120 protein-coding genes, 1 tRNA gene, 1 other RNA gene and 1 riboswitch (2 of these 123 running past the window's edge) are annotated in these 110957 nt (G+C 72.8%); of the genes, 53 read left to right on the top strand and 69 right to left on the bottom strand.

The annotated features are described in order from the left end of the window. A protein-coding gene (locus tag DQ237_RS11645; protein ID WP_240619589.1) for a D-arabinono-1,4-lactone oxidase crosses the window boundary here: on the bottom strand, nt 1–484 show its beginning. The gene continues 815 nt to the left of window position 1, outside the view; 484 of the gene's 1299 nt are visible here — the first part of the coding sequence; it begins with the start codon at nt 482–484; its stop codon lies off the left edge, out of view. Between the two features lie 67 nt (nt 485–551). On the opposite strand from DQ237_RS11645, the gene DQ237_RS11650 reads away from it, so the two are divergent. Beyond that, on the top strand, nt 552–1787 hold the full coding sequence (locus DQ237_RS11650; RefSeq protein ID WP_113800303.1) for an amino acid deaminase/aldolase: 1236 nt from the start codon (nt 552–554) through the stop codon (nt 1785–1787). Between the two features lie 24 nt (nt 1788–1811). Here the strand turns inward: DQ237_RS11650 and DQ237_RS11655 are convergent, their stop codons facing one another. Then, the gene (locus DQ237_RS11655; RefSeq protein ID WP_113800304.1) at nt 1812–3431 is read right to left on the bottom strand and encodes an ABC-F family ATP-binding cassette domain-containing protein; all 1620 of its coding nucleotides are present in this window, start codon (nt 3429–3431) and stop codon (nt 1812–1814) included. Between the two features lie 40 nt (nt 3432–3471). Further along, nucleotides 3472–3753, bottom strand: coding sequence for a three-helix bundle dimerization domain-containing protein (locus DQ237_RS11660; protein ID WP_113800305.1), 282 nt, complete (start codon nt 3751–3753; stop codon nt 3472–3474). 245 nt (nt 3754–3998) lie between these two features. On the opposite strand from DQ237_RS11660, the gene DQ237_RS11665 reads away from it, so the two are divergent. Further along, nucleotides 3999–5057: a winged helix DNA-binding domain-containing protein gene (locus DQ237_RS11665; RefSeq protein WP_113800306.1), complete on the top strand. Its 1059-nt coding sequence runs from the start codon at nt 3999–4001 to the stop codon at nt 5055–5057. A gap of 7 nt (nt 5058–5064) precedes the next feature. Here the strand turns inward: DQ237_RS11665 and DQ237_RS11670 are convergent, their stop codons facing one another. Further along, nucleotides 5065–5511 carry a nitroreductase family deazaflavin-dependent oxidoreductase gene (locus tag DQ237_RS11670; protein ID WP_113800307.1) on the bottom strand — a complete coding sequence of 149 codons (447 nt, stop codon included), beginning with the start codon at nt 5509–5511 and terminating at the stop codon, nt 5065–5067. A 110-nt stretch (nt 5512–5621) separates the two neighbouring features. On the opposite strand from DQ237_RS11670, the gene DQ237_RS11675 reads away from it, so the two are divergent. The 11 genes from DQ237_RS11675 (at nt 5622) to DQ237_RS11725 (ending at nt 14449) form a co-directional block, all read left to right on the top strand. After that, nucleotides 5622–6548, top strand: coding sequence for a neutral zinc metallopeptidase (locus tag DQ237_RS11675; RefSeq protein ID WP_113800308.1), 927 nt, complete (start codon nt 5622–5624; stop codon nt 6546–6548). A gap of 1 nt (nt 6549) precedes the next feature. Beyond that, nucleotides 6550–7344, top strand: a complete 795-nt coding sequence (locus tag DQ237_RS11680; RefSeq protein ID WP_113800309.1) for an enoyl-CoA hydratase/isomerase family protein — start codon at nt 6550–6552, stop codon at nt 7342–7344. A 299-nt stretch (nt 7345–7643) separates the two neighbouring features. After that, a complete protein-coding gene (locus tag DQ237_RS11685; RefSeq protein WP_113800310.1) occupies nt 7644–8423 on the top strand; it encodes a hypothetical protein in 780 nt (259 codons plus the stop codon). A 1-nt stretch (nt 8424) separates the two neighbouring features. Continuing rightward, nucleotides 8425–8946, top strand: a complete 522-nt coding sequence (locus DQ237_RS11690; protein WP_113800311.1) for a phage holin family protein — start codon at nt 8425–8427, stop codon at nt 8944–8946. A gap of 43 nt (nt 8947–8989) precedes the next feature. Beyond that, a complete protein-coding gene (locus DQ237_RS11695) occupies nt 8990–9655 on the top strand; it encodes a DUF3618 domain-containing protein (RefSeq protein WP_113800312.1) in 666 nt (221 codons plus the stop codon). 219 nt (nt 9656–9874) lie between these two features. After that, nucleotides 9875–10285 (top strand): response regulator transcription factor, encoded by a 411-nt coding sequence (locus DQ237_RS11700; RefSeq protein ID WP_113800534.1) that lies wholly within the window; start codon nt 9875–9877, stop codon nt 10283–10285. Further along, nucleotides 10282–12057 (top strand): cell wall metabolism sensor histidine kinase WalK, encoded by a 1776-nt coding sequence (locus tag DQ237_RS11705; protein ID WP_113800313.1) that lies wholly within the window; start codon nt 10282–10284, stop codon nt 12055–12057. The genes DQ237_RS11700 and DQ237_RS11705 overlap by 4 nt, the downstream gene beginning before the upstream one ends. Before the next feature lie 223 nt (nt 12058–12280). Next, entirely contained in the window at nt 12281–12871 is a 591-nt protein-coding gene (locus DQ237_RS11710; RefSeq protein ID WP_166509590.1) for a TasA family protein, read from the top strand. Between the two features lie 32 nt (nt 12872–12903). Further along, nucleotides 12904–13533, top strand: coding sequence for a signal peptidase I (locus DQ237_RS11715; RefSeq protein ID WP_113800315.1), 630 nt, complete (start codon nt 12904–12906; stop codon nt 13531–13533). Beyond that, the gene (locus tag DQ237_RS11720; RefSeq protein WP_113800316.1) at nt 13530–14000 is read left to right on the top strand and encodes a hypothetical protein; all 471 of its coding nucleotides are present in this window, start codon (nt 13530–13532) and stop codon (nt 13998–14000) included. Before DQ237_RS11715 ends, DQ237_RS11720 begins: the two co-directional genes overlap by 4 nt. After that, nucleotides 13994–14449 carry an Hpt domain-containing protein gene (locus tag DQ237_RS11725; RefSeq protein ID WP_113800317.1) on the top strand — a complete coding sequence of 152 codons (456 nt, stop codon included), beginning with the start codon at nt 13994–13996 and terminating at the stop codon, nt 14447–14449. Before DQ237_RS11720 ends, DQ237_RS11725 begins: the two co-directional genes overlap by 7 nt. A 73-nt stretch (nt 14450–14522) precedes the next feature. Here the strand turns inward: DQ237_RS11725 and DQ237_RS11730 are convergent, their stop codons facing one another. Then, complete coding sequence (locus DQ237_RS11730; protein ID WP_113800318.1) at nt 14523–15230, bottom strand: response regulator transcription factor; 708 nt, start codon at nt 15228–15230, stop codon at nt 14523–14525. Between the two features lie 250 nt (nt 15231–15480). Between DQ237_RS11730 and DQ237_RS11735 the strand changes: the two genes are divergently transcribed. From DQ237_RS11735 to DQ237_RS11775, 9 genes are all read left to right on the top strand, one after another. After that, complete coding sequence (locus DQ237_RS11735) at nt 15481–16575, top strand: response regulator (RefSeq protein ID WP_205730178.1); 1095 nt, start codon at nt 15481–15483, stop codon at nt 16573–16575. Next, nucleotides 16568–17557 carry an ATP-grasp domain-containing protein gene (locus DQ237_RS11740; protein ID WP_113800319.1) on the top strand — a complete coding sequence of 330 codons (990 nt, stop codon included), beginning with the start codon at nt 16568–16570 and terminating at the stop codon, nt 17555–17557. The genes DQ237_RS11735 and DQ237_RS11740 overlap by 8 nt, the downstream gene beginning before the upstream one ends. Next, nucleotides 17554–18303 (top strand): histidinol-phosphatase, encoded by a 750-nt coding sequence (locus DQ237_RS11745; RefSeq protein WP_113800320.1) that lies wholly within the window; start codon nt 17554–17556, stop codon nt 18301–18303. Before DQ237_RS11740 ends, DQ237_RS11745 begins: the two co-directional genes overlap by 4 nt. Next, a complete protein-coding gene (locus tag DQ237_RS11750; RefSeq protein WP_113800321.1) occupies nt 18300–19775 on the top strand; it encodes a glycosyltransferase family 2 protein in 1476 nt (491 codons plus the stop codon). Before DQ237_RS11745 ends, DQ237_RS11750 begins: the two co-directional genes overlap by 4 nt. Next, nucleotides 19772–20014 carry a hypothetical protein gene (locus DQ237_RS11755; RefSeq protein ID WP_113800322.1) on the top strand — a complete coding sequence of 81 codons (243 nt, stop codon included), beginning with the start codon at nt 19772–19774 and terminating at the stop codon, nt 20012–20014. The genes DQ237_RS11750 and DQ237_RS11755 overlap by 4 nt, the downstream gene beginning before the upstream one ends. A gap of 140 nt (nt 20015–20154) precedes the next feature. Beyond that, a complete protein-coding gene (locus tag DQ237_RS11760) occupies nt 20155–20385 on the top strand; it encodes a bacterioferritin-associated ferredoxin (protein WP_113800323.1) in 231 nt (76 codons plus the stop codon). Beyond that, nucleotides 20372–20857: a bacterioferritin gene (gene bfr / locus DQ237_RS11765; RefSeq protein WP_113800324.1), complete on the top strand. Its 486-nt coding sequence runs from the start codon at nt 20372–20374 to the stop codon at nt 20855–20857. The genes DQ237_RS11760 and bfr overlap by 14 nt, the downstream gene beginning before the upstream one ends. A gap of 169 nt (nt 20858–21026) precedes the next feature. Continuing rightward, nucleotides 21027–21962, top strand: coding sequence for a siderophore-interacting protein (locus DQ237_RS11770; RefSeq protein WP_113800325.1), 936 nt, complete (start codon nt 21027–21029; stop codon nt 21960–21962). 45 nt (nt 21963–22007) lie between these two features. Then, a complete protein-coding gene (locus DQ237_RS11775) occupies nt 22008–22226 on the top strand; it encodes a hypothetical protein (RefSeq protein ID WP_113800326.1) in 219 nt (72 codons plus the stop codon). Here the strand turns inward: DQ237_RS11775 and DQ237_RS11780 are convergent. Further along, a complete protein-coding gene (locus DQ237_RS11780) occupies nt 22204–22971 on the bottom strand; it encodes a MerR family transcriptional regulator (protein WP_205730179.1) in 768 nt (255 codons plus the stop codon). The two genes, DQ237_RS11775 and DQ237_RS11780, sit on opposite strands and share 23 nt — an antisense overlap. A 108-nt stretch (nt 22972–23079) precedes the next feature. On the opposite strand from DQ237_RS11780, the gene DQ237_RS11785 reads away from it, so the two are divergent. From DQ237_RS11785 to DQ237_RS11805, 5 genes are all read left to right on the top strand, one after another. Further along, a complete protein-coding gene (locus DQ237_RS11785; RefSeq protein ID WP_113800327.1) occupies nt 23080–24927 on the top strand; it encodes a hypothetical protein in 1848 nt (615 codons plus the stop codon). Next, nucleotides 24924–25340 carry a hypothetical protein gene (locus DQ237_RS11790; protein WP_113800328.1) on the top strand — a complete coding sequence of 139 codons (417 nt, stop codon included), beginning with the start codon at nt 24924–24926 and terminating at the stop codon, nt 25338–25340. Before DQ237_RS11785 ends, DQ237_RS11790 begins: the two co-directional genes overlap by 4 nt. After that, on the top strand, nt 25337–26641 hold the full coding sequence (locus DQ237_RS11795; RefSeq protein ID WP_113800329.1) for a hypothetical protein: 1305 nt from the start codon (nt 25337–25339) through the stop codon (nt 26639–26641). Before DQ237_RS11790 ends, DQ237_RS11795 begins: the two co-directional genes overlap by 4 nt. A 125-nt stretch (nt 26642–26766) precedes the next feature. Further along, nucleotides 26767–27039, top strand: coding sequence for a flagellar FlbD family protein (locus DQ237_RS11800; protein ID WP_113800330.1), 273 nt, complete (start codon nt 26767–26769; stop codon nt 27037–27039). 18 nt (nt 27040–27057) lie between these two features. Beyond that, nucleotides 27058–27984 (top strand): AfsA-related hotdog domain-containing protein, encoded by a 927-nt coding sequence (locus DQ237_RS11805; protein WP_113800331.1) that lies wholly within the window; start codon nt 27058–27060, stop codon nt 27982–27984. On the opposite strand, the gene DQ237_RS11810 is transcribed toward DQ237_RS11805, so the two are convergent. Both DQ237_RS11810 and DQ237_RS11815 read right to left on the bottom strand, forming a co-directional pair. Next, complete coding sequence (locus DQ237_RS11810) at nt 27924–28601, bottom strand: ScbR family autoregulator-binding transcription factor (RefSeq protein ID WP_166509591.1); 678 nt, start codon at nt 28599–28601, stop codon at nt 27924–27926. The genes DQ237_RS11805 and DQ237_RS11810 overlap by 61 nt on opposite strands. A 168-nt stretch (nt 28602–28769) precedes the next feature. Then, nucleotides 28770–29639: an SGNH/GDSL hydrolase family protein gene (locus DQ237_RS11815; RefSeq protein ID WP_205730180.1), complete on the bottom strand. Its 870-nt coding sequence runs from the start codon at nt 29637–29639 to the stop codon at nt 28770–28772. Nucleotides 29640–29893: 254 nt separating this feature from the next. On the opposite strand from DQ237_RS11815, the gene DQ237_RS19745 reads away from it, so the two are divergent. Both DQ237_RS19745 and DQ237_RS11825 read left to right on the top strand, forming a co-directional pair. Next, nucleotides 29894–30298, top strand: a complete 405-nt coding sequence (locus tag DQ237_RS19745; protein WP_166509582.1) for a hypothetical protein — start codon at nt 29894–29896, stop codon at nt 30296–30298. Beyond that, nucleotides 30285–31625 (top strand): ANTAR domain-containing protein, encoded by a 1341-nt coding sequence (locus DQ237_RS11825; protein ID WP_113800335.1) that lies wholly within the window; start codon nt 30285–30287, stop codon nt 31623–31625. The genes DQ237_RS19745 and DQ237_RS11825 overlap by 14 nt, the downstream gene beginning before the upstream one ends. Nucleotides 31626–31638: 13 nt before the next feature. Here the strand turns inward: DQ237_RS11825 and DQ237_RS11830 are convergent, their stop codons facing one another. The 3 genes from DQ237_RS11830 to DQ237_RS11840 form a co-directional block, all read right to left on the bottom strand. Next, nucleotides 31639–33570: a CheR family methyltransferase gene (locus tag DQ237_RS11830; RefSeq protein WP_205730181.1), complete on the bottom strand. Its 1932-nt coding sequence runs from the start codon at nt 33568–33570 to the stop codon at nt 31639–31641. After that, nucleotides 33567–34589, bottom strand: a complete 1023-nt coding sequence (locus DQ237_RS11835) for a chemotaxis protein CheB (protein WP_205730182.1) — start codon at nt 34587–34589, stop codon at nt 33567–33569. The genes DQ237_RS11830 and DQ237_RS11835 overlap by 4 nt, the downstream gene beginning before the upstream one ends. Nucleotides 34590–34666: 77 nt before the next feature. Beyond that, nucleotides 34667–35110, bottom strand: a complete 444-nt coding sequence (locus DQ237_RS11840; RefSeq protein WP_147251792.1) for a hypothetical protein — start codon at nt 35108–35110, stop codon at nt 34667–34669. Nucleotides 35111–35241: 131 nt separating this feature from the next. On the opposite strand from DQ237_RS11840, the gene DQ237_RS11845 reads away from it, so the two are divergent. The 3 genes from DQ237_RS11845 to DQ237_RS11855 are packed head-to-tail and all read left to right on the top strand — an operon-like array spanning nt 35242 to nt 36981. Next, complete coding sequence (locus DQ237_RS11845; protein WP_113800338.1) at nt 35242–36030, top strand: chemotaxis protein CheB; 789 nt, start codon at nt 35242–35244, stop codon at nt 36028–36030. After that, complete coding sequence (locus tag DQ237_RS11850; protein ID WP_113800339.1) at nt 35972–36688, top strand: Crp/Fnr family transcriptional regulator; 717 nt, start codon at nt 35972–35974, stop codon at nt 36686–36688. The genes DQ237_RS11845 and DQ237_RS11850 overlap by 59 nt, the downstream gene beginning before the upstream one ends. A gap of 20 nt (nt 36689–36708) precedes the next feature. Then, nucleotides 36709–36981 (top strand): hypothetical protein, encoded by a 273-nt coding sequence (locus DQ237_RS11855; RefSeq protein ID WP_113800340.1) that lies wholly within the window; start codon nt 36709–36711, stop codon nt 36979–36981. An 89-nt stretch (nt 36982–37070) separates the two neighbouring features. Here the strand turns inward: DQ237_RS11855 and DQ237_RS11860 are convergent, their stop codons facing one another. From DQ237_RS11860 to DQ237_RS11880, 5 genes are all read right to left on the bottom strand, one after another. Continuing rightward, nucleotides 37071–37427: an STAS domain-containing protein gene (locus tag DQ237_RS11860; protein WP_166509592.1), complete on the bottom strand. Its 357-nt coding sequence runs from the start codon at nt 37425–37427 to the stop codon at nt 37071–37073. A gap of 286 nt (nt 37428–37713) precedes the next feature. After that, nucleotides 37714–37786, bottom strand: a tRNA-Ala gene (locus tag DQ237_RS11865). 103 nt (nt 37787–37889) lie between these two features. Beyond that, nucleotides 37890–38303: a VOC family protein gene (locus tag DQ237_RS11870; RefSeq protein WP_113800342.1), complete on the bottom strand. Its 414-nt coding sequence runs from the start codon at nt 38301–38303 to the stop codon at nt 37890–37892. A 20-nt stretch (nt 38304–38323) separates the two neighbouring features. Then, on the bottom strand, nt 38324–38734 hold the full coding sequence (locus DQ237_RS11875; protein ID WP_240619590.1) for a helix-turn-helix domain-containing protein: 411 nt from the start codon (nt 38732–38734) through the stop codon (nt 38324–38326). A 31-nt stretch (nt 38735–38765) separates the two neighbouring features. Next, nucleotides 38766–39542, bottom strand: a complete 777-nt coding sequence (locus tag DQ237_RS11880; protein WP_113800343.1) for a M23 family metallopeptidase — start codon at nt 39540–39542, stop codon at nt 38766–38768. Nucleotides 39543–39950: 408 nt separating this feature from the next. Between DQ237_RS11880 and DQ237_RS11885 the strand changes: the two genes are divergently transcribed. The 4 genes from DQ237_RS11885 to DQ237_RS11900 are packed head-to-tail and all read left to right on the top strand — an operon-like array spanning nt 39951 to nt 44311. Continuing rightward, nucleotides 39951–41555 carry a mannitol dehydrogenase family protein gene (locus DQ237_RS11885; RefSeq protein WP_113800344.1) on the top strand — a complete coding sequence of 535 codons (1605 nt, stop codon included), beginning with the start codon at nt 39951–39953 and terminating at the stop codon, nt 41553–41555. A gap of 44 nt (nt 41556–41599) precedes the next feature. Further along, nucleotides 41600–42382, top strand: coding sequence for an HAD family phosphatase (locus DQ237_RS11890; protein WP_113800345.1), 783 nt, complete (start codon nt 41600–41602; stop codon nt 42380–42382). Then, nucleotides 42379–43509 carry a CDP-glycerol glycerophosphotransferase family protein gene (locus DQ237_RS11895; RefSeq protein WP_113800346.1) on the top strand — a complete coding sequence of 377 codons (1131 nt, stop codon included), beginning with the start codon at nt 42379–42381 and terminating at the stop codon, nt 43507–43509. The genes DQ237_RS11890 and DQ237_RS11895 overlap by 4 nt, the downstream gene beginning before the upstream one ends. Then, on the top strand, nt 43496–44311 hold the full coding sequence (locus DQ237_RS11900) for an NTP transferase domain-containing protein (RefSeq protein ID WP_240619591.1): 816 nt from the start codon (nt 43496–43498) through the stop codon (nt 44309–44311). Before DQ237_RS11895 ends, DQ237_RS11900 begins: the two co-directional genes overlap by 14 nt. 63 nt (nt 44312–44374) lie before the next feature. Here the strand turns inward: DQ237_RS11900 and DQ237_RS11905 are convergent, their stop codons facing one another. Genes DQ237_RS11905 through DQ237_RS11925 form a run of 5 tightly spaced genes read right to left on the bottom strand, consistent with a single transcriptional unit; the run spans nt 44375 to nt 49291 of the window. Beyond that, a complete protein-coding gene (locus DQ237_RS11905) occupies nt 44375–45427 on the bottom strand; it encodes a hypothetical protein (RefSeq protein ID WP_113800348.1) in 1053 nt (350 codons plus the stop codon). After that, nucleotides 45424–46098 (bottom strand): SCO family protein, encoded by a 675-nt coding sequence (locus DQ237_RS11910; RefSeq protein WP_113800349.1) that lies wholly within the window; start codon nt 46096–46098, stop codon nt 45424–45426. Before DQ237_RS11910 ends, DQ237_RS11905 begins: the two co-directional genes overlap by 4 nt. Then, nucleotides 46095–46838 (bottom strand): YcnI family protein, encoded by a 744-nt coding sequence (locus tag DQ237_RS11915; protein ID WP_113800350.1) that lies wholly within the window; start codon nt 46836–46838, stop codon nt 46095–46097. The genes DQ237_RS11910 and DQ237_RS11915 overlap by 4 nt, the downstream gene beginning before the upstream one ends. Before the next feature lie 39 nt (nt 46839–46877). Beyond that, nucleotides 46878–48650 carry a copper resistance protein CopC gene (locus DQ237_RS11920; protein WP_113800351.1) on the bottom strand — a complete coding sequence of 591 codons (1773 nt, stop codon included), beginning with the start codon at nt 48648–48650 and terminating at the stop codon, nt 46878–46880. Then, nucleotides 48647–49291, bottom strand: coding sequence for a zf-HC2 domain-containing protein (locus DQ237_RS11925; protein ID WP_113800352.1), 645 nt, complete (start codon nt 49289–49291; stop codon nt 48647–48649). The genes DQ237_RS11920 and DQ237_RS11925 overlap by 4 nt, the downstream gene beginning before the upstream one ends. Before the next feature lie 77 nt (nt 49292–49368). Between DQ237_RS11925 and DQ237_RS11930 the strand changes: the two genes are divergently transcribed. The 5 genes from DQ237_RS11930 (at nt 49369) to DQ237_RS11945 (ending at nt 52993) form a co-directional block, all read left to right on the top strand. Further along, on the top strand, nt 49369–49932 hold the full coding sequence (locus DQ237_RS11930; RefSeq protein WP_113800353.1) for a sigma-70 family RNA polymerase sigma factor: 564 nt from the start codon (nt 49369–49371) through the stop codon (nt 49930–49932). Nucleotides 49933–50040: 108 nt separating this feature from the next. Then, entirely contained in the window at nt 50041–50658 is a 618-nt protein-coding gene (locus DQ237_RS11935; protein ID WP_113800354.1) for a DUF47 domain-containing protein, read from the top strand. A gap of 20 nt (nt 50659–50678) precedes the next feature. Continuing rightward, the gene (locus DQ237_RS11940) at nt 50679–51677 is read left to right on the top strand and encodes an inorganic phosphate transporter (protein ID WP_113800355.1); all 999 of its coding nucleotides are present in this window, start codon (nt 50679–50681) and stop codon (nt 51675–51677) included. A 135-nt stretch (nt 51678–51812) separates the two neighbouring features. Next, on the top strand, nt 51813–51902 hold the full coding sequence (locus DQ237_RS20630) for a putative leader peptide (protein ID WP_369832215.1): 90 nt from the start codon (nt 51813–51815) through the stop codon (nt 51900–51902). A gap of 83 nt (nt 51903–51985) precedes the next feature. Beyond that, nucleotides 51986–52993 carry a sulfite exporter TauE/SafE family protein gene (locus DQ237_RS11945; RefSeq protein WP_113800356.1) on the top strand — a complete coding sequence of 336 codons (1008 nt, stop codon included), beginning with the start codon at nt 51986–51988 and terminating at the stop codon, nt 52991–52993. Nucleotides 52994–53108: 115 nt separating this feature from the next. Here the strand turns inward: DQ237_RS11945 and DQ237_RS11950 are convergent, their stop codons facing one another. The 5 genes from DQ237_RS11950 to DQ237_RS11970 all read right to left on the bottom strand — a co-directional run bounded on the left by DQ237_RS11950 (nt 53109) and on the right by DQ237_RS11970 (nt 58117). Next, nucleotides 53109–54104, bottom strand: a complete 996-nt coding sequence (locus tag DQ237_RS11950; RefSeq protein ID WP_113800538.1) for an NAD-dependent epimerase/dehydratase family protein — start codon at nt 54102–54104, stop codon at nt 53109–53111. Between the two features lie 109 nt (nt 54105–54213). Then, nucleotides 54214–54705 (bottom strand): DUF5994 family protein, encoded by a 492-nt coding sequence (locus DQ237_RS11955; protein ID WP_113800357.1) that lies wholly within the window; start codon nt 54703–54705, stop codon nt 54214–54216. Between the two features lie 274 nt (nt 54706–54979). Beyond that, entirely contained in the window at nt 54980–56869 is a 1890-nt protein-coding gene (gene typA / locus DQ237_RS11960; protein ID WP_113800358.1) for a translational GTPase TypA, read from the bottom strand. 103 nt (nt 56870–56972) lie between these two features. After that, nucleotides 56973–57314, bottom strand: coding sequence for a hypothetical protein (locus DQ237_RS11965; protein WP_113800359.1), 342 nt, complete (start codon nt 57312–57314; stop codon nt 56973–56975). A gap of 245 nt (nt 57315–57559) precedes the next feature. After that, nucleotides 57560–58117, bottom strand: a complete 558-nt coding sequence (locus tag DQ237_RS11970; protein WP_113800360.1) for a YceI family protein — start codon at nt 58115–58117, stop codon at nt 57560–57562. An 89-nt stretch (nt 58118–58206) separates the two neighbouring features. Here DQ237_RS11970 and DQ237_RS11975 point away from each other — a divergent pair, with 89 nt between their 5' ends. Further along, entirely contained in the window at nt 58207–58707 is a 501-nt protein-coding gene (locus DQ237_RS11975; protein WP_113800361.1) for a MarR family winged helix-turn-helix transcriptional regulator, read from the top strand. Between the two features lies 1 nt (nt 58708). On the opposite strand, the gene DQ237_RS11980 is transcribed toward DQ237_RS11975, so the two are convergent. From DQ237_RS11980 to DQ237_RS11990, 3 genes are read right to left on the bottom strand one after another with little or no spacing between them, the layout of a single operon-like run. Then, the gene (locus DQ237_RS11980) at nt 58709–59611 is read right to left on the bottom strand and encodes an enoyl-CoA hydratase-related protein (protein ID WP_113800362.1); all 903 of its coding nucleotides are present in this window, start codon (nt 59609–59611) and stop codon (nt 58709–58711) included. Then, nucleotides 59611–60603, bottom strand: coding sequence for an acyl-CoA dehydrogenase family protein (locus tag DQ237_RS11985; protein ID WP_113800363.1), 993 nt, complete (start codon nt 60601–60603; stop codon nt 59611–59613). The genes DQ237_RS11980 and DQ237_RS11985 overlap by 1 nt, the downstream gene beginning before the upstream one ends. Continuing rightward, nucleotides 60600–61835: an acyl-CoA dehydrogenase family protein gene (locus DQ237_RS11990; RefSeq protein WP_113800364.1), complete on the bottom strand. Its 1236-nt coding sequence runs from the start codon at nt 61833–61835 to the stop codon at nt 60600–60602. Before DQ237_RS11990 ends, DQ237_RS11985 begins: the two co-directional genes overlap by 4 nt. 108 nt (nt 61836–61943) lie before the next feature. Between DQ237_RS11990 and DQ237_RS11995 the strand changes: the two genes are divergently transcribed. Further along, entirely contained in the window at nt 61944–62597 is a 654-nt protein-coding gene (locus tag DQ237_RS11995) for a TetR/AcrR family transcriptional regulator (protein WP_166509593.1), read from the top strand. 68 nt (nt 62598–62665) lie between these two features. Then, nucleotides 62666–64261 (top strand): long-chain-fatty-acid--CoA ligase, encoded by a 1596-nt coding sequence (locus DQ237_RS12000; protein WP_205730184.1) that lies wholly within the window; start codon nt 62666–62668, stop codon nt 64259–64261. Nucleotides 64262–64375: 114 nt separating this feature from the next. On the opposite strand, the gene DQ237_RS12005 is transcribed toward DQ237_RS12000, so the two are convergent. Then, nucleotides 64376–65227: a patatin-like phospholipase family protein gene (locus DQ237_RS12005; RefSeq protein ID WP_113800365.1), complete on the bottom strand. Its 852-nt coding sequence runs from the start codon at nt 65225–65227 to the stop codon at nt 64376–64378. A 100-nt stretch (nt 65228–65327) separates the two neighbouring features. On the opposite strand from DQ237_RS12005, the gene DQ237_RS12010 reads away from it, so the two are divergent. After that, entirely contained in the window at nt 65328–67073 is a 1746-nt protein-coding gene (locus DQ237_RS12010; protein WP_113800366.1) for a class I adenylate-forming enzyme family protein, read from the top strand. Between the two features lie 86 nt (nt 67074–67159). Continuing rightward, nucleotides 67160–68188 carry a TrkA family potassium uptake protein gene (locus DQ237_RS12015; protein WP_113800367.1) on the top strand — a complete coding sequence of 343 codons (1029 nt, stop codon included), beginning with the start codon at nt 67160–67162 and terminating at the stop codon, nt 68186–68188. On the opposite strand, the gene DQ237_RS12020 is transcribed toward DQ237_RS12015, so the two are convergent. After that, complete coding sequence (locus DQ237_RS12020) at nt 68185–69669, bottom strand: adenylate/guanylate cyclase domain-containing protein (protein ID WP_113800368.1); 1485 nt, start codon at nt 69667–69669, stop codon at nt 68185–68187. The two genes, DQ237_RS12015 and DQ237_RS12020, sit on opposite strands and share 4 nt — an antisense overlap. A gap of 391 nt (nt 69670–70060) precedes the next feature. Between DQ237_RS12020 and DQ237_RS19450 the strand changes: the two genes are divergently transcribed. Continuing rightward, nucleotides 70061–70321 carry a hypothetical protein gene (locus tag DQ237_RS19450; RefSeq protein WP_147251793.1) on the top strand — a complete coding sequence of 87 codons (261 nt, stop codon included), beginning with the start codon at nt 70061–70063 and terminating at the stop codon, nt 70319–70321. A 995-nt stretch (nt 70322–71316) separates the two neighbouring features. Here the strand turns inward: DQ237_RS19450 and DQ237_RS12025 are convergent. After that, complete coding sequence (locus DQ237_RS12025; protein ID WP_147251794.1) at nt 71317–77388, bottom strand: PA14 domain-containing protein; 6072 nt, start codon at nt 77386–77388, stop codon at nt 71317–71319. Between the two features lie 210 nt (nt 77389–77598). On the opposite strand from DQ237_RS12025, the gene DQ237_RS19925 reads away from it, so the two are divergent. Beyond that, nucleotides 77599–77895, top strand: a complete 297-nt coding sequence (locus tag DQ237_RS19925; RefSeq protein WP_205730185.1) for a hypothetical protein — start codon at nt 77599–77601, stop codon at nt 77893–77895. A 227-nt stretch (nt 77896–78122) separates the two neighbouring features. Here the strand turns inward: DQ237_RS19925 and DQ237_RS12035 are convergent, their stop codons facing one another. From DQ237_RS12035 to DQ237_RS12045, 3 genes are read right to left on the bottom strand one after another with little or no spacing between them, the layout of a single operon-like run. Then, nucleotides 78123–78941, bottom strand: coding sequence for a MetQ/NlpA family ABC transporter substrate-binding protein (locus DQ237_RS12035; protein WP_113800370.1), 819 nt, complete (start codon nt 78939–78941; stop codon nt 78123–78125). 37 nt (nt 78942–78978) lie between these two features. After that, entirely contained in the window at nt 78979–79638 is a 660-nt protein-coding gene (locus DQ237_RS12040) for a methionine ABC transporter permease (RefSeq protein WP_113800371.1), read from the bottom strand. Beyond that, nucleotides 79635–80651, bottom strand: coding sequence for a methionine ABC transporter ATP-binding protein (locus tag DQ237_RS12045; protein WP_113800372.1), 1017 nt, complete (start codon nt 80649–80651; stop codon nt 79635–79637). Before DQ237_RS12045 ends, DQ237_RS12040 begins: the two co-directional genes overlap by 4 nt. Before the next feature lie 169 nt (nt 80652–80820). Then, nucleotides 80821–80915, bottom strand: a riboswitch (SAM riboswitch). A gap of 141 nt (nt 80916–81056) precedes the next feature. Here DQ237_RS12045 and DQ237_RS12050 point away from each other — a divergent pair. Then, nucleotides 81057–81677: a dihydrofolate reductase family protein gene (locus tag DQ237_RS12050; protein WP_113800373.1), complete on the top strand. Its 621-nt coding sequence runs from the start codon at nt 81057–81059 to the stop codon at nt 81675–81677. Nucleotides 81678–81755: 78 nt separating this feature from the next. Here DQ237_RS12050 and ssrA read toward each other — a convergent pair. The 6 genes from ssrA to DQ237_RS12080 all read right to left on the bottom strand — a co-directional run bounded on the left by ssrA (nt 81756) and on the right by DQ237_RS12080 (nt 87467). Further along, nucleotides 81756–82131: a transfer-messenger RNA gene (gene ssrA, locus DQ237_RS12055) on the bottom strand. A 79-nt stretch (nt 82132–82210) separates the two neighbouring features. Then, a complete protein-coding gene (locus tag DQ237_RS12060) occupies nt 82211–83347 on the bottom strand; it encodes a magnesium and cobalt transport protein CorA (RefSeq protein ID WP_113800374.1) in 1137 nt (378 codons plus the stop codon). Between the two features lie 218 nt (nt 83348–83565). Then, nucleotides 83566–85188, bottom strand: a complete 1623-nt coding sequence (locus tag DQ237_RS12065; RefSeq protein WP_113800375.1) for a DASS family sodium-coupled anion symporter — start codon at nt 85186–85188, stop codon at nt 83566–83568. 52 nt (nt 85189–85240) lie between these two features. Next, on the bottom strand, nt 85241–86113 hold the full coding sequence (locus tag DQ237_RS12070; RefSeq protein ID WP_113800376.1) for a hypothetical protein: 873 nt from the start codon (nt 86111–86113) through the stop codon (nt 85241–85243). Nucleotides 86114–86193: 80 nt separating this feature from the next. Continuing rightward, a complete protein-coding gene (locus DQ237_RS12075; protein WP_113800377.1) occupies nt 86194–86574 on the bottom strand; it encodes a VOC family protein in 381 nt (126 codons plus the stop codon). Continuing rightward, nucleotides 86571–87467, bottom strand: a complete 897-nt coding sequence (locus tag DQ237_RS12080) for an amidohydrolase family protein (protein ID WP_113800378.1) — start codon at nt 87465–87467, stop codon at nt 86571–86573. The genes DQ237_RS12075 and DQ237_RS12080 overlap by 4 nt, the downstream gene beginning before the upstream one ends. 97 nt (nt 87468–87564) lie before the next feature. Here DQ237_RS12080 and DQ237_RS12085 point away from each other — a divergent pair, with 97 nt between their 5' ends. Then, nucleotides 87565–87903 (top strand): YciI family protein, encoded by a 339-nt coding sequence (locus DQ237_RS12085; RefSeq protein ID WP_113800379.1) that lies wholly within the window; start codon nt 87565–87567, stop codon nt 87901–87903. Between the two features lie 6 nt (nt 87904–87909). Here the strand turns inward: DQ237_RS12085 and DQ237_RS12090 are convergent, their stop codons facing one another. From DQ237_RS12090 to cutA, 8 genes are all read right to left on the bottom strand, one after another. Further along, nucleotides 87910–88830: an NADP-dependent oxidoreductase gene (locus DQ237_RS12090; protein ID WP_113800380.1), complete on the bottom strand. Its 921-nt coding sequence runs from the start codon at nt 88828–88830 to the stop codon at nt 87910–87912. 10 nt (nt 88831–88840) lie between these two features. Next, nucleotides 88841–89317, bottom strand: a complete 477-nt coding sequence (smpB, locus tag DQ237_RS12095) for an SsrA-binding protein SmpB (RefSeq protein ID WP_113800381.1) — start codon at nt 89315–89317, stop codon at nt 88841–88843. Nucleotides 89318–89431: 114 nt separating this feature from the next. Next, nucleotides 89432–90316: a permease-like cell division protein FtsX gene (gene ftsX, locus DQ237_RS12100; protein ID WP_113800382.1), complete on the bottom strand. Its 885-nt coding sequence runs from the start codon at nt 90314–90316 to the stop codon at nt 89432–89434. A 47-nt stretch (nt 90317–90363) separates the two neighbouring features. Beyond that, a complete protein-coding gene (ftsE, locus tag DQ237_RS12105; protein ID WP_113800383.1) occupies nt 90364–91053 on the bottom strand; it encodes a cell division ATP-binding protein FtsE in 690 nt (229 codons plus the stop codon). A gap of 167 nt (nt 91054–91220) precedes the next feature. Continuing rightward, nucleotides 91221–92333, bottom strand: a complete 1113-nt coding sequence (gene prfB / locus DQ237_RS12110; protein ID WP_113800384.1) for a peptide chain release factor 2 — start codon at nt 92331–92333, stop codon at nt 91221–91223. A gap of 35 nt (nt 92334–92368) precedes the next feature. Further along, a complete protein-coding gene (locus DQ237_RS20215; RefSeq protein WP_240619606.1) occupies nt 92369–93172 on the bottom strand; it encodes an EAL domain-containing protein in 804 nt (267 codons plus the stop codon). Next, nucleotides 93076–94200 (bottom strand): sensor domain-containing diguanylate cyclase, encoded by a 1125-nt coding sequence (locus DQ237_RS20220; RefSeq protein ID WP_240619592.1) that lies wholly within the window; start codon nt 94198–94200, stop codon nt 93076–93078. Before DQ237_RS20220 ends, DQ237_RS20215 begins: the two co-directional genes overlap by 97 nt. 41 nt (nt 94201–94241) lie before the next feature. Further along, the gene (gene cutA, locus DQ237_RS12120) at nt 94242–94634 is read right to left on the bottom strand and encodes a divalent-cation tolerance protein CutA (protein ID WP_113800385.1); all 393 of its coding nucleotides are present in this window, start codon (nt 94632–94634) and stop codon (nt 94242–94244) included. 72 nt (nt 94635–94706) lie between these two features. On the opposite strand from cutA, the gene DQ237_RS12125 reads away from it, so the two are divergent. Next, the gene (locus DQ237_RS12125; protein ID WP_113800386.1) at nt 94707–94943 is read left to right on the top strand and encodes a hypothetical protein; all 237 of its coding nucleotides are present in this window, start codon (nt 94707–94709) and stop codon (nt 94941–94943) included. Between the two features lie 50 nt (nt 94944–94993). Here DQ237_RS12125 and DQ237_RS19930 read toward each other — a convergent pair whose 3' ends face one another. Together DQ237_RS19930 and DQ237_RS12135 are read right to left on the bottom strand one after the other, a co-directional pair. Continuing rightward, nucleotides 94994–95950, bottom strand: coding sequence for a hypothetical protein (locus tag DQ237_RS19930; protein ID WP_205730186.1), 957 nt, complete (start codon nt 95948–95950; stop codon nt 94994–94996). Further along, on the bottom strand, nt 95947–96396 hold the full coding sequence (locus DQ237_RS12135; RefSeq protein WP_147251795.1) for a hypothetical protein: 450 nt from the start codon (nt 96394–96396) through the stop codon (nt 95947–95949). Before DQ237_RS12135 ends, DQ237_RS19930 begins: the two co-directional genes overlap by 4 nt. A 138-nt stretch (nt 96397–96534) precedes the next feature. Between DQ237_RS12135 and DQ237_RS12140 the strand changes: the two genes are divergently transcribed. Beyond that, complete coding sequence (locus DQ237_RS12140; RefSeq protein WP_113800388.1) at nt 96535–97122, top strand: nitroreductase family protein; 588 nt, start codon at nt 96535–96537, stop codon at nt 97120–97122. A gap of 18 nt (nt 97123–97140) precedes the next feature. Here the strand turns inward: DQ237_RS12140 and DQ237_RS12145 are convergent, their stop codons facing one another. The 15 genes from DQ237_RS12145 to DQ237_RS12215 all read right to left on the bottom strand — a co-directional run bounded on the left by DQ237_RS12145 (nt 97141) and on the right by DQ237_RS12215 (nt 108552). Beyond that, nucleotides 97141–97608 carry a hypothetical protein gene (locus DQ237_RS12145; protein ID WP_113800389.1) on the bottom strand — a complete coding sequence of 156 codons (468 nt, stop codon included), beginning with the start codon at nt 97606–97608 and terminating at the stop codon, nt 97141–97143. Next, complete coding sequence (locus tag DQ237_RS12150) at nt 97605–98033, bottom strand: TadE family protein (protein ID WP_113800390.1); 429 nt, start codon at nt 98031–98033, stop codon at nt 97605–97607. The genes DQ237_RS12145 and DQ237_RS12150 overlap by 4 nt, the downstream gene beginning before the upstream one ends. Beyond that, nucleotides 98030–98227 carry a hypothetical protein gene (locus DQ237_RS12155; protein WP_113800391.1) on the bottom strand — a complete coding sequence of 66 codons (198 nt, stop codon included), beginning with the start codon at nt 98225–98227 and terminating at the stop codon, nt 98030–98032. The genes DQ237_RS12150 and DQ237_RS12155 overlap by 4 nt, the downstream gene beginning before the upstream one ends. Nucleotides 98228–98256: 29 nt before the next feature. After that, nucleotides 98257–99198 (bottom strand): type II secretion system F family protein, encoded by a 942-nt coding sequence (locus DQ237_RS12160; RefSeq protein WP_205730187.1) that lies wholly within the window; start codon nt 99196–99198, stop codon nt 98257–98259. Beyond that, nucleotides 99195–100058, bottom strand: a complete 864-nt coding sequence (locus DQ237_RS12165) for a type II secretion system F family protein (RefSeq protein ID WP_113800392.1) — start codon at nt 100056–100058, stop codon at nt 99195–99197. Before DQ237_RS12165 ends, DQ237_RS12160 begins: the two co-directional genes overlap by 4 nt. Then, nucleotides 100055–101284 (bottom strand): CpaF family protein, encoded by a 1230-nt coding sequence (locus DQ237_RS12170; RefSeq protein WP_240619593.1) that lies wholly within the window; start codon nt 101282–101284, stop codon nt 100055–100057. Before DQ237_RS12170 ends, DQ237_RS12165 begins: the two co-directional genes overlap by 4 nt. Before the next feature lie 243 nt (nt 101285–101527). Then, nucleotides 101528–101989, bottom strand: a complete 462-nt coding sequence (locus tag DQ237_RS12175; RefSeq protein WP_147251796.1) for a hypothetical protein — start codon at nt 101987–101989, stop codon at nt 101528–101530. A gap of 344 nt (nt 101990–102333) precedes the next feature. Beyond that, complete coding sequence (locus DQ237_RS12180) at nt 102334–102804, bottom strand: type II toxin-antitoxin system RatA family toxin (RefSeq protein ID WP_113800542.1); 471 nt, start codon at nt 102802–102804, stop codon at nt 102334–102336. Nucleotides 102805–102829: 25 nt separating this feature from the next. Next, entirely contained in the window at nt 102830–103327 is a 498-nt protein-coding gene (locus DQ237_RS12185) for a hypothetical protein (RefSeq protein ID WP_147251797.1), read from the bottom strand. After that, a complete protein-coding gene (locus DQ237_RS12190; protein ID WP_147251798.1) occupies nt 103324–104364 on the bottom strand; it encodes a hypothetical protein in 1041 nt (346 codons plus the stop codon). Before DQ237_RS12190 ends, DQ237_RS12185 begins: the two co-directional genes overlap by 4 nt. Continuing rightward, nucleotides 104361–105122: an ABC transporter permease gene (locus DQ237_RS12195; protein WP_113800397.1), complete on the bottom strand. Its 762-nt coding sequence runs from the start codon at nt 105120–105122 to the stop codon at nt 104361–104363. The genes DQ237_RS12190 and DQ237_RS12195 overlap by 4 nt, the downstream gene beginning before the upstream one ends. Next, complete coding sequence (locus DQ237_RS12200) at nt 105119–106045, bottom strand: ABC transporter ATP-binding protein (RefSeq protein ID WP_113800398.1); 927 nt, start codon at nt 106043–106045, stop codon at nt 105119–105121. Before DQ237_RS12200 ends, DQ237_RS12195 begins: the two co-directional genes overlap by 4 nt. After that, on the bottom strand, nt 106042–107061 hold the full coding sequence (locus DQ237_RS12205) for an SDR family oxidoreductase (RefSeq protein ID WP_113800399.1): 1020 nt from the start codon (nt 107059–107061) through the stop codon (nt 106042–106044). The genes DQ237_RS12200 and DQ237_RS12205 overlap by 4 nt, the downstream gene beginning before the upstream one ends. Then, nucleotides 107054–108262 carry a beta-ketoacyl synthase gene (locus DQ237_RS12210; protein ID WP_205730189.1) on the bottom strand — a complete coding sequence of 403 codons (1209 nt, stop codon included), beginning with the start codon at nt 108260–108262 and terminating at the stop codon, nt 107054–107056. The genes DQ237_RS12205 and DQ237_RS12210 overlap by 8 nt, the downstream gene beginning before the upstream one ends. A gap of 26 nt (nt 108263–108288) precedes the next feature. Further along, complete coding sequence (locus DQ237_RS12215; RefSeq protein WP_113800400.1) at nt 108289–108552, bottom strand: acyl carrier protein; 264 nt, start codon at nt 108550–108552, stop codon at nt 108289–108291. A gap of 89 nt (nt 108553–108641) precedes the next feature. On the opposite strand from DQ237_RS12215, the gene DQ237_RS12220 reads away from it, so the two are divergent. Next, nucleotides 108642–109178 (top strand): NUDIX domain-containing protein, encoded by a 537-nt coding sequence (locus DQ237_RS12220; RefSeq protein ID WP_113800401.1) that lies wholly within the window; start codon nt 108642–108644, stop codon nt 109176–109178. On the opposite strand, the gene DQ237_RS12225 is transcribed toward DQ237_RS12220, so the two are convergent. The 3 genes in view from DQ237_RS12225 to DQ237_RS12235 are tightly spaced (each overlapping or abutting the next) and all read right to left on the bottom strand, a layout consistent with a single transcriptional unit that may run on beyond the window. Beyond that, entirely contained in the window at nt 109157–109636 is a 480-nt protein-coding gene (locus DQ237_RS12225; protein WP_113800402.1) for a hypothetical protein, read from the bottom strand. The two genes, DQ237_RS12220 and DQ237_RS12225, sit on opposite strands and share 22 nt — an antisense overlap. Further along, on the bottom strand, nt 109633–110871 hold the full coding sequence (locus DQ237_RS12230; RefSeq protein ID WP_113800403.1) for an ATP-grasp domain-containing protein: 1239 nt from the start codon (nt 110869–110871) through the stop codon (nt 109633–109635). Before DQ237_RS12230 ends, DQ237_RS12225 begins: the two co-directional genes overlap by 4 nt. Then, a protein-coding gene (locus DQ237_RS12235; protein WP_166509594.1) for an AAA family ATPase crosses the window boundary here: on the bottom strand, nt 110871–110957 show its 3' portion. The gene runs 765 nt beyond the window's last position; only the last 87 of its 852 coding nucleotides appear in the window; the start codon falls outside the window, past its right edge; its stop codon occupies nt 110871–110873. The genes DQ237_RS12230 and DQ237_RS12235 overlap by 1 nt, the downstream gene beginning before the upstream one ends.

Below are 110957 nucleotides of genomic sequence, written 5' to 3' on the forward strand. Positions count from 1 at the left end.
CCCGGGCGACGTCCAGCAGCTCCGGGCGCTCCGCGGCAGAGCACCGCAGCACCTCGCCGGCCGCCGTCACCAGCTGGACGCCGCGGACCTGGGTGGCCAGGCCGCCGAAGCGGGCGCCGGTGCCGTGCGTGCCCGTCGACACCGCTCCGGCCACGGTCTGCCGGTCGATGTCGCCGAGGTTCGTCAGCGCCCAGCCGCGGGCGGCGAGCTCGGCGTTGAGCCGGTGCAGCGGCATGCCGCCCTGCACGGTGACCAGTCCGGTCGGGCCGACGTCGACGAGCTCGGCGTGGCGGTCGAGGGAGAGTGCGCAGTCGTCGGGCCGCGCGACGGCGGTGAAGGAGTGCCCGCTGCCGACCGGACGCACCCGCCGGCCCACCGCGGCGGCGGTGGTCAGCGCCGTCGCGATCGCCTCGGTACCGGAGGGATGCAGCACCGAGACGCCGTCGACCCGCTGGTTGCCCGCCCAGTTGCGCCAGCTGCTCACGCCGTTCTCCTCCGTCCGGTTCGCGGCAGCGTACTGGGACGGTTGACCCAGTTGGGGACTGCGCAGCATGCTGCCTCCCGTGGCCCTCCCCGCCGACGACGCCGAGACCGCCCGCGCCCGGCTGGACGCGGCGACCGCCGACCTCGACCCGCCGATGGCCGTCCTCGACCTGGACGCCCTCGACGCCAACGCCGCCGACCTCGAGCGCCGAGCGGCTGGCCGTCCGATCCGCGTGGCCAGCAAGTCCGTGCGCAGCCGGCCGGTCCTGCGCCGGGTCCTCGCGCGGCCCGGCTTCGCCGGCGTCCTGGCCTACACCCTGGCCGAGGCGCTGTGGCTCACCGGCGGGGAGGACCCGGTCACCGACGACGCCCTCGTCGGCTATCCGACCGCCGACCGGGGCGCGCTGCGCCGGCTCCTGAGCGACCCCGACCTCGCCGCCCGGGTCACGCTCATGGTCGACAGCCCCGACCAGCTCGACCTGGTGGACGCCGTCGTCGCACCCGCGGCCAGGCCCGAGGTGCGGATCTGCCTGGACCTCGACGCCTCGCTGCGCGCGGCCGCGGGGCGGGTGCACGTCGGCGTCCGCCGTTCGCCGGTGCACACCCCCGACGAGGCCGCCGACCTGTCGCGTGCGGTCGCCGGCCGGCCGGGCTTCCGCCTCGTGGGGCTGATGGCCTACGAGGCCCAGGTCGCCGGGGTGCAGGACGCGCCGCCGGGCCGCCCGCTGCGGGGGCTGGCGGTGCGCGGGATGCAGGCGGCCTCGGTCCGCGAGCTCGCCGCGCGCCGCGCAGCTGCCGTGGCCGCGGTGCGCGCCGTCGCTCCGCTGGAGTTCGTCAACGGCGGCGGCACCGGGAGCCTGGAGACGACCGCGGCCGACCCGTCGGTGACCGAGCTCGCCGCGGGCTCCGGGCTCTACTCCCCCACCCTCTTCGACGGCTACCGCGCCTTCACCGGCCGGCCGGCCGCGCTCTTCGCCCTGCCGGTCACCCGGCGCCCTGCCCCCGGCACCGTCACGGTCGCCGGCGGCGGCTGGATCGCCTCCGGCCCACCGGGCACCGACCGGCTGCCGCGCCCGGTCCACCCCGCCGGTCTCCGGATGATCGGCACGGAGGGGGCCGGTGAGGTGCAGACCCCGCTGCGCGGCGCGGCGGCGACCACGCTGCGGATCGGCGACCGGGTGTGGTTCCGGCACGCCAAGGCCGGCGAGCTCGCCGAGCACGTCGCCGTCCTGCACGCCCTGACGGGCGACCGGCTGACCGACGCCTACCCCACCTACCGGGGCGAGGGGCAGGCCTTCGGCTGACGACGGACCCCTGACGACGGACCCCTAGCGCGCGCGGACGACCCGTGTCTCGTCGAAGACCGGCTCGGCCGACTCGTAGACCCGCCCGTCGGCGCCGAAGACGACGAAGCGGTCGAACGACCGCGCGAACCAGCGGTCGTGGGTCACCGCCAGCACGGTGCCGTCGAAGGCGGCCAGCGCCTCCTCCAGCGCTTCGGTCGACAGCACGTCCAGGTTGTCGGTCGGCTCGTCCAGCAGCAGCAGCGTCGCCCCCGACAGCTCCAGCAGCAGGATCTGGAACCGGGCCTGCTGCCCGCCCGACAGCGTCCGGAACGGCTGGTCGGCGGCGGCGGTGAGCCCGTAGCGGCGCAGGGCGGCCATCGCCCGCCCGCGGTCGACGCCCGGCCGCCCCGGCTCCCCGTGCCAGAGCAGGTCGACCGGGGTGCGGTCCTGCCACTCCGGGTGGGCGTGCGTCTGGGCGAAGAAGCCCGGGACCACCCGCGCGCCGAGCCGCCAGTCGCCGGTGTGCGCCACCGACTGCCCGGCCAGCAGGCGCAGGAAGTGCGACTTCCCCGCACCGTTGGCCCCCAGCACTCCCACGCGGTCGCCGTAGAAGACCTCCAGGTCGAAGGGCTGCATCAGCCCGGTGAGCTCCAGCTGCTCCGCCGTCACCGCCCGCACGCCGGTCCGCCCGCCGCGCAGTCGCATCGCCACCTTCTGCTCCGGCGGTCGCTCGGGCGGCGGGCCGGCCGCCTCGAACTTCGCCAGCCGGGTCTGCATCGCGTGGTACCGGTTGGCCATGTCGGGCGAGTTGGCCGCCTGCTGCTGCATGGTCCGCACGAGGTCCACCAGCCGCTGGTGCTCCTCGTCCCAGCGCCGCCGGAGCTCGGCCAGCCGCTCGTGCCGGGCCGCCCGCGCCTCGTGGTAGCTGCCGAAGCCGCCGCCGTGCACCCAGGCGGACCCGCCCTCGACCGTGACCACGCGGTCGGCGACCCGGGCCAGCAGCTCGCGGTCGTGGCTGACGAAGAGCACGGTCTTGCGGGTCTCCAGCAGCCGCTCCTCCAGCCAGCGCTTGCCCGGGACGTCGAGGTAGTTGTCCGGCTCGTCGAGCAGCAGCACCTCGTCGGGTCCGCGCAGCAGCGCCTCGAGCGCCAGCCGCTTCTGCTCCCCGCCGGACAGCGTGGCCAGGTCGCGGTACTTGCACCCGTCGTAGGGGACGCCTAGCGCGGCGACCGTCACGGTGTCCCAGGTGACCTCCGCGTCGTAGCCGCCCACGTCGCCCCACTCGGCCAGCGCCCCGGCGTAGGCCATCTGCGCGGTCTCGTCGTCGGTCTCCATGAGGGCGAGCTCGGCGGCCTCGACCGCGTCCCAGGCGGCCCGCACCTCCGGCGGGGACAGGTCCACGAGGAACCGCTGCACGGTCGTCCCGTCGCGCACCGAGCCGATGAACTGGCGCATCACCCCCAGCCCGCCGGTGCGCGCCACCGACCCGGCCTCCGGGACCAGGTCCCCGGCGATGATCCGCAGCAGGGTGGTCTTGCCCGCGCCGTTCTCCCCCACCAGTGCCGCACGGGCGCCGTCACCGACCCGGAAGGAGACCTCGTCGAGCAGCACGCGCCCGTCGGAGAGCGTGTGCCGGACGGCGCTGACGTCGACGTATCCCACGACGCCATCCTCCCGTGCCCGGCGACGGCTCGTCGGGGGGTCAGCCGATGTGCCGGTCCAGCCGGTACCGGGCCAGCCGCTCGACCAGCTCCGGCAGGGCGCCGACCGGCGATCCGCCCAGCTCACGGCGACAGTCCCGGACCACGCGGACGACGAGCTGCGGCCCCACCCTCCCGGAGAACTCGCCGCTGAGCCGACCGACCGCGCCGGCGACGACGTCGTCCACCTCGTCGTCCCGACGCAGGGAGGCGCGGGGTCCGTCGAGGGGTCCCGTCGGCTCGTCGGCGGCGGGTCCCGGGTTCGGGGGGACGACCAGGGTCATCGGCGGTCCATTTCGTCCGGCTGGGCCACGGACCCGATCCGGCCGCAGCGGTTCCATACGGTGTCGGCTCGGACTTCGCGGCACCAGGGACGAAAGGCCCGCCGGCCCGCTCCTCAGCCGGGGGCGATCGACGGCACCGTCGCGGCCCCGCCCAGGACCAGGCCCAGGACCAGGGCCAGGACGACGACCGACGCCGGCGCGGGCGCGGGGGCCGTCCGTCGTACCGCCCTGCCAGGGTGGTGCCCATGACCACGCGGAAGGAACTGGGCCTGATGCGCCTCGTCGCGCTCGGGCTCGCCGGGCCACCTGCCGCCGGCGCCGCCGACGCGGTCCGCGGGTTGCTGGCCGTCCAGGCACAGGACCTGCCGGGCGCCCTGACCTCCGTGGCGTTGCGGACCGCGGGGCACAGCCGGGAGGGGGTGCGGCGCGCCCTGGACGACGGGAGCGTCGTGCGCAGCTGGCCGATGCGCGGGACGCTCCACCTGCTCGCGGCCGAGGACCTGCCGTGGATGCTCGAGCTGCTGGGCCCGCGAGCTCTGGCCGGCCAGGCGCGACGGCGCGCAGAGCTGGGACTCACGGAGTCCGACGCCGAACGGGCACGCGAGCTCGTCGTCGGCGCGCTCTCCGGCGGCCGGCGGCTCTCCCGCGCCGCTCTGCTGGAGGTCATCGGCAGCGCCGTCGACACCGGCGGCCAGCGCGGCTACCACCTGCTGTGGTTCCTCAGCCAGACCGGCACGCTCTGCCTCGGCCCGACCGACGACGGCGGCGCGCAGGACTTCGTCCTCCTCGACGAGTGGGTCCGCGCGCCCCGCCGGCCGGATCGCGAGGAGGCACTGGGGGAACTGGCGCTGCGCTACTTCCTCGGCCACGGCCCGGCGACGATCGCCGATCTGGTGCGCTGGGCGGGCAGCACGGTCCGCGACGTGCGCGCGGGGCTGGCACTCGTCGGCGATCGGCTGGAACGGCTGCAGGTGGAGGGGACGGAGCACCTGCTCGACCCGGCGACCCCGGAGCTCCTGGCCGCGCACCGGGACGAGGCCCGGGCGCTGCGGCTGCTGCCCGGCTTCGACGAGTTCGTCCTCGGGTACGGCGACCGCACCGCCGTGCTCGACCCGGCGTTCGCCGAGCGCATCTGCCCCGGCCGCAACGGCATGTTCCTGCCGACGGTCGTGGCCGACGGACGGATCGTGGGCACCTGGCGGTGGTCCGGATCGGGCAGCCGGCGCCGGGCGACCGCCGCACTCTTCGGCGACGACGACGGGCTCGCGGCCTCGGTGCCCGCACTCGCGGAGCGGCTGCCCTGACCGGTGGTCAGCCGCGGCGCTCGACGAGGAAGACCGGGATCTGCCGGTCGGTCTTCTGCTGGTACTCGGCGTACGCCGGGTAGGCGGCGACGGCACGCTCCCACCACTGGGCCCGCTCCTCGCCGGTGATCTCCCGGGCGACGCCGTCCCACGGCTCGGGGCCGTCCTGCACGGTCACCTGGTCCGGGTGCGCACGGAGGTTCGACACCCATGCCGGGTCCGTGGGGGCGCCCCCCTGGGAGCCGACCATGGCGTAGATGCCGTCGTGCTCGACCCGCATCAGCGGCTGCTTGCGCACCTTGCCGCTCTTCGCGCCGCGGGTGCTGAAGATGACGACGGGCAGGCCGGTGTCCAGGAGGGTGTTCGCCTCCCGACCGCCCGTGGCCTCGTAACGCGCCACCTGGTCGCGGACCCACTGCTGCGGACTCGGTTCGTACTCACCCTCCAGCGGCATGCCCCGAATCTAGGGGCCGGCGGGTGGTGCTGCGCGCCGACCCGAGTCGCGGTCCTCCGGACCCGATGGCACCGTTCCCGACGGCCACACCGATCGGAGGAGCACCAGGAATGCGGTACAGCGAAGGCGCCGACCTCGACACGTCGAGCGTCCGCGACATCCGGGGCGGCGGTGGCTTCGGCGGCGGATTCGGCGGTGGCCGCGGGCTCGCCGTCGGTGGCGGCGGGCTCGGCCTCGTGGGCGTGCTGGTGGTCGTCCTGCTCCAGGTGCTCGGCGGCGGTTCGGGCGGCGGCCCGGGCATCAGCACCTTCGACGGCATGGGGAGCGGGCAGACCGCCGACAACGGCGAGCTCGAGCAGAACTGCCGGACCGGCGCCGACGCGAACGACTCCGTCGAGTGCGCCGTGGTCGCCGACATCGAGTCGATCCAGGACTTCTGGTCGGCGACGCTGGGCGACCGCTACTCCCCCACCGACACGGTCTTCTTCACCGGCTCGGTGCAGACCTCCTGCGGTGGCGCGAGCAGCGGCTCCGGGCCGTTCTACTGCCCTGCCGACCAGCTCGTGTACATCGACCTGTCCTTCTTCGACCAGCTGCGGCAGCAGTTCGGCGCCCAGGGCGGCCTGTTCGTCGACGCGTACGTCATCGCGCACGAGTACGGCCACCACGTGCAGAACCTGCTGGGGACCAATCGGCAGGTGACCCCCGGCGAGACCGGGCCGACCAGCGGCACGGTGCGCCTGGAGCTCCAGGCGGACTGCTACGCGGGCACGTGGGCCAACCACGCCGAGACCGTGCCCGACGAGTCCGGCCAGCCGCTGATCGCCGAGATCAGCGACGACGACATCGACCGGGCGCTGGACGCCGCGTCGCGGATCGGCGACGACTTCATCCAGCAGAACCTGGGCAACGGGCGCGTGGACCAGGACGCGTTCACGCACGGCTCCTCCGAGCAGCGGCAGCGCTGGTTCCGCACCGGGTACGAATCCGGCGACGTGCGTGCCTGCGACACCTTCGGCACCGACGACCTGGGCTGACGTGACCGAGGACGGGACCACCCAGCACCTGCGCGTCGCCCGGGACGGGCACGTCGCCACGCTCGTCATCGACCGCCCGGAGAAGCGGAACGCGATGACGGTCGGCATGTGGGCCGGCCTGCCCGGCGTGCTCGCGCCGCTGGCCGCCGACCCGGGCGTCCGCGTCCTGGTCGTGACCGGCGAGGGACCCAGCTTCTGCGCGGGGGCCGACATCTCCGACCTGCTGCGCGGCGGGGACCCGGCCGACCCGATGGCCGACGTGCGCCGGCACAACCTGGCCGCCCAGGCCGCGCTGCGCGACTTCCTCAAGCCGACGGTGGCGATGGTCCGCGGGCACTGCATCGGCGGGGGCGTGGAGCTCGCCACCTGCTGCGACCTGCGGTTCGCCGACCGCAGCGCCGTGTTCGGCGTGACCCCGGCGAAGGTCGGCATCGTCTACACGCCGTCGTCCACCAAGGCGCTCCTGGACCTCGTCGGACCGGCGACGACGAAGTACCTGCTCTACAGCGGCGAGCTGCTGGACGCCGAGACCGCTCTGCGCACCGGTCTGGTCGACCGACTGCTCGACGCCGACGAGCTGGACGCGGAGGTGCGCCGCTTCGCGGACGTGCTGGCCTCGCGCTCGGCGCTCACCCAGCAGGCCACCAAGGAGGTCGTCGCGGCGCTCACCGTCGGTGACGACGGGGAGGACGTGGCGGCCCCGCGCTACCGGGAGACGATCGCCGCCGGGGAGCTCGCCGAGGGCGTGCGGGCCTTCGCCGAACGCCGTCAGCCGCGGTTTCCCTGGTCCGGCTGATCATTTCCGTTTCGTCCGCCCCCTGACCCGGGTACCTGACCCTCTGCGAGGAGAGGTGCTCTGCCCGAGCGGCGGAGGGACGGCGCAGCGCGAGTCGCTGCCCTCCCCCGGCCACCCCGATCCCGCCCCGGGACGCACGGATGCGCCGGGTGGACGACGTCAGCTTTCCCGCGACAGACCAGCGGCGCTGACCCTCCGTCATCGCAACCGTCCGGGTCGGTGAACCACCGTCCGGATGTGTGCCGCAATGCCGCTGGGGTAGCGCCTCCACCGACCACGAAGCATGCCGAGGAGGACCGATGACTCACTCCATCGACACCCCGTTCCCGCCCCCGGCTCCCGCCGACACGGGTGCCACGACCACCAGCTCGTCGACGTCGAAGGCCGACATCGCCAAGGACGAGGCCCGCAACGTCAAGGACACGGCCGCCCAGGCCGGCAGCCAGGTCGCTTCCACCGCGGCCGACCAGGCCAAGAACGTGGTGGGCGAGACCCAGCGCCAGGCCAAGGACCTGCTCGACCAGGGCCGTTCCCAGCTCAAGGAGCAGGCGATCGGCCAGCAGCAGAAGGCCGCGTCCGGCCTGACCTCGCTGGCCCAGGAGCTCCGCGGCCTCGCCGACGGCTCCAGCGAGGGCGCTCCCGGCCCCGCCCGGGACCTGCTCCACCAGGCCTCCGGCATGGTCGAGGGCTTCGCCGACAAGCTGCAGAACCGCGAGCCGGCTGAGCTGCTCGACGACGTGCGCGCCTTCGCCCGCCGCAAGCCCGGCCTCTTCCTGCTGGGTGCGGCCGCCGCGGGCGTGCTCGCGGGCCGGCTGACCAGCGGTGTGCGCGCCGCGCACACCGACTCCGGCAGCACCGGCGGCAGCGGCTACCGCAGCACCCCGACCAACTACGTGGACCCGGCGCCGACGTACTCCGACTACTCGAGCGCCACCACGGGCACCGGGATCGGCACGGGCACCGGCACCCCGCTGCCCCCGCCGCCGTACGGCACCACGCCGCCGGCCGGCAGCATGGTGCCCCCGACCACGCCTGCAGGCTGGGACGACCCGGCTCGCCGGCCCGGTGAGGTGAGCTGACGTGAGCTCCCCCTACTCCGGGGCCTCCCCGGCGGGGACGCCGCAGGGGTACGCCGACCCGACGCCCCAGAACTACGCGGCGGACTACTCGCAGGGCGCCCACAGCGGCGACCTCGGTACCCCGATGACCGCCGAGGGCCGGCCCGACGTCGAGGGCACCTCGGTCGGCCAGCTGATCGGCGAGGTCACCAAGGACCTCTCCACCCTGATGCGCCAGGAGCTCGAGCTGGCCAAGGTGGAGGTCAAGGCCGAGGCCAAGAAGGCCGGCCAGGGTGCCGGGATGTTCGGTGCGGCCGGCTTCGCCGGCTACATGGTCCTGATGTTCCTGTCCTTCGCCCTCTGGTGGGCGCTGGAGAACGTCATGGACGCCGGGCTGGCCGCGCTGATCGTGGCCGTCCTCTGGGGCGTCATCGGGGCCGTCGCCTTCGTGATGGGACGCAAGAAGTTCCAGCAGGTGAACCCCAAGCCCGAGCGGACCGTCGACACCCTGCAGCAGGTGCCCGGCGCCCTCAAGCCCCACTGATCCCCGACCGCTGACTTCTCTCGACACGGCAGGAGCCGAAGACATGACCAGCAGTGACCCGGACGTCATCCGGCGGCAGATCGAGGACACGCGCCGCGAGCTCAGCTACGACGTCGACGCCCTCAACGAGAAGGTGAACCCGTCCCGCGTCATGGACCGTCGGGTGACCGCGGCCAAGGGGCGCATGACCAACCTCAAGGACAAGGTCATGGGCAGCGCCCACGACACGAAGTCCTCGGCGCACGGCATGGCCTCGAACGCGGCCGGCTCCGTGCAGGACACGGCCTCCAACGCGGCCGACAGCGTGCAGCACGCGGCGCAGTCCGCGATGGGCGCCGTCCAGCAGGCGCCGGAGACGATCACCCGTCAGGCGCAGGGCAACCCCCTCGCCGCAGGCCTGATCGCCTTCGGTGTGGGCTGGCTGGTCTCCAGCCTGCTGCCCGCCTCGCAGAAGGAGCAGGAGCTGGCCCAGCAGGCCGAGTCCGCGCTCCGCGAGAACAAGGACGCCCTCCTCCAGCCGGCCAAGCAGGCCGCGCAGGAGATCGGCGAGCAGCTGAAGCCGGCCGCCCAGCACGCGGTCGAGGAGGTCAAGTCCACCGCCCAGGACGCGGCCGAGACCGTGAAGCAGGAGGGCCAGTCCGCGGCCCAGGACGTGCAGGGTCAGGCCCAGCAGTCCAAGGAGACCGTGCAGTCCCAGGCCTCCAGCTGATCCGCGGGGCCTGAGCCCCGCCCGTACGCCTGCGCCCCGCCGGGACCTCCCGGCGGGGCGCAGTGCTGTCCGGGAAGGTGCCGGAGGAGCTCTCCCCCCGACGGGTGAGACGCGGCACGGCCCGCTGCAGGGCGGTTCCCGTGGCGCCGTTCCTCCCCGGGACGACGCCACCGGCGCCGGCCCGACGTGGTCGTGCGCCACGACCGACGGGAGCCCCTCGTGGACCCGGCCCAGCACTCCACCGACGACGCGCGGTTCCGCGTCCTGGTGGCCGATGACGAGGACGACATCCGCGACCTGGTCACCCTCGCCGTCCGCAAGGCGGGCTGCGACGTCGTGCGGTCCGTCCCCGACGGCGCCGAGGCCCTCGTCGCCGCGCGCGCCGAGCTGCCCGACCTCGCGGTGCTCGACGTCTCCATGCCCGGCGCCACCGGCCTGGAGGTCTGCACCGCGCTGCGGGAGGACCCGGCCACCGCCGGGATCCGGATCCTGCTGCTCTCCGCCGGGGCCTCTCTCGACGAGGTGGCCCGCGGGCTCTCCGCGGGGGCGGACGCCTACCTGGCCAAGCCCTTCACCATCGCCGGGCTCGTGCACCAGGTGCGCTCGCTGACCGCGGGGGTGCCGGCATGAGCCTCGCCGTTCTCGACCGGCCGGCCGCTCCGCGACGCCGCCTGACCGACCCCGCCGTCTGGCAGGCCGCCGTCCGGAGCCCGCTGCCGTGCACGGTGATGTTCTCCGTGGCCGCCGTGCTCCTGGTGACCGGCTGGGTGCCGGTCACCGCACCGGCCGCGGCGGGCGCCGGCCTCGTCGTGGCGGTGGCGGCGACCGCGACTGCCTGGGGCGTCCGTCGCGCCCCGGCCGCGGTGCGGCTGGCGGTCCCCGTCGCCCACCTGGCGGCCATCGCCCTGCTGTACGCCGGCACGGCCTCGGCGACGGTGCTGTTCCTCCTGCTCAGCCCGCTCTGGGTGCTCGCCTCGCACCCCACCCGCGCCGGGGTCCCCCTCGCGGCGGGTGGGACGGCCGTCGTCCTGCTGGTCCCGCACCTCATGGGCGAGGCCTTCGCTGCGGCCACCCCGCTGCGCGGGGCGCTCGTGCTCGGCCCGCTGGTGGCCGCCGTCGGGAGCTTCGCGGTCAACGAGAACTACCGCCGCGTGGCCACTCAGTCCCGGGACATCGCCCGGCTGCAGCGCGAGCAGGCCGCCCTGCTGGAGCAGGTGCAGAGCCGTGCCGACGAGCTCGACACCGCCTCGCGGATCCTCGCCGCGCGCGCCCAGACCATGACCAGCGTCATCGACGCGGTCACCCAGCAGTCGATCATCGGCACCGACCGGGACGGCACGATCCGCGTCTGGAACCCCGGCGCCGAGCGGATGCTCGGGCTGCTGCGCCCGGACGTGGTCCGGCAGCGGTCGATCCTGGAGTTCCACGACCCCGAGGAACTCGCCGCAGCCGCCGCGAGCACCGGGTCGACCTCGCCGCTGGACGCCCTCGTGCACGTCGCCCGTCAGGAGGGCAGCGACGTCCGCGACTGGACCTACGTCGCCGCCGACGGCACCCCCCGGACCGTGTCGGTCGCCATCACCCCCCGCGCCGACGACCGCGGCGTGCACGCGGGGTGGAACTTCGTCGGCACCGACATGACCGAGACGCGGGCGACCGAGCGCATGAAGGACCAGTTCGTGAGCCTCATCAGCCACGAGCTGCGCACCCCGCTCAGCTCGATCCTCGGGTACCTCGAGCTCGTCATGGACGACGAGGACTCCCCGCTGACCGACGAGCAGCGCCAGTACCTGTCGACCGTGGAGCGCAACGCCCAGCGGCTGCTGCGCCTGGTCGGCGACCTGCTCTTCACCGCGCAGGTGGAGAGCGGCCGGTTCACCCTGCAACCGGCCGACGTCGACCTCGCCGCGGTGGTCCGTGCCGCCGAGGAGACCGCGCGCGTGGCCGCAGCCGGCGCCGGCGTGGAGATCGTGGTGGACGTGCCGGCCGACGGCCTGGTCGTCTCCGGCGACGCGGTCCGCCTCGGGCAGGCCTGCGACAACCTCGTCTCCAACGCCGTCAAGTTCACGCCCTCGGGCGGGCAGGTGCGCCTCTCGCTGCGCCGTTCCTGGCAGAGCGAGGACGGGGCGCTCACCGACGACGAGCGCCCCGGCACGGTGCCGGTGGCCCTGCTGTCGGTCGCCGACACCGGCATGGGCATCCCCGCCGGTGAGCAGGGCGAGCTGTTCACCCGGTTCTTCCGCTCCTCGACCGCCCGCCGCAACGCCGTCCCCGGCGTCGGCCTGGGGCTGACCATCACCAAGGCCATCACGACCGCCCACGGCGGCGCGCTGGACCTGGTCAGCGCCGAGGGCCAGGGCACCACCTTCACCATGACCCTGCCGGTGGGCGCGGTCTCGTGACGGCTCGCCCGACCGCGCCCCCCGCCCCGCACGGGACGGGGGGCGCGGTGCGTCCAGGACCCCGGAAGTCGGCCGGATCCCGCGGAATCGGCCCGATCTGCGCACTCCGCGCCGATTCCTTGCGGATTCCTTGCGGATCGCTGGCGGGTGGCCTGCGGTTGGGCCTCCAGAGTCCTAGGTGTCGCCGGAACGCCGGTGGCACCAACGGACACAGGAGATGGACATGACCCGCACCGCCACCACCGGCTCCACCGCCCGCAAGGTCGTCGGCTCCCTCGGCGTCATCGGCGCCGCTGCCGCCGTCGCCGGCCTCGGCACCTTCGGTACCTTCAGCGACAGCGCGACCCCGGTCGACAACGCGACCGTCAGCACCGGCACGCTCGGCATCGACGCCGTGCAGCAGGGCAGCCTCGGCCTGAACGTCACCGGCCTGGTCCCGGGCGACTCGATCACCCGCGCCATCACGCTCAAGAACGACGGCCAGCTGCCCCTCGGCAAGGTCTCCGTCAGCGTCACCGGCACCGGCTCGGCCGTGCTCACCAACGGCCTGACCCTCGCCCTGAAGTCCTGCCCCGTGGCCTGGACCCAGTCCGGCAACACCTTCAGCTGCGCCAGCGGCGAGAAGGTCCTCGGCTCGGGCGCGCTGACCGCGAACTACGACCTGGCCGGCGCCGCGTCGCTCATCCCGAACGGCACCGACTACATCGCCTACACGGTCACGCTGCCCACGACCGCCGACAACTCCTTCCAGGGCCAGAGCGCCGCGCTGAAGATGACCTTCACCGGCACCCAGCTCACCGGCTCCGCCCGCTGATCGCGGACCGACGAGCTCTCGGAGACCACGTCATGACCACCGTCCTCCCCGTCCGTCGCCCGGGGGCAGCCAGCGAGCTGCCCCCGGCCGGGGACGAGCGCTCCACGACCGGCGCCCGCGCCGGCCGGGCCCGCCAGATCCTGGGCCGCACGGCCCCGTGGCTGGTCCGCGGAGTCATGGCGGTCGCGGTCCTGGTGTTCGCTCTGCTGGCCGTCGGACCGCACGTGTTCGGCTACCGCACCCTGACCATGCTGACCGCGAGCATGGCCCCCGAGATCGAGCCGGGTGACATGACCATCGCCACCCCGATCGACGTCTCGGACGTCACCGAGGGCATGGTCCTCACCTACCACATGCCCATCGAGGACGGCGCGCTCGTGACCCACCGGGTCGTCTCGGTGGAGCGCGGCGCAGAGGGCGAGGTCCTGATCCGGACCAAGGGCGACGCGAACACCGCGATCGACCCCTGGACGGCCAGCCTGCAGGGCGACACCGTCTACCAGGTCCGCGCGGTCGTCCCCGGTCTGGGCAGCGTGATGTCGCTGCTGCGGACCCCCGTGGTCAACCAGGCGCTGCTCTACGGGGCACCGCTGCTGCTGGCCGGTTGGCTGCTCATGACCATCTGGCGCCCCGCCCGGACCGAGAACGAGGAGCAGGCATGACCCGCATCCGCCGCGCGCTGACCGTGGCCGGCCTGACCGTGGCCGTGGCCATCGGCGTCGCCGTCCCCGCCTCCGCCGCCTTCTCCGACAGCGTCGTGCTCAGCAGCACGGTCGCCACCGGCTCGGTCGCCGCGCCCGCGACCGTCACCACCCGCGGCACCTGCACCCAGACCACGTCGTCCTACTGGAACGGCTACACCACGGTCTACACCACGCAGTACTGGTACGACGCCAGCATGTCCTGGTCGGCGAGCACCACCACGCGGGGTGTCACCGGCTACCGCGTGATGGTCTACCTGAACACCGGCCAGGCGATCGTGCTGGGCGAGACCGACCCCTACAACCGCACCATGACCGAGCGGGTCGACCGGTCCTACCTCAACTACCAGCCCCGCGTCTCGGTCATCACGCTCACCAGCTACGGCTGGACGACGGAGTCGCCCCGGACGGCGGTGCCGCCGTGCTGACCCTGGTGCACTCCGCGGACACCGTCGAGGAGACCCCCGAGGAGCGCCCCGCCTCGGTGCGCACCGTCCTGGTCCCCGGCACCCTCCTGGACTTCCTGCGCGACCGGACCACGGGGCCGGCCGCGCAGGCAGAACTCCCCCCGGTCGTCGGGCCCGCGCAGCTCGACGACTCGGACCTGCACGACGACGACCTGGACGCCGAGCTGATGGACCGGCTGCAGGAGATGTACCGGAACGCCCTGCCGGCCCGGCTCTCCGCGATCAGCTCGCACACCGTCGCCGGGGACGCCCCGGGGGTGGCGTCGGCCGCCACGACGCTCGCGGGCACCAGCGGCCAGCTCGGCCACCCGGAGGTCGCCTCGATCTGCCGGGCCATCGCCTCCGACGCCCGGCGCGGCGTCCTGGCCCACTCGCGGGTGCAGGAACTGCAGGCCCTCGCCGGCGCCTGAACGCGAACGAGCCCCCCGCTCCAGCGGGGGGCTCGTCCGTGTTCGCCCCGTCCAGGGGCAGCTCTGGGTGTCCTCAGGCGACGAGGCGGTAGCCGACGCCGCGGACGGTCTTGATCTCCGGCGAGCTGAGACCGGCCGCGACGAGCTTGCGGCGGAGGTTGGACATGTGCGCCTCCACCAGCCGCAGGTTCCCCTCCCAGTCGGTCTGCCAGACCTCGCGCAGCAGCGTCTCCCGCTGCAGCACCCGGCCGGGGCGGGACGCGAGCGCCGCCAGCAGGTCGAACTCGGTGCGGGTGAGGTCCACGACCTCGCCGTCCACCCGGACCTCGCGGCTGTCCTCGTCCACCTCGAGCTCGGCCAGCCGGCGGACCGAGTCGGCCTCCGCCGCGGCAGCTGCCGGGGCCGGCCCCGCCGTGCGCGGGAAGCGCAGCATCGCCTGGACGCGGGCGGTGAGCTCGCGCGGCGAGAAGGGCTTGGCCATGTAGCCGTCGGCGCCCACGGCCAGGCCGATCAGCAGGTCGACCTCCTCGGCGCGGGCGGTCAGCATGAGGACGTAGCAGGGCGTCTCGGCGCGGATCTGGCGGCACACCTCGGTGCCGTCGGCGTCGGGCAGCCCCAGGTCGAGCACGATGAGGTCGGGCGCGTCCCGCCGGACCTCCGCCAGCGCTTCGGCACCGGTGCCGACGGCACGCACCGCGAACCCGGCGCGCTCGAGCACCGTGACCACGAGCTCGCGGATCTCCTCGGTGTCCTCGACCACGAGCACGGACTGCTCGGGCATGACGTCTCCTCCTCACGCTGTGACCAGCGGCGCGGTGGACCGGCGGTCCTCCGTCACCTGAGCGGGTGATCGGCACACCGAACGCGCTGCTTGAGCGGGCGCTCGTTCCCCCGGCCGGGTTCCCCCACCCGGAGGGGTGAGATCCGGTGTCCCGGCTCATGGACCGCCCGGTTCCGGCCGTCACCTTCCGCGGGGACGCCCGTCCCCCTCCCGGTCCGACCGGGGGACCCGACCGACGGGAGCCGGAACCGTGGACGGTGCTCTGCACGTCCTGGTCGTCGACGACGACCCCGACACCGCACTCTTCGTGCGGACCGTGCTGCAGCGCGGCGGCATGACCGTGACCACGTGCGCGGATCCGCTGGAGGCGCTGGCCCTGGCCGGCCGCGTGGAGTTCGACGCGGCCATCACCGACATCGAGATGCCGGGCATGACCGGGCTGGAGTTCCTCGACCGGCTGCGCCAGGCCCGTCCCGACCTGCCGGTCGCGGTGATGACCGCGCACGCCTCGGTCGACTACGCCGTGGACGCCCTGCGCCGGCAGGCCGACGAGTTCCTCGTCAAGCCCGTGCCCAAGGACACCCTGGCGGCCACCATCCGCCGGTTGGCAGAGACCGCCCAGGCCAAGCGCGCCGCCGCCCCGCAGCGGCAGACCGTGCTGGCCATCGGCGCGCACCCGGACGACGTCGAGATCGGGGTCGGCGGCACGCTCGCCGCGCACCGCTCCGCCGGCGACCAGGTCGTCATCCTCACCCTGTCCCGCGGTGCCCGCGGCGGCGAGGTCGACGACCGGCAGAACGAGTCGCTGGCCGCCGCCGAGCTCATCGGCGCCCGGCTGTTCCTGGAGGACCTCGAGGACACCCGCATCAGCCCGATGGACCCGACGATGTCGATCATCGAGCGGGTCGTGAGCGAGGTGCGGCCCACGATCGTCTACACGCACTCGGCCAACGACCGGCACCAGGACCACCGGGCCGTGCACCAGGCGGCGAGCGTGGCGACCCGTTCGGTGCCGACCGTCGCCTGCTTCCAGAGCCCCTCGGCGACGATCGACTTCCGGCCGAGCCGCTTCGTGGACATCACCGGGTTCACCCGCACGAAGCTCGACCTGCTCAAGAGCTTCCGCTCGCAGGCCGGCATCCGGGCCTACCTGGAGGACGACTTCGTCCTCGCCACCGCCCGCTACTGGTCGCGCTACGGCAGCGGCGGCCGCTACTGCGAGCCGCTCGAGGTGGTCCGCGACGCCGGCGGTGTCGTCGGCGCGACGAGCGACTCCGCCTTCCAGACCTCCCTGCCCACCTCGGCCACCCCTTCCCCGACCACGACGGAGCCCTTCGGTGTCTGACTCCTCCCCCACCCGTGTCCTCGTCACCGGCGCCGGCGGCCCGGCCGGCATCGCCGTGCTGCGCTCGCTGGCCCGGCGCGACGACGTCGTGCTCCTGGCCGCCGACATGGACCGCTACGCCAGCGGCCTCTACCTCGTCGACGCCGGCGCGCGGCACCTGGTCCGCCCCGGCCTGAGCGAGGAGTTCGTCGACCACCTGGTCGGGCTGTGCGAGCGCGAGCGGGTCGACGTCCTCTTCTCCACCGTCGACGTCGAGCTCCCCCGGCTCGCCGCCGAGCGCAAGCGCCTGGCGGCGGTCGGCACCACGCTGGCCGCCCCGAGCCTGGAGACCCTCGAGGTCTGCCTGGACAAGTACGCGCTGGCCCAGCGCTGCACCGGCGTCGTCCGCACCCCGCGCACCGCGCTGCTGGGCGAGACCGACCCCGACAGCTGGGACTACCCGGTCATCGTCAAGCCGCGCCGTGGCGCCGGCTCCCGCGGCGTGCACCTGGTGGAGGACGCCGCCGCGCTCCGTGCCCTGGGCAGCGACGAGGACATCCTGGTGCAGGCCAACCTGCCCGGGGACGAGTACTCCGTCGACACCCTGGCCGACGCCGACGGCACCGTCGTCGCCGCCGTCCCGCGGTCCCGGCTGCGGGTCGACTCCGGCGTCTCGGTGGCCGGCAGCACCGTCGCCGACCCCGAGCTCGAGGAGACCGCACGACAGGTGGCCGCCGCGGTCGGGCTGGTGGGCGTGGCCAACGTCCAGCTCCGCCGCGACGCCGAGGGCCGCCCGGCGCTGCTCGAGGTGAACCCCCGCTTCCCCGGGGCGATGCCGCTGACCGTGGCCGCGGGTGTCGACATGCCGTCGCTCGCGCTGGACCTGGCGCTGGAGCGCCCGCTGCCGGCCTCGGTGCCGTTCCGCGAGCTCGCCGTCGTCCGGTACCTGGAGGACGTGTTCGTCCCCCTGGCCGACGTCGTCTCCGAGGAGGACGCACGATGACCACGGCGCTGGGTGAGCTGGACCTGCTGCTCACCGACCACCACGTGCACTCGACCTGGTCCGACGACGCGGTCAGCGCGCCGATGGAGAACCTGGTCGCCGCCCGGGACACGGGCCTGGCCAGCATCCGCATGGTCGACCACGTGCGCACGACGACGACCTGGGTGCCCGGCTTCCTGGCCGAGATCTCGGCGCTGCCGCGCGTCGAGGGCCTGGAGGTGCTGACCGGCGTCGAGGCGAAGATCCTCGACGCGTCCGGCCGGCTCGACGTTCCCGACGACCTCGTCGTCGGGGCGGGCGGCGTGGACCGCGTGCTCATCGCCGATCACCAGTTCCCCGGGCCGGACGGGCCGTGGAGCCCGCGTCGCACGCTGGAGGAGCTCGCCGCCGGTCTGCCGGCCGAGGATGCGCTGAGCATCCTGGTGACCGCCACCGTCCGGGCGATGGAGCGGGCCGGCCGCGGCCAGCTCGCCCACCTGTTCTCGCTGCTGCCGAAGATCGGGCTGCACGAGAGCGAGCTCCTCGACGAGCACGTCGCCGCCATCGCCGACGCGGCGGTGCGCACGGGGACCACCGTCGAGGTGAACGAGAAGTGGCGCTGCCCGGGGCCCCGCGTGGTCCTGCAGCTCGCTGCCGCGGGGGTCACCCTCGTCGGCTCGACCGACAGCCACGAGGCCACGACCGTGGGCCGGTACTCCTGGGTGGCCGAGGCCGCCTCCGCTACCCGACTGGTGGGCACCCGATGACCGACCTGTTCCCCTCCGACGCCTCGACCGGGACGACGGTGCTCACCGTCTTCCTGCTCCTGCTCGTCGTCGTCGGTGCGATCCCGGTGCTCGCCGGCCTGGCGCAGTTCCTGGTGATCCCGCTGCACGCGGTGCGCAACCACTACCGCGAGACCGGGCCGTACCTGCCCAACGTGGCGGTGCTGGTGCCGGCCTGGAACGAGGCCGCCGTGCTCACCACCTCGGTGGAGCGGCTGATGGGCCTGGACTACCCGCCGGAGCGCCTGCGCGTCTACGTGGTCGACGACGCCAGCACCGACGACACCCCCGAGGTGCTCGCCCGCTGCGCCGAGCGCTTCCCCGGTCGCGTCGTGCACCTGCGCCGCGAGAAGGGCGGCGAGGGCAAGGCGCACACCCTGAACCACGGGTTGCGGCACATCCTCGCCGAGGACTGGATGGAGGCGCTCCTGATCATGGACGCCGACGTCATCTACGAGCCGGCGTCGCTGCGCAAGATGACCCGGCACCTCGCCGACCCCACGGTCGGTGCGGTCACCGCCTACATCCGCGAGGGCAGCGGCGACCCGCAGGGCATCACGCGATTCATCGGCTTCGACTACCTCGCGGCGCAGGCCGCGTCCCGACGGGCCCAGAACGTCGCCGGCGCCATGGCCTGCCTGGCCGGTGGTGCGCAGCTGCACTCCCGGGAGAACCTCGAGGCCATCGGGGGCCAGATCGACACCTCGTCGCTGGCCGAGGACACCGTCACGACCTTCCGCACCCAGCTCGCCGGGCGCCGGGTCGTGTTCGAGCCGCACGCCCGCGTGCTGGCCGAGGAGCCCGCGGGGGTCGACGCGCTGTGGAAGCAGCGCCTGCGCTGGGCGCGCGGCAACGTGCAGATCACCTCGATGTACCGCCACCTGTGGTTCCGGCGGTCGGTGCACCCGGGGCTCGGCGGTTTCTTCTTCGGCATCTTCTGGTTCGCCATCCTGCTGCTGCCGGTGGCGATGCTGCTGACCTCGATCGGCCTGATCGGGCTCTACCTGCTCGACAGCCGGCTGGCGTCGGACATCTTCGGAGCCGCGGTCTTCGTCCCGATCGCGACGTTCGTCTTCATGATCACGCTCACGATCTCGGTGGACCCGCGCACCGGCTTCAAGGTCTGGCGCGAGGCCCTGCTGTTCCCGGGCGCGATCTCCTTCGTCGTGCTCGTGACGGCGGCCTTCCCCGGCCTGGTCCCGATGTCGGGGACGACCGAGACGGTCTGGACGCTGTTCGTCTACAGCTGGCTGGTGCTGTGCATCCCGCTGGCCTACGGCGTGCGGAAGCTGGAGGGCACCCGCTGGGGCCGGCCGCTGACGCCGCTGGCGCTCTACCTGGTGGGCTTCGGTCCGCTGATGTGCGCGATCACCGTGGACGCCTACCTGAAGGAGTTCCGGGGTGCCGCGATGACCTGGGACAAGACCGAGAAGACCGGGAGGGTCACCGTATGAGCACCACCCACCAGCTCGTCGGAGCCGGACAGCCGTTCCGCATCTCGCCGCCGGTGGTGGTCACCGAGGAGCTGCTCGCCCGCTGTGGCGGACTGCCGCCGGTGTGGTCGGACCCGGTGGCCCTGGCCGACGAGACGGAGGCCGACCGGGTGCGCGAGCGCCGGCTCTACGTCGGGCTGGCCGCGGCGATCGCCGTCGTGGTCGCGCTGTACGTGGTGCGCAGCCTCCTGCTGGGCTGAGCGCTGACGGGAAGGGCCGCACCCCGACGGGGTGCGGCCCTCACCTGCAGTTCTGGCGCCAGACGGTTAGGAGAGGCTAACCTGCGCTGGTTGCCCGCGAGGGCGGCACGACCACTGCCCCGACGTGAGGCGACCGCTCCATGTACGTGTGCCACTGCAGCGTGGTGACCGACCGCGACATCCTCGAGGCCATCGCCAACGGCGCGCGGTGCATCGCCGACGTCGCCCGCGCCACCGGCGCCGGCCGCACCTGCGGCAACTGCGTGGACTCCATGCGCGAGCTCGTGTGCAAGCATTGCCCGGTCCGCGCCGAGCGCACGACCGAGCGTCCGGCGGAGCGAGAACTGGGAGTCGCTGGTGCAGCCCGTTAGCCCCCGTGTGGTCGAACTGCTCAACGACGCGTTGACCTTCGAGCTCACCGTCACCAACACGTACTTCCTGAACGCGCGCATGCTGGACGCGTGGGGCCTGCCGAAGCTCGGCAAGGTCTTCTACGACCTCTCCATCGACGAGATGCGCGACGCCGACGCCCTCATCCAGCGCGTGCTGCTCTTCGACGGACACCCCAACGTGCAGCGCCTGGGCGCCATCCGCGTGGGCGAGACGGCCGAGGAGATGCTGGTCCTCGCCCTCGACAGCGAGAAGGCCGCCGTCGCGCAGTTCAACGCGTCCGCGAAGGAGTGCCACGAGCTCGGCGACCACGGCACCGCCTCTGTGTTCGAGGAGATGGTCCTCGACGAGGAGAAGCACGCCGACTGGTTCGAGGCCCAGCTCGCCGCCATCGAGCGGGTCGGCGCCCCGCAGTACCTCGCGGCACAGATCGTGACCGAGACGCCCGCGTGAGCTGACCCCACCACGACGAAGGCCCTCTCCCGACCCGGGAGGGGGCCTTCGTCGTCCTGGTCGCCCGGGCCCCTGGCCCGGACCGGTCGTCGTGTGCAAGACTCGGCGAAGCCAGGTGAGGCTTGCCTAAGTCGGAAGACGGTCCACCTGCCGAGCAGTGGGAGCCCGCGTGACCGTCGAGACCGTGCAGGTCCCCGCCTACCGCACCTTCCCGGTCCAGGTGGCGCAGGTGCAGCGGCTGAGCCCGAGCTTCCTGCGGGTCACCTTCACCGGCCCGGAGCTCGACGTCTTCGCCTCCAACGGCTTCGACCAGCGGATCAAGGTGCTCCTCCCGCTGCCCGGTCGCGGCATCGTCGACTGCCCGGCCGGCGACGACTGGTACGGCGCGTGGCGCGCACTCCCGCCGGAGCAGCAGATGCCGATCCGGACCTACACCGTGCGCGCCGCCCGGCCGGAGCTGCTCGAGGTCGACGTCGACTTCGTCCTGCACGGCGCCACCGGACCGGCCTCGGCCTGGGCCGAGCGGGCCGTCGTCGGCGACGAGGTCGTGCTGGTCGGACCCAACGCCCGGTTCGCCGGGCCCACCGGCGGCTTCGAGTGGCACCCTCCGGCGGACGCCTCCTGCCTGCTGCTCGCCGGTGACGAGACGGCGGTGCCCGCGATCTGCGCCATCGTCGAGTCCCTGCCCGAGGGGCAGCACGCGCGGGTCCTGCTCGAGGTGCCCGAGGCCGGCGACGTCCTGAACGTGGCCGCGCCGCGCGGCGTCGAGATCACCTGGCTCCCGCGGCAGCCGGCCGCAGCGACCATCCCCGCACCCCGCGGGCAGCTGCTCACCGCGGCCGTCGTCGCCGCCGTGCTCGAGCTCGGCGACCGGCTCGCCCCCTCCCCCGCGGCCGAGCTCGCCGACGTCGACGTCGACTCCGAGATCCTGTGGGAGGTGCCCGACGACACCACCGCGCGCGGCTCCTCCGGCGTCTACGCCTGGCTGGCCGGCGAGGCGGGCGTGGTCAAGGGCCTCCGGCGGCACCTGGTGCGCGACGTCGGCGTCGACCGCCGTTCGGTGGCCTTCATGGGTTACTGGCGCGCCGGTCGCGTCTCCGACTGACGCCTGCGTTTGACACCGTGTCAGCGGCCGGTGTCACATGGAGGAATGCCTGGCTACGACGTGCTCGCGACCGATGGCCTGAGCATCATCGGGACCGTCGGCTTCTTCGTGCCTGCCGCCATCCTGGTGGCCCTCGTCGCCGGCGCGGTGATCCGCGACCGTCGGCTCAGCGCCCGTGAGGCGGCCGAGGAGTCCACCCGCGAGGCCCACGCCCGTGAGGCACTCCCCGAGCAGGACTCCCCTACTCGTCCTCGAGCTGACTGAGCGCGGCCTCCACCGCGACCTCCACCTCGGTCGCCATCTCCGAGCGGAAGGCCGCGAGCATCGCCTGCGCCGCGACCGGCTGCAACCGGGTGACCGTCGCCAGGATCTCGTCCAGCCGCTCCCGTGGCGCTCCGGCGGCCACGAAGTCGGCCCACCCGGTGTCGACGAACATCTGGACGTAGGTGCGCGCGATCTCCCGCACGTGCTCATTCACCCGGGCCTGCGCCGCGATCAGCGCCGCGGGCGGGACGCCCAGCTCCACCACCTGCAGGCCGGCCATCAGCAGCGCCGGGTCGAGGATCCGCAGTCGCCCGTCGTCGAGGCGCTCCACCAGCCCCAGGTCGATCAGCTGGTCGACCACCTCCGGCTGCTCGGGGACACCGGCGCGCGCGGCGAGCTCGGCGCCGGTCGTCACCTCCGGTTCCGGGGGCAGCCACGGCGCGAGCAGCGCGCGGTGCAGCGCCAGGGTCGCCGAGCTCGCCGTGGGCGGCGCGCTCGCCAGCGTGCGTTCGATCATGGCCAGCGAGTAGCCCTCGGCGAGCATCTCCCGGACCAGCAGGAGCCGGGCGACGTGCTCGCGGCCGTAGTACCCGGTGCGGCCGACCATGCGCGGCGGCGGCAGCAGCCCGCGGGCGGAGTAGGCACGCACGTTGCGCACGGTCACGCCGACCCGGGCGGCCAGCTCGTCGACGGTCAGCTCGGGTTCGGTCGGCTCGCCGGCGGGGTCGGTCCGTGCTGCACTCACGCGCTCTCCATTCCCGTCGTGACCACACGGTAAGCCGCTCGTTCTATGTATCAGTTGTCGATGTCACCGTGATGGGTGTTCCATAGCCCCATGCTTCGAGGAGAAGTCATGCCCCTGGCTGCTGCCGAGTCCCGTCCCGCCGGCGGTGCCGCGCTGGGCGAGGTCTTCCTCGCGACCGGCATCGGGCTCGGTCTCACCGTCGTCCTGCTCGCCCTGGTCTGGCTGCACCGGACCCGGCGCTCGGCCGTGCTGACCCGGATCGGGGACCGGCTCGGAGCCGCCACCGGCGTCCCGGCCTGGGTGGCCCTGCCGACGATCCTGACGACGGTCTCGCTGCTGGTCGCCCTGCTCGGGATGCTGTGGGACATCTCGCTGCACATCGGCGTCGGCCGCGACGAGGGGCCGCTGGCCAACCCGGCGCACTACCTGATCCTCTTCGGGCTCTTCGGCGTCTTCGCCGGCGGTGTCTTCGCCTGCGCGATGCCCCTGGACGAGAAGCCGGGCCCCGCGGCCATCCACTTCGTCCGCGGCTGGGACGTGCCCGTCGGGGGCGTGCTGCTCACCGCTGCGGGCTTCTACGCCCTCCTCGGCTTCCCCCTCGACGACGTGTGGCACCGGCTCTTCGGTCAGGACGTCACCCTCTGGGGCCCGACGCACCTGATGCTCATCGGCGGCGCGGGGCTCTCCATCATCGGCCTGCTGATCCTCGAGCAGGAGGGCCACGGCGGTCTCTCCACCGACGACGGCGACCGCAAGGTCGGGCAGCTCCCGCGCTTCCTCCGCCAGGCCGCGGCGATGGGCGGCCTGCTGCTGGGCCTGTCGGTCTTCCAGGGCGAGTACGACTTCGACGTGCCGCAGTTCCGGCTGGTGCTCGAGCCGTTCATGATCGCCGGGGCCGCGGGCATGGCGCTGGTCGCGGCCCGGCTGTTCATCGGCCGTGGTGGCGCGCTCGCCGCCACCGCGTTCTTCCTCGTCATCCGCGGCGCGATCGCGCTGATCGTCGGGCCGGGCTTCGGCGAGATCGTGCCGAGCTTCCCGCTCTACCTCGGCTCGGCGATCGTGATCGAGCTGCTCGCGCTCTCGGTCGCGCTCACCCGCAAGCCGCTCGTCTTCGGCGCGGTGGGCGGTGTGCTGATCGGCACGGTCGGCCACGCCACCGAGGCCGTGTGGACCCACTTCACCCAGACGCTCTCCTGGGGCAGCGACATCCTCGTCGAGGGCACGCTGATGGCCATCGCGGGTGGGGTCGCCGGCGGGCTGCTCGGCGGCCTGCTCGCCGCCGGTCTACGACGGCGGCTGCCGCGCCCGGCCCTCGCCCGGACCGTGCTGCTCGCCTCGCTCGCCGTGCTGGCCGCGTGCGTCACCAACGGCTTGATCGCGACGGTTCCCGACGACGTCGAGGCCACCTTCACGATCGACGACGTCACCGACTCACCGCGCACCGCGAACATCGCCGTCCAGCTGGACCCGGCCGACTTCGTCGACGACCCGTCGTGGGTGCAGATCACGGCATGGCAGGGCCAGGGCCTCGTGGTGACCCCGCTGGAGAAGGTCGGCGAGGGCGAGTACCGCACCACCGAGCCGGTGCCGCTGCACGACGACTGGAAGACGCTGCTGCGCGTCCACGACGGCCGGGTGCTGACCGCCTTCCCGATCTACCTGCCCGAGGACCCGGCCATCCCCGCCGACGAGATCCGCGCGGACGACGGCGTGACCCGCGACGCCATCCCGGAGATCGACATCCTCCAGCGCGAGCTCAAGGAGTCCGGGGGCGGCCTCTGGCTGGTGGCCAACCTGGTCGTGCTGGCCTGCACCCTCGCGCTGATCGCCGGTATGTCCTGGGGCGTCGGCCGCTACTCCCGCCGGGCCAGCCTGCGCGAGCCCTTCGTGGACGCGCCGGCGGACAGCCCCGCGGAGGGCGCCACCGCCACGGGCCCGGGGACGGTGCGCCGGTGAGCCGGCGGATCCTCGCCACCGCCCTGCTGCCCCTCTGCCTGGTCGTCGCCGGCTGCGCCGGCACGGAGGCGCCGGACGCCTCCGAACCCACCGCGACGACGTCCGGCGCCGCCGAGAGCAGCGCGTCGTCCTCGGCGCCGGCCGACGACGCACGCACGTCGCTGGCGGTGGAGGTCGCGGGCGGCCAGGTCACCGGGGACACCGGCCGGGTGCCGGTCGCCCTCGGTGACCGGGTCACGATCTCCATCACCAGCGACACCGCCGACGAGGCGCACCTGCACGGGTACGACGTCGAGACCGCGCTGAGCCCCGGCACCCCCGCGCAGCTGAACGTCGACGCGACCATCCCGGGTGTGTTCGAGCTCGAGCTGCACGAGTCCGGAACGGTGCTGCTGACGCTGCAGGTCGGATGACCCTGCTCGCCCACGGGGTCGGGTCGCGCACCGACCTCCCCATCCCGCTCGGGCTGGCCCTGTACGGCGCGGGCGCGGCGATCCTGATCAGCTTCGCCGCGCTGCTGCTCTTCTGGCGGTCGCCGCGGCTCGGCGGACCCGAGTCGGGCCGGGCGCTGCCGAGCGCCGTCCAGCGGTTCGCCGACAGCGCCGGCGTCCGCCGGACCCTGCAGGCGATCACGCTCGCCCTGCTCGCGCTCGTGCTGGCCGTGGCCCTCGCCGGACCGGAGGACACGTCCCGCAACCTCGCCCCGTGGGTGCTCTACGTGACCTTCTGGGTGGGGCTGGTGCCGGCCAGCCTGCTGCTCGGACCCGTGTGGCGGGTGGTCAACCCGCTGCGCCTGGTCCACCGCCTGCTGGGCGGCCTGGTGCGGTCCGCCCCCGGCGCCGGCCGGCTCCCCGCGCTCGGGCTCTGGCCGGCGACGATCTCCCTCGTCGCCTTCCTGTGGCTCGAGCTGGTCTACCCCGCCCGCTCGGACCCGGGCACCGTGGCCGTCTTCCTCCTCGCCTACGTCGTGGTGCACACCGGGCTCGCCCTCTGGTTCGGCGAGGGCTGGTTCGCCGCCGGCGACGGCTTCGAGGTGTACTCCTCGGTCATCGCCCGGCTCTCCCCCTGGGGCCGGCGTCCCGACGGGCGGCTGGTGCTGCGCAACCCCCTGACCAACGCCACCGCGACCCCCGAGACGCCCGGGCTGGCCGCCGTCGTCGTCGTCCTGCTCGGGTCGACCGCCTTCGATGGCCTGTCCCGCACGGTCTGGTGGCAGACCGGCCCCGGGTCGGCGAACGACTCGCTCTCGGGCACGCTCGGGCTGGCGAGCAGCATCGCGCTGGTGGCCGGTCTCTACCTGCTCGGCACCCGCCTCTCCGGTCGGCTGGCCGAGCAGCCCACCGGGATCCAGCCGCGGCGCTACGCGGCGACGGTCATCCCGATCGCGCTGGGCTACACCGTCGCGCACTACTTCAGCCTGCTGTTCCTCGACGGCCAGACGACGTGGATCCTCGCCAGCAACCCGTTCGGCACACCGGGGCTGGACCTCTTCGGCACCTACGGCAACGTCGTGGACCTCACCGCGGTCAGCCCCGACACGATCGCCTACGTCCAGGTCGGCGGTGTCATCACCGGGCACGTGGCCGGGGTGACCCTGGCGCACGAGCGGGCGCTGCTCTCCGAGCGTCACGCCCGAGCGTCGGACCAGCTGCCGCTCGTGGTGGTGATGGTGCTCTTCACCGTGGGCGGCCTGGGGCTGCTGTTCGGCTTCTGACCGCGTCGACCACCTCACCCCTTCGGGGCAACCGGCGGCGCGGCACTCCAGCCCACCTGACGGACGGTCGATGGGACGGGTGCACGACCGGCACCTCACCGGTCCGACGCAGAAGGAGCTGACCGGTGATCGCACTCACCTGCCGCAACGGCGAGCACTTCTCCGTCGACCCGGACCACATCGAGCGCATCGAGCACCACGGCGACACGCTGGTGGTCCTCGTCGACGGCACCCACTTCGTGACCGAGACGGCGTTCGACGACGTCATCCGGTCGATCAGCGTGCACCGCGCCGGCGCCCTCGCCGCCCGCGCGCGTCTGCTCAACGGGTTCGCCGCGACCCCGACCGCCACCCGGTTGGCCCGTCGGCATGGCATCGTCACCGCCACCGCCGACTGACCTCCCCCGGAGGACCCCATGCCGAACGTTCCCTCCGGTGAGCTGCTGACCGCTGAAGAAGCCGTCGTCCTGGCGAGCTCGCTGAGCACCTGGCGCACGGTCGATCGCCGGCTGGTGCACAAGTCGGCGCTGACCGAGGTGCTCGTCACCGACCTGCGGTCCCTCTCCGACGACGTCGTCGCCGTGGCCGCGCAGTGGCCCCGCGTGCACCCGGTCTTCCAGCCCACGCTCGACGAGGACCCGGACCCCGTGCTGTTCGTGGAGACGCTCCGCCAGGCCGGCATCCTGCTCACCCACGAGCTGCTCGGGGTGCCGCTGGGCCACCACTTCGTCTTCGAGTCCATCGCCGCGCGGTACCTGCGCCCCGGACCGCGGCCTCGCCTGGACCGGGACTCCGTCGTCCTGCTCGGTGTCGGGGTGTCGCCACGCCTCCGGGACGGTCACGTGGCGGGAGCGGACCTGCGGATCGAGGCGTGGTCGGGCTCGGAGCGCTTCGCCGTGGCCCGGGCGTCCTACCGCTGCCTGCCGCCGCACGTCTACGCACGGCTGCGGTCCCTCGGCGCTCGGGACGCCGTGCCCGCCGCGATCCCGCGACCCCGTGCGGCGGAGGAGACCACGACGGCGCTCGCCGTCGACCTCCGGCATCCCACGTTCTTCGACCACCCGGCCGATCACCTGCCGGGCATGCTCCTGATCGACGCCGCGCTGCGGGCCGGGCGGCGGGCGGTCCGCGACGGCGGGGAACCGTGGGACTTCGACCTGCGGTTCGAGCGGTTCGCCGAGCTGGGGGCGCCGACCTCGATCACGACCCGGCCCGCCGGTTCCGGCGTGGAGGTGGTGGTGAGCCAGCCGGCCGGCGTCGTCGCACTCGGACAGGTGAGCGGCTACGCGACCGTCCCGGCCGAGTCGCGGTCAGCGGGTCCGCTCCCCGCCGGTCGCAGCTGAGGCAGGACCAGCTTCCAGAAGTTCTCGAGCCGAGCGACCAGGTCCCGCCGGTTGGTGAGCTCCCAGGAGACCTGCTGCATGCCGAAGAAGCTCGCCACGATGGCCTGGGCCGTGCCCTCCGGTTCCACCGCGTCGTTGATCTGGCCGCAGCGCTGCCCTTCGGTGATCAGCGAGCAGAGCGCACCCTGCCACCCGACGTAGGGCTGCGGGAGCTTGGCCAGGGCCTCGGCCGGGAGCTCGGCCAGCAGCCGCTTCGCCGCCTGCGTGGTGAGGTCGTTGCTGAACTGGTCCGCGGCCTTGTAGGTGACCGCGACCAGCGCGTCGAGGGCGTCGTCGTGCGCCGCGATGACCGCACCGAGCATCGGCGGCCAGCTGGCGTACATCTGTCGCACGATCTCGAGGGCGATCTCCTCCTTGGAGGGGAAGTGCCAGTAGACCGCACCCTTGGTCATCCCGGTGCCCGCGACGATGTCGGTGAGCGATGCGCTCGCGTAACCGCGCTCGCTGAAGAGCGCGGCCGCGGCGTCGACGATGAGCCGGCGCGTCGCGGCACTGTCACTGGCCCGTCCACGGGGTCGACGCCGGTCGGAAGCAGCGCCGGGCTGCGCCGTGTCCACCGGCTCCACCACCACGTTCCTCCATCGTTCCGGCATGCTCGCGATGGGCGAGCGTAGCGGTAGGAGCTGTGATTCGCGGCGTCCTCTCATCTCGCCGGGTGAGACGTACGTCCGGCCCCCGTCCCACTGCGCGGTGGGACGAGGGCCGGACGGAGGACGGGAGAGGTGTCAGCGCCGTCCGAGCGCCGCCAAGGTCCGCGCCGCCATCTCCGACTCGCCGAGGGCGTTCGGGTGCACGATCACCGGGTTGGTGCCCTGGAGGACGGGCTCGATCCACCGGGTGCCGATCGCCTGACAGGCGTCGTGGCCCTCCGAGGCCGCCGAGAGGTCGACGTAGGTGGCGCCGGTCTCCTGCGCGGCCCGCTGCACCGCGTCGTTCAGCGTGGCCTGCAGGTCGCGCAGGTACGGGATGTCTCCCTGGGCCACGGGCATCTTGTCGAAGCAGCCCGTCGTCGCCGGGAGGATCCAGGGGTAGCCCAGGATGACCACCTGCGCCTTGGGCGCCCGCTTCTCCACGTCGCGCAGTGCCTGGACCAGCGCCGGGTAGGTCGTGGTGCGCACGGTGTTCTCGAACGAGTCGCCGTACCGGTCCTTGCAGGGGCTCCCCTGCCCCAGCGTCGACGCACCGGCCACTCCGCAGGCGAGGATCGAGCTGATGAACACGTTGCTGTCGTTGCCGCCGATGGTCATGGTGACCAGCTGCGTCGACCGGTCGAGCGCATCGAGCTGTGGGGCGACGCCGGGGTGCTGGGACCCGCGGTAGTCACCGGTGTCGGCGCCGCCGCAGGTGACGTCGGTCAGCTGGGCGCCGAGCTGAGCGGCCAGCACGTGCGGGTAGTTGCGCAGCGAGCGCAGGCACTGCGGTGGCGCCGTGGGGTCGGGTGGGAGGACGCCGGAGGCGGCGCTGTAGGAGTCGCCGAGGGCGACGTACTGCAGAGGTGCGGCCGGCGCCTTCGGCTTGGCCTGGGCCGCCGGGGCGACGAACAGGCCGAGCAGCACGGCGGCGACGGCGAGGAAGCAAACGGCGAGACGGCGCACGTCTCCTCCAGTCGACTGGGGGGCACTGTGCGCGGAACAACGGCCGAGCCGGTTGATGGTTACGCGCGTCACACCTACCCGCTGAGGAAATGCCCTGCGGAGGAGGCAGCCGGCTCGCTCGAGTGGACCCGAGGGCGCCCACGAGCGCCGACCTGCGCATGCGGGGCGGCTCGACCATGCAACTCGGGCGCGACAAGGAAGGCGCCGGACGGAAGGATGGGCGGCGTCGACGATCGCCACGGAGAGGGGCCGGGATGGACTCCGAGGACGCGGGACGGCGGGCTGCGGAGCGCGCGGTCTCGGCGGGCCGCCGCACCCGGGAGCTGTCCGACCGGCTCGCCCAGCTGGCGACGCGACAGGCATCCGACGACGAGAGCGTTCGCGAGGCGCGCGCCCAGGCGGAGACGGCGGCCGAGCAGGCCCGCGAGTCGATGGAGCGGGCTCGCGAGGGTCACCGGCGGGCAGCCCTGGCCCACGAGCGCAGCGCCGAGCTGCACGAGACCGCGGCTCGTGCGGGTGTCGGCGACGTCGAGGCGCACCGCAGGCACGCGGTCGAGCACCGGGACGCTGCCGTGGAGGACGAGCGGAAGGCTGTCGCCGACGACGAGCGCACCGCCGTCGCAGACCGACGGGAAGGACTCCCGGATGAGCGTGGATGAGGGCAGGCTCCCCGGCGGCCCGCTGTCCGTGGACGAGGTCATGGCCCAGCTGGCGGCCCTCGACGTCCGCCAGGAGGAGCTGCAGGTCGTGTCCGAGGAGCTCCGCGTCCAGCAGGAGCAGGTCACGGCTCTGCTCAGCCGGCACGAGGCAGAGGTCCGGTGGCGCAGCCAGCTCGCCGCCGTGGTGCCGCTCGGCCTGGCACTCACCGATGGCAACGGCAAGGTGATCGAGGCCAACCCTGCGCTGGCCACCACGGTGGGGGTGGGTCCCGCCCGGTTGCCCGGCAAACCGCTGTCGGTCTTCTTCTCCCCCGAGGGCGTCCCGGCGTTCCGGGACGCCCTGCGCTCCCTGTCCGGGACCGACGGCGGCGAGCGCCGTCTGGAGGTGGGCCTGCGGCCCCGGAGCGGGCCGGCACGGCGGGTGGAGCTGTTCGGCTTCACCGAGACCGCCGGTCCGCCGACGTCCCGGGCCCGGGTTCAGTGGGTGCTGGCACCGCGCGACGACGGCGCGGCGGATCAGCAGCCCGTCGCACGGGTCCACCCCGCGCCAGGCCGGTCCGACACCGCGGAGGGGTCCGACACCGCGGAGGGGTCCGACATCGCGGAGGGGTCCGACATCCTGGGGCTGGCGGCGGCGTTCGCCCAGCTCTCGGCGCTGCCGGTCGAGGAGCCCGACCGGCAGCGGATGCTCGGCCGGATGGCCACGCTCGTGCGCAGCGCCGTCCCGGGCGCCGATTGGGTGAGCATCACCCTGGGCTCCCCGCTCGAGCCGCAGCGGCTGGGCAGCGACTCCCCGCAGGCCCAGGACTTCGACGGCCGCCAGCTCCGCGTCCAGGAAGGGCCGTGCTGGGACGCCTACCGCACCGGCCGGGCGGTCACCTCGCCGGACGTGCGGACCGACGACCGCTGGCCCGGCCTCCGGACCGCCGCCCAGGATGGCGCGGTGACCGCCGTCCTCGCCGTTCCCGTGCGGGAGGACGGCGAGAGCACCGGCGTCATCAACGTCTACTCCGCCCGTCCGGGCGCCTTCGAGACGGGCAACCGGCGGATCGGCGAGCTCGCCGCCGCCGCGGTCGCCGGCGTCCTGCAGAACGTCGCGGAGCGCGAGGCGCTCGCGTCGCTGGCGAGCAACCTGGAGCTGGCGCTCACCTCGCGGGCCGTCATCGACCAGGCCAAGGGCATGCTCATGGCCCGGCTGGGCGTGGACGCCGACGAGGCCTTCGCGCGCCTGGTGACGCTCAGCTCGCGGCTCAACGTCAAGGTGCGCGACCTGGCACGGCTGGTCGTCGAGGGCGGCACGGACCTGGTCATCGCCGCCGGCGACTGACCGGGCCCGGCGGTCAGGCCTCCGTCGGGTCCATCAGGATCACCGCACCGCCGCGCTGGTCGGGGCCGTGGGCGAAGGAGCTGACGGTCACCCGCACCTGCACCGGCCGTCCCCGCCGGTTGACCGCGGCCAGATCCACGGTCTCGTGGGAGGGGCCGTCGCCGGCGATCTGCCGGCGCAGCAGCGGGTGCAGGTCCGACAGCGGCAGCCCGATGTCGAGGTTGAGCAGGTGCTGGCCGGAGACCTCGTCGTGCCGGATGCCCCACAGGTCCTCTGCGGCGGCGTTCCACACGAGCACCCGCAGGTCGGGGTCGACCACGGCCACCCCTGCCCTGAAGCTGCCGAGCACACCGGTCATGAAGCGGTTGAGGGCTCCGACCTCGTCGGTGCTGCGGCGCAGCTCCTCGTTCGTGGAGTGGAGCTCGTCGTTCATCGACTGGAGCTCCTCGTTCATCGTCTCGAGCTCCTCGTTGGTCGACTGGAGTTCCTCGTTGGTGGTCTCCAGCTCCTCGACCGTGGACTGGAGCTCCTCGTTGGTGGTCTCCAGTTCCTCGTTGGTCGACTGCAGCTCCTCGTAGGCGGTCTCCAGCTGCCGGTTGGCGTACTCGAGCTCGGTCTGCAGGCGCCGGTACTGGGTGACGTCGTCGAAGACGATGGTGGTGCCGAGCAGGGTGCTGTCCTCGCGGTAGAGCGGTCGCACCTGGACGTCGAACACGGTGGGCTCCTGGCCGGGACGGCGGCGCTCGACACCGCGCAGCCAGACCGGCCGGCGCTCGGCCGCCGCCTCGGCGATGGCGCCGCGCAGCTCGACCGGCCGGTAGGAGATCTCCAGGTCCTGGAAGGGGCGGCCCACGTCTCGCTCGTCCACCCCGAGCAGCTGCTCCGCCTGCCGGTTGACCATCGCCACCCGGCCGTCGGCGTCGACGGCGAGCTGGGCGGCGGGCGCGGACAACATCGCCTCCCGCCGCAGCCGGGACAGCTCCAGCTCGCTGAACGGCGGCGGTTCGAGCAGCGGCGCGACCGGGACCGGGCGATCGGCCGCGGGCCGCCCGCCGCGCTTGCGGAAGAAGCGGCGGGTCAGGTCGACCGGGGCGAACAGCTGGCTGTGCGACAGCAGCATCTCGGCCTTGCCCAGGAACAGCACGCCCGAAGGGTTCAGCGCGAAGTGCAGCCGGCCGAGGATCCGGCTCTGCGTCTCGGCGGTGAAGTACATCAGCGTGTTGCGGCACAGCAGCAGGTCGACATGCGAGATCGGTGCGTCCTGCACCAGGTCGTTGCGGCCGAAGATCACCGACCGGCGCAGGTCCTTGCGGAAGACGTACCGGGCGCCTTCGGGCGAGAAGTACTCCTCGATCTGCTCGGGCGTGAGGCCGGCGAGCTCCCGCTCGGTGTACGCGGCCTGCCGCGCCTGGGTGAGCGCCTCCTCGTCGACGTCGGTGGCGTAGATCTTCACCCGCTGCCGGAACTGCTCGGCGCCCAGGGCGTCGGCGAGCAGGATGGCCAGGCTGTAGGCCTCCTGCCCGGACGCGCAGCCGGCGCTCCACACCCGGATGGTCGGTCCGGCGGCCGCCAGCACCTCGGGGAGCAGCTCGTCGCGGAGGTGGTCCCACGACCTCCGGTCACGGAAGAAACTGGTCACGTTGATCAGCACCGTGTTGAACAGCGGCGTGAACTCGTCGGGGTGCACCTCGAGGTGGTCCTGGTACTCCGGCACCGAGGCGATGCCGACCTCGGCCATCCGACGACGCACCCGGCGCACCAGGCTCGGCCGCTTGTACCCGGTGAAGTCGAAGCCGCGCTTCTCCCGCAGGTACACGAGCAGCGCTTCGAAGTCGGGATCGGGCTCCGGCGTGCCTCCGGGCGCGCCGTCGTCCGGCAGACCGGTCTCCTCCGGTGTCAGGTCCTCGTCGTCACCGTCGATCGGTCGGGTTCGCTCCTCCGTCACGGCTCACCCACTGCGTCGGGCAGAGCGTCGCCGTCCAGGTCCTCGTGCTGCAGCAGCCGGCGGATCAGCAGGGCCGCGTTCTGGGCTTCCTCGTGGCGCTCGCGGAAGGTCTCCGCGGTGTGCGTGTGGCCTCGCTGCTGCGCCCGCTCCCCCATCCGCAGGCTGAGCGCGGCCTGCTCCTCCAGGCCCCGCAGCGCCATCCACAGCGCGCCCTCGAGCGCCTCGGACTGCTCGGCAGCCAGCGCCTCCGGGGACCAGGCATGGCCCACCCGGCAGCGGTAGCGCTCCATCCCGCCCTCGGAGATCGTGAAGAGGGATCCGTGGCAGGAGGGGCATCCGAAACCCGAGGGGGTGCCGGGTCGGTCGTCGTCGTTCATCGCGGCGGCGTCGAACTCTGCCACGGCCGCCTCCATGTCCATCAGGTCACTGGTCGCCGGAGCGTCGTCCGGGATCTCCTCGCTCACGAGGTCGGCCAGCAGCGCGCCCATCTTCGCCACCGGGACGACGTGGTCGGCCGAGGCCACCTCGATGGCGTGCGTGGGCATGCTCGCGTACAGGGCGTCGTCCGGCTCCTGGGCCACGCCCACGCCGCCACGCTGGCGGACGGCGATCATGCCCGCGGTCCCGTCGTCGAGCGCCCCGGAGAGGACGACGGACACGACGCGCGGCCCGGCCGACCGGGCAGCGGTGCGGAAGAGGACGTCGACGGCCGGGCGGTGCCCGTTCTCGCGGGGACCGCGGGAGAGCATCAGGCGGTCGCCCACCACGAGAAGGTGGTGGTCGGGGACGGCGACCGTCACCGTGCCCGGCTGGAGGGAGGCGCCGCTCTCGGCTCGCCGCACCGGTAGCGGGCAGACCCGGTCCAGGATCTCGGGCAGGGCGCTGCGGCCGGTAGCCGGTACGTGCATGACCACGAGCAGAGCCGCCGGGAAGTCCGGCGGCAGACCGCCCAGGAGAACGCGCAGCGCCTCGACGCCGCCCGCGGAGGCGCCGACCACGACCAGGTCACGTCGACCCACGACCGCTCTCCCTTCTCCCGTGTGCCACCACCCGAGCATTCCCGCTCACCGTAGTGCTGGGCAGGTGCCCCGGCCCGTCAGTGGTCGCGCGCAGGCTGCATCGTGGCGTCGCGGGCCCGCCGGAACGCCTGGGCGCGCTCCCGCAGTCTGCGGGCGTCCGCCCGGGCGCGGACGCACTGCTCGAACAGCGCCGTGAGCCGGCTGCCGGAGGCCCGCGTCTCGAGCACGACAGCCGCGGTCTGCCGCAGCGCAGCGGCGTGGTCGTCGACCTCGAGCGCATCCGGGAGCGGCACGAAAGCGGTGGCGAGCGGGGCGAGGCGCGGCAGACCTCGCTCGCCCAGGGCCTCGTTGGCGACGACGGACAGGTAGAGGTCGTCCCGCTCCGGCCAGCCGACGCCACCGAGACGGGATTCCAGTTCCGGCCTCGACCGGCTGCCACCCAGTTCGACATAGCGGAGCCACAGGTCGCCGGTGGTCAGGCCGGTCAGCCGACAGGCCAACGCGAGTTCGTCAGGTTCCACGGCGGCGCTCTCCCCGGTCGGGACCCCGGCCGGTAGCTGGACTCGCACAGGCGACGCGCAGCCGCTGCGGGTGGCTGCCCGAACCGCGCGACTCTGTGTCAGGTGGCTGACACAAGAGTAGCCTCGCCGACGTGGTGGCGCCCCCTTCCTCCGCGCCCCGCGGGGGCTTCCGCGTGGCGGCGCTGGCCGCCAGCAGCGGTGGGGTGCGGGCGCTGGGAGCGGTGGCGGGCGGCCTGCCCGCCGACTTCCCGGTGCCGGTGGTGGTGCTGCAGCACCGCAGTCCCGGCACGCCGGACATGCTCACCGACATCCTCCGCGCCCGCGGCCGGCTCCCGGTGCGCACGGCCGCGACCGGACCGCTGCAGGCCGGCGTGACCGTCCTCCCGGCCCGGACGACCGCGGATCTCGACCGGGACGGCGGTCTCGTGCTCCGGCCCGCCCCGACGCTCGGCGGGGCCGATCACCTCTTCTCCAGCGCCGCCGGAGCCTTCGGCGCGGGCGTGCTGGCCGTCGTCCTGACCGGTCGGCTCGCCGACGGCGCCGAGGGGGTGCGCGCGGTCCGGAGGGTCGGTGGCCGGGTGATCGTCCAGCACCCGGACGACGCCGAGGCGCCCGGCATGCCCAGCGCGGCCCTCGCCACGGGATGCGTGGAGCACGCCCTCCCCCTGGCTCTGGTCGCCCCGGCACTCGTGGCCTACACGATGGCGCCGGGCGGCGCCGACCTGCTCGCCGTCCCCCTGCCGCCGTGGGCCCGGTTGGGCCCCCCGTTCCGTACCGACCCGACCACCGGCGTCCCGAGTAGCCTGACCGTTCCCGGAGACGACGGGATCCCGTCCGACCGCAAGGGGCGCCGAGCCGACGATGAGCCTCTCCCCCGACCCCCGGCGCAACGTCCTCCTCGGACTGCTGCCCGAGGATGAGTTCCGCCGGCTGGAGCCGGCCCTCGAGGTCGTCCCGCTGGACGTGCGCGAAGGGCTGCACGAAGCGGGCAAGGCGTTCGAGCACGTGTGGTTCCCGGTCGACGCCGTGCTGTCGGTGCTCGCCACCATCGAGGGCGAGGCGGCGGTCGAGGTCGCCACCGTCGGGTTCGAGGGGATGGCGGGCCTGCCGGCATTCCTGGGCACGGCCGAGAGCCCGCACGACTGCTACTGCCAGGTCGCCGGGAGCGCGGTACGCCTCGCGACCGGAGACCTGCGCCGGTTCCTCGCCTCCGACGGCGCGCTGCACGACCTGCTGCACCGCTACACGCAGGCGACGATGGTGCAGCTGGCGCAGAACGTGGCCTGCAACCGCCTGCACACCACCGAGGAGCGCTGCGCCCGCTGGCTGCTGCAGACGCGCGACCGCGTGGGCGCCGACGAGTTCACCCTCACCCAGGAGTTCCTGGCCCAGATGCTCGGCGTGCGCCGCGGCACGGTGTCCCTGACCGCCGGCGTGCTGCAGCAGGCGGGGATGATCCGCTACACGCGCGGGCGCATCACCGTCGTGGACGCCGACGCGCTGCACGAGGCGGCCTGCGAGTGCTACGACATCGTCCAGGCCGAGTACCGGCGGCTCGCGGCCGCACCGGAGGCATGAGCCCCGGGCACACTGACGCCGTGACCGATCGCAGTGCGCGAGGCGAGCAGGCCTTCGAGCGCGCCGTTCGGAGGGAGCGCGACGCCATCACGCTGCACGAGCGGGCCGCCGCGCTGCACGACGCGACGGCCGACCGGCTCGACGAGGAATCGCTGGCGGCGATCGACGCGACCGACGCCGAGGGTCTCAGGGAGCGGGCCGCGGCCGAGCGCCACCTCGCCGGTCTCGCGCGCGCCCGCGCGGCGGGCGTGCGGGCGCGGCTCACCGCGGAGGGTGTCGACGACGTGGGTTGACGGCGTCCCCTCCGCGTGCCAGCGCGATCTCGGCCGCGACGTGCCCGAGACCGAGCCGCGGAGGCACCGGTCGAGCGCGGCCGGGTCCCTCAGGGCACCGGGACCGGCGAGCCGACGAGCCGGCCCATCCCGACCAGGGTCAGCATGCGGACGAGCACCGGCCGCGGGTGCAGCAGGTGGAGCTCCCGTCCGCTGCGCTCGGCCAGGCGTGCCGCTCGGATCAGTGCCCGCTGGCCTTCGACGTCGCAGAAGGTGAGCCCGGCGACGTCGACGGTCCACACCTGCGCCCCGGATGCCGTCAGCGCCGCACACGCTTCGAGCACCCGGTGGGCGACCGTCCGGTCGAGCTCCCCGGCCAGGGAGACCCGCCCGGTCAGGAGGTCGGTCGACAGCTGCAGCGGCTCGCAGAAGGCCGCCATCGGCGTCGAAGAGCTGAGGATCGTCATGGCGTTACCCCTACGGGACACCAGGCCGACGGGCTGACGGCGTCCCACGGACGTACGCGTCAGGCCGGATCTTCGACCCGAGTCGACGGTACCCGCTGGCTCGGCAGGACGCGAGACCATGTCGACATCACCGCCACGGAACCGGAGGTCCAGGCGCGGTGCACGACCTGCCGACCGGATGGGCACCCTGCTGCTGACCGGCGAAGGGTGGGCAGACTGCAACCACAACTGCCACCAGAGACGACTCAGGCCGCTCCCCGGAAGAGGAACGGCCTGGTCATCGGGGTGGAGCTGAGGGGACTCGAACCCCTGACCCCCACACTGCCAGTGTGGTGCGCTACCAGCTGCGCCACAGCCCCGAACCGACCCGGTCTGGTGTGTCCGAGCCGGGAACGACTGTACAGGAGCCGATGACCACCCCCGCGCAGGGGTGGTCATCGGCTCCGGTCGTGGCGTCGTCGCTCAGGGCTGCTTCATCTGCGCGATCCGGATGTGGTTGCCGAAGGGGTCGCGGAGGCCGAAGTCGATGCCGTAGGGCTGGTCGACCGGTTCCTCGGTGATCTCCACGCCCTTGGCCTTGAGCTCGGCGTGCGTCCGGTAGGCGTCGTCGCAGGCGAAGAACAGGTGACCGCCGGCGACGCCCTTGCTGATCGCCTCGCGCACCTGGGCCGCGGTCTCCTCGCTCATCGACGGCGGTCCGGGCTTCTCGAGGAGGACGGCGCGGTCCGGCTGCCCAGGCAGGTGCACGGTGAGCCAGCGCATGGGGCCGAAGTTCATGTCGGACTGGACCTCGAAGCCGAGCTTGCCGACGTAGAAGTCGAGCGCGGCGTCCTGGTCGGGGACGTAGATCTGGGTGATGGTGATCGCGGTGAGCATGGCGGCGACGCTAGGGAACCTCAGCCCTCGGGTGCTTCTCCGAAACTGCTCGGCCGCGCCCAGGCCATCGCGAAGCAGGTCGGCACTGCCGGCAGCGGCCCCCGTCGGCGGTACTGCGAGGGCGGCTCGCCGACGACGTCCCGGAACACCCGGCTGAAGGTGCCCAGGCTGGAGAAGCCGACGTCCATGCAGATGTCGGTGACGCTGCGGTCGCTGGACCGCAGCAGGAACATCGCCCGCTCGACGCGGCGCCGCTGGAGGTAGCGGTGCGGCGTCTCGCCGAACGTGGCCCGGAAGGTGCGGATGAAGTGCGCCTGCGAGACGTGCGCGATCCGGGCGAGGGCGGCGACGTCGAGGGGCTCGGCATACCTGCTGTCCATCGCGTCGCGGGCCCGCAGCATCCGCCGGTTGGAGTCCTCGACCGCCCGCACGCGCAGATCAGATCACGCCGGGACGGTCGGGTCAGCCGACCTTCACACCCCGGGCGGCCAGCCACGGGACCGGGTCGATCTTCTTGCCGTTCAGCCCGCCCTGGTGCACCTCGAAGTGCAGGTGCGGCCCGGTCGACTGGCCCCGCTGGCCCAGCAGCGCGATGGTCTCGCCGGCCCTCACGTACTGCCCCGGCTCCACCAGGATCTTGTCCATGTGGCCGTAGACGGTCACGTCGCCGTTGTCGTGGAGGATGTAGACCGCCAGGCCGAAGCCACTGGCAGCGCCGGCCCGCAGCACCACGCCGTCGACCGCGGCGTACTCCGGCGTCCGCATCGGCGCGGCCAGGTCGATCCCGTAGTGGAAGGTGCCCCACCGGCCGCCGAACCCGCTGGTGAACCGCGCCCCGGCGACCGGGAGCACCGCCTTCGGCCGTGCGGCCTCCGCCGCCGCGGCCTCCCGCTCCTCGCGAGCCGCCCGCGAGGCCGCGACCTCCTCCAGCCGGGCCTGCGCCTCGGCGACGGTGATGGACGCCTGCGGCAGCATCTCGACGTCCTCGTCGGCGGCCAGCAGCGCGTCCTGCGCGTCCGCGACGGACGAGGCATCGGCCGCGGCGACGGGCGCGCCCTGCAGGCCGAGCACGGAGGCGGCGACACCGCCGGCGAGCAGCGCACCGAGGAGGAGCCCCGGACGGCGCCGGGTGTGCGGTGCGGCGGCGCGGCGCCCGTGCCGTGCGGAGCGGGGAGCGACGGCCTCGAGCAGCTCCTTGCGGGCTGCGGACCGGGCCTGCGTGCCGAGCTTCGCGTCCATGCACCATCCGTCTCGCGTGTTCCGCGGCCCCCGTCGGACCGCGCACATCGAAACATTCCGTGACCCGTTCGTGACCACCTGTACGGCGCGTCGCTCACGACACGCCGTTGTGAGCCGCACCACAGGTCCCACGCATCACACCGTCCGGTTGCCCGAGCGGGTCGGGACCACCGTCGCGGGGCTTTATGATCATGAACACGGCGCCACTGGTTTGCCGTCGGCGCGGCTCGGGCACTCCGGTCCTCCGGCGTGAAACATCCCGCGCCGCCCCGGCGCCTCACGTCTCGGTAACGCGGCGCCGAACCTTGTTGCGCGGCGCCCAGCACACCCGTGTACTTCTGGTCAGCCCGTACCCGGAACGGGAACGGCCCGGATCAGTCGTGCCCAGGACAGAGAAGGAGGGATGCGATGACCCAGGCCGAGATCCTGCCCCTCCCGGCTCCTCGCGGTACGGCCGCACCCGTTCTTCCGTCCGGTCCGATCCCCCCCGCGACCGGCGCGGCACCGAACGTCGTCGCCGCGGCAGAGATCCTGCCGCTGACCGACGCGACGCTCGGCCATCACCAAGCGCAGCTCGAGGTCCCGACGTACGACCGTTCGGCCCTCACCCCGGCGGTCGTCCACTTCAGCGTCGGCGGCTTCCACCGCGCCCACCAGCTCCTCTACTTCGACGAGCTCGCCGAGCGCCGGATCAGCACCGACTGGGGCGTCGTCGGAGTCGGCCTGCGCAGCCGCACCATGAAGGACGCCCTGGCCCCGCAGGACCACCTGTACACCGTCGTCGAGCGCAGCCCCGACGGCGAGCGCGCGCGCGTCGTCGGCGTCATGGTCGGCTACCACTTCGCTCCGGAGAACCCGACGGCGGTCCTCGACCTCCTCGCCGACCGGCGCACCCGCATGGTCTCGTTGACCATCACCGACAGCGGCTACCGGCTGGACCCGCACACCGGGCTGTTCGATCCCGACGACCCCGACATCCGCTGGGACGTCGCCCACCCGACCGTCCCGCGCACGGTGTTCGGGTTCATCGTCGAGGCACTGGACCGGCGCCGGCGCAGCGGCCTCCCGCCGTTCTCCGTCGTCAGCTGCGACAACATGCACCGCAACGGTGACGCGGCCCGCGCCGCCGTCGTCGGCTTCGCCCGCCTCCGGGACGAGGTGCTCGCGCGCTGGATCGCCGACCGCGTCGCCTTCCCCAGCAGCATGGTCGACCGCATCACGCCGCACACCACCCCCGAGGAGCGGGAAGTGGTCGCGCGGCGCTACGGCGTCGACGACCGCTGGCCGGTCATCACCGAGCCGTTCTCCCAGTGGGTCATCGAGGACGAGTTCTCCGACGGGCGCCCCCCGCTGGACGAGGTCGGCGTCCGGTTCGTGCCCGATGTCGGCCGCTACGAGCTCATGAAGACCCGGCTGCTCAACGCCAGCCACTGCGCCCTGGGCTACCTGGGCTCGCTGGCCGGGCACGCCTCCCTGGACCAGGTCATGGAGGACCCCGTCTTCGCCGCCTACGTCACGCGGCTGATGGACGTCGAGGTGACGCCGTTGCTGCCCCCGCCGGAGGGCATCGACCTCGCCGACTACAAGCGGTCGCTGCTCCAGCGGTTCGCCAACCCGGCCATCGCCGACGGCCTGCCGCGGTTGTGCCGGCGCGGGTCGACCAAGATGCCGCACCACCTCCTCCCCTCGCTGCGCCAGGCGCTGCGGGAGGACCGGCCGCACGCGCTCCTCACGCTCGCCCTCGCCGGCTGGCTGCGGTACCTGCGGGGCACCGACGACTCCGGCCGTCCGCTCCCGCTGGAGGACGCGCTCGGCGACCGGCTGCGGGCGCTGGCCCGGGAGGGCGGCAGCGACCCCCGGCCGCTGCTCGCCGAGACCTGCGTCTTCGGCGACCTGGGCAGCGTCCCGGGCTTCTCCGAGGAACTCGAGGAGGCCCTCGTCGCCCTCGACCGCGACGGCAGCCGTGCCACGGTCGCCGCCCGCTCCCTCCTGCCGACAGCCCTCCCCCGGTGAACGCCACTCCACCAGCCCGCCCCCGACCCAAGGGAGACCACCCGGTGCCGACCGTTCCGCCGACGCTCCTCGAGCGGGTCCAGTACCTGCTCTGCGACGCCGACGGCAACCTCTTCCCCTCCGAGGAGCCGGCGTTCGAGGCCTCCGCCGAGGTCACCAACTCCTTCCTCGCCTCCGTCGGCATCGACCGCCGGTACACCGCGGACGAGCTGCGCGCCGCCGCGACCGGCATGAACTTCCGGACGACGGCGCTCACCCTGGCCGCCGAGGCCGGCGTCACCGACGTCGACATCGAGCCCTGGGTCGCCGAGGAACGCCGCGCCGTGACCGCCCACCTCGGAGCCACGCTGCGGCCGCACGAGCCGACCCGCGCGGCGCTCACCGCACTCGCCGCCCGCCTCGAGCTGGCCGTCGTCAGCTCCAGCGCGCTGTCCCGGCTGGCCGCCTGCTTCACCGCGACCGGCCTGGACGAGCTGCTCCCGCCGGCCCGGCGGTACAGCGCGGAGGACTCCCTGCCCACGCCCACCAGCAAGCCCGACCCGGCGGTCTACCGGCACGCCTGCGCCGACCTGGGCATCGCCCCGGAGCAGGGCCTGGCCGTCGAGGACGCCGTCGCCGGTGTGCGCTCCGCCGTCGGGGCCGGCTGCCCGGTCGTCGGCAACCTGCTGTTCGTCCTGCCCGAGGAGCGCGCCGCACGGCGCGAGGCACTGCTGGCCGCGGGCGCGCTCACCGTCGTCGAGTCGTGGCAGGAGCTGGCCGACCTCGTGCTGCCGGTGCTCGCCGGTCGCCCCGCCGCCGGCGAGGCGCTGAGCGGGGCGGCCCGGTGAACATCGTCTGGGTGGCCTTCCGCGGCCACTTCTCCGACAGCCCGCGCGCGCTGTACGAGGCCCTCCTCGACCGCGGCACCGACGCCGGTCACACGTGGCTGGCCGCTCCCCACACGCAGGCCACCTTCCCCGCCGACGTCGACACCGTCCCCTTCGGCTCCCCCGAGTGCATCGCCGCGCTCGAGGCCGCGGACCTGGTCGTCTCCAACGACCACATCCCGCTGGACTGGGAGAAGAAGCCCGGCGCGACCTACCTGCAGACCTGGCACGGCACGATGCTCAAGCGCATCCACAACGACGTCCTGTGGGCGCCCGAGGGCCGGCTGGCCTACCTCGACCAGGACATCGCGCGCTGGGACCTGCTGCTCTCGCCCAACGCGGTCACCACCGAGCGGCTGCGCAAGTCCTTCGGGTTCACCGGTCCGATCCACGAGACCGGCCTCCCCCGCAACGACCTGCTGAGCAGCCCCCGGCGGGACGAGGTGCGCGCGCAGGTGCGGGCCGACCTCGGGATCGAGCCCGGCCAGACCGCGGTGCTCTACACGCCGACCTGGCGCGACAAGCTGGTCTTCGAGAAGGGCGACTCCCAGGACTTCGAGTTCGCCATCGACCTCGAGGACTTCTCCGCCCGGCTCGGGAACGACCACGTGCTGCTGCTGCGACTGCACAACATGGTCATGGACCGGCTCGAGATCGCCGACGGCTCCGCGGTGCGCGACGTCTGTGGCCACCCCGACATCGCCGACCTGTACCTCGCAGCCGACCTCATGGTCACCGACTACTCCTCGACGATGTTCGACTTCGCGATCACCGGCCGGCCGCTGCTCTTCTACACGTACGACCTGGACAGCTACCGCGACGAGCAGCGCGGCTTCTACTTCGACCTGGAGGACGTCGCCCCCGGCCCGCTGGTGCGCACCAGCGACGAGCTGGTCGGCGCGATCGCCGACGTCGAGAAGGTCGCGAAGGAGTACGCGGAGCGCTACGCCCGCTTCCAGGAGATGTTCTGCCACCTCGAGGACGGCTCGGCCACCGAGCGCGTCCTCGACCTGATCCTCCCGCGCGCAGCCGCGTCCGGGCAGTCCACCAGCATTTCCGAGGGAGATGATGTCCGTGCGGACCGGTGACCACGTCCTCAACCCCATTCGTCGGGGTGGCTACCCCACGTCGGCCCGCACGGCGAGCCGGCGATCGCAGACGGCGTCCCCGCAGGTCGTCATCCTGGCCGCCGGCATGGGCACCCGGCTGGGACGCAAGGACCCCAAGCCCCTGACCCCGCTCAACGACGGCCGCAGCATCCTGCAGCGGCAGCTGGACGGGCTGCGCTCCGTCCTGGGCGCGGAGGTCTCCGTGACCGCCGTCGTGGGCTACCGCAGCAAGCGGATCATGAAGGCCGCCCCCGAGCTGCTCTTCACGTACAACCCGGACTTCGCCGTCACCAACACGTCGAAGAGCCTGCTGCGCGGGCTGCGTACCACCCGCGAGGGCGGCGTGCTCTGGCTCAACGGCGACGTGGTGTTCGACCCCGCGGTGCTCGAGGTCGCCCAGCCCTACATCGCCGCCGACCAGAGCTTCGTCTGCGTCGACACCAGCACCGTCGCCGAGGAGGAGGTCAAGTACACCCTCGACGGCGACGGGTACATCCGCGAGCTCTCCAAGATCGTCCGCGGCGGCCTCGGTGAGGCCGTCGGCATCAACTACATCTCGTCGGCGGACAAGGCGGTCCTCATCGAGCACCTCGACGAGTGCTCGCACGAGGACTACTTCGAGCGCGGGATCGAGACGGCGATCGCCGAGCGCGGGCTGCGGGTGCTCCCGGTCGACATCTCCCAGTACGCGGCGGTCGAGGTCGACTTCGACGGCGACCTGGAGCGGGCCAACTCCCTGTTCGGCAGCGACGGCCCGAACATCGTGGCCGAGCTCGCCTGACCTCCGGCACGTCCGTCGAGGCGCGCGTCCCCACCCGGGGGCGCGCGCCTCGTGCGTTCCCGGTCAGGAGTGCAGCAGCGCGGGCTCGCCGGCCTCGCGGAACCGGCGGGCGGCGACGACGCCGCCGACGACCAGACCCACCCCCAGGGTCACCAGCAGGGTGACCGCGGCACGGGCGAGGAGCTGCGGTCCCGACGAGGCGACGTGCGCCGACCAGAGCACGTCGACGTCGGGCAGCCCCTGCACCAGCATCAGCCAGCCGGCGACGACGGCGAGCAGCCCGGTCATCACACCGCGGCCGCGCATCGACGCCCGCACGCCCAGGACGGCGCACAGCAGGGCGGCCGCCGCCGGCATCAGCGCGGAGACCACGGCGCCCAGATGCGACCCCGCGGTCACCGGGGGCTCCGGCGTGGCCAGCGCGTGCCAGAGCGCGGCGGCGGCGCCCAGGGCGAGGAGCAGCCCGAGCGCCCGTGGGGTGCCGGCCCACGCGCCGGCGGCGACGGCGCCCAGCAGCAGCACCGCGACCACCGGCCAGACGAGCCACGGCGACGGCGGCGGGGCCCAGGTGAGCCGGCCGGCGACCTCGGCCTCGGTGCTCCCCTGGCGCAGCGGGACGACCCACTCCGACACCACGTGCCCGCGGGTCGGGTCCTCGGCGACCCGCGGTGGCAGCACCCCCTCGCTCATCCAGTGCGTGCGGTGGTCGTGCCAGACGTACTCGGCCCGGGTGGAGACCTGCTGCCACTCCGGCTCCGCGCCGGGGTCCGCGCTCTCGGGGACCGGCGTCCGCCCGAAGCGGTCGAGGTTGATGTAGGTCGCGGGGCTGCGGGCGTTGCGCCAGACCCCCTCCGGGCCGATGCGCAGGTACGGCTCGTCGGAGTAGCCGGGCACCAGAACCTCGGTGGCCGAGTCGTTCACCAGCTCCAGCTCGTCGCCGAACTGCAGGACCCGCACGCTCACGCCCGGGAGCTCGGGGGTGACCGAGACGACCCGGCCGTCGAAGTCGCTGCCGGCCGCCCCTCCGCCCACGTGCGCCGACGCCGGCCCGGCCACAGCCATCAGCGCCAGCACACCGGCCAGGACGACCAGCAGCCGAGCCGGCCCCCGGCTCACGCCCCCGCCACCTGCCGGAGGTCGTCGGCGATGTCCCGGGCGGTGTTCTCCGCGTCGAAGGCCACCCGCGCCTCGTCGTCCTGGCCGTAGAGGAGCAGCAACGTCGAGTGCATCCGGCCGCCGTCCTCGGCCTGCGGCACCCCGGCCGCCAGCTGGGCCCGGTCGATCGCCGCCTGGTCGCCGGTGAGCCCGACGAACGGGGTCGGCAGGTCGGCATCGAACCGGCCGAGGTACTCGCCCAGGACGGCGGGGGTGTCGGTCGCAGGGTCCGTCGTCACGAACACGACCTGGACCTGCTCGGCCAGCGCGCGGTCCACGCCGCGCAGCGCCACGGCAACGTCGGCCATCGTCGTCGGGCAGACGTCGGGGCACTCGGTGTAGCCGAAGAACAGCAGGGTCGGCCGGCCGCCCGTCGTCTGGGCGAAGTCGTACGGCGCACCCGTCGTGTCGGTGAGCGTGAACGACGGACGGCGGTAGGGCTCCTTCAGGTCGATCCCCGCGAAGGTGTCCTCCGGCGCCTCGACCGCGGCCGGCGCGCCGCCCGTGTGGTCGTGCCCCTCGTCCGTCGAGCCGCCGTCCGCCGACTCGCCGCACCCGGCCGCGAGCAGGCCCGCCGCGAGCAGCAGCGCCGTCAGGGCACGACGGGGACGGCGGTGGACGGCGGAGCTCACGACGACACGGTACGTCGGTTGGCGCGGACGCCGAGGACGACACCGGCGAGCGCGGTCAGGAACGCCAGGATGGCGACGAAGAGCGCCAGCGCGCCCGGGTCGTCGGTGTGACCGCCCTCGTGGGCCCCGTCGTCGTGCGCGCCGTCGTGCGCCGCGCCACTGCCCGCTCCGTCGGCCGGGGCGGCCTCCGCCGAGGACAGTGACAGCACCGGAGCGGGCTTCTCCGGCTCCTCCTGGCCGGCGACCGTCGGCTCGATCCAGGCCGACTCGCTACCGTCGCTGTAGCTCTGCACCGTCGGGAAGGCGAGCTGGTCGGCATCGGGGAAGGTGCCGCCGGAGAGCGAGAACTCCTGGAACTGCCCGGGGGCGATGCCGCCCCCGGCGTCGGCCCGGAACTCGACCACGGAGACGTAGGAGCTGATCTCCTGGCCGTGGACCTCCAGCGGCTCGGCGAGGTCGGCGGTCGTCGTGGTGACGGTCCAGCCCGGAACCGGCTGCGCGCGCAGCGAGCCCATCGCGGCCTCCTCGGGGATCTGGATCCGCAGAGCGACCGTGCTGGCGGTGTCGCTCTCGTTGGGCACCCGGAAGGTCATCTTCCCGTACCCGCCGGGCGCGGCGTCGGCGGAGGAGACGGTGACGTGCGCCGAGGCGGTGCCGGCGAGCACCACGGTGGCGGCGAGAGCGCTCCCGACGGCCGTCAGCAGGACGGCGAGGCGGGTGAGCGGGCGGGGCAGGGACACGGGACTCCTGTTCATCGGGGGGCTCGTTCGATCTCTGGGTCAGCGCACCGGGAAGTCGGTGGCAGCGGTGAGTGCGGTGAACTCGTCGAGCCGCACGGTCACGGTGAGCGTCCACGTGCCGGCGCCGGGGACCGTCATGCCGTCACCGACGTAGTGGCCGGGGCCGGCGGGCTCGAGGTCCACGTCCAGGGGGCCGATCTCCTGGCTCCGCTCGGTGAGCGTCACCCGGATGTCCTCGGGCTGGGTGAGCCGGCCGGCGTCGTCGAAGAGGTAGAGGTGCAGGGCGTTCGCCCCGGGCCGGGCCGGATCGACCGAGACCTGCACGCTGCCCGACGCCGTGGCCGTGCCGCCCTGCAGCGGCAGTACGACGTCGACCGGCTGGGAGACCGACGACCGTGCGGGCGGGGTGCCGACCAGGACGGCGGTGAGGGCGAGGACGACCGCCGCCAGGCCCGCCTCGACCGCCAGCGACCGCCGCAGTGCGGGCAGGTGCCCGGCGGCGCTCTCCGCCTGGGCGCGCGCCCGCTGCTCGGCGGCCGCGAGCTCCGACCCGCCGGCGGTCGGCGACGAGGCGGCCAGGGCGTGCACGGTGATCGTCCGGCGCCGGCGCGCCGGACGGATGCCCAGCCGCTGCTGGACCCACACGCGGGACACCCCGGCCGCGGCCAGCGCGACGACGACCAGCAGCACCTTGCCGACCAGCAGCTGCCCGTAGCCGGTCTCGGCCAGCGCCGACGGCGAGCCCACCTCGCGGACCGACTGGACGATGCCGGAGACCACCAGCACCGCGACGGCCCCGAAGGCCGTCCGGGAGAAGGCCGGGAGCGCGGTCGCCACCTCCGCCGGCGGCGTCGTGGACCGCACCAGGGCGAGCAGGAGACCGGCCAGGCCGCCGAGCCAGACGCACATGGCGGCGACGTGCGTCGCGGCCACCACCACGGCCAGCCCCGGCCACGGACCGGCCACCGGGTGCCCGGTGGCCGCCGTCGCGACGACCAGGAGGAGGAAGAGCCCTGCGAGCACCGCGAGCAGCGGGCGCGAGGGCAGCTCCGCCCGCCGCGGCACGCGCCGCAGGACGACGAACAGCGCGAGGGCCAGCACCGCCCGGACGAGCGCGATCCAGCCCGCCTCCGACCCCAGGGTGGCCGTGAGCAGCGCCGGGTCGGCGAGGGAGCCCGGCCCGGAACCGGCGGCGTACGGGCCCTGCAGCAGGAAGCCGGCCAGCGCGGCCAGAGCGACGCCGAGGGCACCACCGGACGCCGCCCGGCGCAGCCGCGGTGCCGCCCAGCCCGCCGGCCAGGCGACCGCCGCGAGCACCGGCAGCCCCACGGCGAGCGCCAGGCCGGCGAAGCCCACCCAGCGGGCGGCGGGCAGCAGCGCGCCGATCACCGGATCGGTGTCGTCCGTGGTCGCGCCCCCGCCGGCGGAGAGCAGGTCGGCGTCCCCCACGGCGAACGAGAAGGCGCCGGCGACCGGGTGGGAGTCGGCCGAGACGACCCGGTAGGTGACCAGGTAGCCGCCGTCGGGCAGGTCGCCGCGCAGCGGAACGGTGAGGACGGCGCCGTCGACCTCGGGTGTGCCGGTGTCGACGCGCTGCTGGTCGGCGTCGAGCACGCGGGCGTACCCGGCGCCCAGGGAGACGCCCTCGCTGAACGTGAGGGTGACCGCGGCGGGGGCCTCGTCGATGCGGGCGCCCTCGCCGGGCTCGGTGGAGACGAGGGTCGCGTGGGCCGAGGCGGGTGGCGCCGTGACGACCCCAGCCCCCAGCCATCCGCCCAGCAGGACCGCGAGCAGGACCGCCGTCCGCCTCACGCGGGCACCCGCCGGCCGGCCACGGCGGCGAGCTCGCGCCGCCGGCGTCCGCGCCAGGCCAGCAGCGCCACGACCACCACTCCGGCCACGAGCAGCAGGTGGGCCACCGCACGGTCGGCGTGCACGTGCCCGGCAGCGAGGTCGGCCACGGTCACCGGAACCAGCAGGGCCACGAAGGACCCCAGGAACGGCAGTGCTCCTGCGGCGAGGCGCGGGGCCGCGGCGACGGCGAGGAAGGCGGCGGCCAGCGCCAGGTTCCAGGCGCCCGACTCGTGCTCCATGTGCACCGGGGCGCTCATCGCCCCGGCCCCGGAGACGAGCACCGGCCAGGCCAGCGCACCCTGGGCGACGCCGACGGCCAGCAGCAGCAGCCGGAGCGCGGTCGTGGCCAGGCGGGCCCGTGCCGCCGCCCGGACGCCCGGCAGCTCCCGGGGCAGCGCCCCCAGGACCACGGCCGTGAGGTCGGGCACCGGCGGGGCCGGCGCCAGCCGGGCACGGCGGGTCACCCGCTCCGCGTCCGCCGCCCAGGCGGCGCAGTCGGGGCAGGCGGACAGGTGCCCGTCGAGCTCGCCGGAGGGCAGGCCGAGGGGCTCCCCGTCGAGGCGCGCCGACAGCGCCTCGCGGTACGTCTGGCAGGACATGGTTGATTGGTCGTCGCCGGACGCCGTCCGGTTCCCGCCTCGCGGGACTTTCTCCCACGGCCCGAGGACGACGACGGATGGACGACCTGGCGCGCACCGCCGCGGACGCCGCCGACGGCGACCCGCTGGCCGCCGCCCACCTCGTCCGCGCCACGCAGTCCGACGTCTGGCGGCTGTGCGCCGCGCTGGGTGACCGGGACAGCGCCGACGACCTCACCCAGGAGACCTACCTGCGTGCCTTCGCGGCCCTGCACCGCTTCGAGGGCCGGTCGACGGTGCGCACGTGGCTGCTGTCCATCGCCCGCCGGGTGTGCGCCGACGCCGTGCGGTCCCGGCGTCGGCGCCGGCTCACCCTGGTGCGCGAGCCGGCCGATCTCGAGCTGCTCTCGGCCGAGGCCGCGGTCGACGACGTCGGCGAGGGCGTCGTCGTCACCGACCTCCTGGCCCGGCTCGACGGCGACCGTCGCGAGGCCTTCGTGCTCACACAGCTCCTCGGGTTGTCCTACGCCGAGGCGGCGGAGGTGGCCGACTGCCCGGTCGGCACGATCCGGTCGCGGGTCGCCCGGGCCCGGGCAGACCTGGTGGCGTCCCTCTCCGGGGTGAGCGACGGCGCCGCCGGACGCGATACGGCTCACAGCTGAAGCCGGGGTGAACGACGGGCGAGGGTCGGGAGACCTATGCTGCCCGACGGCCGTGCGTACGCCTCCGGCGAGCGCGGTCCGTGACCACATCCGAGACGGAGCCCCCGCGTGCCCTTCAGCCTGACGCCCAAGGACTCGAGCTTCTACCCCCTGTTCACCGCCTCCGCGCAGAACCTGGTGGAGGCGACGGAGGTCCTGGGCGAGTTCATCCACGACCACGCGCGCCGAGCGGAGCTCGCGGTCAAGCTCCGGGACCTCGAGCACGCCGGAGACCAGTCGACGCACGCGATCTTCCGCGCGCTGAACACCAGCTTCGTGACCCCGTTCGACCGCGAGGACATCTACAACCTGGCCAGCGACCTGGACGACGTCATGGACTTCGTCGAGGCGGCCGCCGACCTGGTCATCCTCACCGGGCTGGGCACCCTCCCGGCGGAGATGAGCCAGCAGGTCTCGCTGCTGCAGCGCTGCGCCCAGACGACCGCCGAGGCGATGCCGCGGCTCAAGACGATGAAGGACCTCTCCGACTACTGGATCGAGGTCAACCGCCTGGAGAACGAGGCCGACAAGCTCTACCGGCGGCTGCTCTCCCGGCTCTACAGCGGCGAGTTCGACGCCCTCGAGATCCTCAAGCTCAAGGAGGTCGCCGACCAGCTCGAGGAGGCGGCCGACGCGTTCGAGCACGTGGCGAACGTGGTCGAGACCATCGCCGTCAAGGAGTCCTAGGCCCCGATGGATCTCTGCTGATGGACGCCGCTTTCCTGGCCCTGGTCGCCATCATCCTGGTGGCCCTGGCGTTCGACTACACCAACGGCTTCCACGACGCGGCCAACGCGATCGCCGTCGCCGTCTCCACCAAGGCGCTGACGCCGCGGGCCGCGCTGGCCCTCGCCGCGGTCATGAACCTGGTGGGCGCCTTCCTGTCCACCGAGGTGGCCAAGACGGTCGGGGCGGGGATCATCGACGCCCCCGAGGGCAGCGACGGGTTGAAGATCGTCTTCGCGGCGTTGATCGGCGCGATCGCGTGGAACCTGATCACCTGGTGGTTCGGCCTGCCCTCGTCGTCCTCCCACGCGCTGATCGGCGGGCTGGTCGGCGCGGCGCTGGCCGCCGCGCACTCGGTGCAGTGGATGGGGATCCTCGACAAGGTCGTGATCCCCATGGTGCTGTCGCCGCTGGTCGGCTTCGGGCTGGGCTACCTGTTCATGCTGGCGCTGCTCTGGGCGTTCCGGAACGCGAACGTGACCCGCGCGAACCGGGGTTTCAAGTACGCCCAGATCGCCAGCTCGGCGACGATGGCGCTCGGTCACGGCATGCAGGACGCCCAGAAGACGATGGGCATCATGACCCTGGCGCTGTTCACCGCCGGTGAGATCGACAGCTTCGAGGTGCCCTTCTGGGTCGTCGTCGCCGCAGCCGGGGCGATCAGCGCCGGCACCTACGCCGGCGGGTTCCGGATCATGCGCACGATGGGCCGCCGCATCATCCAGCTGACCCCCACCGGTGGGTTCGCCGCGCAGACCGTCGCCTCCGGCGTCATGGTCACCACCGCGACGGTGTTCGCCGTCCCCGTGTCGACGACGCACATCACGACCACCTCGATCATGGGGGTGGGGGCCACCCGGCGGCTCTCCGCCGTCCGCTGGGGCATCGCCGGCAACATCGTCGTCGCCTGGGTCGTCACGCTGCCGGCCGCGGCAGCGGTGGCCGCGGTCGCCTACTTCCTCACCGACCTGGTCGTCTGACCTCCGGGACGTCCACCGGACGGCCCCTGCCGCGCGCTCGCGTGGCGGGGGCCGTCGTCGTTCGCGGGCGACACGCGTCCCACCCACTGGACGCCGGGTTGACGCATAAGTGCATCGACCTGGTAGACATTTACCGTGACCGCGCACCCGACGATGCCGCTCCTCGTGGGCCGCCTGCACGTCGACCTGCTGCGCGTCGCCACCGCCACCTGTCCGGGCCGCTGATTCCCGCGCCGTTCGCGGCGCCCCTCGCACCCGCTCCCCCGCGCGCCACGCCGCCGCGCCCCCGAGACCCGGAGTCAGTTCCCGTGAAGACCCTGATCGTGCTCGCCCTCGCCGGCCTGGGCGCCCAGCTCGTCGATGGCAGCCTGGGCATGGCCTACGGCGTCACCTCGACGACGCTGCTGCTCGCGCTCGGCACCAACCCGGCCGCCGCCTCGGCCACCATCCACCTCGCCGAGATCGGCACCACGCTGGCCTCCGGCCTCTCGCACTGGCGGTTCGGCAACGTCGACTGGAAGGTCGTGGCCAAGGTCGGCCTGCCGGGCGCGATCGGCGCCTTCGCCGGCGCGACGGTGCTGTCCAACCTGTCGACCGAGGTCGCCGCGCCGGTGATGTCGCTGATCCTCGTCTCGCTCGGTGCGTACATCCTGGTGCGCTTCACGCTCCGCGGCATCGACCGGCGCAACCTCGGCAAGCCGGTGCGCAAGCGCTTCCTCGGCCCGCTCGGCCTCGTGGCCGGCTTCGTGGACGCCACGGGCGGTGGCGGCTGGGGCCCGGTCGGCACGCCGGCGCTGCTGGCCAGCGGCCGGATGGAGCCGCGCAAGGTCATCGGCTCGATCGACACCTCCGAGTTCCTCGTGGCCATGGCCGCCAGCCTCGGCTTCCTGCTCTCCCTGGGCACGCAGGGCGTGAACGCGCTCTGGGCTGCGGGCCTGCTGGCCGGCGGTCTGGTGGCCGCGCCGATCGCCGCCTGGCTGGTCCGCCACGTACCGCCGCGTCTGCTGGGCTCGCTCGTCGGCGGGATGATCGTCATCACGAACACCCGCACCCTGCTGCGCAGCGACTGGATCGACGCCCCGGACGCGGTCCGCTATCCCGTCTACGCCGTGCTCTACGCCGTGTGGGCGCTGGCGGTGGTGCACTCCTACCGCCAGTACCGGAAGGACAAGGCGCTGGAGTCGGCCTCCGCCGTCGCCGAGGCGGCCGAGCTGGGCGAGGTGGCCGACCGGGTGCAGCGCAACGTCGTCGTCGACGTGGTCGCCACCCCCGCCGAGCCGGTCACCGCCGGTCGGCCGATCGACCCGCGCGACTAGCCCACGAGCGACACGAGCGGCCCCGTCCGGCACCCGCCGGGCGGGCCGCTCGCCGTCCTCCCTCACCGTTCCGGGTCCTGCCCCACGGTCGACCACGAGGGAGGACCCAGGACGATCAGGTCTCCTGATCACCATGGCCGGCCAGCAGCTGGGCCTCCAGCTCGGGCGGCAGGCCGGGCGCGGGCCGGTTCGCCGGCAGCGGTGGTCGTTCGGCCTCCTGCATCCACGCCCAGGTGTCGGCCACGGTGGCCGCCAACGGCCGTGTGGTCAGCTCGAGCTCCGCCGCGCGGGCGGTGTCCACGTCCCAGGCCGTGCGCGCCTCCTCCTGCCGCAGCCACAGCGGGAGGTGCACCCACTCCTGCACGCCCGCCGCGAGCAGGTCCTCCTCCGGCACCGGTACCCACTCGGCGTCGCTGGCGGTCACCTCCCGGCACACGTCGAGCAGCCCGCCGTAGGTGGTCATGCCCACCGGGCCCTTCGCGTTGACCGCGCCACCCTGCCCTCGCTCGGCCATCTCGACCAACCAGGTCGCCAGGTCGCGGGCATCGACGAGCGAGATCGGCTGGTCCATCCCCTCGGCCGGCACGACGACCCGGCCACCGCGCGAGATGCGGTCCAGCCACCACCCGAGGCGGTACACCGGGTCGTGCGGTCCGACGATCAGACCGGCCCGCGCGGTGAGGAACGCCGGCCCGACGGCCGCAGCCAGCACCCGCTCGGCGTGGGCCTTGTTCGGGCCGTAGTCGTCGTCCGCGGTGTCCCAGGTGGGCTCGGAGTTCTCCGGCCCGATCGGTCCCGGCGGCCAGTTGCGGTAGGCGTTGAGGCTGCTGACGAAGGCATAGCCGTGCACGCCCCCCAGGACGGCGGCAGCGTTGTCGGCCGCTGCCCTCGTCTGGCAGGAGGTGTCGACGACGAGCTCCGGCTGCCACCCGTCGAGCGCTGCGGGCAGAGCGGCGGGGTCGTCCCGGTCGCCGTGCAGTGCCTGGGCACCCGGCGGGGGCTCCCCGGTCAGCCCTCGGGTGAAGGTCGCGACCTCGTGCCCCCGCTCGAGTGCAGCCATGGCCACGTGCCGGCCGAGGAAGTGGGTGCCGCCGAGGACGAGGAGTCGCATGGCGGTCACTCCAGCCGAGCCGCTCCGCCGCCGTCCAGCGCGTTCGCGGCGGGCGTAAGCCCTCGTCAGGGCACCGCCGCGGCGTGCGAGGGGTGGAGGAAGTCCTCGTTCAGACGGCGCGGGAGGCGGGGACCTGCGGCAGCGGGGTCGACCGCGCCGCTGCCAGCACCATCGACGGCGACGAGGGCAGGCCCCGGCGGGTGCACAGGCGCAACGCGCGGGCGCCGGTGAGCACGTCGGTCTCCGGCGGCACCACGAGGAGGTCGGCGCGGCGGGTACCCCCGGCCCAGAGGAGGCAGACGACGCCCGGGTCCATGCTCCGGAACCCACCGGTGCGGACGGTGCGGCCCTGGACCTCCAGCTTGCGCGGCACCGGCTGCCAGGCGTCCAGCGCGTAGGTGAAGCGCTCCACCCGCACCCCGCGCCGCTCCAGGGCGGCGATCAGCTCGGGGAGCTCCACGGCGAGGTCGCGGCTGCGCGGGAACCACGCGCCGTCGAAGGCGGACCGGCCGGAACCGGCGTCGTCCCGCAGGCTCACCCGGACGTCGATCCCACCCCGGAAGCCCTCGCTCGCCGGAACCGTGCGGGTGATCGTCGTCATCAGCCTTCGGCCACCTCTCGTCGTCCGTCTCGGGGTCGTACACCACCCCGAGACGAACGTAGGCGCAGCGGCGCGCCGACCCCGGCGCGGTGCGCTCGGGCGTGCCGACCGCTATCGGCAGGTCATCACGATTCGTGACCTACCGACCACTCCCCCGCCCCGTCCGGGCGTTTTGTGCACTATCCGCCCGGGCGGTTCGTGCACAAAACGCCCCGGGGGTGGAACGCGACAGGCCCCCGCCGGCGAACCGGAGGGGGCCTGTCGGAAGCAGCCGTTACGGCTTGGGCTTGCGGTTCTTCGCCTTGCCGCGCTCGGTCTGGTCGAGCACCACCTTGCGGATGCGGACGCTGCCCGGGGTGACCTCCACGCACTCGTCCTCGGCGCAGAACTCCAGCGCCTGCTCCAGGTTGAGGATCTTCGGCGGGATCAGCCGCTCCAGCTCCTCGGAGGTGGACTTGCGCATGTTGGTGAGCTTCTTCTCCTTGGTGATGTTCACGTCCATGTCGTCCGGACGGGAGTTCTCACCGACGATCATGCCCTCGTAGACGTCCGTGCCGGGCTGGACCATGAGCTGGCCGCGCTCCTGCAGGGAGAACATCGAGTAGGTCGTGGCCACGCCGGAGCGGTCGGCGACGAGCGAGCCGGTGGGACGGGCGCGCATGTCGCCCATCCACGGCTCGTAGCCCTCGAGGTTGTGGTTGAGGACGCCGGTGCCGCGGGTCTCGGTCAGGAACTCGGTGCGGAAACCGATGAGGCCGCGCGAGGGGACGATGTACTCCATCCGCGCCCAGCCGGTGTCGTGGTGCACCAGGTTCTCCAGGCGGGCGCGACGGGTGGCCAGCGCCTGGGTGAGCGTGCCCACGTACTCGCCGGGGGTGTCGATCGTGACCCGCTCGACCGGCTCGTGGAGCTTGCCGTCGATCATCTTGGTGACGACCGTCGGGCGGCCGACGGTGAGCTCGAACTCCTCGCGGCGCAGCTGCTCGACGAGGATGGCCAGCGCCAGCTCGCCGCGGCCCTGCATCTCCCACGTGTCGGGGCGGTCGGTGGGCAGCATGCGCACACTGACGTTGCCGACGAGCTCCTGGTCGAGGCGGTTCTTGATCAGGCGGGCGGTGAGCTTCTTGCCGCTCTTGCCCGACAGCGGCGAGGTGTTGATGCCGATCGTGATCGAGATCGAGGGCTCGTCGACGGTCAGCGGCGGCAGCGGGCGCGGGTCGTTCGGGTCGGCGAGGGTGTCGCCGATCATGATGTCCTCGATGCCCGCGATGGCGACCAGGTCGCCCGGGCCGGCGCTCTCGGCCGGGGTGCGGGTGAGGCCCTCGGTGACCAGCAGCTCGGTGATCTTGACGTTCTTGATCGTGCCGTCGACCTTGCACCAGGCGACCTGCTGGCCGCGCTTCATCTCACCGGAGTGGATGCGCAGCAGCGCGAGGCGGCCGAGGAACGGCGAGGCGTCGAGGTTGGTGACCTGCGCGCGCAGGGGCTCCTCGGCGTCGTAGCTCGGCGCCGGGATGGTGTCCAGCAGCGTCTTCACCAGCGGGCCGAGGTCCGGGCTGTCCGGCACGGTGCCGTTCTCCGGACGGTTCATCGAGGCCTGCCCGGTGCGACCGTTGCAGTAGACGATGGGGAACTCGAGGGCGTCGGCGTCCATGCCGGCGTCCTCCATGAGCTCCATGAACAGCTCGTAGCACTCGTCGACGACCTCTTCGATGCGGGCGTCGCCGCGGTCGGTCTTGTTGACCGCGAGGATGACCGGCATCCCCTTGCCCAGCGCCTTGCGCAGCACGAAGCGGGTCTGCGGGAGCGGGCCCTCGGAGGCGTCCACGAGGAGGACGACGCCGTCGACCATCGACAGGCCGCGCTCGACCTCGCCGCCGAAGTCGGCGTGGCCGGGGGTGTCGACGATGTTGACGACGACGGGGTTGCCGTCGGAGTCGGCCAGGCGGATCGCGGTGTTCTTCGCGAGGATGGTGATGCCGCGCTCGCGCTCGAGGTCCATCGAGTCCATCACGCGGTCCTGCGTGGTGTCGGCGTCGGTGCCCTCACCCTTGGCGCGGCCGAGAGCGCCGGCCTGGCGGAGGAGAGCGTCGACCAGGGTGGTCTTGCCGTGGTCGACGTGGGCGACGATCGCCACGTTGCGCAGGTCGTTGCGGGTGGGCATGCGGAAGGGCACCTCGGGGAGCTCGGGAGCGCGCCGCGCGGACGCGCGCGGGCATAGAGGCCAACAGCCGCCGAGGCCGTGACCTTCCCTCCACTCTAGGTGCTCAGCGTGCGGCCACCGAGGCCCGCGGCCGGTCGATCACCCCGTAGGTCACCCCTGCGGCGGCAACAGTGACCAGACTCACCGCGAACCAGGCCGGGAATCCGGCGCCCAGGGCCAGCACGTGGGCCAGGACGAACGCCCCGATGTACAACGCCGCCAGGGCCGTGGTGACGGCGGGGCCGCGTCGGCGGGCGGCGATCCAGCCGGCGCCCACGCCGCACGCGGCGAAGACGGCGCCGCCGAGCGCCCGGATCCCGGTGCCCTGGGCGATGCCGAACCCCGCCGCGAGGCCGACGGCGACCAGGAGGGAGGCGGGGACGCGGGCGAGGGCGGAGGTCGACATGCCGACAAGTCTCCCCGTCGACCGGACGTCGTCGCCCGGCGACCCGGAGCGCACCCGTGCGCATCCGAGCGGTATCCGGGGTCCGCACTCCGACGCTCGTGCGCCTGCGGCCGCGCACGACGCCGACGAGCCAGGAATGCGCAGGGCCCCGGACGCGGTGCGTCCGGGGCCCTCGTGACGTGCTGGAACGGCCACCCTTCAGGGGCCCGCCGCGAGCCTGCGAGCGGCGGGCGGAAGGGTGGTCCTCACGCGGTGCGGAGCACGGCCTCGATCTCGAGCTCGACGGCGATCTTGTCGCCGACGACGACGCCGCCGCCGTCCATCGGCATCTGGATGTCGACGCCGAACTCCGAGCGGGAGATCTCGGTGCGGGCCGAGAAGCCGGCGCGGGTGCCGCCGTAGGCGTCCGGGCCGAAGCCGTTGAGCTCCAGGGCCAGGGTGACGGGCTTGGTGTTGCCCTTGATGGTGAGGTCGCCCTCGACCACCCAGTCGGCGCCGTCGGTGCGCACGGCGGTCGACCGGAAGGTCATCTGCGGGTGGTTCTCGGCGTCGAAGAAGTCGGCGGAGCGGATGTGCGCGTCACGCTGCTCCTGACGGGTGTCGATCGAGCCCAGGTCGACGGTCGCGGTGACGGTCGAGTCGGCCGGGTTCTCGGCGGTGACGATCTCGCCGGTGAACTCGCGGAAGTAGCCGCGGACCTTGCTGACCATCATGTGGCGGACCGAGAAGCCGACCGTCGAGTGGCTGGCGTCGATGTCCCAGGTGCCGGCGATGTAGCCGGGGATCTGGACGGTGCTGGTCATGGTGTCTCCCTGGTGCTGGTGTTCGGAGGACGGTGTCGTCGGAGCCAGCGTAGTTGAGCGTTGAACTATTCCGCCAGTATTCTGAGGACATGACGTCGTCCGTGTCGCCGCAGCCCCTCCCTCCGGGTGAGCCCCGCTGGCTCGACGCCGAGGAGCAGAAGGCCTGGCGGGCGTGGCTCTACAGCGCCCAGCTGGTGCTGGACCGCCTCGACCGCGACCTCACCCACCGCACGGGCATCTCGCACGCCTACTACGAGATCCTCGTCGCGCTCTCGGAGACGCCCGAGCGGATGATGCGGATGAGCGAGCTCGCCGACCGGTGCCTCTCCTCCCGCAGCCGGCTCTCGCACGCCGTCTCCCGGCTCGAGGAGCGCGGCTGGGTGCGCCGCCAGGTCTGCGCGGAGGACGGCCGCGGTCAGCTCGCCGTGCTCACCGACGAGGGTTTCGCCGCGCTCGAGGGCGCGGCGCCGATCCACGTCGAGGGCGTGCGGCGGGAGCTGTTCGACCGGCTCTCGGCCGAGCAGGTGCAGAGCATCCGCGACGTCGGGGAGACGCTGCTGCGCCACCTCGACCCCGACCGCGTCCCCTGAGCTACCGGGGCACGACGTCGTCGGGCGGCTGCGGCCACGGCGGCACACCGGCCACCGGCTCCGTCCCGATCCGCCCGGGGAAACGCGGCGCGCGCTTCTCCAGGAAGGCGGCCACGCCCTCGGCCGGGTCCGGCCCCTCCCCCAGCTCGACCAGCGCGCGGGACTCCACCCGGTGCGCGTCCCACGGCGAGGACGCCCCGAGCATCGACCAGAGCATCTGGCGCGCCGCGGCGACGGCGACGCCGCTGGTGTTGGCCACGATCTCCTTGGCCAGCCCGTAGGCCGCCGGCAGCAGGTCCTGGTCAAGCACCACCCGCGACACGAGCCCCCCGCGCAGCGCCTCGTCGGCGTCGAAGACCCGGCCGGTGGCCACCCACTCCATGGCCTGGCTGATGCCGACCACCCGCGGCAGGAACCACGAGGACGCCGCCTCCGGGACGATGCCGACCCGGCCGAACACGAACCCGAACCGGGCCGACTCCGCGGCGATCCGGACGTCCATCGCCAGGGGCAGTGTCGCCCCGATGCCCACCGCCGGGCCGTTGACCGCGGCGATCACCGGCTTGCGCAGCGCCGCGAACGGCAGCGAGGCCACGCCCCCGGCGTCGCGGGGGAAGCCGCCGATGGACTGGCTCAGCGGGCCCGGCGGCCGCTGGCGGGTGCGCCGGTCGGAGAAGGTGCCCGGCCCGTTGCCCAGGTCGGCCCCCGCGCAGAACGCCCGGCCGGCCCCGGTCACCACCACCACGCGCACGTCGTCGTCCGCATCGGCGGAGGCGGCCACGCGGGCCAGCTCGTCGGCCATCGTCATCGTGAACGCGTTCAGCCGGTCGGGCCGGTGCAGCGTCACGGTGGCGACGGCGTCGGCCACCTCGTAGCGGAGCTCGGTGAGCTCCCCGGCGCCCATCAGGCGCCCAGCGCGCCGGAGACGGCGAGCCGGGCGACGGCGTCCAGGTGCTCGGCCTCGTCGCCCAGCAGCAGCCGGTCCACCTTCGCCCGCCGCCAGTAGAGGTGCGCGTCGTGCTCCCAGGTGAAGCCGATGCCGCCGTGCACCTGGATCAGCGTCGACGCGGCCCGCTCGAAGGTGGTCGCTGCGCACGCCTTGGCCGCCGACGCGGCCAGCGGCAGCTCGGCCGGGTTGCCGTCGGCCGCCCAGGCGGCCCACCAGACCAGCGAGCGCAGCTGCTCCACACCCACCCACGCGTCGACCAGCATGTGCTTGACCGCCTGGTAGGAGCCGATCCGCCGGCCGAACGCCTCGCGCTCCTGCGCGTAGGAGACCCCGACCTGCACGCAGCGGTCCGCGCCGCCGAGGTCCTCGGCCGCCATCACCACCGCGCCCACCTGCCGGGCCCGGGCCCAGAGGTCACCGGCGTCCTCGACCAGCACGCGCCGCGAGGTCATCCGCACCGAGGCCAGGCCGCGGGTGGCGTCCAGCGGCCGTCCGGGCACGACCTCGCCCTCGCCGACGACGAAGGATCGGCCGTCCAGCCCGAGGAACGTCGTCGCCTCGGCGGCGTCGACCGAGGGCGCGGAGCCGTCGACGGAGCCGTCGAGGACGGCGAACGCCGTCGAGCCGTCGGCCAGCCGGGCGGCCAGGTCGGGGACGTCGGCGAGCAGCACCGCGGCACGGGCCGCCGTCACCAGGGACGGCGCGGCGAGCACAGCACCGCCCTGCTCGGCGACGACGGCCAGGTCCAGCAGCGGCCGTCCGGAGCCACCCGCGGACTCGGGCACCGTGATCCCGAGGAAGCCGATGTCGGCCAGCGCCTTGCGGCCGGGCTCGAGCGCACCGCCCTCCAGGCCAGCGCGGGCCGCGGCCGGGGAGGCACTACCGCGGAAGAAGTCCCGCGCGCCGGAAGCGATGTCGCGCTGGTCGTCGTCGAGGTCGAAGTTCATCGCCGTCCTCCGTCGGGGCGCCCTTGGGAGAACGCAGCCGTCTTGTCCAGGCGGGGCTCGGCGGGCAGGCCGAGCACCCGCTCGCCGAGGATGTTGCGCAGCACCTGGTCGGTGCCGCCGGCGATGGAGATCCCGGGCAGCCAGGACTGGGTGCGCTGCCAGCGGTCGTCGCCGTCGGCGGTTGCTGCGTAGACGGCGTCGTCGCCCAGCAGGCGGACCCCGGCGTCGGCCATCAGGTGCGCGGCCTCGGTGCCGGCGAGCTTCCCGGCGCTGGCCTCCGGTCCGGGGATGCCGCCCTGGCTGAGCGTGGTCAGCCGGCGGTAGCCGGTGTACCGGGCGCCGAGCGCGGCGACGACGGCACGACCCACCGCCTGCCGGGCGAGCACCTGGCGCTCGGGGTCCAGCAGTGGCAGCCGCTCCCGGGCGTGCCGCGCGAACTCCTCGACCGGCGCCCCGATCGCGCTGCCGGCGCCACCGATGGTCACCCGCTCGTTCATCAGCGTGGTGAGCGCGACCCGCCAGCCCTCTCCGGGCTCCCCCAGCCGCTCGCTGTCGGGGATGCGGACGTCGTCGAAGAACACCTCGTTGAAGTCCGACTGGCCACCCATCTGGCGCAGCGGCCGCACGGTGACGCCGGGGGCGTGCATGTCGACGACGAACATCGTGAGCCCGGCGTGCTTGGGCCTCTCCGGGTCGGTCCGGGTGAGCAGGATCCCGTAGTCGGAGACGTGCGCCAGCGTCGTCCAGACCTTCTGCCCGTTGACCACCCAGTCGTCCCCGTCGCGGACGGCGGTGGTGCGCAGAGCCGCGAGGTCCGAGCCGGAGGCCGGCTCGCTGAACAGCTGGCACCAGACGTCGTCGGCGCGCAGCAGCCGGGCGAGGTAGCGGTCGCGCTGGTCCTGGCTGCCGTGCGCGATGACCGTCGGGCCGCACATGCCCATGCCGATGTGGTTAATCAACGCAGGGACCCGGAAGCGCGCCAGCTCCTGCCCCACGATCGACTGCTGGAGCAGCGTGCCGCCCTGGCCGCCGTACTCGCGCGGCCAGGTCACCCCGACCAGCCCGGCGTCGTGGAGGACCCGCTGGGTGCGCCGCATCTCGGCTTCCTGCGTGCGCGCGTCCACGGCCTCCTGGCCGGGGGCCAGGCGCAGCAGCTCGTCGGCGTGCTGCTCCAGGGTGCTGCGCACGTGCGCCCGGTACCCGGCCTCGTCGGGGCTGTCGTCGAAGTCCACGGGCGGCGCCTCTCGTCGGTGAGCGGATCGGGCGCAGCGTGACAGGGGTCACCCCAAACGGTCAACGGTGACTGGTCGGTCCCCCGCACGCGGCCTACGCTTCCGCGGGTGACCGCCGAGCCCTCCGCGAGCGAGGTCGCCCCCGGGCCGCGCACGCGCTCGGAGCGGACCGCGGACAGCCGGCTGCTGATCCTCGAGGCCGCCGTCGCCTGCCTGGTGGCGGAAGGGGCCGCGGGCGCCTCGACGCTGGCCGTGCAGGCGCGGGCCGGGGTCTCCCGCGGCCGGCTGCTGCACCACTTCCCGTCGCGGGCCGAGCTGCTGGTGGCCGCCGCGCGCCACCTGTCCACGACCCAGCTCGACGAGGTCCGCCGTCGGTCCGCCGCGCTCATGGCCGACGAGCCGACCGGCAGCGAGCGGATCGACCGGGCGATCGACCTGATGTGGGCGACCTTCCAGGAGCCGCCGTTCTGGGCGGCGATGGAGCTGTGGACGGCGGCCCGCACCGACCCCGCCCTGCGAGCGGCGCTGCGCAGCGAGGAGCGACGGCTGCGGGCGGCCATCGCCGCGGTGGCCGACGGCATCTGGGGGCCGCAGATCGCCGGGGCACCCCTGTACGACGAGCTCTGCGAGCTGCTGTTCACCAGCATGCGCGGCGTCGCGCTGGTCTACGCGTTCGAGGACCGGCCCGCCGCCACCGACCCGCATCTCGCCCTGTGGAAGCGGCTCGCCGCGCGCATGCTCACGGTCGACAGTCAGGGTTGACCGCCCCCCTCCCCTTCGCCAGCATGACGCACGTCACATCCGTGCGTGCGCGCAGTCGAGGAGAAGCCGTGAGCGAACCGACCCCCACCCTCCAGGGCCGGGGCATGACCATGAGCGACATGCTGGCGCGGCACGCGCGGAAGACGCCCGAGGTCTGGGCGGTGCGCTTCGACGGCGGTGGCCGGACCTACCGGGAGCTCGACGAGCGGGTGACCCGGCTGGCCCGCGCGCTGCAGCAGCGCGGGGTGCGCACGGGTGACCGGGTGGCGGTGCTGGCGCTCAACGGCATGGAGACCTGGGAGGCCTACCTCGCGGGCGTCCGGCTCGGCGCGGTCGTCGTCCCGGTCAACTTCCGGCTGGTCGCCGACGAGGTCGCCTACGCGCTTTCCGACTCCGGCGCCGTGGCCCTGGTCGTGGACACCGCACTCGCACCGGTGGCGGAGAAGGCGCTGGAGCGGGCGCCGGAGGTCCGCTCGGTGCTGGTCATCGGTCCGGGGACGGTGGGCGCGGCGAGCGAGTCCTACGAGGAGGCGCTGGCCGCCGCCGGTGCCGACCCCCTCGGCATCGAGGTCGACGAGGACGCGGCCGCGTTCATCATGTACACCTCGGGCACGACGGGCCGGCCCAAGGGCGCGGTGCTCACCCACCACAACCTGCTGCTGCACTGCTTCAGCCAGATCACGACGCTGGGCTGGACGCCGGACGACACCGTGAACGCGCCGGGGGCGCCGCTGTTCCACATCGCCGGGCTCGCCGGGGGCCTCCCCCCGCTGCTGCTCGGCGGCACCAACGTGATCATGAAGTCCGGCGGCTTCGACCCGGTCGAGACGCTGGACATGATCGAGCGCGAGCGGATCACCAGCATCTTCCTGGTGCCGGCCATGTGGGCCGCGCTCGTGGCGGTGCCCGGCGTCAAGGACCGGGACCTCTCCTTCCTGCGCCGCATCTCCTGGGGCGCCGCGCCCGCGTCGACGACGCTGCTGCGCACGATGATCAACACCTTCCCGCAGGCCGAGGTGGTCACCGCCTTCGGGCAGACCGAGTGCAGCCCGGTCACCTGCCTGCTGCGCGGCGAGGACTCCGTCCGCAAGATCGGTTCGGTGGGCACGCCGATCCTCAACGTCGAGGTGCGCGTCGTCGACCCGTTCATGAACGACGTCCCACAGGGCGAGGTCGGCGAGATCGTCTACCGCAGCCCGATGGTCATGAAGGAGTACTGGAACAAGCCCGAGGCGACGGCGGAGGCGTTCGAGGGCGGCTGGTTCCACTCCGGCGACCTCGTGCGGCAGGACGAGGAGGGCTACATCTACGTCGTCGACCGCAAGAAGGACATGATCATCTCGGGCGGGGAGAACATCTACTGCGCCGAGGTGGAGGACGTGCTGGCCGCCCACCCGAAGGTCGCCGAGGTGGCGCTGATCGGCGTCCCGGACCCGAGGTACGGGGAGGCCCCCCTCGCTGTCGTCGCACCACGGGACGTGAACGACCCGCCGACGTCCGACGAGCTCGGCGCCTGGTGCCGGGAGCGGCTGGCCCGCTACAAGAACCCGCGCGAGTACTCGATCGTCGGGGCACTCCCGCGCAACCCCAGCGGCAAGGTGCTCAAGACCTCGCTGCGCCAGGAGCACTCCGCCGGGTCACTGGTCGCCCAGCCCGTCGTCTGAGCGCCCGGCCGCCCCCACTTCCCCGCGATCATGAAGTTCGGGAAGCGCCACACCGTTGCGACGCGGCGTGCCGCTTCCCGGACTTCATGATCACGCGGGGAGCAGAGAGGTGGGTCAGGCGGTCCAGACCTCGCCGACCTGGGCCACCACCGCTGCCGCCTGCGCCCGCCCGGCACGTGCTGCGGGCTCGCGGGCGGCCGGGTCCAGGACGTTGCGGCCGATCGCCGTGCGGCTGGCCTGATCGGGAGAGACGACGGCGACGCGGGACACCATGCCGCTGACCTGCGCGTCCACGCTGGCCAGCGGGCCGACGCCGCGCGGGATGGGCGCCAGCACCACGAGGCGGTCGTAGCCCTGGGCGAGGTCGGCGTTGGCGGCCGAGCGCATGCCGCCGTCGACGTAGCGGCGCCCCTCGATGGTCACCGGCGGGTAGACCCCGGGAACCGCGCAGCTGGCGGCCACCGCCTGCAGCAGCGGGACCCCGGAGCGGCGGTCGAACGTGCGGAAGTCACCCGAGGCCGCGTCGACGGCGGTGATGGTCAGGTCGCGCTCGGGCCACTCCGCGGACACCAGGCGGGAGCCGATGACGTCGAGGCGCTCCTGCTCGGTCGGCGTGAGGCCGGCCTTCTCGGCGGCCAGCGCGAGCGCGCCGATCCGGCGGCGGAACTCCACGTCCCGGCCGCGGCTGGTCAGCATCGCCCAGGCGTAGCGCGCCAGGGTGCCCCGCCCCACCCGGGCGACCTTCTCCTGCGCCGGCGGCTCGAGCTGCCGGGCGTACATCTCCTCCAGCGGCGCCCCGCTGGTCACCTGCGCGCCCACGACCGAGCCGGCCGAGGTGCCGACGACGAGATCGGCGCCAGTCAGGTCCACACCCGCCTCGGCCAGACCGGCGAGCACGCCGATCTCCCAGGCGATGCCGGTGATGCCGCCGCCACCGAGGACGAGGGCGGTGCGCTGGTCGCTCATGCGCGCCATCCTCACAGACCACTCTCGGTGCACAGCCCCTCGACAGGGGGTGTGAGGTGGGCCACGCTGTTCCCCGAGCTCCCCCGACGAGAGGAAACGCATGACCACCGTGCAGTCCGCCCCGGCACCGGCAGCGGCCAGCTGGCCGCCCGGACTCCCCCGGTCGCTGGACTACCCCAGCGTGCCGGTGGGCTCGATCCTGCGGGCAGCGGTGCGTCGGTGGGGGGACAGGACGGCGTTCGTCGACCACGACGTCCCGCTGACCTTCACCGAGATGGGTGCCCGCGCGCACGCCGTCGCCGGCTGGCTGGCCGACTCCGGCGTCGGCCCGGGTGACGTCGTCGCCGTGCACATCCCCAACTGCCGCCAGTACCCGGCGATCTACTACGGGATCATGCTGGCCGGCGCCACGTTCTCCCCCACGAACCCGCTGCTGCCCGCCGCCGACCTGGCCGCCCAGCTGAACGACGCCGGCGCCACCGTCCTGGTCACCTGGGACCAGGTGCTGCCGTTCGTCCGGGGCGCGCTGGCCCAGACCGGGGTCCGCACCGTGGTGGTCACCGGCGAGGCGCACACCCTCGACTTCGCCGCCCGGCTCGACGGCCTGGAGGACGGCGACGTCGACCTGCTCGACCTGCTCGCCGGCGACCCGACCGACCGGCACCTGGACGCCGACCTCGACCCGGCGGAGGCGCTGGCGCACCTGGCCTACACCGGCGGCACGACCGGGGTGAGCAAGGGCGTGGAGCTGCCGCACCGCAACGTCGTCACCAACGTGCTGCAGTCCGGCTGCTGGACCTCCGGCTCGCTCCCCCACCTCGACGAGGCCGGCGACGTCACGCTGCGCCAGGTCCTCGGCGAGGAGGAGATCAGCACCCGGCTCGGCGAGGCGCGGATCATCAACCTGACGCCGTGGTTCCACGCCATGGGCGCGATCGGCTACCTCAACGGCATGGTCATGGCCGGCACGATGACCGTGATCCACATGCGGTTCGACCCGGTGAAGTACGTCGAGGACATGGTCAAGTACGAGGTGACCTCGATCGGCGGGGCGCCGCCGGTGTTCGTGGCGCTCCTGCAGGTGCCCGGGTTCGCCGAGGCCGACCTCTCGCACGTGCGCGGGGTCAGCAGCGGGGCGGCGCCGCTGGCGAAGTCGCTGATCGACAAGATGTCGGCGCTGATGCCGAACGCGACCATCGGCGAGGGCTACGGCCTGACCGAGGTGACCATGCAGGCGACCGGCAACCCCTCCTTCCGGTCGGGCACCCGGAAGGCAGGCACCGTCGGTGTCCCGATCTTCGACACCGAGATCAGCATCCGGCCGCTGGGCGGCGGCGACCCGCTGCCGGCCGGCGAGCGCGGCGAGGTGTGCATCCGCGGCCCCCAGGTGATGCGCGGGTACGCGCACCGGCCCGAGGCCACCGCGGAGGCCATCGACGCCGAGGGTTGGTTCCACTCCGGCGACGTCGGGATCCTGGACGAGGACGGCTACCTCTCGATCGTCGACCGCACCAAGGACATGCTGCTCTACAAGGGCTACAACGTGTTCCCGCGGGAGCTCGAGGAGATCCTGTTCGCGGTGCCCGGCGTCGGTGGCGCCGCGGTCGTCGGCCGCCCCGACGAGGAGGCCGGCGAGCTGCCGATCGCCTACGTGGTGCGCAAGGACGACGCGGACGGCGCGGCGCTCACCGTGGAGTCGGTGATGGCCGCCGTCAACGACAAGGTCACCCCCTACAAGCGGCTGCGCGACGTCCGGTTCATCGACGCCATCCCGGTGTCGGCCGCCGGGAAGGTGCTCAAGCGCGAGCTGGCCGACCGGGAGCGGGCTGCCGTCGCCGGCAGCTGATCGACCGCCCCGACGGCGCGTCCCCGCATCCCCCGCACGGGTGCGGCGACGCGCCGTCGTCGCGTCGGCGCTCTAGGGTCGCCGTCGTGGCAGAGCCCGAGAACGGTCCGGTGACCGAGCACACCGGGGTCCGCTTCGCCCACGTGGAGGCGACGCCGGCCCGGCAGGTCACCCGCCGGCTGCTGTTCGCGCTCTTCGTGTTCGTCCTGACCGTCCTGCTCGTGTACGTGGACCGCGACGGCTACCGCGACGTGGACGGCAGCGTCGACCTGCTCGACTCGGCGTACTACGCGACGGTCACGCTCTCCACCACCGGCTACGGCGACATCACCCCGGTCACCGACCAGGCCCGGCTGGTCAACTTCCTGGTCATCACGCCGCTGCGCGTGCTGTTCCTCATCGTCCTCATCGGGACCACGCTCGAGGCGCTGACCGCGCGCTCGCGCGAGGAGTTCCGCATCCGCCGCTGGAGGTCCCAGGTGCGTCAGCACGTCATCGTGTGCGGCTACGGCACCAAGGGCCGCAGTGCCATCCGGTCGCTGCAGGCCAACGGCACGCCCCTGGAGAAGATCGTCGTCGTCGACCCCGACCCGCGGGCCGTCGACGAGGCCAACGCCGTCGGCCTCACCGGCATCGTGGGCGACGCCGGCCGCACCGAGGTGCTGCGCCGGGCCGCCGTCGAGCGCGCCCGGTCGGTCATCGTGGCCGCCAACCGGGACGACGCCTCGGTGCTCATCACCCTGACGGTCCGTCAGCTCAACCCGAGCGTGCCCATTACGACATCGGTGCGCGAGGAGGAGAACGCCAACCTGCTCCGTCAGTCCGGCGCCGACACCGTCATCACCACCTCGGCGACCTCCGGCCGGCTGCTGGGGCTCTCCACCGACGCCCCGCGCGTGGTCGCCGTCGTCGAGGACCTGGTCACCGGCGGCCAGGGGCTGGACCTGCACCAGCGGACCGTCACCGCCGACGAGGTCGGCCTCGGCCCCCGCCAGCTGCGCGACATCGTGCTGTCGGTGACCCGCAGCGGCCGCACGCTGCGCTTCGACGACCCCCTGATCGGCACCCTCCAGCCGGAGGACGTGCTGGTCGTCGTGCGCTCCCACCAGAGCTAGCGGCGCACCCACGTCGGCGTCGGCTCGTCGCGGCCCCGCAGCTCGACCTCGCGGTCGGGCACCCAGTGCTCGCGCTCGTCACCGCCGGCGCTGGTGACGGTCGACCCGCTGGCCACGGCCCGGCCGGGGTGGTCCTTCGCCAGCTCGGTGAGGCGCGCGGCCTCGTTCACCGGGTCTCCGATCACGGTGTACTCCAGCCGGCTGGCCGCGCCCACCTGACCGGCCCAGACGCGGCCGCAGGCCACGCCCACGCCGATGTCGACCTCCCCGGCCTCAGCCACCGCGTCGCAGATGCGCCGGGCGGCCCGCAGGGCCGCGCCGGACGGGTCGGGGTGGTCGGTCGGGGCGCCGAACACGCACAGCGCGGCGTCGCCCTCGAACTTGTTCACCAGACCGCCCTCGGCCTCGACGGTGTCGACGACGACCTCGAAGAAGCGGTTGAGCAGGCCGACCATCTCCTCGGGGCCGGTGCGGCGGACCAGCGAGGTGGAGCCGGCGATGTCGACGAAGAGCGCTGCGGCGGTGCGCACCTCCCCGCCGAGGGAGACCCCGGTGGCCAGGGCCTGCTGCGCGACCGACGTCCCGACGTGCCGGCCGAACAGGTCGCGCAGCCGCTCCCGCTCGGCGAGCCCCGCGGCCATCGAGTTGACGCCCTCCTGGAGCAGTCCGATCTCGCCGGCGTCGTCGACGACGACGTCGACGTCGTACTCGCCCTGCCCGACCTGCTGCACCGCGCGGCGCAGCTCGCGCAGCGGCTGACCGACGGCCCGGGCGATGAGCAGGGTGGCGAGCGCCCCGACCAGCAGGGCGACCACCACGAGGAACACGACGGCGCCCTTCCCCGGACCGCGCGGGTTGCTCGGGTCGAGGTAGAGCAGGACGACGCCGAGCATCGGCACGCCGCTGGTCAGGCCCCAGGTGAGCAGCAGCCGGATCCGGACGCCCAGGGCCAGCCGCCCGACCGGGGGGTGCTCGGCGAGCGCCCGGGCGGTGACGGCCCGGGCGACCCACGCGACGAGCAGGTAGGTGACGCCGGCGGTGGCCACCCCACCCAGGAGCACTGCGACGCCCACCCGCCAGCCGACCCGCGGGTCGGGGAAGGCCGCCGCGGAGGCCACGCCCATGAGCAGTGCCCCGAGGAGCCAGACGGTGCCGGCGACGACCGCGGTGTCCAGCGGCACCCGCAGGGCGTGGGTCGCCTCCTCCCGCGTCGGCGGACGACCGGCCACGAGCCAGCGGTTCGTGACCCGCTGCCGGCGCAACCCGACCACGGTGGCCAGCGGGAAGGCCAGCACCAGGTAGGCGGCGGCGGTCCAGAGCACCGGGGTGCGGCCGGTGTCCCCGCTGCCGTCCTCCACGCCGATGAGCAGCAGGACGACGGTGCCGACGCCGATGATGTTCGCCGCCAGCACCACGAGCACGATCAGCGGCACGGCGAGCCGCCCGCCGGTCACGCTCCTCGCGACCGATCGCCGCGTCATTCCGTCGCTGCTCACGCGGGTCCCGACGTGCCCTGGCGCCGACCGCTCCGGATCTCCACCCGCTCATGATCGATGACGGGGTGGCCCGGCGCCGAACGGCTCACCCGGTCGGCTCACCCGGTCGGCTCACCCCGGCAGCTCACCCCGGCGGCCGGGGACGGCGGCTCAGCCCCAACGGCGCCCACCACGCGGGCGGGTCGCCGTCACGGTCAGGACCCGGATCCGGGAACCAGGCCCTGCGCGCCCCGTTTAAGCGGGGCGGGCGCCGGGGTCACGGAGTCTCCAGCCTTGCGTCGGCACTCCGCTCAACCGAGCTGGGCAGCTCGGTTGAGTTTCCCACCTAGCTGACGGCGGTCGAGCATCGCACAGCAGCTCGTAGGGCTGAAACGATATGAAGATCGAGCGGCGCCCGGGCGACGGCGTCGGCCAGGCCTTTTTGCGAACTCACCAGTCGACGGTCATCGACTTCGGATTCGTAACCAGGCCAGACGTTCGTAACGTGCAAACATCCGCTTCCGTCGGTCAGAACTGCACCCCTTCGTCGTCGGTGGTGAACACCAGTCACATCATGACCGAAGGCTCCCAACATCACTCGGCGGCGGCCGCGTCGAACACGCGCGGGCGGATCTCGGCGGAGACAGCATGCCAATGAGCTACGGCTTGTAAGGATCGCGGGGGGAGAAGTGGACCTTCCACGGGGCGTAGGACCATTCCGTCGCCTACTCGCTGTCTATCCCAGCCACCTTCAGCAGCGAAGGGGGGGGCGAGATCGGAGATGACATCTCCACCCAGGTACACCGAACCATGAGGTCTGGCGTCCAAGCCGTACCACCAACCCTGTAAGAGGAGGCCCGTCGATACAGTCCGGCGCAACCGCCAGTCATCTGGTACCCACCGTCCGCACGATAACGAGGACCCCAGCAGAACGCCAAGAGGTGTTATTACTTCCAATTCTACTGGCGGATTCAATCGCTGATGCTCCGCCCCGACGGACGTCTTTTTGTACAGCGCAAGTTGAGTGAGGGGACCTTCCCCCGGGGGGGAGACTAGCGGAGAACTCGAAGCGGACCAGCCAGCTCGGGACCGCCAAGTAACCGACGCGCCGCTGTCCCATAGGTGCGTTAGGCGTTTGATAGAGCTGCCCGTCACCCTGGTTTTAGGTTCAAACTCGCCGAAGTACATCGGCCGTGCGGCTGGCCACTGCTGGTCAAGGAACGTGAAAAGCTTGGACGCCGCCACGCGGCTCGCCGCTCTAGGCAGAATAAATGTGACCTCATAGCCAAGAGTCCCGCCGACCTCCGGGCGGGGCGCGTGGAAGTCTGAGCACATCGGAAAGGCCGAACTGTGTAGCGTTTCCGTGAAGCCGTCGAAGAGCAGCGCGGTCGGGTCGACCCTTAGGTTCTCAAGGAACCACTCTTCCAGTGCGCGCAAACCAGACGGTGGGACCGGCCCAGGCCAGGACATTTCCACCACGAGGGGGGGCAGGCGCCCTGAGCGCTGCTCCAGTTCGTGAACGTTCAGTATCCAATCATGCGGAACGCGCGAAGCCCTAAGCTCGGGTACGCCGAGGACGCCCCGCTCCATGTGCGAGAGCAATGAAGAGGCAACACTATCATTTTCAGTCAGCAGGTACATTGGACACATCTGTCAAGTCCCCGGAATCACCTTGAGAATGACGCCATTTTCGTTGACCCAGCGCATAAACTGAGGAGATGCGCTCACGATGCCTCTATGCCAAATAGTGAGCGTACCTCCTCGGGCGCGGGCAATATCTAGATAATCGCGGAACTGGGAACTATTATAGAGCCTGCTCGTGTTCTTGATCTCACCAACGTTACGACCCTGCAGTCGGTCTGGAATGCGCATCCTTCCGCTGGGAGCCTTCAGTGCAACCTTGTTTTGCGCCCCGGGCACGCGAACCTGCGCCCACTGCCCGGTTCGTACCGGCGCGGCTCCGCCGCGAGATGGAGCCGCAGCACCGCCGCCGCGTGGCGGCAAGCAACATATCGTGCCGCCACCTCGAGCCCCTCCTCCACCGCCGAACGCCTCGTTTCGACGACCGTCGAGGTCCAAATTGTTGATCGGGTTGGCCGCCGTGTATTCATAGTCGTTAGCGCTGCCGCCGTCGACGGGGTCCACAGCGAAGAAACGGCCCAGCAGAGGACTGTAGGGACGGGCACCCATCTCAACGATCGCTAGTGCGCCGGCGTGTTCGAAGGGGCGCTGGTGTTGGCCGAGCCAGCCGTAGTCCATCTGGCCGGGCTGGTTGTTGGCCGCCCCATCCCCGACGCTGGTCAAGGTCTCGCCAAAGGGGCCGTAGGTCCGCAGCTCCCCCACCTGCACACCAGACGCGTCCGTGGTCAGCGACAGATCGCCCCGGATGGTGGGGTGGTCCCACGTGCGGGCCGCCGCGTCCGGCTTCCAGGTGAACAGCACCCCACCGGGCAGCGACACGCTGCGGGTCAGCAGGGTCATCGCCCCGTCGAACGCGAGGTCGGCGGTGTCCCCACCGGCGGAGTAGCCGTACCGCACCTCATCGGCGCTATCCCCGGCGGTCGTGGTGCGGCGGATGATCCGATCAGTTGCATCCCGCAAATAGGCAACGTTCGCCGGGTCCGGGCCGCCCACCGAGAGCCCGGTGTTACGGGCCGCACCATCCCACGTCAGCGCGGTGGTCACCCCGTCCTGGGTGTAGGCGGTCGTGGAGCCCTTGTCGTCGTACTTGACCCCGGTGATCGCGGTCGCCCCCAGGGTGACCAGCAGCCGGTCGGCGTCGTCATAGCAGTAACGCGTCACCTGAGTACCGGCCGGCGTCTCATCCCTCATCGCCACCCGGTTGGTGTTCACCCCCGCGTTGCCCCGCGTCCCAAACGGGCACGCCGCATCCGCCGGGGAGGTGAAGTCGTAGCCGTAGTGATGCCCGGTCACCCACGCATCGGTCAGCCGCCCCGCCGCGTCATAGCCGAAGTTCGCCCCGCCCGGCCGAGCATCCACCCCACCCAGGGACTCATCGACCACCGTGCCGGCTCGGGTCCGGGTCACCGCCGACACCACATCCCGACCATCAGCGGTCCGCCACGACTGCGACACCACCGCCCCAGCCCCATCCCGGCCGATGGCCGCAAGCCGGCTGCCGTTGCTGTAGGCCACCGACCCCAGCTCACCGGCCGCGTCGTAGGTGACCGTCGCCAGCGTCACCCCGTCCAAGACGGTGGTCAGCAGCCGGCCGGCGTCATCGACGCTGTACGTCGACACCTGCACGGCACCGTTGGGCGGCGTCACCTTCTCCGACGTCGGCCGACCCGCCCGGTCATAGCTGGTCTCGGTCACCACACCCAGGGCGTCGGTGTACCGGACGACCCTGCCCAGCAGGTCCACCTCGGTGGTGATCGTGCCAGCATTGTCCTGCACCGACGTCTTCAGCGGGTCACCGCCCACGGCGTAGTCGGTGGTCACCACCCGCTCGCCCGCACCGTTCACCCCCGGGTAGGTCTGGCGGGTGACCCGACTGCGTGCGTCGTAGCTGGTGCACTCCCAGCCCCCCGAGGTCGCCCGAGCCACCACCCGACCCGAGGCGTCATACACCTGCTCATCGGTACGCGCCTGCCCCGTCGCCGGAGTCGGCAAGGTGCTCAGCTTCGACATACCACCCTGGTTCGCCGGATCCACCGCCGACGTACACGGATTGTCTCGCTGTTCGGTGTCCCCGTACGCGGTGTACGTGGTCTGCACCCCGCTGGGCATCACCTTCGCCGTCGGCCGCAGATAACCCGACCCGACCGGCTCGAACTTCGTGCCACTGGTGATCCCACCGGTCGTCGAGCTGGTCACCAACCCGTAGCCCGCGTCCAGACCGTTGTCGCCGTAACGGGTCGTCGTCGTCTTGTCCGGCACACCCGCCGACTCCGCCTGCGTCGACGACGTGACCAACCCGTAGGAAGGCTGCAAACTCGCCCCCGGCACCGGCTCGTACACCGAATCCGGACGCCGCCAGTTCAGATGCACCGCAGCCGCACCCGACCCGTTGAAGTAATCGACCCGGATCCGATGCCGCGCGCCCGCGGCCGAGTTTGCATACGCCCCGCTGATCGGCCGCATCGCCCCATCGGTCCACGAGTCGGCGATCAGCGCGTCGTCAATCCACAGCCTCGCGCCGCCGTCCACCTCCACCTCGAGGGTGTAGTTCCCGGCCGCCGGGAAAGCGATGTCACCGGTGAGACGAGCCGACCACGCGGACGCCGGAATACCGGCCGCCGGAGCCGTGGTCGCCGTCCAGTCGCCTCGCAGACGACCATCAGTCGTACCCAGGCCGGTCTGGAAGACCTTCGGAGCGCCGGTCAACGACGTGTTGTCGTACAACGCCGCAGCCAGACCGAGGAGCCCCTCGTCATAGGCCGTCCGGGTCTGCGGAACCGTGCCCGCGCAGGCGGACGTCGGGGTCTGACCGGTGAAGCAGGAGGCGGGAGCCGGCCCGTAGCTGGCGATCGGGCGGTCCCGGTCGTCGTAGATGGTCGTCGAGACCCGGCCCGCTGCATCGGTGGACGTCAGCTGCATGTCCTTGACGTTCCAGGTCTGCGAGGTGCTGCGACCGGTGGCGTCGGTGGTGCTCAGCAGCCGGTCGGCGTCGTCGACGACGACCTTGCTGGCGAACCCGCTCGCCGGGGTCAGCCCGGCGACGTCGACGAAGGTGGTGCGAGCGGCCCGGTCGTAGCGGTAGGACCTCTGCGGCCGGTCCTGTGTCGTCGACGGCTTCGGTCCGGTGACCGACTGGGCAGCCGGCTTCCCGTTGACCGAGGTGTAGGCGATCGTCGTCGTCGCGTCAGCGGCCGGGTGCCCGGCGGGGTCGGCAGCTACCCAGTCCGCCCCCAGGTTGTCCCGGACGCCGGTCAGCAGCCCCTGCCCGTCGTAGGCGTAGTCGGTCAGCTCACCGCCCGGGTCCTCGATGCGGGCCAGACGACCCTGGGAGTACCAATAGCGGGTCTGACTGCCGTCCCAATAGGTGATCCGGCACAGCATGCGGCCCGGCGGTGTCGGGTCGAAGCCCGGCGGCACCAACGCACCGCCGTAGCAGTCGTCACCGGCGCGGTTGTAGGACAGCGTGTGCGCGCGACCGGAGACTGGGTCCTTGATCTGGGTGAGTCGCGACGGTGTCCCCGAGTAGACGTTCTGCAGCGCTGCGGGCTTGCGGGAATCCAGCACGCTGGTGAGCGTGTCCAGCTTGCCGTCGGTTCGGAACGTCGAGACCTGACCGCCCTCGGTGATCGTCACCCGACCCGAGGAGTCCAGCGCCAGCACACCGTCCTCACCCGCGGGCGGGGCGTAGCTGCCGTTGGTCCTGGTCCAGGTGTGCTTGGCGCCGGAGGCGTCGGTCAGCACGACCGACTGGTCGGCGATCAGCGCCTCGGTGTACATGGCGCCGCTGCCGTCGAGGTCTGCCGACAGCGTCCAGCCCTGGGGCAGGGCGGGGCTGTCAGAGGTGGCGAGCCAGGTCGAGGGCACCAGCTGCTCAGGCACCGCGCCACCGGCGGTGGTGCGCACGAACAGCTTCATCGACGCCGCGCCGGTCATCTCCTCCTGCTCGACGGTGATCGGCACCGGCTCCCCGGCAGTGAGCTGGACGCTCTTGGCGGCCGCCCAGTTCAGGGTCGAGGTGGGGGTGGTGACCGCGTAGACCGACGTCCCGTTGATCACCACCTCACCGCTGTCGTCGTGCAGGCCGGCGAACTGGTAGGTGCCGGTGACCGGCGGGACGAAGTAGCCCTGCCAACGAGCCAGCCACCAGTCACCGCCCAGGATCGGCGGGAACGGCGACGCGGACCCCCAGTCGGCGTTGACCTGGGGCTCGGTGCGGACCAGCACCGGCTTCTGGAAGTTGTCGTTAATGAGGCCGGCGTGCGACGGGTCGTCGTAGTAGGACGCTGTCAGGCCGGTGTTGAGGGGCTGCTGCGAGTTGTAGGTCAGGTTCAACCCAGCCGAGCCGCCCACGGTCGTGAACGAGGGCGAGGCCGCCGACGTGGTCACATTGCCGTTGGCCAGGTTGACCTGCACCGGGCCCAGGTTGTCGACCGGCGCCGGGCCGTGGTTGCCGATGCGCTGGTCGACCTTGAAGTGACCGACGGCGGTGCCCGTGTTCATGGTGATACCGCTGTAGCTGCTCGCTGTCCACGTGTAGGCGACGCCGTCGGCGAGCACGCCCGCCGGCACCGTCCACGACGGCGACGGCAGGCAGCCGGAGTCCACCACAGTTCCGGTCTTGCCGTCGGAGCCGGTGGCTACCCGGAAGCAGTAGCTCACCGCCTCCCCGTCCGGGTCGGCCACCGGGTTCACCGACAGCGTCGGGGTCAGCGACGTGATCACCGAGTTGTCCGCCGGCGCCGCCATCACGGGGGCGGGTGCGGCGGAACCCACATCCACCGTCAGCGTGGCGGTGAGGTTCTTGTAGGTGCCCACGCCGGGCGTCTCGGTGCCGACCATCATCAGGTAGGCGCCGTTGTCCCGCGCGTTCACCTTGTCGCGGATGAACGTCGTGAGGGCCGCTCCGCTGAATGTGCCGACATCGCCGACCACGCCGCTGGCCAGCTGCTGCCCGACACCCGTGTATGCGAGTGCGGTCGCGGAGTGAACGCGCGCCTCCCATGCCTTCTGGAAGGTCGTCGGATTGATGCGGGCGACATCGATCTTCGCGCCGACGACGTTCTGGCCGAACAGGGCCGTGTTGTCGAACTTGATCGCCGTGCGGTTGTACGAATCAGGGCTCGTCGTCGTACCGCCGAGGCTGTTGCCGATCTTGACACCGCAGTTGACGCACGTGTATCCGGTCGATCGGTACACCCGCGAGTCGACGGTGTTGTAGGTGAACGTCGGGTCGACGCTGACCGGGTACACCCGCTCCGGGGCGCGCAGCCAGGCCTCGTCGACCGAGACCGTCAGCGCCCACTTCTGGCCGACCCTCTCCAGCGCATAGGTGCCGCCGGTCGTCGCCGGCTCTGCCTTGCCGGCACCGGCAGAGTCCCACGTCTCGATGGCGGGCATCACCATCGGGACCGATCCATCCGCAGCGACCAGTTCCACGACCCCACCCTCGGCGAGCCGCGGAGTCAACCCCTTGCTCTCGAGGATGAAGCGCCACGACGCCTGACCGCCGTCGGGCGCCTTGTCCAGGACGATGGTCTCCTTCACCGAACCGGGGGTCACTTCGTAACGCAGATCCGTGGAGCCAGCGACGTCCTGATAATCGGCTTTGGCGCCGTTCACGCGAATCTTGCGGCCGTGCTCGGCATTCTCCAGTCCTAGCGCGATGGAGTTGTTCCCAACTTCCACCCGCACGGCGGCCGGGTCGTCAGCCGTTGCAGCGAACGACGGGTGCAGCGGGTGCTTGGCGGCAGCCGCGCGGCCGGAGGGGTCAGCGGCCAGAGCGACGTCGATCGGCTGCCACGCGCCCTGCTTGTCCTTGACATTCAACGGTTCCGTCGACTGCTGGTAGGTCTGCGTGCCATCCGGGTTGTCGTACAGCGTCGCGTACTCAGTGCGCTCCGACACCTTGGACTTCGCAGGGTCGAACGACGACGGTTCTGACTGCCGCTTCGTCAGCGGCGCGAAGTCCGCCGGAGTGACCGCCTCCTGGCGAGTGGGTGAGCCAGCTCGGGCCGAGGCGAGAGCTGGCAGCTCGCGGACCTTTACCGCACTGCTCTTGGGCGCGGCTTGGGCGGCCTGATCCACCACTAGCACCGAGCTGATGACGGTAGCCGCGACGAACGCACCGATAGGTGCGCGAGCAGACCAAGACCGGATCTTTCCGGCACCGAAGCGAGGACGCACGAGAAGCCATTCAGCAGAGGCGGATGGAAGAGGACGCCAGTTCTCCCGGCGACCGACCAGTAGCCTCACACTTCGATCCGAGAAAGTCTTGTATCGATACTCTATGTACACATGCGCCGCACGCGCCCCTTGAGCTACGGCCGCTTCTCAGCTCCGATCTTCCACGGAGCGTTACACCCTCAGCGGGGGAGCGCCTCGCGCGACCAGACTTGTGCCCGCTACCGGGATCGGAAAAGGCCTACGCACAGCGAGGTCGCCTGGCCGCGGCTGGTCGTCGACGGCGACCGCGCGGTCGGGTTCCTCATGGCCTTCCTGGACATCGACTGGCTCGGCGACGGGTCGCGTTCCGACGTCCGGTCGGGGCTGTGGCGGCTGAACATCGCTGCCGAGGAGCAGGGGCGCGGCTAGGGCCGCTTCGCCGTCGGCGAGGTGGCGGCCGAGATCCGCCGTCGAGGTGGCACCCGGGTGTTCACCACCTACGAGCCGGACGCCGACGGTCCCGCCGGGTTCTACGCCGGCCTGGGCTTCCGGCCGACCGGGGAGTCCAGCGGCGGCCAGACGGTCGCCGTCCTCCACCTGGCCTGAGACGCACGGGAGCCCCGGCCGAACCGGCCGGGGCTCCCGGGACGAGCCGATCAGAAGGCGGGGAGGACGGCGCCCTGGTAGGTGTCCTCGATGAACTGCCGCACCTCGTCGGAGTGCAGCAGCTCCTCCAGCTTCTGGATCCGCTCGTCGTCCTCGTCACCCGAGCGGACCACCAGCAGGTTGGCGTTGGGGTTGTCCTCGCCCGCCTCCAGCGCCAGCGCGTCCTCGGAGGGCACCAGGTCGGCCTCGATGGCGTAGTTGCCGTTGATCACGGCGATGTCGACGTCGGCCAGCGACCGCGGCACCTGCGCGGCCTCGACCTCGGAGATCTCGAGGTTCTTCGGGTTCTCGTCGATGTCGAGCGAGGTCGGCGCGGCGTCCCCGGTGTCGGCCAGGGTGATCAGGTCGTTGGCCTCGAGCAGCCGCAGGGCGCGGGCGGCGTTCGTGGGGTCGTTGGGGATCGCCACCGTGGCACCGTCGGCGAGGTCGGCGAGGTCGTCCAGCCGGCTGGAGTAGATGCCGAGCGGCTCGATGTGCACCGGCGCCAGGGCCTGGAAGTCGTAGCCGGCGCTCTTCTCCTGCTCCTCCAGGTACGGGATGGTCTGGAAGTAGTTGGCGTCGAGCGACCCGTCGTCCAGGGCCACGTTGGGCTGGATGTAGTCGGTGAACTCCTTGATGTCGAGGTCGAGGCCGGCGTCCTCGGCGAGGTTCTCGTCGATGAACCGCAGGATCTCCGCGTGCGGCACCGGGGAGGCGCCCACCCGCAGCGGCTCGTCGGCGCCGGACAGCTCGGCCTCGCCCCCGCCGCAGGCGGTGAGCAGCGCCGTCATCGCCGTGGCGGCCAGGAGGGCGGGAAAGCGGGTGCGCATGGTGGTTCGTTCTCCTCGGTGGTGGTGCGGACGGGGTTCAGGCGTGGGCGAGCGAGCGCGCCCAGCGGTCGCCGGCCCACTGCAGGGCCTGGACGACGACGAGCAGCAGGACGACGGTCGCCAGGGTGATGTCGGTGCGGAACTGCTGGTAGCCGAAGCGGATGGCGAAGTCACCGAGCCCGCCGCCGCCGACCGCGCCGGCCATGGCCGAGTAGCTGATCAGCGCGACGACGGTGACCGTGACCCCCGCGACCAGCGACGGGAGGGCCTCGGGCAGCAGCACCGTGCGGACGACGTCGCGGCGGCGCGCGCCCATGGAGAGCACCGCCTCGACCTTGCCGGCGGCGACCTCGCGCAGGCTGGTCTCGACCAGCCGGGCGAGGAAGGGGATGGCGCCGATGGTCAGCGGGACGATCGCCGCGGTCGAGCCGATCGTGGTGCCCACGATGCCTCGGGTGACCGGCGCGACCAGGACCAGCAGGATGATGAACGGCAGCGCGCGGCCGAGGTTGACCAGCAGTCCGAGGACCCGGTTGAGCACCGGCCGCGGAGCCAGCCCCCCGCGGGCGGTGACCGTGAGCAGGACGCCGAGCGGGACGCCGAGGAGCACGGTGAGCAGCGCCGAGACGCCGACCATGTAGAGGGTCTCGCCGGTGGCGTCGAGGAGCTGCGGGTAGATGCGGGCCCAGTCGCTCATCGGGTCACCTCGGGGGCAGCGGGAACGCGCTCGACCAGGACGCCGCCGGAGCGCAGGCGGTCCAGGGCGTCGTCCAGTCGCTCGACGCCTCCGCTGACCCGCAGGAGGAGCCGGCCGTAGCGCCCCCCGGCCACGGTCTCGACCGACCCGCCGGCGATCTCCACGGCCAGGCCGAGCTCGCCGATCAGGGTGTGCAGGACGACGGTCTCCGGCGTCCGGTCGGTCACGGTCACCCGCACCAGTGCGCCCCCGTGGCCGGCGCCGGCGTCGGCGACCGGGGCGGGCAGCAGGGCCTCGCCCAAGAGCGACCGCTCGCGGGTGAGCACGTCGGCGAGCCGGCCGCCGTCGACCACCCGGCCGGAGTCGAGCAGCACGGCGCTGTCGCAGACCGCCTTCACGACCGCCATCTCGTGGGTGATGAGCAGGACGGTGAGGCCCAGCTCGTCGCGCACCCGGCGCAGCAGCTCCAGCACCCCGGTGGTGCTCGCCTGGTCGAGCGCCGAGGTGGCCTCGTCGCAGAGCAGCACGCTGGGCCGGACGGCCAGCGCGCGGGCGATGGCCACGCGCTGCTTCTGCCCGCCGGAGAGCTGGGCGGGGCGGGCGTCGGCGCGGTCGCCCAGGCCCACGAGGTCCAGCAGCTCCCCCGCCCGCCGCCGCCGCTCCGCGCGGCCGACCCCGGCGAGCTCCAGCGGGTGCTCCACGTTGCCCGCGGCGGTCCGGGAGTCCAGCAGCTCGAAGTGCTGGAACACCATGCCGATCGAGCGGCGGGCCCGGCGGACCTCATCGTCCGGGAGCTCGGTCAGGACCTTGCCGTCGACGGTCACCGAGCCGGCGGTGGGCCGCTCCAGCAGGTTGACCAGCCGCACGAGCGTGCTCTTGCCCGAGCCGCTCGGGCCCACGACGCCGGCGAACTCCCCGCGCTCCACGGTGAGGCTGACGCCGTCGACGGCGACGACCTCCCCCACCCGGCCCCGGGCGGGGAAGACCTTGCGGACGTCCTTCAGTTCGATCACAGAGGGTTGACCTTCGGCGTGAGCAGGCAGCGACGCCGTCCGGTGGACGGCGCCTGCTGGAGCGAGGAGCGAGCGGGAGGAGTGGGGCTCAGCGACACATGGCTGTGCCGGTGCGGCACAGATCGATGTGCCGCCGTACCCACGAGAACAGCTCGGGCCGCATGGTGTTCCTCCATCGGTCCTGGCAGTAGCACCCGCGCCCGCACGTGCGGGGGGTTGCTGCGGCGTCGACGAGCCAGGTCTCTCAGCCGCTCCGGATGGTTGCGCCGCCGAGTCTACGGAGCCTGCCGGGGCGCCTCGGAGCCAGGGCCTGCGAGTTCACTCACAGACGACCGGTGGCACCGATGAGTCGGCGGCGTCCACCCGGTCCTACCCGCACCACGACGACGACGGACGGACGCACCCATGGGACTGATCCACATCGAGCTGTTCGCGACCCTCGACCTCGTCGGGCAGGCGCCGGGCGGCCCCGAGGAGGACCCGGACGGGTTCCCCTTCGGCGGGTGGCAGGCCCCGCTGATGGACGAGGTGGCCGGTGAGCAGGTCATGGCCGCGTACGAGGACACCGACGCGCTGCTGCTGGGCCGGCGGACCTACGACATCTTCGCCTCCTACTGGCCGCACCAGGACGACGAGATCGGCCGGCTCTTCAACCGCGTCCCCAAGTACGTGGCCTCGCGGGGGACGCCGGACCTCTCCTGGGCCGGGTCGAGCCTGCTGGGGGCGGACCTGCCCGTCGCGGTGCGGGAGATCCGCGAGCGGCACGAGCACGTGAAGGTCGTCGGGAGTCTGGACCTGGTGCAGACCCTGCTGCGGGACAAGCTCTTCGACCGGCTCGACCTGTGGGTGCACCCGATCGTGCTCGGCGTCGGCAAGAAGGTCTTCGACGGCGGCGCGGTGCCCACGAACCTGACCCTGCTGGAGCCGCCGACGGCCGGCCCGAAGGGCACCGTCCTCCTGCGCTACGGGCGGGGCGAGGGCGAGCCCGCCACCGGGGACATGACCGCGCCCGACCGCACCGGCTGACGACGAGAGCCGGGCCCCGCGCTGCTGCGCGACGGCCCGGCTCTCACCGACAACGGGCCTGCCGGGCAGACCCTCGAGGGGTGGAGGTGGCGGGAATCGAACCCGCGTCCTTCGACGCATCACCAGGGCTTCTCCGAGCGCAGTCCGCGTTGCCTCTGCTCGACCCCGTCGATCATGCGGACAAGTCGACGTGACGGGCCCAGTCACTGTTTGATGTCCCGCACGCGCCCGCGACCGGCACGTGCAGTGAGTCATCTAGCTGATGCCAGGATCCGGGCCGATGACGAACCCGGGCTGACAGACTCGCCTAGCTGCTATCAGGCAGCGAGAGCGAAGTCGCGCTGATTGGAATCGGCGCTTGTGTGTTTTCCAACGCGTGGTTAACGAGCTCATCGTTGGCTTCCTCGGCTCGCTTCCCCTGGTCACCCGACCGAAGTCGAGACCATTCACCCCCTGTGTAGTTGTGCAGACAGCCTAACGGGGAGGGCAAGCGCGCTGTTCCCGCCCGCGTTCCCGGCGTCGCCGGTCGCGGGTCAGATCCAGTCGCGGCGCTTGAAGACGGCGTACAGGGTGACGCTGACCCCGAGCATCGCCACCAGCGCGAGCGGGTAGCCCAGCGACCAGTGCAGCTCCGGCATGTGGTCGAAGTTCATGCCGTACACGGTGCCGACGAGGGTGGGCGCGAACAGGATGGCGGCCCACGCGGAGATCTTCTTGACCTCCTCGCCCTGGGCGATCGAGGCCTCGGTGAGCTCCCGGATCTCCTCGTTCTGCCGCTGCGCCACCAGGGTCGCGTTGACGGTGAGGATGTCGCGCAGCTGCAGCCGGAAGCCCTCCACCCGCTCGGTCACCTGGATGACGTGGTCGGCGACGTCGCGCAGGTAGCCCCGCAGCTCCTCGTCCACCCCGTACTTGTCGAAGCCGGCGGTCAGCGCGGCGATGATCCCGGTGAGCGGCTGGGCGGCCCGCTGGAACTCCAGCACCTCCTGCGAGAGCTCGTAGATGCGGCGGGAGACCCCGGGGTCCCCGCGGAAGACCTCGGTCTCGATCTCGTCAATGTCGTTGGCCAGCCCGTCGACCACCGGGCGGTACCCGTCGACGACGGCGTCCAGCGTCGCGTACAGCACCGCCTCGCTGCCCTTGGCCAGCAGCGCCGGCTCGCTCTCCAGCCGGCGGCGCACCCGCGAGAGGTCCGGCGACTCGCTGTGCCGGACGGTGATCGCGAAGTCGCGGCCGAGGAACAGGTGCAGCTCCCCGAACTCGACCTCCTCGGCCGCGTCCAGGTACCGGGCGGCCTTGAGGACGACGAACAGCGTGGACCCGTAGCGCTCGAACTTCGGCCGCTGGTGGGCCTTGATCGCGTCCTCGACCGCGAGCTCCGGCAGGTCGAACAGCTCCGCGAGCGAGCCCAGGTCCCCCGGCCCCGGTCGGTAGAGGCCCAGCCACGCCAGGCGCCCCTCCCCCAGGCCGAGCTCCTCGCGGCTCTCCTCGGCGGTGTCGGGGGTGGCGACGCGTCGACCGTCGGAGTAGACGGCATTGTCGACCATCCGCGCCGGGGCGGGCGGCTCGGCGACGGTGGCCGACCGCGGAACGGACGGCAGCAGCTCGACCCGCGGACGGCGGGCGAGGGTGGACAGCGCGGTGAGCGGGGCGCGGCGGCGCTCGGCCATGACGGACTCCCGGGGCGACGGGGACGGTGGTGGACACCGGAGCGGTCCTCGCACGCCGCCACGACCGGCAGGCCTAGACGGGGAGGACCTCGGGATGGGTACTGGGAGGCTCGGCGCGCATCGTCCGACCTCCCTCGACCTCGGGGCCGCCGTCCGTCTGGCGGCCGTCGTCCATGGTGTCACGCTGCTCGCGCGGCGTACTCGCCCCGCCGGGTGAGTCAGCCCACGGAGCCGAGGACCACCTCGACCATCACCGGCAGCAGGACGACGATCAGCAGCGCACCGAGGACGTCGAAGGAGATGCCGGAACGGATCATCTTCGTGATCGGGACGACGCCCGACCCGTAGGCGATCGCGTTCTGCGGCGTCGACACCGGGAGCATGAAGCCGAAGGACGCCGCGAAGGTGGCGGCCAGCGCGGGGACGAACGGGTTGATCCCGGCCGCCATCGCCACCGGGATGATGATCGGCACGACGACGGCGGCCGACGCGGTGTTCGACGTCGTCTCGCTGATGACGATCGCCAGGATCACCGCGAAGACCGTGATCGCGAAGGTGCTGGTCAGCCCCAGGGAGTCGGCCGAGGCCTGACCGATCGTCTCGGCGAGGCCGGTGCTGGCCAGCAGCGAGCCGAAGATGATGCCGGTCCCGAACAGCAGGATCGTTCCCCAGTCGATGGTGGCGGCGTCGCTCCACCGCAGGGTGAACTCCCGCGCCCTCCAGTCCGTCGGCAGCAGGAACAGCAACGACGCCCCCAGGACGGCGATGACGCCCTCGTCCATCCGGTCGCTGACGGTCGCGTACAGGTCGGAGTCGGTGCCCGCCGTGAGCGCGATGACGCCGGGGAAGATCCAGCAGGCGACGGTGACCGCGAAGGCGATGAGCGTGTTCTTCTCCGCGCGGGAGAACGAACCGAGCTCCGCCCGCTCCCTCTGCACGTACTCGCTCACCCCCTCGATCCGCCGGATCTCGGGCTTGTTCAGCAGCAGGAGCACGGCGGTCAGCGCGACGAACATGAGGGCGCAGATCGGCAGCGCCATGAGCATCCAGTCGAGGAAGCCGATCCGCTCCCCCGTCGCCTCCTCGATCAGGCCGCGGCCGATCAGGTTGGGTGGCGTGCCGACCGGCGTGATCAGTCCGCCGACACTGGCGCCGTAGGCGAGCATCAGCATGATCGCGACGCCGACGCGCAGCCGCAGCGGGTCGAAGTCCGGCCTCACCAGCTCCTTGTCCTGCAGCAGCTTGGCGATCACCGAGATGATCCCCAGCGCCGTCGGCAGCAGCATCGCGACCGTGGCCGTGTTGGAGACGAACGCCGAGAGCAGCGCCGTGATCGCCCCGAAGGCGATGGTCACGCGGTAGGTGGAGGTGCCGACCCACCTCAGCGACAGCACGAACATGGCGAACCGGCGGGCCAGCCCGTGCTTGAGCATCGCCGCCGCGAGGATGAACGCCCCGATGAAGGTGAACACCGTCGTGGACCCGAACGGCGCCAGCGCGTCGTCGGCCGGCACCACGCCGAGGACCACGATCGCGCCGATGCCGATGAGCCCACCGATCGGGATGGGCACGGGCTCGGTGATCCACAGGACGATGACGCCCAGCAGGATGGCCGCCAGCAGGTGCTGGTCGCGGGCCAGGTCGACCGGCAGCAGCGCGAAGAGGACCGTCACCGCCGGCGCGAGGAACAGCCCGACGGTGCGGCGGCCCCTCTCGAACCGTTCCTCGGCCGGGCTGAGCTCCTGCTCGCCGAGGCTGCGGTAGGTCGCACTGCCGCGGAAGGCGGCGTCGACGTCGGTCCGCCGGCCCTGCTGCCCTGGTGCCCGCTCGGTCGCGGTCATGACGCCTCCCGGTGCTGCGGTGCCCGGACCCTACTGCGCCACGGGCCCCGGGTCAGCGGCCGAAGATGCCCTGTCCGAACGCCCCCTTGGCGGTGATCCGGCGCGAGAGGTCCTTGCCCAGCTCGACGACCCGCGCCGTCTTCTCCGCCCCGAGCTGCAGCCACGGGTCGGCAGCGAGGGCGTCGGTCTGCACCTCGATGTGGGCGCGCAGCTCCTCGCCCTCGGCGGTCAGCCCCGCGTCGTCCAGGAGCCCGCGGTCGGCGAGGTCCGCGCAGGCGGCCGACCACTGCTCGTCCTTCCACCCGCGGGTGGCCTTGGCCGCCGCCTCGGTGAACCCACGTCCGGTGGCCGAGTGGGTGATCAGTGCCTCCAGGCCGGTGAGGCCCGCGTGCAGGAGGACGGCGACGTGCCCGTCGCCCCGGTGCTCGCGCAGCAGGGTGGCGCCGTGCCACACCTGCAGCAGCGGCTCCTCGGGCCACGGCTGGTCGGCGTGCCCCGCGTAGAGGGCCCGCCCTTCGGCGCTGAGCCCCTGGCACGCCTCGCGGAGCAGCCCGCCGAGCTCGGCGACCTCCGGCGAGGCGACGACGTCCTCCCCGAGCAGCCGGGTGAGCGAGGCGCGGGCCGCGTCGAGCCGGGCGGCGAGCACCTGCTCCGGGGAGGCGAGGGTCCAGGCGCGCGGGATCATGTGCGCGACCAGCGAGGGCGAGAAGTTGTAGAAGGTCGCCGTCACCACCCCGGCGCCCACGGCGCCCATGGCGGCGGCGCGGGCGGCGAAGTAGACCATCCGGCCCGGCTTCAGCCCGAGGGCGGCGAGGTGCTCGTCCTGCTCCGGCGCGAAGTAGAGCTGCGAGTGCAGCGGGTCGATCGCGCGGTGGGCGCGGCCGACGAGGGCGGGATCGAAGACGGGCTGATCGACGCTGACCATGGCCGCACCCTAGTCAGCGGTGCTCCACCCGTCAGCGACCGGCGGGGTCAGCGGGAAGCGGGGCATCGCAGCCTCCGGCCTCAGGTGCGGACGAACAGGCAGAAGGGGTGCCCGTCGGGGTCGGCGTAGGTGCGCACGTCCTCGTGCGGGTCGGTGTAGGCGTTGAGCAGCCGGGCACCGGCTGCCTCGGCCTCCGCAGCGGCGGCGGCGAGGTCCTCGACCTGGAAGTCCAGGTGCTGCTGCATCTGCTGGGTGCCGGGCTGCGGCGGCCACACCGGGGGCACGTGGTCGGCCTCCCGCTGGAAGGACAGGCCGGGGCTGCCGTCCTCCGGCCGCAGGGCAGCCCACTCCGGGGAGTCGTCGTCCAGCGGCCAGCCCAGCAAGCGCTGGTAGAAGCGGGCCAGCGCCTGCGGGTCGGGGGTGCCGAGGACCGGCGCGCGCAGCCGGATGCCGGTGATCATGCCTCGATCCTGAACAGCCGGGCGCCGTTGCGCCAGAGCACGGCGCGCAGCCACTCCTCCCCCAGGCCGAGCCGGTGCAGCGCCTGCAGCTGGTGGGCGTAGGCGTACGGGATCGAGGGGAAGTCGCTGCCCAGGAGGACCTTCTCCCGCAGGGCAGCCAGACGCGGCAGGTCCGCGGGGTCGAACGGCATCAGCCGCTCGGTGAAGTCCGTGGCGAACATCGTGGTGTCCAGGTGCACCCGCTCGTACCGCTCGGCGAGGTCGAGGAAGTCCCGGTACTCCGGCATGCCGAGGTGCGCGATGACCAGCTGCAGCCGCGGGTACCGCTCGAGCAGTCCCTGCATCGGCTCGGGCCCGGTGTGCTCCCCGGCCAGCGGGCCGGAACCGCAGTGGATGACCACCGGGGTGCCGGTCTCCTCCAGCCGCGCCCACACCTCCGCCAGCAGCGGGTCCCGCGGGTCGAAGGAGCCCACCTGCACGTGCACCTTGAACACCCGGGCGCCGCGGTCGAGCGCCTCGGCCACGTAGGCCGCCGCTGTCGGCTCCGGGAAGAAGGTGGCCGACTGCAGCACCTGCGGCCGGCCGGCGGCGAACTGGTGCGACCACTCGTTCAGCCAGGCCGCCATGCCCGCCTTGTGCGGGTACGGCAGCGTCGGGAAGGCGCGTACCCCGAGCCGGTCGAGGACGGCGAGCCGCTCCTCCTCCGACAGCCGGTAGGTCACCGGCCAGGCGGGGCCGTAGTGCGTCTCGGCGTGCGCGAAGTAGTCCCACACCTTGGCCTGCACCCGCTCGGGCAGGAAGTGCACGTGCACGTCCACCAGACCCGGCAGGCCGAGCTCACGCCAGTACCGGGGGACGTCGGCGTCGTCGACGGGAGCTGCGACGGGTTCCACGCGGGCGACCGTATCGACCGGCGATGACTTCCGCCGACGCCGCCCGTCCTACGTCGGACGACGAGCGGCGACCGGCCGCCGGGGACGAGGGAGCCCGATGCCCAGGTACCTGATCTTGTTCGACGAGGGCGCGATGGCATTCCCCGCCGAGGAGCTGCAGGAGGTGGCGCGCGCCGCGACGGCGGTCGTGGCCGAGGCGCGGCAGGCGGGTGTGTGGGTGTTCGGCGCCGGGGTGCAGGACGCCGAGCCGACCGTCGTCGGTACCGACGGCGCCGTCGCCCACGGGCTCGTCCCGCCAGGTCGGCCCCACGTCGGCGGGTTCACCGTCGTCGACGTGCCGACGCGGGAGGACGCCCTGGCGTGGGCTGCGCGGATCGCCACCGCCTGCCGGTGTGCCCAGGAGGTGTGGGAACTGATGCCGGACGCCGAGGTCTGACCCCGGTCAGAGGGTGACGACGACCTTGCCCCGCACGTGCCCGCCGGCGACCAGCTCGTGGGCCTCGGCGGTCCTCTCCAGTGGGAACGCCTTGGCGACGGCCACCCGCAGCTGACCGGCGTCGGCCATGCGGGCCAGCTCCTCCAGGTCGTGCCGCTCCGGACGCACGAACACGTAGCGGCCGCCGAGCTCGTTCACCGACGGGTCGACGACGCTGGCGATGCGGGAGACGTCGCGCACCTGCTCCGGGGCGTCGGTCAGCGAGTCGCCACCGTTGAGGTCGAGCACCGCGTCCACCGGCTCCGAGAGCTGCCCGCTGATCGGGCCGGCCGAGTAGTCGAGCACCTCAGCGGCCCCGGCCTCGGTGAGGAAGCCGTGGTTGCGCGGGCTGGCGGTGCCGATCACGTGGGCACCCAGGGCGACGGCGATCTGCACGGCGAAGAACCCGACGCCGCCGGCCGCGCGGTGCACCAGCACCCGGTCGCCCTCGCCGACGGCCAGGGCCTCGGTCAGCGCCTGGTAGGCGGTGAGGCCCGCGAGCGGCACGGCGCCGGCCTCGGTGAAGGAGAGCGACTCCGGCTTGTGCGCCACGCACCGCTGCGGGGCCGAGACCAGCTCCGCCGTCGTCCCCCACTGGACGTCGTCACGGCGCAGGTAGCCGAACACCTCGTCGCCGGGCTGGAAGTCGACGACGGCCGGGCCGACCGCCTCGACGACCCCGGCGAGGTCCCAGCCCGGGATGATCGGGAAGTGGTGCGGGAAGAACCCGGCCAGACCGCCCTGGCGGATGCCGAGGTCGACCGGGTTGACGCCCGCCGCGCGGGTGCGCACCAGCACGCTGTCGGGGCCGACGGGCGGCTCGGGCAGGTCCTCGCGCAGCTGCAGGACCTCGACGCCGCCGAAACGGTCGTAGGCGATACCTCTCATGACCGCGCCCTCACCTGCGCCCCTTCACGTACCGGCCGAAGGCCTTCTGGATCTCGCGGCGCGAGTCGCGCTCGGCGAGGTCGTGCCGCTTGTCGTAGGACTTCTTGCCCTTCGCGAGCGCGAGGGTGGCCTTGACCTTGCCGTCCTTGAAGTACAGGTCCAGCGGGACGAGCGTCAGCCCGCCCTCCTTGGTCTTGCCGACCAGCTTGTCGATCTCGGCACGGTGCATGAGCACCTTCCGCTTGCGCCGCGGCGTGTGGTTGGTCCAGGTGCCCTGCACGTACTCGGGGATGTGGACGTGCTGCAGCCACACCTCGCCGTCGTCGATCGAGGCGAACCCGTCGACGAGCGAGGCGCGGCCGGCACGAAGGCTCTTCACCTCGGTGCCGGTGAGCACCAGGCCCACCTCGTACGTGTCGAGGATCGAGTAGTCGTGCCGCGCCTTCTTGTTCTGGGCGATGAGCTTGCGCCCCTGTTCCCGCGGCATTCCTCCAGGTTACTGGGACCCGCTGCGCCCGGTTCCGCGCGATCATGAAGTTGGGGAAGGAACACGCCGCGCGCGGTCGGCGCGCCACGTCCCGAACTTCATGATCGCCGGGGGTCAGAGGCGGACGTAGAGCCGCAACGTCACGTAGGAGGCGATGGCCGCGGCCAGCACACCGGCGGAGGTGATGACCACGCCGGTGCCGATGATCTGGCCCCAGTCGACGCCGGTGATGATCCCCGCCTTGATCGGGCCGGCCAGCGTGCGGTCGACGAACGTCAGCTTGGTGAGCACGAGGCCGCCCACGGCGAGCAGGCCACCGATGAGCCCGGCCACCGCCGCCTCGAGGATGAACGGCAGCTGCGTGTACCAGCGCGAGGCGCCGACCAGTCGCATGATGTTGGTCTCGTTGCGCCGGTTGAACGCCGCCAGCTGGATGGTGTTGGAGATCAGCAGGAGTGCCGCGGCCGCCTGCACGAAGGCGACGGCGAGCGTGGCGTTGCGCGCTCCGTTGAGCAGGCTGAACAACCGGTCGAGGAAGTCGCCCTCGTCGCGCACCTGGTCCACGCCGTTCTCCCCGTTGGGGAACTCGGACGCGATGACCGAGTAGCGCTCGGGGTTCACCAGCTCGACGCGGAAGCTCTCGGGCAGCGCGTCCGGCGGGGTGTTCTCCACCAGCTCGGGCTGCTGCGCGAACTGCTCCTTGAACCGCTCGTACGCCTCGTCGCGGGACTCGTAGATGAAGTCCTTGACCTCGTCGGAGGCCTCGAGCTCGGTGCGGATGGCCTGCCGCTGCTCATCGGTCACGTCGTCGGCCAGGAAGATCGAGACCTGGACCTTGTCGTAGTAGATGTCCTTCATCTTGCCGATCATCTGGGCGATCAGCAGACCGGTGCCCATGAGGCCGAGCGAGATCGCCGTGGTCAGGATCATCGCCACCGTCATGGTGAGGTTGCGACGCAGCCCGGTGGCCACCTCGGAGAGCACGAAGTTGACGCGCATGAATTCCCTGTCGTGGAGTGCGGTGAGGCCCGGTCAGCGGCGGGCGGTCAGCGGCCGACGCCGTAGACGCCGCGCGACTGGTCGCGGGTGAGGACTCCCCCGTTGAGCTCGATGACGCGGCGGCGCATGGAGTCCACGATGTGGTAGTCGTGCGTCGCCATGATCACCGTGGTGCCGGTGCGGTTGATCCGCTCGAGCAGCAGCATGATGCCCTCGCTCGTCTCCGGGTCCAGGTTTCCGGTCGGCTCGTCGGCCAGCAGCACCAGCGGCCGGTTGACGAACGCGCGGGCGATCGCCACCCGCTGCTGCTCACCGCCGGAGAGCTCGCTGGGCAGCCGGTTGGCCTTGCCCTCCAGGCCGACCATCTCCAGCACCTCGGGCACGACCCGCTTGATCGTCCGGTGCGGCTTGTTGATGACCTCGAGGGCGAACGCGACGTTCTGGGCGACCGTGCGGTTGCGCAGCAGGCGAAAGTCCTGGAAGACGCAGCCCATCGTGCGGCGGAGCTTGGGCACCTGCCACTTGCTCATCGTGTTCAGCGCCTTGCCGTTCACGACGACGGTCCCCGAGGTGGGGTCGTCCTCCTTGAGCAGCAGCCGCAGGAAGGTCGACTTGCCCGAACCGGAGGACCCGATCAGGAAGACGAACTCTCCCTTGTCGATCTCCGTGGACACGTCGTCCAGGGCCGGCCGCCCGCTCGCCGGGTAGAGCTTGGTGACGTGTTGCAGTTCGATCACGAGGTGCCACGGTACTAGCCGCGGGCCCCGACCACGGCCGATTGAGCGCGACCTGCCGGGAGTCGTTCTCGCAGAGGGTCACCGTGCGGCCGCATCCGCCGGGACGGCGGTGACGGACGGTCGCCGGACCTCCCCGCCGACCCCGCGACAGTGACCTCAGCTACAGCTCAGGACGCGGGCACGGCCTCCTGCTGACGGCGCCACCGGATGCCGGCCTCGATGAAGGCGTCGATGTCGCCGTCGAGCACCGCCGTGGTGTTGCCGGTCTCCTGCTCGGTCCGCAGGTCCTTCACCATCTGGTAGGGGTGCAGCACGTAGGAGCGCATCTGGTTGCCCCAGCTGCTGCCCTCGCCCTTGAGCGCGTCCATCTCCGCCTTCTGCTCCTGCTGGCGGACGACGAGCAGCCGGGCCTGGAGCACGCGCAGCGCGGCAGCGCGGTTCTGGATCTGGCTCTTCTCGTTCTGGCAGGACACCACGATGCCGGTCGGGATGTGGGTCATCCGGACGGCCGAGTCGGTGGTGTTCACGCTCTGCCCACCGGGACCCGAGGAGCGGAAGACGTCGACCCGGATCTCGTTCTCGGGGATGTCGACGTGGTCGGTCTGCTCGACGACCGGCAGCACCTCGACGCCGGCGAACGACGTCTGCCGGCGGCCCTGGTTGTCGAAGGGCGAGATGCGCACGAGCCGGTGGGTGCCCTGCTCGACCGAGAGGGTGCCGTAGGCGTAGGGCACCTTCACCGAGAAGGTGGCCGACTTGATGCCCGCCTCCTCGGCGTAGCTGATGTCCAGCACCTCGGTCGGGTACTTGTGCCGCTCGGCCCAGCGCAGGTACATGCGCATCAGCATCTCGGCGAAGTCCGCGGCGTCGACGCCACCGGCCTCCGAGCGGATGGTCACCAGCGCCTCGCGCGAGTCGTACTCGCCCGACAGCAGGGTGCGGACCTCGAGCTCGTCGAGCTGCTTGCGCAGCGCCTCCAGCTCGCGCTCGGCCTCCGCGACCGTGGCGGCGTCGTCCTCCTCCACCGCCATCTCGTGCAGGACGGCGACGTCGTCCAGCCGGCCGCGCAGCTCCTCGACCCGGCGCAGGTCGCCCTGCATGTAGGAGAGCTTGGAGGTCAGCGCCTGGGCTGCCTCGACGTCGTCCCAGAGGTCCGGGGCGGCGGCCTGCTGCTCGAGCTCGGCCACCTCCCGCCGGAGCTTGTCGACGTCGAGGACGGCCTCGATCGACTTCAGGGTCGTGTCGAGCTCGTCCAGGACGACGGAGAAGTCAGCGGCCACATCGACCCAGGGTAGTGCGCGGGCGCCGGCGACAGTCAGGCGTGCTGCGACGGGCTGATCGCGCCGCGGGTCAGCGCGGCGCTGGCGGCGGGGAGGACCGCCCCCGGACGCTCCCGCCGGCCACCACCGCGCGCGGCCATCCAGTCGACCAGCTCGCCCGCCGGCATGGGCCGTGCCAGGTGGTATCCCTGCGCGAAGGTGCAGCCGAGCTCGACGGCCAGGGCGAGCTGCTCGGCGGTCTCCACCCCCTCGGCCAGGCTCTGGGTGCCGCAGGCGCTGCCCAGGGCCACGATGGCCGCGATGGCTGCCGCCGCGTGCGCCTTCCGCCCCTCGCGGAAGGCGACCAGGCTGCGGTCGATCTTCAGGACGCCGGTGGGCAGGTCGACCAGCTGCCCGAGCGAGGAGAAGCCGCTGCCGAAGTCGTCGATGGAGACCTCGACCCCGTGCTCGCGCAGCTCCTCCAGCTGGGCGGCCGCGAACTCCGGGTCCTCGGCGACGGAGGTCTCGGTCAGCTCGCAGACCAGGTTGGTCGGCGGCAGACCGGACTCGGCCAGCGCGGTGAGGACGTCGTCGACCAGGGTGCCGGTGGACAGGTGCCGGGCGTGCAGGTTGATGCCGATGACCAGGTACAGCCCCTGCCGGCGCCAGGCCATGTTCTGCGTCGTCACCTCGCGCAGCACCCACCGCGTGAGCGGCACGAGCAGGTCGTACTGCTCGGCGACCGGCAGGGACTCCCCGGGCATCAGCAGCCCACGCTCCGGGTGCTGCCACCGCACCAGCGCCTCGGCGCCGTTGTACTCACCGGTGGGCACGTGCAGGATCGGCTGGTAGTGCAGCACCAGCTGCCCGTCGGCGATGGCGTCGCGGAGCTCCCCGGCCATCTGCACCTTGCCCTGCACGAGAGCACGCAGGTCGGGGCTGAACACCCGCCGCGGTTGCGACCCGCGGCCTTGGCGGCGTACATCGCCAGGTCGGCGTCGCGCACCAGGTCGCTGGAGCGCAGGCCGGACCGCCCGGCGGGCACGGCCGCGATGCCGATGCTGGCGCTGAGCCGGTGCGTGCGGCCGCCGAGCTCGAAGGGCTGGTCGAACGTGGCCTGGCAGCGCTGGGCCAGCATCTCGGCGCCGTCGAGGTCGCACTCCCGGCAGAGCACGACGAACTCGTCGCCGCCGAGCCGGCCCACGGTGTCCTGCCCGCGGGTGACGCCCAGCAGCCGTCCGGCCAGCTGACGCAGCAGCTCGTCGCCGGAGTCGTGCCCGAGGGAGTCGTTGACGTCCTTGAAGCCGTCGACGTCGAGGAAGAGGACGGCCACGGCGGGCGCGTCGGCACGTTGCAGCTCCTGGTCGATCAGCTCGTGCAGGTGCGCCCGGTTGGGCAGCTCGGTCAGCGAGTCGTGGCGCGCCTGCCACGCCGACGCCCGCTCGGCCTGGACCCGCGTGGTGACGTCGGTGTGCGTCACCACGATGTGGCCCGCCTGGTCCACCCGGGAGGCCATGAGGTGGAACCAGTGGGTGCCCTCGTGGGTGGGCAGCCCGTAGTCGGCGGAGACGGTCTCCCGCTCGCCGCGTGAGAGCCGGCGGAGGTCCTCGATCAGGTCGCGGGTGGCCTGCTCGTCCCGCATCACCCGCAGGGCGAGCCCGAAGTAGTCACCGCCGATGCCGACCGCGAACCGGGGGTCGTCGATCGCCTCGACCGCCGTCCGCCAGGCGAGGTTCGTGAGCAGGACCCTGCCGTCGGGATCGACGAGGAGGGTCGGCGAGGGCAGGGCGTCGATGACGGCGGCCACGAGGGCACCGTCGACGGCCTCCCCGCTGCCGGGATGGCGCGCGTCGAGCGGAAGCCGCCGACGTCCCGTCCGGTCGCGCACCTGTCCTCCCGCTGCTGGGTTCGCGGACACCGACAGCGGATCTACCCGGAAAGCGGATCGCGACTCGGCGCCGCTCGGTGACCGCTGCGCGACGGTCGGTTCGCCGCCCTCGCCTCCCGGGTCTCCGCCCCGATCCAGCGCAGGTACCCGGGGTTGCCGCCCACGAGTGGCATCGCGATCACGCAGGGCACCTCGTACGGGTGCAGCTCGACGGTCCGGGCGACGATCTCGGGCACGAGGGACCGGCGGGTGTGCAGGGCGACCCGCGCCTCGGGCTCGTCGTGGACAGCGCCCTCCCAGCGGTACACCGAGCGGATCGGTGACAGGTGGTGCCCGCAGGCGGCCAGCCGCTCCTCGACCAGGGCGCGGGTGAAGCCGGCCAGCCACTCGGCGTCCGCGGCGGTCACCACCACCTCGCAGTACTCCTCGTCCATGCGGTGATCCTCTCCCCCGGTTCCGGCGCCCCGCCTGCGTGGAACCGGGGTGCCCGCGGGTAGGGGGCGGTCATGAGCGACGAGATGACGATCCAGCTGGACGGCGACGAGTACGTGGTGAGCCCGGAGGGCGAGGGCCTGCGCGTGGGCCGACGGGTCGGGGGCGAGCTGACCTGGCTCGAGTCCGTGGACGGCAGCCTGCTCAACGAGCAGACCCGCACGGCACTGGCCAACGGCGACGCCTCCGACGACGCGCTGCTGCAGGCGGTCCGCGGCGTCGTGCAGGCCGAGGTCGAGCGGGGCGCCTGACCGCAGCGGTGACGGGCCGCCGCGACCACCCGGTCGTGGCGGCCCCGGCCTCAGCGTCCGCCGCGGCCGGGGCCCCGGCGGTCGTCGTCCCGTCGGTCGCGGGCGGCCTGGCGGTCGCGCTCGGCCTGGGCGGCCAGTTCCTGCATCCAGCGCTGGAACTCCGCGCGCGGGTCGATCCGCTGCGGAGCAGGCGGAGCCGCGGGCGGCGGAGGTGCGGGCGCCGGAGCCGGCTGCGCAGGGGCAGGCGCAGGAGCCGGGGGTGGCGGAGGAGGCGGGGGCGGCGGAGGCGGAACCGGGCCCTGCGCCAGGTGCAGCTGCCCCGTGGCCAGCGGGGCCCGGGCCCGGTCCGCGGCGGCCGCCCACTCGTCCCAGCGGAGCGGATCGAGCAGCACGTCGAGCACCGCCGGGACGGCCTCCCCCGGCACGTCCTCGCCGACCGCGTGCCCGATCGAGTCCGCGGCCCGCACGTCGCACCCCACCCGCTGCACCACGCTGCGGCCGACGACGCAGCCCGCGCGAACGGCGACGGCGGCACCGACCTCCGAGGCGAGCCTGGCGCGGACCTCGTCGGCTGCCGCGGGCTGCCCCGCCAGGCGGGACAGGAACGGTTCCAACGCCGTTCGCACCGGCAGCGCGGCGGCGGGCTCCAGCGGGCCCACGAGCAGCTCCCCGGAGCCCGCGCCGCGGGGCCACCGCGCCACGTCACCCGGAGCCAGCACCACCAGGCCGGAGAGCCCCCGCGAGAAGGCTGCTTCGGCGCCCTCGACCGTGACGGTGCGCTCGGGGGCACCGATGTCACCCGCCGTCTGCACCGTCACCGCGACGTCCAGGGGGTTGCGCACCGTGATGGCGCCGGCGTCGACGCACGCCTCGAGGAGGAAGTCCAGCGGCACGGTGCCCCGGGACTCGTCGACCGGGCACAGCTCGGGCGCCGGACCGGCGGACGCGCCGGTGGGCACCGCGAGAGCCGCCGCCACCAGGGCGACGACGACCGCTGCGCGCCTCACGCCGGGAACCCGCAGACCGGCTGGAGCCGGGTCACGAACTGCTCGACGCTGTCGAGGACGGCGGTCCGCGCCCCCTCGGTCAGAGGTGGTTCGAGCACCCCGAGAAGGGCGGCGAGCAGGTCGTCGGCCGCCTCCTGCAGCTCGGGGTGGTCGGCCGCGGAGAGGCCGGAGACCAGCGCCCGGAGCTCACCGCGGGCAGCGGCCAGCCGGCTCCGTGCGTCGATCGCGTCCGCACCGGCGGCGAGCTCACCCATGGCGGCGGGGATGTCGAGGAAGTGGGTCGACCGTGCGATGCCACCGCAGACCGCCGGAGCGCCGGCCGGGGCGGCGTAGTCGGCCACGGCCACCGCCGGCTGCTGCGGCGGGGTGGTCTCCTCGGCCGAGCAGGCCGACAGACCCAGCAGGACGGTCAGCAGACCGAGCGCAACGGACCTGCAGACCAGCACGTCCGTCACGGTAGGTGTTCGGTGAACATCGGGGACAGCCCGCGTCACCTGGAAGGACGAACCAGCTCTCTCTCCCCGGTGACCGTGCGTGGCCGGGGACACGAAATAGCCGGGCCGCCCGCCGGTGCTGGGCCTGGCATGACCGTCAGCAAGACCGCCGTCACCGCCGTCCCCCTGCACCCGCTTCTGGCCGGTCGGTGGAGTCCTCGCGGCCTGGACGCCGCGCACGAGCTGACCGAGGAACAGCTGACCGCGCTGCTCGAGGCGGCACGGTGGGCGCCGAGCGCGAACAACACCCAGCCGTGGCGGTTCGCCGTCGCACGCCGGGGAACCGCCGCGTTCGCAGCGGTACGGGACGCGCTCGCTCCGGGCAACCAGCTGTGGGCGCACGCGGCGTCGGCGTTCGTGGTCGTCGCGGCGGAGACCACCGGCCCGGACGGCGCCCCACGGCCGTGGGCGGTCTACGACGCCGGACAGGCGGTCGCGCACCTGACCGTGCAGGCCGAGCACGAGGAGCTGGCGGTGCACCAGCTCGGCGGCTTCGACCGCGACCGGATCGCCGCGCTGCTCGACCTGCCGGCTGCCGTCGTGCCGCTCGTCGTCCTCGCCGTCGGCCGGCGTGACGCCGCGGCGGAACTCCCCGAGGCGCTGGCCGCCCGTGAGCGGACCCCGCGCGAGCGGCTGCCGCTGGACTCCCTGCTGATCCCCGTGCCCGAGCAGGCCTGAGCGCCGGCGGGAGGTCGGTCAGCCGTCGACGTAGCGGTCGCGCTCGACGACGAACTGGCCGGTGGCGGTGTTGGACTCGATGAACTCGGGCAGCAGCGGGATCCGCACGGTCACGGTCACGCACACGGAGAACTCCTCCCCCGGCGTCAGCGTCGGTGAGTAGCTGCCCGCGGCCGCGCAGTCCGCACCGGCCGGTGCGTACTCCAGCCGCATGTCGGTGACCTCCACCGACTGGTCCTCCACCGCCAGCTGCGCCGCCCGCAGCGCCCGCTCCCGACCGGTGGCCACGTCCGGCGCGGTACCGATCGCCCGCCCGGCCTCGCGCGCCGCCGCCTGCGAGGCGAACACCCCGCGCTGGACCGCGGAGAAGCCGGCCACGACGTAGACCAGCGGGACGAAGACCACCAGCGCGACGAAGACGAACTCCACCAGCGCCGACCCGCGCTCACCGGTGAGCATCCCGAGCCGGCGGCGCAGCCAGGTCACGAGCCCTCCTTGAGCGCCCGCCCGGTGACCTCCAGCGGCAGCAGGTTCCCCAGCACGGCCAGCAGCGTCGGCACCGAGCCCGAGCACCGCACGACGACGACCGTCGAGCCGCTGGGGTCGGGTTCCTCACCGGAGGTGCAGTCCAGCCCCTGCGCCGTCTGCACGGAGGTGGCGCGGGCGACGACCTCCAGCGTGCGGTCGGCACCGATCGCCGAGTCGACGTCGGCGTTCGCGGCGAAGCGGGCGCCGTCCTGGGCGCTGGCGGTGACCACGTTGCGCACGTGCACGTAGACCGCCACCTGCAGCACCGCCATCAGCAGCGTGACGATCAGCATGGAGACCATCACGAAGTCCACGACGGCACTGCCCCGCTCCCCCGCGAGCGCACGCGACGCGCTGGCGGTGGTCCGGGGGGCCGCGGTCATCCGCCGGTGGTGACGGAGTTCAGCGCGTTCTGCACCGCCTCGACGATGGCGTCCTGGAAGACGCCGAGGATGGCGAGCACCAGGGCGGCCGTCATCACGGTGACCATGACCCAGCCGGGCACGTCCCCGCGCTCGGGGTCCTCCCCGCGGAGGCGGACCGCCAGGGCGGCGAGGGTGCGCGGAACGAGACGCATGGCGTCGTCCTTTCTCCAGGTCCGCCGGCTCATCGCGCCAGCGAGACGATGCTGATCAGCCCCGGGAACAGGGCGAAGAGAACGGTGACCGGCAGCACCAGGAAGACGACCGGCACCATCATGGCGATCTCCTTGCGGCCACCGGATTCGAGCAGCCGCCGCTTGCCGGCCTCCCGGACGTCGGCGGCCTGGGCGCGGAGCACCTCGGCCAGCGGGGTGCCGCGCTCGATCGCGACGAGCAGCCCGTCGATGAACCGGGCCAGCGGTTCCAGGGAGGTCCGGTCGGCCACCTGCTGGAGGGCGTCGACCAGCGGGATGCCGGCACGGGCCCGGCCGAGGGCGGCGCCCAGCTCGTTCGCCAGCTCGCCGCCCGAGAGGCGGGTGACCCGGGCGATCGCCGCCGTCGGGCTCTCCCCCGCCGTCACCGCCAGGGCCAGCAGCTCGGCGACCACGGGGAACTCGGCGAGGAGCAGCTCCTCGCGCCGGTTCACCTGCTGGGTGAGCCACCAGTCGCGGCCCAGCACGCCGCCGAGCAGCCCGGCGACGCAGAGCAGGCCGGCGGTCAGCACGTTCAGCTTCCCGGCGGCGACCGAGCCGACCGTCGCGACGACGGCGGCCGCCATCAGCCCGAGCCCGCCCCAGATGACCTGCTCGATGCGGAAGTCCTCGACCGACAGGTCGCCACCGAGGGCATCCAGCCGCCGGCGCACCGCGGCCCGGCCTCCCACGAGCCGGTCGACCATGCGCGCGCCGTTGCTGATCGACGGGCCGGCGATCCGGCGGACGGCGGTGAGCATCCCCGGCTCGGTGGCGGTGCCGAGCAGCCGCGACGGCGGAGGGGTGTCGTGCACGTACGGCGCGAGCCGGTCGACCAGCCGCACGGAGCGGAACGGGGGCGCGTAGGTGAGCACGAGCAGCAGCCCGCTCGCGGCGAGCAGCCCCAGCAGCATGCCCAGCAGACCCGCGCTCACTGGAGCACCCGCACGTCTTCCGGCAGCCGCCCGATCCGCAGCATGACCCGGTAGGCGAACAGGCAGACCGCACCGCCGCCGAGCAGGATCGCCGTGCCCGCGGCCGAGTCGTAGGCCGCGAGCGTGGCCGACTGGGTGGCGAGCAGCAGCAGGACCACCCACGGCGCGGCGACCGCCAGCCGCGCCGCCTGCACGACCCAACCCTGCCGCGTCTCCAGCTCCGCGCGGGCGCGGGCGTCCTCGCGCAGGAAGGTCGACAGGGTGCGCAGCACCCGGCCGAGGTCGGTGCCACCGACCTCGCGGGCGACCCGCAGCGTCTCCACGATGCGGTCGCCGACGGGGTCGGCGAGATCGTCCTTGAGCCGGTCCAGGCACGGCCCGAACCGCCCGCTGGACCGGTACTCGGCGGCGAACCGGGCGAACGGCGGCCGCAGCACCTCCGGCCCACGGGTCGAGGGGCTGGCGAGCGCCTCGGGCAGCGAGAGCCCGGCCCGGACGGCCGAGGCCAGGTTGTCGACGACCTCCGGCCACACCTCCCGCAGGTCCGCCCGACGCTTGCCCGCGAGCCGGCGCACCTGCACGTAGGGCAGCAGGAAGCCGAACAGGCCGAACACGAGGCTCACCGTGACGGTGGCCGTGGTGACCAGGACGACGACGGTCGCCAGCAGGCCGGCGACGACCTGCAGCGCCAGCAGCTGAGCACCGTTGATACCGGTCAGGCCCGCGGCCGACAGCGCCTGCTGGCGCCGCCCCGGCCGGCGGGCGTCCGTGCGCGGCTTCGGTGCGCGCGAGCCGCTGCGCCAGACCAGCAGCAGGCCCACCCCGAGCAGGAGCCCGAGGAAGGCGCCGGACTCGGTCACGGCGCTCCGCCGAGCAGCCCCGGCAGGTCGAAGCCGGCGGCGGCGAACCGCTCGGCGTGCGGCGGGTAGCCGTCGGCCCGCACGAGCCGACCCGCACGGCTGGTGAAGACGTCGGCGGTCTCGATCACGCCGTTCTCCGCGCGGCCCGGGAGCGCCACGATCTCACGGACCCGCCGTCGTCCGTCGGCGTCGGTGCCCACGTGCACGACCAGGTCGACGCTGGAGGCGACGGTGGGGACGACGAACGACGTCCCGATGTTCTCCCCGGCGAGCAACGGCAGGGTGCACATCTTCACCACGGCCTCGCGGGCGCTGTTGGCGTGCAGCGTGCACATGCCCGGCAGCCCGGAGTTCAGCGCGATGAGGAGGTCGAGGCACTCCTCCTGGCGGACCTCGCCGACGACGATCCGGGAGGGCCGCATGCGCAGCGCCTCCTTGACCAGGCGGCGCAGCGGGATCTCCCCGGCGCCCTCCAGATTGGGCTGGCGGGTCTGCATCGAGACGACGTCGGGAAGCGGCACCCGGAGCTCGAACACCTCCTCGCAGGTGATGACCCGCTCCCGGGCGGGCACCGCGGCGCAGAGGCAGTTGAGCAGCGTGGTCTTGCCGGCCTGGGTGCCGCCGGAGACGAGGATGTTCAGGCCCGAGGCGACGGCGGCCTCGAGGAAGCGGGCCGCCGGGGCCGTGATGGTGCCGAGCGCCACCAGCTCGTCGAGCGAGTGCGCCTGCAGCACGAACTTCCGGATGTTGACCGCCATGTGGCGTCTGGTGATGTCCGGGATGACCACGTGGAGCCGCGAACCGTCGGGCATCATCGCGTCGACGAAGGGGGTCGACATGTCGATGCGTCGACCCGAGGTACGCAGCATCCGCTCGACCAGGTCGGCCAGCTCGCCGGGGGCCAGGATCGTCGTCGTCAGCTCGCTGCGGCCCCGCCGGGCGATGAACACCCGGCCCGGCTCGTTGACCCAGATCTCCTCGATCTCCGGGTCGTCGAGGTAGCGCTGCAGCGGGCCGAAGCCGGCCACCCGGTCCAGGACGTCGCGGACCACGGACTCGACGTCACCGATCGGCGGCAGCGCGGAGGTCAGCGAGCGCTCGGAGTAGTCGGCGACGACGTCGCGCACGAGCAGGCGAACCGGGCCGGGGTCGAGGAACGGGTCGAGCCCACGCCGGCGGATCAGCTCGCGGACCTCACCGTCCACGACATCCAGAGCAGTCGGCACGCCATCCCCCGTCGAACCTGTTGATCAACGGTCGGACTGTAAGGAAACGAACCAGTCCGCGGGCCGCCGTTCACGGGTTCTGTGGACAACCGGGCGCCACGTCCACCCACGCGGGTGAACACCCGGCTGGTCACGCCGCCGAGTCTCCGAGGTCGTGAAGACCCCGCGGCGACCAGGGCGGATCTTCTCCGATGCGGGTCGTGGTCCGATGCGCCCTAGAACCGACCCTGCGGCCCGTGCCGGTCAGCCGCGTCCTTGTCGACGCTGCTGCTTCGCCGCCTTCTTCGCTGCGGACCTCTCTCTACGCGCTGCCTCAGCCGCGGGCGACTCCCACACCTGCGACGCTCCCGCTATCGCGAGCATCACGACGAAGACACCGACCGCGACGGCGACGGCGTTGATCACCACGTTGTCAGGCTGCCAGAGCAACCAGAACGCTGCCGCTCCGACCGCCACGACGAACACCACCGCGACGAGCGTGGACCACACGATGCGTCGGTCCGCCTTTCCCATCTCGCGATCGCGCAGCACTGTGAGTTCGTATGTGACCAGTTCGGCGAGGGGCTGCTGCAGATGTTCCGGCGTCTCCTTGAGCAGCTCCAGGTGACGGCGAGTGCGGCGGGCCAGGGTCGGCCATGCCAGCCGCCCGAGGATGCCAAGCAGCGGGACGGCGAGTACCTGTATCCACTCCGGGACCGCGCTCACCACTGGAACGCTAGCGGGCGTGTTCGATCACCCGACGCCTGCGGGCAGGGCACGGTCCTCCGAGGGTCAACGGTCGGACTGTAAGGAATCGATCAGTCCGCGGGCCGCCGTTCACGGGTTCTGTGGACAACCGGACGCCACGGCCACCCGCGTGGGTGAACTCGTCAGTCACGCCGGCGGGACGGCGTGCGGCGACTGCCCTCCGCCCGGCCCGGGCGAGGAATCGGTGAGCTACGGCGGGAGCGGGATGCGCACGGTCACGCAGACGGAGGGCCCCTCCCCCGGCGTCAGTGTGCGGCTGCGGCCGTGGGTCTCGCCTGACGCTCGCCGCCGCACAGCACGGGTCACCGGGGCTGGGACACGCAAGGCTCCCGTCGCCGGGCGTACGTGATCTCCGCCCCGAGGCTGCGCAACATGCTGACCGACAGGTCGCCGAGGGCGTCGGCAGCCACGGGCTCGAGCATCGTCGCGAGCAGCGGGATCCCGATGTCGAACGTGACCTCGAACTCCACGCTGCACCCGCGATCCGCCGGCAGGACGCGCCAGCTCCCGACGAAGTGGGCGAGGTCCCCCTCGAGCTGGCTGAAGGAGACGCGCATGGACGCGTGGTCGATCGCATCCTGCTCGATCCACTCCAGACGCGCTCCCTTGAGGAGCACCGCCCAGCGGCTCAACCGAGGGCCGTCACCCTCCGGGAGCAGCACGACCTCCTGCACCTCCGGCATGAAGGACGGGTAGGAACCGATGTCCAGGACAGCCGACCACACGTCGCTCGCGGGGCGGTCGACGGACAGGGCGGTGAAGACGGTGCGCATCACATGCCTCCTGCTGCTTGCGCGCTCATGGGACGAGTGACATCCAGTCGAGAGCCGGAAGACCCTCCTGACCGCGGAGCGCTTCGATGTCGGCGGCGATCCGCACGTTGGGGAAGAAGCCGTCTGCACTGCGCAGAACGGGGATCCTCACGGGCAGCGCCGCCACGAGGAGCGCGTCCTCCGCGACCACCACGGCTCGCGCAGCGTCCGCGTCGGCCCTGCCCGCCCCGAACGCAACGGGGAGGGCCCGGGCGGCGGCGCACGACGTCGCCGTGCCCAGGGCGAGCTCCAACACATGCTCCAGCCGGGCAGGTGCCCCGACGAAGCCCGCGAGCGCCTGGTGGCAGTAGGTGATGGCGCTGAGAGCGCCGTGGCACGCCTCGACGACGGTTGGCCAGTCCTCTTCGGCGTACGCCGCGTCGATGTCACGGAAGCAACCCTGCACCGCCATGGCGTAGACCCAGCCGGCTCCGGCGCCGACGGTCGTGAACCACTGCACGTTGTACGAACCGGCGGCGCTCACGCGGTCACCCCCAGCCACAGGTTCGTTGCGGCCGTGTCGGCGGTGAGCGTCAGGTGCCTCATGCGCAGTCCCTCCAGCAACCGGTCGGCGGACGTCGCCGACAGGCATTTCTCCAGCGAGCCCGAGACATCCGGCCAGGTCGGGCTGAGCATCTTGTGAGCAGACAGCAGGTAGCTCTCGCGCCCGACCGACACGACCTGTGCGGTCGGGTCGGGGGACACGAGCACCGCGAGCCCTGGGTCGACACGGCCGAGACCGGTCTCGTCGAGCAGCAGGTCGACGTCCCGGGACGTCCGAGCGGTGTAGGCGCTCCGGACGAACTCGGCATCGAGGGCGACCCTGCGGCACTGGGCGGGGAGCCACTTGTCGCCCGTCGCGAACCCACCCGCCGCACGGCACCGGGCCTCCACGAGAGAACGCGCCGCCCGCCGCCACAGATACGCCCTCGTGTCCTCGGAGGCGGCAGCGGACTCGGCAGCCAGCCATGCCACGGCGAGATTGAGCAGGAGATCCTCGAGAGCAGCCCGTACCAGGGAGCCGGCGATGACCTTCCCGGTGTCGTCGTCCAGCAGCTCGGGCGCCCCGCGGCGCAGCGGAACCGCCGTGAGCCAGCGGCTCCAGACCGAGCGCATCGGCGACGGTGGCGCACCGGCGGCCGTGACGGTGCCGACCGGCGTCTCAGCAACCGGGAACGACGCGGCTGCCTCTCGCACGGCCGCGAGGAGGCCGGTCGGGAACTGCTCGATGTCCACGGGTGTGTCGCCGTGGAAGAACAGGATCGAGGGCGACACCTCCTCCACCTTGTCGCTGAACATGTGGACGTCCACGTCGCTTCCGGCATTGCCCACCCCCGAAGCGAGCGATCCGACGAGGTAGGGCTCTCCCCCCTCGAGGACCGAGCCGCCCAGAGCCAAGACGTCCGAAGCCGTCATCCCGACCGGTCGCAGCGCCACATCCACGTCCCGTTGCGCCAGCATCGTCATCCACTCCCTCTCCGATGCGTGTCCGGCGAGCTCGGCGAGCTGCCGGTCGTTCACGTGCGCGTCTCCCACTGGAAGCGGAACCGGACGACGACAGCCGCTGCCAGGCCCCAGGCGAGCATCACCACGAGGTGCGTCAGGGTCGCGGGGCCGTTCCCGGTGACCGGGCTGTAGGCGTCATGCATCCCGAGCAGGAAGTGTCGGACCGGCAGCAGCTCCGAGAACGAGGCGAGCAGGCTGCCCGGTCGCACCGGGAACAGCAGTCCGGAGGCGATCACCACCGGGAAGAAGACGCCGTTGACGACCGCCGGGGCGGCGTCCGCGTTGGGTAGCAGGGCCACGATCGCCAGCGCCATCGCGCTGAAGCTCCCTGCCCCGACCACCATCGTGACGAGGACGATCAGCGGGTCTCCCGGCCGGTCCAGACCGTACGCCGCAGTGCCGATCGCGAGCGTCGCACCACCCAGGGCCATGGCGATCAGCAGCTGGTGGACGACGAGACCACCGACCAGCACCGTCGCCGGCACCGGCGTCGTCCGGGCTTGCTTGAGGAGCCCGGAGTCGCGCCGTAGGACGAGGGTCATGGCGAGGTTCGTGTAGCACGCGCTCATGACCGCGAAGGCGGCCACCGCGGGCACGAAGAACTGCTCGAACCGGCCGCCCGCGGGAGCCGAGGTCGCGTCGACGGTGAGAGAACCGACCACCAGCAGGAGGACGAGCGGGAAGGCCACCGTGAACGTCGCTGCTGCGGGGTTGCGCCGGAAGCTGCGCCACTCGTAGCCCAGCTGCACGCCGCACGTGCGGGCGATGGTCATGTCGCTCCAGAGGAGGCGTGGCCGGCTCCCGTGAGGGACATGTAGACCTCCTCGAGGCTGGGCCGCTTCACCTGGAGGTCGACCAGGTCGACGCCCACGGTCGCGGCCCAGTGCAGCAGCGCGTGCACGTCGGCGGGCACATCCCGCGAGTCGAGGACGTGCGTGCCGTCCGGAAGCAGCTGGGTGCAGCCCGGGACGGGCTGCTGGGAAGACAGGGTGAAGGTGATGCGAGCCAGGCCCTGGGACAGCCGGTCCAGTTCCTGGTGCGTCCCGTCCGCGAGCGTCGCGCCACCCGACATGACGAGCAGCCGGTCGGCCAGCTGCTCGGCCTCGTCGAGGTAGTGGGTCGTCAGCAGAACGCCGGTGCCGTCGTCGCGGAGGCGTTGGATGAACGACCACGTGCTGCGCCGGGCCTCGGGGTCCAGGCCGGTCGTCGGCTCGTCGAGGAACAGCAACCGGGGACGACCGACGAGGGCGAGGGCCAGGTCCAGCCGGCGCTGCTGCCCGCCGGACAGCCGACGCGTGAGCTGGCCGGCCAGCGGCACGAGGTCGACGAGCTCGAGGGCGTCCACCGGGTCGAGCGGCAGCCGGTAGTAGGAGGCGCGTTGCCGCACCGACTCCAGCACGGTGAGGAAGGGGTCGAGCGCTGACTTCTGGAGGACGACCCCCACGTCCCGGCGCAGCTGCCTGCGCTGCTCGGGCACGCCGGGGTCGAGGCCCAGGACCCGCACCCGCCCCGCCGTCCGGCGACGCAGTCCCTCGAGCACCTCGATCGTCGTGGTCTTCCCCGCGCCGTTGGGGCCGAGCAGCGCGACGACCTCACCCTCGTGGACCTGCAGGTCCACGCCGCGCACGACCGCGTGGTCGCCGTAGGCCACCGTCAGCCCCTCGGCGTCGATGGCCAGACCGTGACGGTGACTCATGCGACGAACCGCCACGGCTCCGGTGTGCGGGACGCCAGCCGGGGTTTGCGCTCGGCCCAGTAGCGGACCGAGCTGCTCAGGACCTCCGCCGGGTTCTCGACCAGCGATGTGGCACTGAACGGGCGACTCATGCTCGTATAGCTCTCGAACATCCCGAGCAACCGGACGCCCTCCTGCTGGAGCGGCGTCAGGTACTGGTCGCTCAACGGGCGGAAGAACCGGTGCCAGCTCCCGGGGTCGATCGTTGGGGGGACCTCGATGGGAGCGATACGCCGGTCGCGCCGCCACTCGTTGAGGGTCTCGCAGACCACGGTCACGAAGACCTCGAGCGTGAGCGCCGCAGCGCCTGCGCCGATCACGACCGGCTGGTCACGGGGCTCGGAGAGTGCCGCTGCTGCGATCGAGGCAGCCACCTCGTCGACGGCCGCGATCTCTGCGAAGCCGCCAGGGGACCCGATGAGGGCGGCCGCCATGCCGGACGTCAGGGCCTGGAGCACCGTGTAGGGCCCGGAGAACCGCGAGATACGACCCGTCCCGCGACTACCCAGCACCAGGGGAGGCCGGACGATCGTCAGCCGACCGGCCCGCCGGCGCGCGATCAGCTCGCACTCGGCCTTCGACCACTCGTAACTGTTGCGGAACCCCTGCCAGGGCGAGGTGCGCTCACCGTGCTCGCCCTCGACATAGGCGGTCGAGACGTGCACCAGGTGCGTCTCGTCGTCGATGAGGTCGAGCACGGCGCCGAGCGGCACGATGTTGGCAAGGGTCGCCTCGTCCTTCGTCATGGTCCAACGCGTCGAGGCGGCGGTGTGGACGACGACGTCCCAGTGCGTCCGCAGCGACTCTGGCACCGACTCGCGTCCGATGTCCCAGTGGACGTCCACCAGGTCGGACGGGCGGCGGCCGACCGTCACCAGGTCGACGTCCGGTCTCAGTGCCGCGGCAACTGCGGTGCCGACCACGCCCGTCGCGCCGGTGAGAAGGACTCGCGGCGCGGTTCCGGCTGCCCTAGACAACGCTCGGTACCAGGACGAGCGATGCGTTCAGACCGCCGAAGCCGAAGCTGTTCGAGATGGCCGGCCCGGTTCCGATGCGGCGGGCCGCCCCCTGGACGACGTCGACCACGCCCTCACCTACGACATGGTTGGCGACGGGCGGCACGAGGTTCTCCCGTCCGGAGAGCAGCGTGATGATCGCCTCGAACGCACCGGCAGCGCCGATCATGTGACCCGTCACGCCCTTCGTCGCCGTGACGGGAGTGCCCTCGGGAACCACAGACCTGATCACGACCGCCTCGGTGCGGTCGTTCAGGACGGTGCTCGTCCCGTGCGCATTGACGTGCGTGACATCAGCCGGATCCACACCGGCGTCCGCGAGCGCCAGCTCCATGCACCGGCGCGCTACGTCGCCGGGGCCAGGCGCGACGACGTGGAAGGCGTCGCAGGTGCTGCCGTAGCCGGCCACCTCACCGTAGATGCGAGCGCCTCGGCGAACCGCAGCCTCCCACTCCTCGAGGACCACGAACGCGGCGCCCTCCCCCATCACGAAACCGTCGCGGCTCTCGTCGAACGGGCGGGACGCCCGTTCCGGGTCGTCCGTCCGCTCGGACAGCGCGCCCAGTCGCCAGAACGCCGTCAGGACCAGGGGGTGCAGGACGGCGTCCACGCCTCCGGCGACCGCGACGTCGCAGGACCCCGACCGGATCTTGCTCGCAGCCTCCCCGATCGCCGTCGCACCGCTCGCGCACGCAGTGGCGAATGTCAAGGACGGGCCACATACGGCCAGCGCCAGGGAGATCTGCGCCGCCGCCGAGCTCGGCATGAAGGTCGGGACCGCGTGTGCGGGGATGTCGAGCTCAGCGTCCTGCAGCGTGCGGACCATCTCGACGATTCCGAAGAGCCCACCGGCACCGGTTCCGACGAACACGCCGCACCCGGGCACGTCGTCCAGCTCCAGCTTGGCGTCCTCCACCGCGTCGCGCGCCGCCGCGAGGCCGAGCATGGTCGGTCGGTCCATCCTGCGCAGCACCCGCTCGGCGAAGTACGCCCGAGGCTCGAAGTCCACCACCGGACAGCCGAAGGTCACGGGCGCGTCGCACAGCACGTCGAGGCGCCTCGCCAGGGACTGGCCCGCCAGCACCGCCGACCAGGCATCGTCGACCGTCGCACCTGCAGGCGTCTTGACGCCCATCCCGGTCACCGCGACGCGACGCCGCACGCCGGCTGACGCCTCTCCGCCGGTCGTCACGGCTGCGCCGCGGGGTGTGCCTGCTGCGTCCGGAGCAGCCGGATGACGTCCTCGACCGTGCCCGCCCGCGCGAAGTCGTCGGGGTGGATCCGGACGGCCAGGTCCCGCTCGAGCGCCGCGCCGACGTCCAGCAGCTCCAGGCTGTCCAGGCCGAGGTCGCGCAAGTTCGTCCGGAGGCCGATGTCCGGCGCGTCTGCGCCGAGGACCTCCGCCATGCGGGTCCCTACCAGCTCCAGCAGCTCGATATCTGAATGCGTCATCCCTCTACCTCGGCTCTTGTGTTCAGGAAGTACCGTGCGGCTTGTTCGGCGAAGATCCGACGTTCGTGGCGAAGACGCAGAGGACGCGCATGGAGACACTTCTCGTCGCAGCCGTCGTGCGACGCGGCAACGCGGTTCTGCTGGTCAGGCAGGCAGGTCCTGCCGGGCCGGGCAGCGCGTGGGCGCTTCCCGGCGGCCGGTGCGAGCCGGGCGAGCTCCTCGCAGAGGCCCTGGCGCGGGAGGTGCTCGAGGAGACCGGCCTCGTCGTCACAGCGGTCGGCGGAGTTGCGCACGTCGCACAGCTGCACAACCCGACCGAGCTCCGGTCCGACGACAACGAGCTCCCTCGGCCGGGGCAGGTGGCGACCGTCGTGTACGTGCAGGTCGACGTGGAGCCAGAGGGACAGCCCGAGCCGGCGGACCCGGACGGCTTCGTGGTGGGGGCTGAGTTCGTCGACGAGCTCGAGGCCAGGGCCCGGCTGAACGCCCACCCGCTCCGGCTGACGCGCGAGTCGGCCCTGACTGCGCTCGGCGTCGGCGGCACGGGAGCCCCGCTCCTGGGACTGCGCCGTGACCCGTCGGGGAGCGACCGCCACGTGGACCTTCACGGCGCACCGAACGCGTGACGCAGGCCGCCGCGCGCGCACAGCGCGTCGGCGACGATCTCGGCGAGCTGCACGACCTGTGCGAAGTCCTCGCTGGCCCCGCCGTAGGGATCGGGGACCTCGCCCACACCTGTTTCCGGAACGATCTGGGCCAGCGTCCGGACCGTGGCCGCGCACCACACCTCGGGGGGCATCTCCTCCGCCACCGCGGTCGAGAGCGGGACGACGATGTCGTACCGGGACAGCAGGTCCGCTGTGGCGACGCGGGAGCGGTGTGGCCGCACGGGGTAGCCCGCGCGGCGCAGAGCCAGCTCCATCGGCTGGTGGAGCGGTCGGCCGGCGCACCACGAGGCCGCGCCGGCGGAGCCTGCGCGAAGCGGGAGCCCGCGCCGCCGGGCCGCATGGTCGACGACCGTTGCGAAGGCCGGCGACCGGCAGATGTTTCCCGAGCAGACGAAGAGCACGCGTGACGGCGTCATGATCCACCGGTCCCGGAACCGAGGAGACACGGCGCCTCCGCGGTCACCGACTCATGCCCGGCCAACAGCTCCCGCAGCGCAGATGCGGCGTGCCCCTCGCCGTCGCCTGCCAGCTGCGCGCACACCTTCGGGAGAGCAGACCGGTCGCAGGCGTAGTGGGTTCTGGTCCTGACTCCGGACAGCGTGCTGCCGGCCAGCGCCGAGAGGTCGTCGACATCCTCGCCCAGGTGGTCCACGTCGAGCACGGGGCCTTTTCGCGCGGCGTCCCGGCCTACGAGGGTGAAGCCGATCCTGCTGCCCGCCTGGCCAGCCGGCCGCGAGCGGCCGAGGAGCAGGCTCAGGATCGCCGCCTCCGTCGCACCCGACGTCGACACGGCGTCGGCGATGGCGTGGCTGCCGGTGCGCCGCGCGGCGACCTCCGACACCAACCAGGCGCCGTCGCTGCAGCGAAGGATGCCCTCCACGCTGAGGTATCCGGCGACGCCGGTGCTACGAGCGACAGCAGCGGCGAGCTGGTACGGACGCGACTCCACGTGCAGCGGCGCGGACATCTTCACCTTCCAGTCGCCGTGCACCAGCGGCAGGCGGGTGGGTTCCTTGAGCACGAGGGCGACGGGAAGGACGAGGTCGCCCAGCACCAGGACCTTCACGCTGAACTCGAGCCCGTCGATGAACTCCGCGACCAACACCCCGTTCGCGCTCGAGGGGACGGTCAGCACGCTGCCGAAGTCGTCCGCCGAGCAGCCGGCGGCGACGCCGACACCCCCGGTGTGGTCCCTGACCTTCACGACGACGGGCGGGCCGCCTCGCCAGCCGGCCAGCTCGGTGCCCGTAACCAGCCGGCTCGGGACGACCTGCACACCGGCCCCGACCAGGTGCTCGTAGGTGAGCCACTTGTCCTCGAAGATGCGCGCCGCCTCGGTCGAGGGCGCGAAGACGGTGAGCGCGGTGTCCGGCAAGGCAGCGGCAAGGTGCTCGCACGCACGCGCTACGGCCAGGACGGCCCCAGGGGTCGAAGCACGGGCAACGCTCACCACGTGCACGGCGGAGAGCGCCGCGCGACCTCCTCGGCGGACTGCAGCCACGATCGACGCGACCAGGTCCTCCGGGGACACGCACGTGGAGCCCGCACGGTCGTCGATGTGCATCGGGTCGAGGTCGAGTGACGCTGCCGCCACGGCAAGGGGGCGCGCCTGCCGGCTGGAGCCGACGGTCACCAGGACACCGGCGGACATCAGGCGACCTCGGTGCAGGGCGCGGTCAGCTGCCTCAGCAGGCCGGTGTCGAGCTGCCCGGTCAGCCACTGTGCGACGACGCGGTT

The organism is Blastococcus sp. TF02-8, from assembly GCF_003319175.1.
In the GTDB taxonomy this organism is placed as follows: Bacteria; Actinomycetota; Actinomycetes; order Mycobacteriales; family Geodermatophilaceae; genus Blastococcus.

What these genes read in the sequence shown, in the direction of transcription:
- DQ237_RS11695 (WP_113800312.1), top strand. Translation starts at nt 8,990, where the DNA reads ATGACCAGCAGTGACCCGGACGTCATCCGGCGGCAGATCGAGGACACG.
- DQ237_RS11670 (WP_113800307.1), bottom strand. Translation starts at nt 5,511, where the DNA reads ATGCCGCTGGAGGGTGAGTACGAACCGAGTCCGCAGCAGTGGGTCCGC.
- DQ237_RS11965 (WP_113800359.1), bottom strand. Translation starts at nt 57,314, where the DNA reads ATGTCGACCTCCGCCCTCGCCCGCGTCCCCGCCTCCCTCCTGGTCGCC.
- DQ237_RS12140 (WP_113800388.1), top strand. Translation starts at nt 96,535, where the DNA reads ATGACCGTCAGCAAGACCGCCGTCACCGCCGTCCCCCTGCACCCGCTT.
- DQ237_RS11710 (WP_166509590.1), top strand. Translation starts at nt 12,281, where the DNA reads ATGACCCGCACCGCCACCACCGGCTCCACCGCCCGCAAGGTCGTCGGC.
- cutA (WP_113800385.1), bottom strand. Translation starts at nt 94,634, where the DNA reads ATGGACGAGGAGTACTGCGAGGTGGTGGTGACCGCCGCGGACGCCGAG.
- DQ237_RS11870 (WP_113800342.1), bottom strand. Translation starts at nt 38,303, where the DNA reads ATGCTCACCGCGATCACCATCACCCAGATCTACGTCCCCGACCAGGAC.
- DQ237_RS11675 (WP_113800308.1), top strand. Translation starts at nt 5,622, where the DNA reads ATGCGGTACAGCGAAGGCGCCGACCTCGACACGTCGAGCGTCCGCGAC.
- DQ237_RS11685 (WP_113800310.1), top strand. Translation starts at nt 7,644, where the DNA reads ATGACTCACTCCATCGACACCCCGTTCCCGCCCCCGGCTCCCGCCGAC.
- DQ237_RS12010 (WP_113800366.1), top strand. Translation starts at nt 65,328, where the DNA reads ATGACCACCGTGCAGTCCGCCCCGGCACCGGCAGCGGCCAGCTGGCCG.
- DQ237_RS12060 (WP_113800374.1), bottom strand. Translation starts at nt 83,347, where the DNA reads ATGGCCGAGCGCCGCCGCGCCCCGCTCACCGCGCTGTCCACCCTCGCC.
- ftsX (WP_113800382.1), bottom strand. Translation starts at nt 90,316, where the DNA reads ATGCGCGTCAACTTCGTGCTCTCCGAGGTGGCCACCGGGCTGCGTCGC.
- DQ237_RS12070 (WP_113800376.1), bottom strand. Translation starts at nt 86,113, where the DNA reads ATGGTCAGCGTCGATCAGCCCGTCTTCGATCCCGCCCTCGTCGGCCGC.
- DQ237_RS12075 (WP_113800377.1), bottom strand. Translation starts at nt 86,574, where the DNA reads ATGATCACCGGCATCCGGCTGCGCGCGCCGGTCCTCGGCACCCCCGAC.
- DQ237_RS11925 (WP_113800352.1), bottom strand. Translation starts at nt 49,291, where the DNA reads ATGTCCTGCCAGACGTACCGCGAGGCGCTGTCGGCGCGCCTCGACGGG.
- DQ237_RS11930 (WP_113800353.1), top strand. Translation starts at nt 49,369, where the DNA reads ATGGACGACCTGGCGCGCACCGCCGCGGACGCCGCCGACGGCGACCCG.
- DQ237_RS12230 (WP_113800403.1), bottom strand. Translation starts at nt 110,871, where the DNA reads ATGTCCGCCGGTGTCCTGGTGACCGTCGGCTCCAGCCGGCAGGCGCGC.
- DQ237_RS11720 (WP_113800316.1), top strand. Translation starts at nt 13,530, where the DNA reads ATGACCCGCATCCGCCGCGCGCTGACCGTGGCCGGCCTGACCGTGGCC.
- DQ237_RS11665 (WP_113800306.1), top strand. Translation starts at nt 3,999, where the DNA reads ATGACCACGCGGAAGGAACTGGGCCTGATGCGCCTCGTCGCGCTCGGG.
- DQ237_RS11975 (WP_113800361.1), top strand. Translation starts at nt 58,207, where the DNA reads ATGACGTCGTCCGTGTCGCCGCAGCCCCTCCCTCCGGGTGAGCCCCGC.
- smpB (WP_113800381.1), bottom strand. Translation starts at nt 89,317, where the DNA reads ATGCCGCGGGAACAGGGGCGCAAGCTCATCGCCCAGAACAAGAAGGCG.
- DQ237_RS11850 (WP_113800339.1), top strand. Translation starts at nt 35,972, where the DNA reads ATGAGCCTCTCCCCCGACCCCCGGCGCAACGTCCTCCTCGGACTGCTG.
- DQ237_RS12215 (WP_113800400.1), bottom strand. Translation starts at nt 108,552, where the DNA reads ATGACGCATTCAGATATCGAGCTGCTGGAGCTGGTAGGGACCCGCATG.
- DQ237_RS12020 (WP_113800368.1), bottom strand. Translation starts at nt 69,669, where the DNA reads ATGACGCGGCGATCGGTCGCGAGGAGCGTGACCGGCGGGCGGCTCGCC.
- DQ237_RS11825 (WP_113800335.1), top strand. Translation starts at nt 30,285, where the DNA reads ATGAGCGTGGATGAGGGCAGGCTCCCCGGCGGCCCGCTGTCCGTGGAC.
- DQ237_RS12220 (WP_113800401.1), top strand. Translation starts at nt 108,642, where the DNA reads ATGGAGACACTTCTCGTCGCAGCCGTCGTGCGACGCGGCAACGCGGTT.
- DQ237_RS11955 (WP_113800357.1), bottom strand. Translation starts at nt 54,705, where the DNA reads ATGACGACGATCACCCGCACGGTTCCGGCGAGCGAGGGCTTCCGGGGT.
- DQ237_RS19450 (WP_147251793.1), top strand. Translation starts at nt 70,061, where the DNA reads ATGAAGATCGAGCGGCGCCCGGGCGACGGCGTCGGCCAGGCCTTTTTG.
- DQ237_RS12035 (WP_113800370.1), bottom strand. Translation starts at nt 78,941, where the DNA reads ATGCGCACCCGCTTTCCCGCCCTCCTGGCCGCCACGGCGATGACGGCG.
- DQ237_RS11885 (WP_113800344.1), top strand. Translation starts at nt 39,951, where the DNA reads ATGACCCAGGCCGAGATCCTGCCCCTCCCGGCTCCTCGCGGTACGGCC.
- DQ237_RS12200 (WP_113800398.1), bottom strand. Translation starts at nt 106,045, where the DNA reads ATGAGTCACCGTCACGGTCTGGCCATCGACGCCGAGGGGCTGACGGTG.
- DQ237_RS12125 (WP_113800386.1), top strand. Translation starts at nt 94,707, where the DNA reads ATGAGCGACGAGATGACGATCCAGCTGGACGGCGACGAGTACGTGGTG.
- DQ237_RS12225 (WP_113800402.1), bottom strand. Translation starts at nt 109,636, where the DNA reads ATGACGCCGTCACGCGTGCTCTTCGTCTGCTCGGGAAACATCTGCCGG.
- DQ237_RS12180 (WP_113800542.1), bottom strand. Translation starts at nt 102,804, where the DNA reads ATGCGCACCGTCTTCACCGCCCTGTCCGTCGACCGCCCCGCGAGCGAC.
- DQ237_RS11795 (WP_113800329.1), top strand. Translation starts at nt 25,337, where the DNA reads ATGACCCTGCTCGCCCACGGGGTCGGGTCGCGCACCGACCTCCCCATC.
- DQ237_RS12150 (WP_113800390.1), bottom strand. Translation starts at nt 98,033, where the DNA reads ATGACCGCGGCCCCCCGGACCACCGCCAGCGCGTCGCGTGCGCTCGCG.
- DQ237_RS12195 (WP_113800397.1), bottom strand. Translation starts at nt 105,122, where the DNA reads ATGACCATCGCCCGCACGTGCGGCGTGCAGCTGGGCTACGAGTGGCGC.
- DQ237_RS11880 (WP_113800343.1), bottom strand. Translation starts at nt 39,542, where the DNA reads ATGGACGCGAAGCTCGGCACGCAGGCCCGGTCCGCAGCCCGCAAGGAG.
- typA (WP_113800358.1), bottom strand. Translation starts at nt 56,869, where the DNA reads ATGCCCACCCGCAACGACCTGCGCAACGTGGCGATCGTCGCCCACGTC.
- DQ237_RS11755 (WP_113800322.1), top strand. Translation starts at nt 19,772, where the DNA reads ATGAGCACCACCCACCAGCTCGTCGGAGCCGGACAGCCGTTCCGCATC.
- DQ237_RS11660 (WP_113800305.1), bottom strand. Translation starts at nt 3,753, where the DNA reads ATGACCCTGGTCGTCCCCCCGAACCCGGGACCCGCCGCCGACGAGCCG.
- DQ237_RS11985 (WP_113800363.1), bottom strand. Translation starts at nt 60,603, where the DNA reads ATGAACTTCGACCTCGACGACGACCAGCGCGACATCGCTTCCGGCGCG.
- DQ237_RS11760 (WP_113800323.1), top strand. Translation starts at nt 20,155, where the DNA reads ATGTACGTGTGCCACTGCAGCGTGGTGACCGACCGCGACATCCTCGAG.
- DQ237_RS11715 (WP_113800315.1), top strand. Translation starts at nt 12,904, where the DNA reads ATGACCACCGTCCTCCCCGTCCGTCGCCCGGGGGCAGCCAGCGAGCTG.
- DQ237_RS11805 (WP_113800331.1), top strand. Translation starts at nt 27,058, where the DNA reads ATGCCGAACGTTCCCTCCGGTGAGCTGCTGACCGCTGAAGAAGCCGTC.
- DQ237_RS11785 (WP_113800327.1), top strand. Translation starts at nt 23,080, where the DNA reads ATGCCCCTGGCTGCTGCCGAGTCCCGTCCCGCCGGCGGTGCCGCGCTG.
- DQ237_RS12065 (WP_113800375.1), bottom strand. Translation starts at nt 85,188, where the DNA reads ATGACCGCGACCGAGCGGGCACCAGGGCAGCAGGGCCGGCGGACCGAC.
- DQ237_RS11775 (WP_113800326.1), top strand. Translation starts at nt 22,008, where the DNA reads ATGCCTGGCTACGACGTGCTCGCGACCGATGGCCTGAGCATCATCGGG.
- DQ237_RS11940 (WP_113800355.1), top strand. Translation starts at nt 50,679, where the DNA reads ATGGACGCCGCTTTCCTGGCCCTGGTCGCCATCATCCTGGTGGCCCTG.
- DQ237_RS11970 (WP_113800360.1), bottom strand. Translation starts at nt 58,117, where the DNA reads ATGACCAGCACCGTCCAGATCCCCGGCTACATCGCCGGCACCTGGGAC.
- DQ237_RS11980 (WP_113800362.1), bottom strand. Translation starts at nt 59,611, where the DNA reads ATGGGCGCCGGGGAGCTCACCGAGCTCCGCTACGAGGTGGCCGACGCC.
- DQ237_RS11950 (WP_113800538.1), bottom strand. Translation starts at nt 54,104, where the DNA reads ATGCGACTCCTCGTCCTCGGCGGCACCCACTTCCTCGGCCGGCACGTG.
- DQ237_RS12090 (WP_113800380.1), bottom strand. Translation starts at nt 88,830, where the DNA reads ATGAGAGGTATCGCCTACGACCGTTTCGGCGGCGTCGAGGTCCTGCAG.
- DQ237_RS11750 (WP_113800321.1), top strand. Translation starts at nt 18,300, where the DNA reads ATGACCGACCTGTTCCCCTCCGACGCCTCGACCGGGACGACGGTGCTC.
- DQ237_RS11745 (WP_113800320.1), top strand. Translation starts at nt 17,554, where the DNA reads ATGACCACGGCGCTGGGTGAGCTGGACCTGCTGCTCACCGACCACCAC.
- DQ237_RS12040 (WP_113800371.1), bottom strand. Translation starts at nt 79,638, where the DNA reads ATGAGCGACTGGGCCCGCATCTACCCGCAGCTCCTCGACGCCACCGGC.
- DQ237_RS11705 (WP_113800313.1), top strand. Translation starts at nt 10,282, where the DNA reads ATGAGCCTCGCCGTTCTCGACCGGCCGGCCGCTCCGCGACGCCGCCTG.
- DQ237_RS19925 (WP_205730185.1), top strand. Translation starts at nt 77,599, where the DNA reads ATGCGCCGCACGCGCCCCTTGAGCTACGGCCGCTTCTCAGCTCCGATC.
- DQ237_RS12085 (WP_113800379.1), top strand. Translation starts at nt 87,565, where the DNA reads ATGCCCAGGTACCTGATCTTGTTCGACGAGGGCGCGATGGCATTCCCC.
- DQ237_RS12050 (WP_113800373.1), top strand. Translation starts at nt 81,057, where the DNA reads ATGGGACTGATCCACATCGAGCTGTTCGCGACCCTCGACCTCGTCGGG.
- DQ237_RS12005 (WP_113800365.1), bottom strand. Translation starts at nt 65,227, where the DNA reads ATGAGCGACCAGCGCACCGCCCTCGTCCTCGGTGGCGGCGGCATCACC.
- DQ237_RS19745 (WP_166509582.1), top strand. Translation starts at nt 29,894, where the DNA reads ATGGACTCCGAGGACGCGGGACGGCGGGCTGCGGAGCGCGCGGTCTCG.
- DQ237_RS12155 (WP_113800391.1), bottom strand. Translation starts at nt 98,227, where the DNA reads ATGCGTCTCGTTCCGCGCACCCTCGCCGCCCTGGCGGTCCGCCTCCGC.
- DQ237_RS11860 (WP_166509592.1), bottom strand. Translation starts at nt 37,427, where the DNA reads ATGACGATCCTCAGCTCTTCGACGCCGATGGCGGCCTTCTGCGAGCCG.
- DQ237_RS11650 (WP_113800303.1), top strand. Translation starts at nt 552, where the DNA reads ATGCTGCCTCCCGTGGCCCTCCCCGCCGACGACGCCGAGACCGCCCGC.
- DQ237_RS11730 (WP_113800318.1), bottom strand. Translation starts at nt 15,230, where the DNA reads ATGCCCGAGCAGTCCGTGCTCGTGGTCGAGGACACCGAGGAGATCCGC.